Source organism: Brevibacterium atlanticum (assembly GCF_011617245.1).
GTDB classification, from domain to species: domain Bacteria; phylum Actinomycetota; class Actinomycetes; order Actinomycetales; family Brevibacteriaceae; genus Brevibacterium; species Brevibacterium atlanticum.
In genome coordinates this window covers 3798202-3912702 of record NZ_CP050152.1, presented here as the reverse complement: position 1 = coordinate 3912702, position 114501 = coordinate 3798202, and the positions used below count along the sequence as shown (strand labels likewise).

General features: G+C 66.8%; 102 protein-coding genes (2 of these 102 cut by a window edge). 57 read left to right on the top strand and 45 right to left on the bottom strand.

Features of this window, described 5'->3' with window-relative positions:
- The 3 genes in view from GUY23_RS17390 to GUY23_RS17380 are tightly spaced (at most 53 nt apart) and all read right to left on the bottom strand, a layout consistent with a single transcriptional unit that may run on beyond the window.
- On the bottom strand, nt 1-534 hold the 5' portion of the coding sequence (locus tag GUY23_RS17390; protein ID WP_166974856.1) for a hypothetical protein. It extends 426 nt beyond the left edge of the window; 534 of the gene's 960 nt are visible here — the first part of the coding sequence; the start codon lies at nt 532-534; its stop codon lies beyond the left edge, outside the window.
- A gap of 53 nt (nt 535-587) precedes the next feature.
- Nucleotides 588-1706: an ABC transporter gene (locus GUY23_RS17385; RefSeq protein ID WP_166974854.1), complete on the bottom strand. Its 1119-nt coding sequence runs from the start codon at nt 1704-1706 to the stop codon at nt 588-590.
- A 6-nt stretch (nt 1707-1712) separates the two neighbouring features.
- A complete protein-coding gene (locus tag GUY23_RS17380) occupies nt 1713-3212 on the bottom strand; it encodes an LPXTG cell wall anchor domain-containing protein (protein ID WP_166974851.1) in 1500 nt (499 codons plus the stop codon).
- A 396-nt stretch (nt 3213-3608) separates the two neighbouring features.
- Between GUY23_RS17380 and dcd the strand changes: the two genes are divergently transcribed.
- The 18 genes from dcd to GUY23_RS17290 all read left to right on the top strand — a co-directional run bounded on the left by dcd (nt 3609) and on the right by GUY23_RS17290 (nt 24030).
- A complete protein-coding gene (gene dcd, locus GUY23_RS17375) occupies nt 3609-4187 on the top strand; it encodes a dCTP deaminase (protein WP_166974848.1) in 579 nt (192 codons plus the stop codon).
- Nucleotides 4184-5332 carry a hypothetical protein gene (locus GUY23_RS17370; protein ID WP_228282513.1) on the top strand — a complete coding sequence of 383 codons (1149 nt, stop codon included), beginning with the start codon at nt 4184-4186 and terminating at the stop codon, nt 5330-5332. The genes dcd and GUY23_RS17370 overlap by 4 nt, the downstream gene beginning before the upstream one ends.
- 226 nt (nt 5333-5558) lie before the next feature.
- Entirely contained in the window at nt 5559-8603 is a 3045-nt protein-coding gene (locus GUY23_RS17365; RefSeq protein ID WP_166976379.1) for a Na+/H+ antiporter subunit A, read from the top strand.
- Nucleotides 8600-9229 (top strand): Na(+)/H(+) antiporter subunit C, encoded by a 630-nt coding sequence (locus tag GUY23_RS17360; protein ID WP_166974846.1) that lies wholly within the window; start codon nt 8600-8602, stop codon nt 9227-9229. Before GUY23_RS17365 ends, GUY23_RS17360 begins: the two co-directional genes overlap by 4 nt.
- Nucleotides 9226-10806, top strand: coding sequence for a Na+/H+ antiporter subunit D (locus GUY23_RS17355; protein WP_166974843.1), 1581 nt, complete (start codon nt 9226-9228; stop codon nt 10804-10806). Before GUY23_RS17360 ends, GUY23_RS17355 begins: the two co-directional genes overlap by 4 nt.
- The gene (locus tag GUY23_RS17350; RefSeq protein ID WP_166974840.1) at nt 10806-11432 is read left to right on the top strand and encodes a Na+/H+ antiporter subunit E; all 627 of its coding nucleotides are present in this window, start codon (nt 10806-10808) and stop codon (nt 11430-11432) included. The genes GUY23_RS17355 and GUY23_RS17350 overlap by 1 nt, the downstream gene beginning before the upstream one ends.
- On the top strand, nt 11429-12070 hold the full coding sequence (locus GUY23_RS17345; protein ID WP_166974837.1) for a monovalent cation/H+ antiporter complex subunit F: 642 nt from the start codon (nt 11429-11431) through the stop codon (nt 12068-12070). Before GUY23_RS17350 ends, GUY23_RS17345 begins: the two co-directional genes overlap by 4 nt.
- Complete coding sequence (gene mnhG, locus GUY23_RS17340; protein WP_166974834.1) at nt 12060-12455, top strand: monovalent cation/H(+) antiporter subunit G; 396 nt, start codon at nt 12060-12062, stop codon at nt 12453-12455. Before GUY23_RS17345 ends, mnhG begins: the two co-directional genes overlap by 11 nt.
- Nucleotides 12445-13197 (top strand): response regulator transcription factor, encoded by a 753-nt coding sequence (locus GUY23_RS17335; protein WP_166974831.1) that lies wholly within the window; start codon nt 12445-12447, stop codon nt 13195-13197. The genes mnhG and GUY23_RS17335 overlap by 11 nt, the downstream gene beginning before the upstream one ends.
- Nucleotides 13194-14543 (top strand): sensor histidine kinase, encoded by a 1350-nt coding sequence (locus GUY23_RS17330; RefSeq protein WP_166974827.1) that lies wholly within the window; start codon nt 13194-13196, stop codon nt 14541-14543. The genes GUY23_RS17335 and GUY23_RS17330 overlap by 4 nt, the downstream gene beginning before the upstream one ends.
- The gene (locus GUY23_RS17325) at nt 14540-15289 is read left to right on the top strand and encodes a hypothetical protein (RefSeq protein WP_228282511.1); all 750 of its coding nucleotides are present in this window, start codon (nt 14540-14542) and stop codon (nt 15287-15289) included. The genes GUY23_RS17330 and GUY23_RS17325 overlap by 4 nt, the downstream gene beginning before the upstream one ends.
- A 131-nt stretch (nt 15290-15420) precedes the next feature.
- Nucleotides 15421-17436, top strand: a complete 2016-nt coding sequence (locus GUY23_RS17320) for a S9 family peptidase (protein WP_166974824.1) — start codon at nt 15421-15423, stop codon at nt 17434-17436.
- Nucleotides 17437-17579: 143 nt separating this feature from the next.
- Nucleotides 17580-18509, top strand: a complete 930-nt coding sequence (locus GUY23_RS17315; protein WP_166974821.1) for an SIS domain-containing protein — start codon at nt 17580-17582, stop codon at nt 18507-18509.
- Complete coding sequence (locus GUY23_RS17310; RefSeq protein WP_166974818.1) at nt 18506-19630, top strand: ROK family protein; 1125 nt, start codon at nt 18506-18508, stop codon at nt 19628-19630. Before GUY23_RS17315 ends, GUY23_RS17310 begins: the two co-directional genes overlap by 4 nt.
- Nucleotides 19627-20856: a 1-phosphofructokinase family hexose kinase gene (locus GUY23_RS17305; RefSeq protein ID WP_166974815.1), complete on the top strand. Its 1230-nt coding sequence runs from the start codon at nt 19627-19629 to the stop codon at nt 20854-20856. The genes GUY23_RS17310 and GUY23_RS17305 overlap by 4 nt, the downstream gene beginning before the upstream one ends.
- 4 nt (nt 20857-20860) lie before the next feature.
- Entirely contained in the window at nt 20861-21892 is a 1032-nt protein-coding gene (locus tag GUY23_RS17300) for a class II fructose-bisphosphate aldolase (protein ID WP_166974812.1), read from the top strand.
- Between the two features lie 42 nt (nt 21893-21934).
- On the top strand, nt 21935-22726 hold the full coding sequence (locus GUY23_RS17295) for a DeoR/GlpR family DNA-binding transcription regulator (protein WP_166974810.1): 792 nt from the start codon (nt 21935-21937) through the stop codon (nt 22724-22726).
- A gap of 23 nt (nt 22727-22749) precedes the next feature.
- Nucleotides 22750-24030 (top strand): N-acetylglucosamine-6-phosphate deacetylase, encoded by a 1281-nt coding sequence (locus tag GUY23_RS17290; RefSeq protein ID WP_228282510.1) that lies wholly within the window; start codon nt 22750-22752, stop codon nt 24028-24030.
- Between the two features lie 106 nt (nt 24031-24136).
- Here GUY23_RS17290 and GUY23_RS17285 read toward each other — a convergent pair whose 3' ends face one another.
- Nucleotides 24137-25756, bottom strand: a complete 1620-nt coding sequence (locus tag GUY23_RS17285; protein ID WP_228282509.1) for an HNH endonuclease signature motif containing protein — start codon at nt 25754-25756, stop codon at nt 24137-24139.
- Nucleotides 25757-26003: 247 nt separating this feature from the next.
- Between GUY23_RS17285 and GUY23_RS17280 the strand changes: the two genes are divergently transcribed.
- The 4 genes from GUY23_RS17280 (at nt 26004) to GUY23_RS17265 (ending at nt 29464) form a co-directional block, all read left to right on the top strand.
- Nucleotides 26004-26474, top strand: a complete 471-nt coding sequence (locus GUY23_RS17280) for an isochorismatase family protein (RefSeq protein ID WP_166974801.1) — start codon at nt 26004-26006, stop codon at nt 26472-26474.
- 239 nt (nt 26475-26713) lie between these two features.
- Complete coding sequence (locus GUY23_RS17275) at nt 26714-27400, top strand: hypothetical protein (RefSeq protein ID WP_166974798.1); 687 nt, start codon at nt 26714-26716, stop codon at nt 27398-27400.
- Between the two features lie 197 nt (nt 27401-27597).
- Nucleotides 27598-28161: a copper chaperone PCu(A)C gene (locus GUY23_RS17270; protein WP_166974794.1), complete on the top strand. Its 564-nt coding sequence runs from the start codon at nt 27598-27600 to the stop codon at nt 28159-28161.
- A complete protein-coding gene (locus GUY23_RS17265; protein ID WP_166974791.1) occupies nt 28127-29464 on the top strand; it encodes a Dyp-type peroxidase in 1338 nt (445 codons plus the stop codon). The genes GUY23_RS17270 and GUY23_RS17265 overlap by 35 nt, the downstream gene beginning before the upstream one ends.
- 21 nt (nt 29465-29485) lie before the next feature.
- Here GUY23_RS17265 and GUY23_RS17260 read toward each other — a convergent pair whose 3' ends face one another.
- The 5 genes from GUY23_RS17260 to GUY23_RS17240 all read right to left on the bottom strand — a co-directional run bounded on the left by GUY23_RS17260 (nt 29486) and on the right by GUY23_RS17240 (nt 34612).
- Complete coding sequence (locus tag GUY23_RS17260) at nt 29486-30067, bottom strand: methylated-DNA--[protein]-cysteine S-methyltransferase (RefSeq protein WP_166974788.1); 582 nt, start codon at nt 30065-30067, stop codon at nt 29486-29488.
- Between the two features lie 206 nt (nt 30068-30273).
- A complete protein-coding gene (locus GUY23_RS17255; protein WP_166974785.1) occupies nt 30274-31182 on the bottom strand; it encodes a glycine betaine ABC transporter substrate-binding protein in 909 nt (302 codons plus the stop codon).
- A 59-nt stretch (nt 31183-31241) separates the two neighbouring features.
- Complete coding sequence (locus GUY23_RS17250; protein WP_166974782.1) at nt 31242-32147, bottom strand: ABC transporter permease; 906 nt, start codon at nt 32145-32147, stop codon at nt 31242-31244.
- The gene (locus GUY23_RS17245; protein WP_166974779.1) at nt 32147-33457 is read right to left on the bottom strand and encodes a quaternary amine ABC transporter ATP-binding protein; all 1311 of its coding nucleotides are present in this window, start codon (nt 33455-33457) and stop codon (nt 32147-32149) included. The genes GUY23_RS17250 and GUY23_RS17245 overlap by 1 nt, the downstream gene beginning before the upstream one ends.
- Nucleotides 33458-33817: 360 nt before the next feature.
- Nucleotides 33818-34612 carry an alpha/beta fold hydrolase gene (locus GUY23_RS17240; RefSeq protein ID WP_166974776.1) on the bottom strand — a complete coding sequence of 265 codons (795 nt, stop codon included), beginning with the start codon at nt 34610-34612 and terminating at the stop codon, nt 33818-33820.
- Between the two features lie 65 nt (nt 34613-34677).
- Here GUY23_RS17240 and aroD point away from each other — a divergent pair, with 65 nt between their 5' ends.
- On the top strand, nt 34678-35466 hold the full coding sequence (gene aroD / locus GUY23_RS17235) for a type I 3-dehydroquinate dehydratase (RefSeq protein WP_166974773.1): 789 nt from the start codon (nt 34678-34680) through the stop codon (nt 35464-35466).
- A gap of 154 nt (nt 35467-35620) precedes the next feature.
- Here the strand turns inward: aroD and GUY23_RS17230 are convergent, their stop codons facing one another.
- A complete protein-coding gene (locus GUY23_RS17230; RefSeq protein WP_166974770.1) occupies nt 35621-35920 on the bottom strand; it encodes a DUF4235 domain-containing protein in 300 nt (99 codons plus the stop codon).
- A 255-nt stretch (nt 35921-36175) separates the two neighbouring features.
- Between GUY23_RS17230 and GUY23_RS17225 the strand changes: the two genes are divergently transcribed.
- Nucleotides 36176-36376, top strand: coding sequence for a hypothetical protein (locus tag GUY23_RS17225; RefSeq protein WP_166974767.1), 201 nt, complete (start codon nt 36176-36178; stop codon nt 36374-36376).
- Nucleotides 36377-36467: 91 nt separating this feature from the next.
- Here GUY23_RS17225 and GUY23_RS17220 read toward each other — a convergent pair whose 3' ends face one another.
- Both GUY23_RS17220 and GUY23_RS17215 read right to left on the bottom strand, forming a co-directional pair.
- Nucleotides 36468-37355 carry an aminotransferase class IV gene (locus GUY23_RS17220; RefSeq protein ID WP_166974764.1) on the bottom strand — a complete coding sequence of 296 codons (888 nt, stop codon included), beginning with the start codon at nt 37353-37355 and terminating at the stop codon, nt 36468-36470.
- On the bottom strand, nt 37352-38455 hold the full coding sequence (locus GUY23_RS17215) for a VIT1/CCC1 transporter family protein (RefSeq protein ID WP_228282507.1): 1104 nt from the start codon (nt 38453-38455) through the stop codon (nt 37352-37354). Before GUY23_RS17215 ends, GUY23_RS17220 begins: the two co-directional genes overlap by 4 nt.
- Before the next feature lie 321 nt (nt 38456-38776).
- On the opposite strand from GUY23_RS17215, the gene GUY23_RS17210 reads away from it, so the two are divergent.
- The 4 genes from GUY23_RS17210 to GUY23_RS17195 all read left to right on the top strand — a co-directional run bounded on the left by GUY23_RS17210 (nt 38777) and on the right by GUY23_RS17195 (nt 44949).
- The gene (locus GUY23_RS17210; RefSeq protein ID WP_166974758.1) at nt 38777-40885 is read left to right on the top strand and encodes a M28 family peptidase; all 2109 of its coding nucleotides are present in this window, start codon (nt 38777-38779) and stop codon (nt 40883-40885) included.
- A 263-nt stretch (nt 40886-41148) separates the two neighbouring features.
- Nucleotides 41149-41601, top strand: a complete 453-nt coding sequence (locus GUY23_RS17205) for a DUF3817 domain-containing protein (protein ID WP_166974754.1) — start codon at nt 41149-41151, stop codon at nt 41599-41601.
- A gap of 203 nt (nt 41602-41804) precedes the next feature.
- Nucleotides 41805-43628 carry a flotillin family protein gene (locus tag GUY23_RS17200; protein ID WP_166974751.1) on the top strand — a complete coding sequence of 608 codons (1824 nt, stop codon included), beginning with the start codon at nt 41805-41807 and terminating at the stop codon, nt 43626-43628.
- A gap of 412 nt (nt 43629-44040) precedes the next feature.
- On the top strand, nt 44041-44949 hold the full coding sequence (locus tag GUY23_RS17195; RefSeq protein ID WP_166974748.1) for a cation diffusion facilitator family transporter: 909 nt from the start codon (nt 44041-44043) through the stop codon (nt 44947-44949).
- 101 nt (nt 44950-45050) lie between these two features.
- Here the strand turns inward: GUY23_RS17195 and GUY23_RS17190 are convergent, their stop codons facing one another.
- Together GUY23_RS17190 and GUY23_RS17185 are read right to left on the bottom strand one after the other, a co-directional pair.
- On the bottom strand, nt 45051-46160 hold the full coding sequence (locus GUY23_RS17190; protein ID WP_166974745.1) for a tartrate dehydrogenase: 1110 nt from the start codon (nt 46158-46160) through the stop codon (nt 45051-45053).
- A 210-nt stretch (nt 46161-46370) separates the two neighbouring features.
- Complete coding sequence (locus GUY23_RS17185; RefSeq protein ID WP_166974742.1) at nt 46371-47255, bottom strand: LysR family transcriptional regulator; 885 nt, start codon at nt 47253-47255, stop codon at nt 46371-46373.
- A 139-nt stretch (nt 47256-47394) separates the two neighbouring features.
- Here GUY23_RS17185 and GUY23_RS17180 point away from each other — a divergent pair, with 139 nt between their 5' ends.
- Nucleotides 47395-48975 (top strand): SLC13 family permease, encoded by a 1581-nt coding sequence (locus GUY23_RS17180; protein WP_166974739.1) that lies wholly within the window; start codon nt 47395-47397, stop codon nt 48973-48975.
- 133 nt (nt 48976-49108) lie between these two features.
- On the opposite strand, the gene menC is transcribed toward GUY23_RS17180, so the two are convergent.
- Nucleotides 49109-50233: an o-succinylbenzoate synthase gene (gene menC / locus GUY23_RS17175; RefSeq protein WP_166974736.1), complete on the bottom strand. Its 1125-nt coding sequence runs from the start codon at nt 50231-50233 to the stop codon at nt 49109-49111.
- A gap of 162 nt (nt 50234-50395) precedes the next feature.
- Here menC and GUY23_RS17170 point away from each other — a divergent pair, with 162 nt between their 5' ends.
- Complete coding sequence (locus GUY23_RS17170) at nt 50396-51436, top strand: class I SAM-dependent methyltransferase (protein WP_166974732.1); 1041 nt, start codon at nt 50396-50398, stop codon at nt 51434-51436.
- Nucleotides 51437-51750: 314 nt separating this feature from the next.
- Here the strand turns inward: GUY23_RS17170 and GUY23_RS17165 are convergent, their stop codons facing one another.
- Nucleotides 51751-52923 (bottom strand): M20 family metallopeptidase, encoded by a 1173-nt coding sequence (locus GUY23_RS17165; protein ID WP_208085395.1) that lies wholly within the window; start codon nt 52921-52923, stop codon nt 51751-51753.
- A 169-nt stretch (nt 52924-53092) separates the two neighbouring features.
- Here GUY23_RS17165 and GUY23_RS17160 point away from each other — a divergent pair, with 169 nt between their 5' ends.
- Complete coding sequence (locus GUY23_RS17160; RefSeq protein ID WP_166974729.1) at nt 53093-54574, top strand: glutamate--cysteine ligase; 1482 nt, start codon at nt 53093-53095, stop codon at nt 54572-54574.
- Nucleotides 54575-54790: 216 nt separating this feature from the next.
- Here the strand turns inward: GUY23_RS17160 and GUY23_RS17155 are convergent, their stop codons facing one another.
- Nucleotides 54791-55096, bottom strand: a complete 306-nt coding sequence (locus tag GUY23_RS17155) for a cupin domain-containing protein (protein WP_166974726.1) — start codon at nt 55094-55096, stop codon at nt 54791-54793.
- Nucleotides 55097-55300: 204 nt separating this feature from the next.
- Between GUY23_RS17155 and GUY23_RS17150 the strand changes: the two genes are divergently transcribed.
- The 3 genes from GUY23_RS17150 to GUY23_RS17140 are packed head-to-tail and all read left to right on the top strand — an operon-like array spanning nt 55301 to nt 58066.
- Entirely contained in the window at nt 55301-55873 is a 573-nt protein-coding gene (locus GUY23_RS17150; RefSeq protein WP_208085394.1) for a peroxidase-related enzyme, read from the top strand.
- 4 nt (nt 55874-55877) lie between these two features.
- On the top strand, nt 55878-57137 hold the full coding sequence (locus GUY23_RS17145) for a pyridoxal phosphate-dependent aminotransferase (RefSeq protein ID WP_166974720.1): 1260 nt from the start codon (nt 55878-55880) through the stop codon (nt 57135-57137).
- Nucleotides 57134-58066, top strand: a complete 933-nt coding sequence (locus tag GUY23_RS17140) for a DMT family transporter (protein ID WP_166974717.1) — start codon at nt 57134-57136, stop codon at nt 58064-58066. The genes GUY23_RS17145 and GUY23_RS17140 overlap by 4 nt, the downstream gene beginning before the upstream one ends.
- On the opposite strand, the gene GUY23_RS17135 is transcribed toward GUY23_RS17140, so the two are convergent.
- Nucleotides 58067-58426, bottom strand: a complete 360-nt coding sequence (locus GUY23_RS17135; protein ID WP_181275075.1) for an ArsR/SmtB family transcription factor — start codon at nt 58424-58426, stop codon at nt 58067-58069.
- Nucleotides 58427-58478: 52 nt separating this feature from the next.
- Complete coding sequence (locus GUY23_RS17130) at nt 58479-59066, bottom strand: peptidoglycan-binding protein (protein WP_166974714.1); 588 nt, start codon at nt 59064-59066, stop codon at nt 58479-58481.
- 136 nt (nt 59067-59202) lie between these two features.
- Between GUY23_RS17130 and GUY23_RS17125 the strand changes: the two genes are divergently transcribed.
- The 4 genes from GUY23_RS17125 (at nt 59203) to GUY23_RS17110 (ending at nt 63110) form a co-directional block, all read left to right on the top strand.
- Nucleotides 59203-59415 (top strand): hypothetical protein, encoded by a 213-nt coding sequence (locus GUY23_RS17125; RefSeq protein WP_166974711.1) that lies wholly within the window; start codon nt 59203-59205, stop codon nt 59413-59415.
- Between the two features lie 96 nt (nt 59416-59511).
- On the top strand, nt 59512-60204 hold the full coding sequence (locus GUY23_RS17120) for a HEAT repeat domain-containing protein (protein WP_166974708.1): 693 nt from the start codon (nt 59512-59514) through the stop codon (nt 60202-60204).
- A 239-nt stretch (nt 60205-60443) separates the two neighbouring features.
- Nucleotides 60444-61616 (top strand): MerR family transcriptional regulator, encoded by a 1173-nt coding sequence (locus tag GUY23_RS17115; protein WP_208085599.1) that lies wholly within the window; start codon nt 60444-60446, stop codon nt 61614-61616.
- Nucleotides 61617-61640: 24 nt separating this feature from the next.
- On the top strand, nt 61641-63110 hold the full coding sequence (locus tag GUY23_RS17110) for an LssY C-terminal domain-containing protein (protein WP_166974705.1): 1470 nt from the start codon (nt 61641-61643) through the stop codon (nt 63108-63110).
- A gap of 135 nt (nt 63111-63245) precedes the next feature.
- Here GUY23_RS17110 and GUY23_RS17105 read toward each other — a convergent pair whose 3' ends face one another.
- Nucleotides 63246-63845, bottom strand: coding sequence for a MarR family winged helix-turn-helix transcriptional regulator (locus GUY23_RS17105; RefSeq protein ID WP_166974702.1), 600 nt, complete (start codon nt 63843-63845; stop codon nt 63246-63248).
- Between the two features lie 86 nt (nt 63846-63931).
- On the opposite strand from GUY23_RS17105, the gene GUY23_RS17100 reads away from it, so the two are divergent.
- Complete coding sequence (locus tag GUY23_RS17100; protein ID WP_166974699.1) at nt 63932-64786, top strand: hypothetical protein; 855 nt, start codon at nt 63932-63934, stop codon at nt 64784-64786.
- A gap of 69 nt (nt 64787-64855) precedes the next feature.
- Here the strand turns inward: GUY23_RS17100 and GUY23_RS17095 are convergent, their stop codons facing one another.
- Nucleotides 64856-66787 (bottom strand): acetate--CoA ligase, encoded by a 1932-nt coding sequence (locus GUY23_RS17095; protein WP_166974696.1) that lies wholly within the window; start codon nt 66785-66787, stop codon nt 64856-64858.
- 42 nt (nt 66788-66829) lie between these two features.
- The gene (locus GUY23_RS17090; protein WP_166974693.1) at nt 66830-67771 is read right to left on the bottom strand and encodes a LysR family transcriptional regulator; all 942 of its coding nucleotides are present in this window, start codon (nt 67769-67771) and stop codon (nt 66830-66832) included.
- A gap of 182 nt (nt 67772-67953) precedes the next feature.
- Here GUY23_RS17090 and GUY23_RS17085 point away from each other — a divergent pair, with 182 nt between their 5' ends.
- From GUY23_RS17085 to GUY23_RS17065, 5 genes are all read left to right on the top strand, one after another.
- Entirely contained in the window at nt 67954-69144 is a 1191-nt protein-coding gene (locus GUY23_RS17085; protein ID WP_228282506.1) for a tyramine oxidase subunit B, read from the top strand.
- An 80-nt stretch (nt 69145-69224) separates the two neighbouring features.
- Nucleotides 69225-71714: an allantoate amidohydrolase gene (locus GUY23_RS18865; RefSeq protein ID WP_323127135.1), complete on the top strand. Its 2490-nt coding sequence runs from the start codon at nt 69225-69227 to the stop codon at nt 71712-71714.
- Nucleotides 71715-71770: 56 nt separating this feature from the next.
- A complete protein-coding gene (locus GUY23_RS17075; RefSeq protein ID WP_166974690.1) occupies nt 71771-73042 on the top strand; it encodes an ammonium transporter in 1272 nt (423 codons plus the stop codon).
- 69 nt (nt 73043-73111) lie between these two features.
- Nucleotides 73112-73450: a P-II family nitrogen regulator gene (locus GUY23_RS17070; RefSeq protein WP_166974687.1), complete on the top strand. Its 339-nt coding sequence runs from the start codon at nt 73112-73114 to the stop codon at nt 73448-73450.
- A 69-nt stretch (nt 73451-73519) separates the two neighbouring features.
- Nucleotides 73520-74995, top strand: coding sequence for a hypothetical protein (locus GUY23_RS17065; RefSeq protein ID WP_166974684.1), 1476 nt, complete (start codon nt 73520-73522; stop codon nt 74993-74995).
- A 75-nt stretch (nt 74996-75070) separates the two neighbouring features.
- Here the strand turns inward: GUY23_RS17065 and GUY23_RS17060 are convergent, their stop codons facing one another.
- From GUY23_RS17060 to GUY23_RS17045, 4 genes are all read right to left on the bottom strand, one after another.
- Nucleotides 75071-76036 carry an NAD-dependent epimerase/dehydratase family protein gene (locus tag GUY23_RS17060; protein ID WP_166974681.1) on the bottom strand — a complete coding sequence of 322 codons (966 nt, stop codon included), beginning with the start codon at nt 76034-76036 and terminating at the stop codon, nt 75071-75073.
- 9 nt (nt 76037-76045) lie between these two features.
- Nucleotides 76046-78886, bottom strand: coding sequence for an alpha/beta fold hydrolase (locus GUY23_RS17055; protein WP_166974677.1), 2841 nt, complete (start codon nt 78884-78886; stop codon nt 76046-76048).
- Nucleotides 78887-78893: 7 nt separating this feature from the next.
- Nucleotides 78894-79922 (bottom strand): 3-oxoacyl-ACP synthase III, encoded by a 1029-nt coding sequence (locus GUY23_RS17050; RefSeq protein ID WP_166974674.1) that lies wholly within the window; start codon nt 79920-79922, stop codon nt 78894-78896.
- 124 nt (nt 79923-80046) lie between these two features.
- Complete coding sequence (locus tag GUY23_RS17045) at nt 80047-81078, bottom strand: hypothetical protein (RefSeq protein ID WP_166974671.1); 1032 nt, start codon at nt 81076-81078, stop codon at nt 80047-80049.
- A gap of 260 nt (nt 81079-81338) precedes the next feature.
- On the opposite strand from GUY23_RS17045, the gene GUY23_RS17040 reads away from it, so the two are divergent.
- Nucleotides 81339-82142, top strand: a complete 804-nt coding sequence (locus GUY23_RS17040; RefSeq protein WP_208085393.1) for a 3-oxoacyl-ACP reductase — start codon at nt 81339-81341, stop codon at nt 82140-82142.
- Between the two features lie 134 nt (nt 82143-82276).
- Here the strand turns inward: GUY23_RS17040 and GUY23_RS17035 are convergent, their stop codons facing one another.
- On the bottom strand, nt 82277-83860 hold the full coding sequence (locus GUY23_RS17035) for an FMN-binding glutamate synthase family protein (RefSeq protein WP_166974668.1): 1584 nt from the start codon (nt 83858-83860) through the stop codon (nt 82277-82279).
- A gap of 144 nt (nt 83861-84004) precedes the next feature.
- A complete protein-coding gene (locus GUY23_RS17030; RefSeq protein WP_166974665.1) occupies nt 84005-84478 on the bottom strand; it encodes an NINE protein in 474 nt (157 codons plus the stop codon).
- Between the two features lie 226 nt (nt 84479-84704).
- Here GUY23_RS17030 and GUY23_RS17025 point away from each other — a divergent pair, with 226 nt between their 5' ends.
- Together GUY23_RS17025 and GUY23_RS18860 are read left to right on the top strand one after the other, a co-directional pair.
- Nucleotides 84705-85940: an MFS transporter gene (locus GUY23_RS17025; protein WP_166974662.1), complete on the top strand. Its 1236-nt coding sequence runs from the start codon at nt 84705-84707 to the stop codon at nt 85938-85940.
- 100 nt (nt 85941-86040) lie between these two features.
- Nucleotides 86041-86958 carry an enoyl-CoA hydratase-related protein gene (locus GUY23_RS18860; RefSeq protein ID WP_166974659.1) on the top strand — a complete coding sequence of 306 codons (918 nt, stop codon included), beginning with the start codon at nt 86041-86043 and terminating at the stop codon, nt 86956-86958.
- A 1-nt stretch (nt 86959) separates the two neighbouring features.
- Here the strand turns inward: GUY23_RS18860 and GUY23_RS17015 are convergent, their stop codons facing one another.
- A complete protein-coding gene (locus GUY23_RS17015) occupies nt 86960-87661 on the bottom strand; it encodes an NUDIX hydrolase (RefSeq protein WP_166974656.1) in 702 nt (233 codons plus the stop codon).
- A gap of 342 nt (nt 87662-88003) precedes the next feature.
- Between GUY23_RS17015 and cls the strand changes: the two genes are divergently transcribed.
- A complete protein-coding gene (gene cls, locus GUY23_RS17010) occupies nt 88004-89500 on the top strand; it encodes a cardiolipin synthase (RefSeq protein ID WP_166974653.1) in 1497 nt (498 codons plus the stop codon).
- A gap of 158 nt (nt 89501-89658) precedes the next feature.
- On the opposite strand, the gene GUY23_RS17005 is transcribed toward cls, so the two are convergent.
- Both GUY23_RS17005 and GUY23_RS17000 read right to left on the bottom strand, forming a co-directional pair.
- Nucleotides 89659-90147 (bottom strand): hypothetical protein, encoded by a 489-nt coding sequence (locus GUY23_RS17005; RefSeq protein ID WP_166974650.1) that lies wholly within the window; start codon nt 90145-90147, stop codon nt 89659-89661.
- Between the two features lie 167 nt (nt 90148-90314).
- The gene (locus tag GUY23_RS17000) at nt 90315-91349 is read right to left on the bottom strand and encodes an agmatine deiminase family protein (protein WP_166974647.1); all 1035 of its coding nucleotides are present in this window, start codon (nt 91347-91349) and stop codon (nt 90315-90317) included.
- A gap of 214 nt (nt 91350-91563) precedes the next feature.
- Here GUY23_RS17000 and GUY23_RS16995 point away from each other — a divergent pair, with 214 nt between their 5' ends.
- The 3 genes from GUY23_RS16995 to GUY23_RS16985 all read left to right on the top strand — a co-directional run bounded on the left by GUY23_RS16995 (nt 91564) and on the right by GUY23_RS16985 (nt 95043).
- Nucleotides 91564-92739: a CaiB/BaiF CoA transferase family protein gene (locus GUY23_RS16995; protein ID WP_166974644.1), complete on the top strand. Its 1176-nt coding sequence runs from the start codon at nt 91564-91566 to the stop codon at nt 92737-92739.
- Nucleotides 92740-92981: 242 nt separating this feature from the next.
- Nucleotides 92982-93770, top strand: a complete 789-nt coding sequence (locus GUY23_RS16990) for a DUF5819 family protein (RefSeq protein WP_166974641.1) — start codon at nt 92982-92984, stop codon at nt 93768-93770.
- The gene (locus tag GUY23_RS16985) at nt 93760-95043 is read left to right on the top strand and encodes an HTTM domain-containing protein (RefSeq protein ID WP_323127134.1); all 1284 of its coding nucleotides are present in this window, start codon (nt 93760-93762) and stop codon (nt 95041-95043) included. The genes GUY23_RS16990 and GUY23_RS16985 overlap by 11 nt, the downstream gene beginning before the upstream one ends.
- Before the next feature lie 136 nt (nt 95044-95179).
- Here GUY23_RS16985 and clpB read toward each other — a convergent pair whose 3' ends face one another.
- Both clpB and GUY23_RS16975 read right to left on the bottom strand, forming a co-directional pair.
- Nucleotides 95180-97786, bottom strand: coding sequence for an ATP-dependent chaperone ClpB (clpB, locus tag GUY23_RS16980; protein WP_166974639.1), 2607 nt, complete (start codon nt 97784-97786; stop codon nt 95180-95182).
- 210 nt (nt 97787-97996) lie between these two features.
- Entirely contained in the window at nt 97997-99574 is a 1578-nt protein-coding gene (locus GUY23_RS16975; protein ID WP_166974636.1) for a Na+/H+ antiporter, read from the bottom strand.
- A gap of 109 nt (nt 99575-99683) precedes the next feature.
- On the opposite strand from GUY23_RS16975, the gene GUY23_RS16970 reads away from it, so the two are divergent.
- Together GUY23_RS16970 and GUY23_RS16965 are read left to right on the top strand one after the other, a co-directional pair.
- Nucleotides 99684-100463: an enoyl-CoA hydratase gene (locus GUY23_RS16970; protein ID WP_166974633.1), complete on the top strand. Its 780-nt coding sequence runs from the start codon at nt 99684-99686 to the stop codon at nt 100461-100463.
- A 47-nt stretch (nt 100464-100510) separates the two neighbouring features.
- Entirely contained in the window at nt 100511-101443 is a 933-nt protein-coding gene (locus tag GUY23_RS16965; RefSeq protein WP_166974630.1) for an NAD-dependent epimerase/dehydratase family protein, read from the top strand.
- Between the two features lie 7 nt (nt 101444-101450).
- On the opposite strand, the gene GUY23_RS16960 is transcribed toward GUY23_RS16965, so the two are convergent.
- From GUY23_RS16960 to GUY23_RS16930, 7 genes are all read right to left on the bottom strand, one after another.
- Entirely contained in the window at nt 101451-102287 is an 837-nt protein-coding gene (locus GUY23_RS16960; protein WP_208085392.1) for an SDR family oxidoreductase, read from the bottom strand.
- Nucleotides 102288-102295: 8 nt separating this feature from the next.
- A complete protein-coding gene (locus tag GUY23_RS16955) occupies nt 102296-104074 on the bottom strand; it encodes an FAD-binding dehydrogenase (protein ID WP_166974624.1) in 1779 nt (592 codons plus the stop codon).
- A 126-nt stretch (nt 104075-104200) separates the two neighbouring features.
- Entirely contained in the window at nt 104201-105139 is a 939-nt protein-coding gene (gene pheA, locus GUY23_RS16950; RefSeq protein WP_166974621.1) for a prephenate dehydratase, read from the bottom strand.
- A complete protein-coding gene (locus GUY23_RS16945; RefSeq protein ID WP_166974618.1) occupies nt 105136-105921 on the bottom strand; it encodes a glycosyltransferase family 2 protein in 786 nt (261 codons plus the stop codon). The genes pheA and GUY23_RS16945 overlap by 4 nt, the downstream gene beginning before the upstream one ends.
- 87 nt (nt 105922-106008) lie before the next feature.
- Nucleotides 106009-106887, bottom strand: a complete 879-nt coding sequence (locus GUY23_RS16940; protein ID WP_166974615.1) for a DUF5926 family protein — start codon at nt 106885-106887, stop codon at nt 106009-106011.
- Between the two features lie 71 nt (nt 106888-106958).
- Nucleotides 106959-107873 (bottom strand): GTP pyrophosphokinase, encoded by a 915-nt coding sequence (locus GUY23_RS16935; protein WP_166974612.1) that lies wholly within the window; start codon nt 107871-107873, stop codon nt 106959-106961.
- Nucleotides 107874-108060: 187 nt separating this feature from the next.
- Nucleotides 108061-108855 (bottom strand): exodeoxyribonuclease III, encoded by a 795-nt coding sequence (locus GUY23_RS16930; protein WP_166974609.1) that lies wholly within the window; start codon nt 108853-108855, stop codon nt 108061-108063.
- Between the two features lie 110 nt (nt 108856-108965).
- Between GUY23_RS16930 and GUY23_RS16925 the strand changes: the two genes are divergently transcribed.
- Both GUY23_RS16925 and GUY23_RS16920 read left to right on the top strand, forming a co-directional pair.
- Complete coding sequence (locus GUY23_RS16925) at nt 108966-109790, top strand: thioesterase family protein (protein WP_166974606.1); 825 nt, start codon at nt 108966-108968, stop codon at nt 109788-109790.
- A complete protein-coding gene (locus GUY23_RS16920) occupies nt 109787-110632 on the top strand; it encodes an SDR family NAD(P)-dependent oxidoreductase (protein ID WP_166974603.1) in 846 nt (281 codons plus the stop codon). The genes GUY23_RS16925 and GUY23_RS16920 overlap by 4 nt, the downstream gene beginning before the upstream one ends.
- A 425-nt stretch (nt 110633-111057) precedes the next feature.
- On the opposite strand, the gene amaP is transcribed toward GUY23_RS16920, so the two are convergent.
- The 5 genes from amaP to GUY23_RS16895 are packed head-to-tail and all read right to left on the bottom strand — an operon-like array spanning nt 111058 to nt 113390.
- The gene (amaP, locus tag GUY23_RS16915) at nt 111058-111651 is read right to left on the bottom strand and encodes an alkaline shock response membrane anchor protein AmaP (protein ID WP_166974600.1); all 594 of its coding nucleotides are present in this window, start codon (nt 111649-111651) and stop codon (nt 111058-111060) included.
- Nucleotides 111648-112229, bottom strand: a complete 582-nt coding sequence (locus GUY23_RS16910; RefSeq protein ID WP_166974597.1) for a DUF6286 domain-containing protein — start codon at nt 112227-112229, stop codon at nt 111648-111650. The genes amaP and GUY23_RS16910 overlap by 4 nt, the downstream gene beginning before the upstream one ends.
- Entirely contained in the window at nt 112226-112672 is a 447-nt protein-coding gene (locus GUY23_RS16905) for an Asp23/Gls24 family envelope stress response protein (protein ID WP_166974576.1), read from the bottom strand. Before GUY23_RS16905 ends, GUY23_RS16910 begins: the two co-directional genes overlap by 4 nt.
- Nucleotides 112673-112676: 4 nt before the next feature.
- Nucleotides 112677-112859 (bottom strand): hypothetical protein, encoded by a 183-nt coding sequence (locus tag GUY23_RS16900; RefSeq protein ID WP_166974573.1) that lies wholly within the window; start codon nt 112857-112859, stop codon nt 112677-112679.
- 51 nt (nt 112860-112910) lie between these two features.
- Nucleotides 112911-113390 carry an Asp23/Gls24 family envelope stress response protein gene (locus GUY23_RS16895; RefSeq protein WP_166974569.1) on the bottom strand — a complete coding sequence of 160 codons (480 nt, stop codon included), beginning with the start codon at nt 113388-113390 and terminating at the stop codon, nt 112911-112913.
- 230 nt (nt 113391-113620) lie between these two features.
- Between GUY23_RS16895 and GUY23_RS16890 the strand changes: the two genes are divergently transcribed.
- A complete protein-coding gene (locus GUY23_RS16890) occupies nt 113621-114184 on the top strand; it encodes an RNA polymerase sigma factor (RefSeq protein ID WP_166974566.1) in 564 nt (187 codons plus the stop codon).
- Nucleotides 114181-114501 carry the 5' portion of a hypothetical protein gene (locus GUY23_RS16885; protein WP_208085391.1) on the top strand. 195 nt of this gene lie beyond the right edge of the window, so the window shows 321 of its 516 coding nt (coding positions 1-321); it begins with the start codon at nt 114181-114183; its stop codon lies beyond the right edge, outside the window. The genes GUY23_RS16890 and GUY23_RS16885 overlap by 4 nt, the downstream gene beginning before the upstream one ends.

The following is a 114501-nucleotide window of genomic DNA, read 5'->3' as shown; positions in this document are numbered from 1 at the left end:
GGATTTCGACTTGAGATAGGTCGCATCGAACCCGACGAGGTAGCTGGCCGGGAACAGCACCGGCACGGATCCGGCGCTCACCCCGTAGCCGTTGACCGTCGCCGTCGACGAACCGGAGACGTCGAGGGTCAGGGTCGGCCATTTCTTCTGCTCGATGGCCCAGCGGTCGAACAGGCCCGCGCTCGCGGGCAGCCTGACCATGCTGAGGTCGACTGTCTGCTTCTGCGAGGACAGGGTGTAGCTCAGCCGGACCTTCGCGTGATCGCCGTCGACGGAGACGGTCTCCGCTTCGGCCTCCCGCGGCAGATCGGGCGCTGCGGACAGGACTTCGCTGCTCAGCGCCAGCGTCGAGGCGGGGGTCGGTGAAGACAGGTAGGAGAAGGCGCGGTGGGCGTCGCCCTTTTCGATCGCGCCGATATAGGCCTCGGCGGCCCTGGCAGGCGTGTAGACGGTGAGGTTGAGGAGGGGAACGGCCGCGACCGTGAGCACGATGACTGTCAGAGCCGAGATCAGAAGCTTGCGCGAGGTTCGCATGGCTCTCCTGATTCGGTTGGGGATTGAGCAGAGTTCAGTCTATCTGCCGCGCGTCATTCCACTGAGTAGGCGTGCAGCGCGGAAGTGTCGACCTCGACGAAGACATGCGTGCCGACCTTGACGTTGGCGAGCAGTGCCGCGACGGTCGAGCCCAGTCCCGGATGGAGGATCCCGAACCCCGCCGAGGTGGCCGCCGGCTCATCAGCCGAGCCGGGGGCGCCTGTGGCGCCCGCGGGGTCGGTGGTGCGCGCAGCACCGGCGAGATCGGCGAGGTCGACGTCGAGTGCGAGCCCCATCTCGGTGTCGACCGGGGACAGCTTCGCCTGCAGGCAGGAGCCGCGATCGCGCAGTCCCGTGACGATGGCTTCGAACACCGTCGCCGAGGTGAACGCCGGGTCGTGCTCGTCCAGTGACAGGAGCGCGGCACGCCACCCGAGGGTGACGAAGACCTTCCCGTCGAGTTCGGTGCGGGCCTTGACCGCCGAATGGCCGATGGACAGCCATCCCCTGCGGGCCAGACCCGAATAGACGTTGACGCCGCTGAGCTCGGCTGGAAGCGAACCCCGGGGTTCGCTGACGATCTGCTCCAAGGAACCCAGCGCGACGAGCTGGTCCTTCTCGATGTCGGCCACCCCTGCCTCGGCGATGGTGTGATCGGTCAGCGAATTCGAGCTGAACACGACTCCGCGGCCCTCGTCGGCGACGAGTTCGGCGACACGATTACGCAGCCCGGTGCGCAGGTGGCCAGGCACCGAGGCGAACGGGTCGATGAAGGTCAGCCACTGGGATCCGCTCGCCCACGCCGCGGCGAGGGTGAGCCGGGCACGTTCGATCGGTTCGAGGTCTCCCATGCGGCGTCGGAGGGTCTCCGGCCGCAGTCCGAAGGTCGTCAGTGCGTCCGTCACCTGAGCCGATGCCGCCTCCCCAGATCCGGCATCGGCATCGCGAAGATAGTGCTTCATCCAGCTGCGCACACGTAAACGACCCGACCGGCCTCCGGTCGGGACGCGTGGCGGTGGTGCGACGTGGGACAGGGCCGCCACGGACAGCACCACCGAGGTGGTGCTGTCCGGGCTGCCCATGAGTCCGAGCATTGTCCCTGCTCGCAGACGTCCGAGATCGATCTCGCGCCCGGCGAGCTGCAGCCCCGCGAGGGACAATTCATCGTTCAACGGATCTTAGAACTCCGCCGGGTCGTCGGTGGCGTTCATCCGCCGACGGGTGATGATGACGGCTGCGGCACCGACGGCGAGCAGGCCGACGCCCAGTGCGAGACCGGTCATCTCGGCACCGGTGCGCGGCAGGTCGCTTCCCGACGAGTCCGAACCGCTGCCCGAACCGGTGCTGCCGGAGCCGTTGCCGCCGTCGTCGACGGCGGTGCCGTTGGTCAGCACCGTGAAGCTTCCGCCCTGGGGCTCATCGAAGCTCTCGGCCTGAGCGGTGACGTTGTAGGTGCCGAGCACCGCCTTGACCTTGGCCTGGACGCCGAAGGTCGCCTTGCCCTCGGAATCGGCTTCCTTCGTCATCGTGTAGCGATCGACCTTGCCCTGGGCATGTTCGACCGTGATGGTGATCTTCTCACCGGGCTGGGCTCCGCTGACGCCGAGCTTGATGCCCTTGTCGAGGAAGTCCTCGGAGCTGATCTCCGTCGGGTCGATGAAGAGGGACTGCTTGGCGGCTGCCGGAGCCTTCTTCTCATCGGAGCCGGGGCTGGCCGGTCCGGTCGACTCGGAGGCCTTGTCCTCGGACTTCTCGTCGTCGGTCGCCCCGTCGTCAGACTTCTCATCATCGGACTTCGAGCCGTCGTCCTCGGACGCCTTCCGCTTCGTATCCTCGGACTTGTCGTTGTCCTCGGCGTCCTTGGAACCGTCGGCGTCGTCGGTCTCGGTCGGCGTCGGAGCCTCGGACGTCTTGTCGTCGGCGTCCTTGGACGTGTCGGAGTCCTCGTCGTCGGTCTTGGTGGGCGTCGGAGCCTCGGTGGTCGGCTTCTTGGCCGGGCCGGGGTTGACGCCCTTGACCGGGCTGTCATCAGACTTGTCGTCGGTCTCGGTCGGGCTCGGAGTGTTCGACTCCGAGGGGGTTTCGGACCCGGTCTCGGACGGCGACGGTGACGGCGATTCCGATTCGGTCTTGTCGCCGTCGTCGGCCGGGGCGGTCGCGGAGTCGCAGTTCTTGTCGTCGTTGTTGCCCGGAGTGTCATCGTTTCCGGGATCGTCGACGTCGGAAGCCTTGGAGACGACCTCGAAGGTGACCTTCGAGGATTTCTTCTCCGACTTGAGATCGGTGAGGTAGAGCGAGTACTTCCCGACGGGGACCTTCGCTCCATCGGTCACGGAGAAGAAGTAGGTGCCGGACACCTCACCCTTCTCATCGACCGTGAGCTTCTTCTCCGGAGCGTATTCGGTGCCATCGGTGCCGACGACCGTCACGGTGGCCTTCTCGTCCGGAGTGAATCCGGTGCCGGAGAAGCCGATTCCCTTCTTCTGGTCCGCGATGTCGTCCCGCGTCACCTGCGCCTTGGCGAGGGTGGCCTGAGGATCCGATTCATCGGGAACGGAGGAATCCGATTCGGAGTCGGTGGATGACTGCTGCTCTTCCTGGGCGCAGACCTCCTTGGGAGAGACCGTAGCGGGGGACGATGTCTCCGCGAACGCCGGGGCGCCAGCAAGACCTGTCAAAGCAACGGCTACTGCGGGGGCAAGCACAAGACGCGAGGTCTTCACAGTAATGCCTTTCGATTGTTGTCTACCCACGAAAGGCGATGGGACTCCCGGCATTCCTTGGCTTAAGAAGGGGAAGGCACCATCGTGCGCGGGTCCGTACAGCACATCACTCTAAAGCATTCACCAGTCGCTGTGGGGAGACACACGGGCAAAAACCAGGTGAATTTGCATTAATCGTTATAGTTTTGTGACATCAATTCGGCGTGTCGCTCTGGGAAGTGCGCGCATTTCGGGGCGGCGGGCGCTGGTCGGACGGTCTCCGGACCGTGCTCGGGGCACAGCACCTCAAGCACTGCTTCTCGAGCGCAGCATTTCGAGCGGACGGGCACCGGAACGACTACCATCGGATACGTGACTCTCCTATCCGACCGCGACATCCGCGCCGAGCTCGACTCCCGTCGCATCGCCCTCGACCCCTACGACCCCTCGCTGATCCAGCCCGCGAGCGTCGACGTCTGCCTCGACCGGTACTTCCGTCTCTTCGACAACCACAAATACCCCGTCATCGACCCGAGCCTCGAGCAGCCCGAACTCACGCGCTTCGTCGAGGCCGCTCCGGGAGAGCCCTTCGTCCTCCATCCCGGTGAGTTCGTGCTGGCCTCGACGCATGAACTCGTCACCCTGCCCGACGATGTCGCCGCCAGGCTCGAGGGGAAATCCTCGCTGGGCCGGCTCGGGCTGCTCACCCACTCGACCGCCGGATTCATCGATCCGGGATTCAGCGGCCACGTGACCCTCGAGCTGTCGAACGTCGCGACCCTGCCGATCACCCTGTGGCCGGGGATGAAGATCGGTCAGCTGTGCTTCTTCCGTCTCAGCTCCTCGGCGCTCAACCCCTACGGTTCGGAGGCCACGGGCAATCGGTACCAGGGCCAGCGCGGCCCCACTGCTTCTCGATCGCACCTCAACTTCTACCGGAGGGACATGTGATCACTCGCCGCGAACTGCGGCTCCAACGCGAAGCCGCGGAACGCGCCGCCCGCGAACAGGCCGACGGCGCGCGCTATGCCGGCCCTGACGGCACCAGGGCGCCCGACGTCGCCGATGCCGCGGCGAGCAGGCGGCGGACGGGGATGCCGTCGACGGGGCGACCCGGCTACGGCGCCCACGGCGGTTCCGCACCCGCCGAGACGGCCACCTCGGCGGATCTGCGAGGATTCCACCTCCTGCTCCTCGACGACGAGGTCGAGGTCTCCGATGTCCTCGCGCTCATCCACAACAAGCTGCCTGACCTGCAGCCGCACCTCGACGAACACGGTCAGATGCGGCTGAGTCGGCACTCTCGGCTCAGCGTCGGGGTCGATCTCGAACCGGCTGACGTCGCCGCCCTCGGGGTTCCCGACTGGGCTCGTCACGCCGTCGTCATCGATTGCCCTCGCGACCGCCAGCCGACCCCGCCGCCGGAATGGCATGCCGATGCCGACGGCCTCCACGAGGCTTTCCCGGCGGGGATGCCCGACCGGGAGGAGGAGCGGATGCTCAGTCTCTTCCTGTCCATCGCCTCCCGCCTGCACACAGGGCTGCGCCTGGCCGACGAGGCCGATCTGCCGACACGCGTGATCATTCCCGACCCCGACGCGAAGGTCGACCTCTACCTCTACTCGCCGTACTGGCTCGAACCGGCGGTGGCGCTCGAATTCGTGCGCCGCCATGCTCCGCATGCCTTCCAGCAGGCGCTGCCGACCCCCGACGAGGATGTGCTGGCGCAGGCGAGCATCGACGATCCGCTCTTCGATCCCTCGGCCCCGGTCGTCCTCGACGGCTATGCGCTGCTCGTTCCGCTCGGGGACATCGCCGAGAGCGCCGGCAGCCTCGAGATCCGGGTGATGGAGGCCGAGTGGGTGCCGCCGATCATCGCCGCGCACTCGGAGGCCCCGCAGATCGAGTACCACGTGCATTGGATGGACACCGAGTCCCGGCGCTACCGGCCCGATCAGGGACGGCGGTTCCGGCGGATGCGCGGCGAGGTCGCCCGGCTGACCGATTCCATCGGGGCCGAACTCCTCGTCGGCTGCGACGGGATCGGACTTGACGAGAACGGCTTCCTCGTCACCAGCCGTCAGCTGCGCGAGTGAGCTCCGCCGGTCGTCCGAACCGGCACCAGCGGCAGCCTGTCGATCCGTTCGGGGCGAACGTCTTCCGGCCTCGGCGTCATCGCAGGTGCGGGCCCCGTCATGACGGGCGAATCGCCTGCATAACAGACGTTTCCTGATTGGGGAAACACCGCCCGCTCGTGCAAAAATAGGTCACGAACCTTTCCCGCATTCAGGCATATGACGGAGGTGGCTGCCGGTGTTAGCCATGACAGGTGCCTTCTTCGGCGCGTCTGTCATTGCCTACCCCTTGATCCGCCTCCTCGGGCGCAACGGATTCTTCTTCCTCGCCCTCGTCCCGCTGGCGGGACTCATCTTCAGCCTGTCGAAGATCGCCGACCTCTTCGGCCCTGCGGCCCACCCTCTCGTCGAGTCGATGGACTGGCTGCCGGCACTCGGACTCGAGGGCGTGTTCCGCCTCGACGTCCTCTCCTGGGTGATGAGTCTGCTCGTCACCGGCGTCGGAACCCTCGTCTTCGTCTACTGTGCCCGCTACTTCCCGCCCGATGAGCCGGGCCTGGCCCGCTTCGCCGGCATCTTCATGGCCTTCGCGGCGATGATGTACGGACTCGTCATCGCCGACGAGCTCCTCATGCTCTACCTGTTCTGGGAAGGCACAACGGTCTTCTCCTACCTGCTCATCGGCCACAGCCAATCCCGACGCCGCTCCCGCCAGGCCGCACTGCAGGCGCTCATCGTCACCACCGCCGGCGGTCTGGCCATGCTCGTGGGCATGGTCCTGCTCATCACCGCCACCGGCACCGGGCGGATCTCCACCCTCGTCGATCGTGCCCAGCTGGGCATGGACACCGGTCCGCTCATCATCAGCGCGGTCATCCTCATCCTCATCGGGGCGATCTCGAAGTCGGCGCTGATGCCGTTCCACTTCTGGCTGCCCGGCGCCATGGCCGCCCCCACCCCGGTCAGCGCGTACCTCCACGCCGCGGCCATGGTCAAGGCCGGCATCTACCTCGTGCTGCGGCTGGCACCCGGGTACCATCACGTCCCCGGTTGGACCGAGGTGCTGCTCACCCTCGGCCTGCTGACCATGTTCATCGGCGGGTGGCAGGCACTCAAGCAGACCGACCTCAAGCTGCTCCTGGCCTTCGGCACGGTCTCCCAGCTGGGCTTCCTCACCACCATGGCCTCGTTCGGCACCCCGGACATCACGAAGGCGGCACTGGGTCTGCTCATCGCCCATGCGCTGTTCAAGTCGTGTCTGTTCCTGTGCGTGGGAATCATCGACCACCGTGCCGGCACCCGTGACCTGACGAAGCTCTCCGGCGGCTGGAAGGCCTTCCCCGTCGTCGCCGTGTGCGCGACGATCGCGGCCGCCTCGATGGCGGGTCTGCCGCCGATGCTCGGCTTCGTCGCGAAGGAGGCCGCGTATTCGACGCTGTTGGCCTCCCCGGACAAGACTTCGATCATCGCGTTCATCGGCATCATGATCGGCTCCATCCTCACCGTCGCCTACTCGGCGCGCTTCGTCTGGGGCGCGTTCTCCTCGAAGCCCGGCGTCGACGACATCGCCCGCCGCGACGAGAAGCTCACCCTCGTCGTCGCCCCGCTCATCCTCACCGCGCTGACCCTGGCGCTGGGTCCCGGCGCCGGCCTCCTCGACGGCTACTTCTCCGCGTGGACGGACTCCCTGCCGGTGGTGGCCGAGGACGACGGGCACTACCACCTGGCCCTGTGGCACGGTCTCGAACCGGCGCTCGCGTTCTCCGCCGTCACGATCGCCGTCGGGCTCGCACTCTTCGTGCTGCGTCGCCCGTTCGCGAAGGTGCAGTCGACGCTGCCGTCGGGCATCGACTTCCACGAGCTCTACCGGAAGTCGATCGGCTGGATGGAGACATTGGCCCTGTGGGTCACCGCCCGCACCCAGCGCGGTTCGCTGCCCTTCTACCAGGGCGTGGTCTACCTCGTCCTCGTCGCCGGCGTCGGTCTGGCCGTCATCTCCAACGACACCTGGAACATCGACTTCCACCTCTCCGACACCCCACTCGACTTCATCGTCGCGACGGTGCTCATCATCGTCGCCATCTCGGCCACGAGAGCGAGGAAGCGCTTCACCGCGGTCGTCGTCACCGGTATCTCCGGATACGCGATGGTCGCCTACTTCGCCTTCGTCGGAGCACCCGACCTGGCGCTGACGCAGGTGCTCGTCGAGACCATCACGATCGTCGTCTTCGTCCTCGTCCTCCGTCGTCTGCCGGCCCGCATCGGCGAGTCCACCGGCCGTTTCACTCCGGCCTGGCGAGCGATCATCGGCGGTGCCGTCGGCATCACCATGATGCTCGTGGTCCTCATCGCCGCTGGGGTGCGCGTGTCCGACCCCGTCTCCGTCGACTTCGGTCAGCTCGCCTACGAGCTCGGCCACGGCAAGAACATCGTCAACGTCACCCTCGTCGACATCCGCGCCTGGGACACGATGGGCGAGATCTCCGTGCTCGTCGCCGCGGGAACCGGGATCGCCGGCCTCATCTTCGTCCGCGGCCGTGAGGGCCACCTCCACCGCTTCGAGCGGAAGAAGGACGGCACCGAGGCGGCCGGCCGGGTCCGCTTCCAACCCGTGGCCGAAGAGGTCGCCGGCATCCACAGCCCCGGACGTGAGGATCTCTCGCAGAAGCGCGTGTCCTGGCTCATCGCCGGACGCACCCTGGCCCCGCGCAACCGCTCGATCATCCTCGAGGTGACCGCACGACTGATCTTCCACGCCGTGTTCGTCTTCTCCGTCTACCTCCTCTTCGCCGGTCACAACGAACCCGGCGGCGGCTTCGCCGGCGGCCTCGTCGCCGGGCTCGCGCTCGTCGTGCGCTATCTGGCCGGAGGCAAGTACGAACTCGCCGAGGCGGCCCCCTTCACTCCGTCCGGGATGCTCGGCACTGGCCTGGTCACGGCCGTGCTCACCGTCATCGGCGGTTGGGTGTGGGGCGACACCGTCTTCGAATCCGTCTACCTCGAGGGCGATCTGCCGCTGCTGGGACACCTGTCCTTCGGCACCTCGACGTTCTTCGACATCGGCGTCTACCTCATCGTCATCGGCCTCATGCTCGACATCCTCCGTTCGCTCGGCGCCGAGGTGGACCTGCATCAGGAACGCGACGAGGCGATGCTGGCCAACCGCATCCATGACAATGTCAACTTCTCCGAGAACATGGGCAGCACGGCCGAACACCGTGCCGTGTCGGTGATCATGGATCGGGTCAACGAACTCGACGTCGACAACGGTGCGGAAGGAGGCCGACTATGAGCATGCCCTTCGTCATGGTCCTGGCCATGGGCGTCCTCTTCGCCGCCGGCATCTACCTCATGCTCGAGAGGTCGCTGACCCGTGTCCTGCTCGGCTTCATCCTGCTCGGCAACGGTGCGAACCTGCTGCTCATCCTCACCGCCGGACGCGGTTCGGTGCCGCTGACCGACGGAGAGAACCTGTCGACGGAGGGCATGTCCGATCCGCTGCCGCAGGCCCTCATCCTCACCGCAATCGTCATCACCTTCGCCGTGACCGCGTTCCTGCTGGCGATGATCTACCGCTCGTGGAGGCTCATGCGCGCCGATTCGCTGCAGGACGACGACGCCGACCTCCAGGTCGCGATCACCAAGGTCATCGACTCCGAGGCGGAGGCGAGCACCGACTACGACGACACCGAGTTCGGTGACGAGGCGGAGTCCCCGATCAGGGGCGCCGTCGACCTCGACGACGACGGCACTCCCGATGAGCGCGAAGTCGTCGCCGAGGAGATCGACGAGGCCCCGAATCCGGCCCAGGCCGATGCCATCGCCGAGGCGGTCGTGGACTCCCAGACGGACGCGCACAGTGCCGAGGAGGCCGAAGCCGCCGAGGATGCGAAGGACTCAAAGGGGGGCGACGCATGATCGATCTCCTCCCCTTCCTCATCCCGCTGCCGGTTCTGCTGCCGCTCATCGGAGCGGGCATTGCGCTCATCCTCTCCAAGCACACGAAGGCGCAGAACGTCGTGTCGATCGCGATCCTCGTGGCGGTCATGGTCATCGCCACGATCGTGCTCTTCGGCGTCGACGCGCATGGGCCGCAGGTCGTGGCCATCGGCGGGTGGGAGCCGCCGGCGGGCATCGTGCTCGTGGCCGACAGGCTCTCGGCGCTGATGCTCATCGTGTCCTCGCTGGTGACCCTGTGCGTGCTCGTCTACGCCCTGAGTCAGGACGCGAACGACGATTCGAACGAGACCCCGATCTCCGTGTTCAACCCCAGCTATCTGGTGCTGTGTGCGGGCATCGCGAACTCCTTCCTCGCCGGTGACCTGTTCAACCTCTACGTGGGCTTCGAGATGTTCCTCGTCGCCTCGTATGTTCTGCTCACTCTCGGTGCGACGGCCGAGCGGATCCGGGCGGGCGTGACCTATGTGATCATCTCGCTCGTGTCCTCGGTCATCTTCCTCACCGCGATCGGCATCATCTACGCCGCGACCGGCACGGTGAACATGGCGCAGCTGTCCGAGCGGATCTCCGATCTTCCGGCCGATGTGCAGATGATCCTCCATGTGCTGCTGCTGCTCGGCTTCGGCATCAAGGCCGCGATCTTCCCGCTCTCGTTCTGGCTGCCTGACTCGTACCCGACGGCGCCGGCCCCGGTCACTGCGGTGTTCGCGGGACTGCTGACGAAGGTCGGCATCTACGCGATCATCCGGACGGAGACGCTGCTGTTCGCCGATTCGTCGCTGCGGGTGCCGCTGCTCATCGCGGCGGGACTGACGATGCTCGTGGGCATCCTCGGCGCGATCGCGCAGTCGGAGATCAAGAGGATCGTGTCCTTCACCCTCGTCTCCCACATCGGCTACATGCTCTTCGGCGTGGCTCTGGGCACGAGTGTGGGCCTGTCCGCGGCGATCTACTACACGCTCCACCACATCATCGTCCAGACCGCACTGTTCCTGGCCATCGGGCTCGTGGAGATGCGCGGCGGGTCCACCTCGACGAGGTCGTTGGGCGGACTCATGGTGCTCTCCCCGGTGCTGACGATCCTCTTCTTCGTTCCGGCGCTCAACCTCTCCGGCATTCCGCCGTTCTCCGGCTTCATCGGCAAGGTCGCGCTGTTCCTCGCCGGCTTCGACGAGCATGCGTGGCTGCCGACGGTCCTCATCGTCGCCGGTGCCGTGACGAGCCTGCTCACCCTCTACGTCATCGGCCGTACCTTCAACCTCGCGTTCTGGCGCGATCCCGCCGACGTCGAGGAACCCAATGCGGACCTCGTCGACGAGTTCGCCGATCGGAAGAAGACGCTGCTGGCGGGGAAGAAGTGGAAGTCTCAGATCGGCGTGCCCCCGGCCATGGTGGTGGCCACCTCGGTGATCGTCATCGCCTCGATCGTGCTCACGGTCGCGGCCGAACCCCTGTGGGGGATGGCCGAGCGGGCGGCGGAGAATCTGCAGACGCCGCTTGACTATGTCTCCAATGTGCTCGGAGATGAGAGCTGATGAGTCCGAGACGATCGACGCGCTTGAGCCGTCCCGCCGATGCGACCCGACCGCGGATGAGCCGCGGCAGGGGATTCGTGCAGCAGCTCGTGCTGCTCGTCTCCCTCGTCCTGCTGTGGCTGATGCTGTGGGATTCGGTCACTGTGATCACCGTGCTCTCGGGCATCGTGGTCGCCTTCCTCGTCACCCGCGTCTTCTACCTTCCGCCGGTGGTGCTCTCCGGCCGGTTCAACGTCTGGCATGCGCTGGTCTTCGCCCTGTGGTTCATCTACTCGGTGCTCTACGCCTCGATCGAGGTCGCATGGTACGCGTTCCGGCCCCGCGCCGTCGGTGCCGGTTCGGTCGTCGCGTGCGATCTGCGCACGAGCTCGGACCTCGTGCTCACGCTCATCGCCGACGCCGCCAGCCTCATCCCCGGTTCGATCATCATCGACAGCGACCGGTCGATGGGCATCCTCTACCTGCACTTCCTCGACTGCGATTCCGAGGAGAAGGTGCGCAAGGCCAAAGCGCAGGTCTATCACATCGAGGAGCTGCTCATCCGCACCCTCGGTTCACACCGGGACCTCGCCGCGCTGCGGTCCCGGCCGGATCCGCTGGGCGAGACTGCGGGAGGCCGCGCATGAGTCAGCTCGTCCTCGACTTCCTCATCGTCGCCGGTTCGGTGCTGCTGGCCACCTCGGTGGTCCTCGCGCTCTTCCGCATCGTCCGCGGGCCTTCGATCCTCGACCGCATGATCGGCACCGACGTGGTGTTGGCCTCGATCATGTGCGGCCTCGGCGGGTACATGGCGCTGTCGGATCGCACTGATCTGCTGCCGGTGCTCATCGTGCTCGCGATGCTCGGCTTCGTCGGGTCCGTGAGCGTGTCCCGGTACGTCTCGAAGTCCGATTCGATGACCCCCGGCGCCGAGGCGGGGGCGCTGTCCGATTTCTCCAGCACCGACTGGCACATGCCGCGGGAGGCCCGCGATGAGACATCGTCGGGTGCCGGTGAGGTAGGTGCTGGTGAGCAGGGTGCGTCGGCGCAGGGTGAGGACACGGCCGCCGAGGCGGGGGCGCGCTCCGAGTCGCCCCAGCAGGCCGGCCCGATCACCGATGAGGTCACCGTGATCGAGGACCCGACCTACGACACCCACGCCGATGCCGGCGGGGAGGGTGAGGGCACGGGTCCCGACGCCGGACCCGATGACGCCGAGCACATGAGCCAGGGCTCGACGGACACTGGCAAGACCTCCGGGGAAGGGAAGAACAATGGTTCTTGACATCGTCTCGGGCGCGCTCATCCTCCTCGGCGCGATCCTGTCCTTGGCCGCCGCAGTCGGACTCGTCCGCTTCGGGGATCTCCTGTCCCGAATGCACGCGAGTGCGAAACCCCAGGTCCTGGGCCTGACCCTCGTGTGCGTGGCGGTCGCCATCCAGTTCCCGACGTGGGCGACGGTGACGACCCTGGCGATCATCATCTCCTTCCAGCTGGTGACGATCCCCGTCGCCACCCATATGGTCGGCCGCGCCGGATATCGCACCAAACACCTGCGTCGTTCTATGCTGTACCGAGACGAACTCGCCGAGGCGGTCGATCGTGCTGAGGCCCGAGAGCTTGCTTGGGAACGCCAGAGAGGAACCGGACCAGACCACCATGACGACTGACAATCACAACGAGCCCCAACCACTCGTCTTAGTCGCCGATGATGAGCCCGATGTCCTCGGGGCGGTGGTGCCCTTCCTCGAACGTTCAGGTTTCCGGGTCCTGCCCGCCAGTGACGGACTGCTGGCCCTCGACGAGATCCACCGGCACAAACCCGATGTCTGCGTGCTCGATGTGCTCATGCCCGGAGCCGACGGTCGGCAGGTGCTCAGGCGCCTGCGGCAGGAGGAGAACTGGGTGCCGGTGCTGCTGCTGACCCAGGTCGGTGAGGGCGTCGAGCGGGCGATGGCGCTCGAAGAGGGCGCCGACGACTATCTCAACAAACCCTTCGATCCGCACGAGCTCGTCGCTCGCATCCGCGCAGTGCTCAGACGCACCCGCAATGACGGGCCTCCGTTGGCGACTGCTCCAGTGCTGGTTTCGAGCTTCGGGCTGCGCGTTGACCGCGTCGGCCGGAGGGCGTGGCTGGGGCAGCGCGAACTCGTCATCACTCCCAAGGGCTTCACTCTGCTCGAGTACCTCATGGTGCACAAGGAGGAGCTCATCGAACGGTCTCGTCTGCTCGAGGTCCTGTGGGGCTTCGAGGAGGCTGTGGGCACTCGCGCCGTCGATTCCCGGGTCGCGGAGCTGCGACGGGTGCTCGGCGAGGACGCTGCCGAACCGCGGTGGATCGCCACCGTGCAGGGCCGCGGCTACCGCTTCGTCGGCGAGGTCCGCGGCGAGGACGGCCAGAGGCACGTATGACGAACTTCCTCGTTGTTGAGATCCAGGTCTGGCTGTTTCTGCTCCTGATCGTTCTCGTGCTCGCCGGTCTCGCCGTCGGTGCATGGTTCGGCTGGAGGTATCTGAAGAAGCGGGAGGCGGCGCTGCGGGAGTCGATCGAGACCGCGGCCGCAGAGGATTCGATGACGAAGCGCAACCGCATGCTCATCCGCCTCGACCACGAGCTGAAGAACCCGCTCACGGCGCTGCGCACCTCGGCGGCGAGCATCCGCGAGGTCGTTCGAGACGGGGGGACGCTGTCCGAGGTGGAGCCGGCCGCCAAACAGGTCGACGTGTCGTCGCGGCGGGTGGCTCGTCTGCTCGCCGATCTGCGCAAACTCGCCGACGTCGAGACCCGCATCATCGAATACGCTCGCGTCGACCTCGATGCGCTCATCCATCAGGCCGTCGAGGACGCCTCGACCGCGCCGGGTGCCGAGGACCGGATGATCGTGGCCACCGTCGCCCGGGCGCCGTGGCGGCTGCCGGACGTCGCCGGTGAAGAGGATCTGCTGCTCACCGCGATCCTCAATCTGCTGGGCAATGCGCTCAAGTACTCGTCTCAGGCCGAGGTCGTCGAACTGCGGGCGAACGAACAGATCATCGACGGTCACCGTTGGGTCGTCGTCGAGGTCGCCGACACCGGAAGCGGCATCCCGCTCGCCGAGCAGGAAGGCGTCTGGGACGAACTCTCCCGCGGTTCGCGAGTGCGCGCCGTCGCCGGTTCGGGAATGGGGCTCTCGCTCGTGCGGGCGATCGTCACTCGCCACGGCGGCTCCGTGCAGCTGTTCAGCCAGGAGGGCGTCGGCACCTCGGTGCGTATGGTCCTGCCTGTCCTCGCCGATGCCGCACCGGTGACGGTGCCGCAGATGTCCGAGCACATGGACCGGGTGGTCGCCGGATCGCACGCGGTGCAGCCCGTGCAGCAGGCGGATCCGCGGCAGGCGCCCGGGTTCCTGCCGCCACGTCAGCCGAACCAGGATGAACTCGACGGACGGATCCTCGGCACGCCGAGGCGGACGTCGAAGCGTCGTCTCGAACGCGTCGACGGTGCCCTGATCAACCGCACCACGGGCGAGTCCGTCTCCGGTGGTCTGCCGCCTGACTCCGGGCAGCATTCGCAGTTCAAGCCGCCGCGCGGCGGCTCGGGCGGTGGGCAGAATCCTCAGTTCGGTCAACCGAATTCCGGCCCGCAGCAGCCCTACGGCAGCCAGCCGAATCCCGCTGCGCAGCCGCCTCACCCCGGCTCCGCACCGAACAGCCCACCTCAGCATCCCGGCCCGGAAGCGGGGTACCCGAAGCGGCGCGACCGAGGTGACCAGCGGTGATTCCGCTGTCACCGAAGAGCATCGGCGGCCACAGGACCGCCGGTGCCACGAGACGCACATTCGGGACGCGGCGTGCCGTGGTCGCCGGAGCTCTCGCGCTGACCGTGCTGCTCAGCGGATGCTCGGTCCTGCAGATCCGCACCGAGGACAAGTCCTCGGGCCCCGTCCGAGTCGGCGTGCAGAAGACCGCGGGCTCCGAACCCACGGGCGAACCCACCGATGGCGGGATCCCTGAGGGGATGAAGAAGGAGACGGTCACCCTCGGTGACACCTGTCCCGTGAATGTCTCCTTCGCGATCGGTGACAATTGGACGGGCAGCACCGGCAGCACGGACCAGTTCCGTGTCTACGCCCGCTCCGACGACTCGACGCACTCGGACGTCTTCATGATCAACTGCACCGACGAATACGGTGACAGCGCACAGGAAGTCGTCGACCGGAAGAGAAAGTTCGGCTTTTCGAAGCAGGACTCGCAGGTCCTGGCAGAACGGACGGGATCGCTCAGCGCCGGCGAGTACTGGAGCTACCAGGCGGAACTCGGTGCCACGGAGATCCTCGCCATCGACCAGCAGCCCACCATCGCCTACGGGGTTCAGGTCGGGTACAAGATCAATGGGCGCCTCGTCAGCCTCATCATCGAAATGCGCGCCCAGAAGTCGAACACCGAGGCGGACGAAGAATTCAGGAAGATCCTCCCGACAGTGGTCATCGACGGCGAGAAGGTCCCCGCCCCCAGCTTCCGCTAGTCGGCCGGCGAATCGCCCGATCAGGCGCATCAAGGACTCCGGCGAATCACTCGCCTCGGAAGTCGGCCGGCTGATCACGCACCCCAGCGAATCCTTCGCTCCGTGTGCGTCTGGCCGACTAGGATGGGACGATGACGACCCCAGACGCTGTGACCAGACTCCTCGACGCCCGCCGCCTGCAAGGTCTCCTGACGAATCAGAACGGCCGCGTCATCGCCAAGTACTCATTCCTCGATTCCGAAGGCAGTTCGTCCCTCACCCACCTCGCCGACATCAGCGGCGAACAGGCCAGGCGCCTGACCCGCGGTGCCCAGTCGATCGGGCCGGCCGCGCTGAGCGACGACGGCACGATCGTCTTCGCCTCGAAACGCAAGGGCGAGGACGGCAAAGACACCGAGAGCCCGAGCCTCTGGGCACTTCCGGACACCGGCGAGGCACGCAAGCTCGCCGACCATGAGGGCGGATTCTCCCGCATCGAGATCAAGGGCGAAACCCTCATCGTCGAATTCCCGGTCCACACCTGGGCCGCTGACGAATCCGACCACCAGGAGTTCAGCACCGAACGCAGCGAGGCGAAGGTCAGCGGCATCCTCCACACCGGATTTCCCGTCCGCCGGTGGGACCACGACCTGGGACCGGGCAGACAGACGCTGGCCGTGGCGAAGCTCGACCAGGCAGGAGCCGACTTCCCCGAGGTCACCGACGAACTGAGTGCTCCGGCGGGCCTCGACTTCCGCTACCTGTCGCTGCCGAGCGGACGACTCGTCGACTGGGCCGTCGACGACGAAGCCCGATTCGTCCTCGTCGAGCTGGAGAAGCCGATCCCCGGTCAACTCGAAGCCAGCGAGATCTGGCGAGTCGATCTCGAGGGTGAACCCGAGCTGCACCGACTGACGAAACCGGCCGCCGATCACGGGTTCGGCATCGAGGCCATCAGCCCCGACGGCACGAAGGCGCTGGTCAGCCGCCAACAGTTCTGGACTCCGCAGGCCAATCTCGCCGTCGATCTCATGGTCCTCGACCTCGAGACCGCCGAGCTGGAACCGGTGTGGCCCGAGGCAGACTTCTGGTTCGCCCCGATCTGGGTCGACGATACGACGATCGTGGCCGCGGCCGACGATCACGGCCGCGGCAGCGTCTTCATCGGCAGACTCGACGATGCCGAGCCCAGGCGCCTCGTCGGGGGAGAGGGACAGAAGTATGCGTTCTCGGGGCTGGCACTGCGCGGGGACACGGTCGTGGCGACCGCCTCGGCGATCGATGTCGCACCCCTGCCGGTCTCGATCGACCTCGAAACCGGAGTGATCAGCGAGCTCGCGAACCCGGCGACTGTCCTCGATGAGGAAGGCACCCTCACCGAGGTGGAGGTCCGTGCCGAGGACGGGACACCGATCCGTGCGTGGCTGGTCCTGCCGGAGGGGGAGGGGCCGCATCCGCTCGTCGTCTTCGCCCACGGCGGACCGTGGGGGTCGTGGAACGCGTGGACCTACCGGTGGAACCCCGGGCCCTTCGCCGCCGCCGGCTATGCCGTGCTGCTGCCCGATCCGGCGATCTCGACCGGTTACGGCCAGGCGATGATCGATCGCGGTCAGCAGCAGCTGGGTGGGACCCCCTTCACCGACATCATGACGCTCACCGAGGCGGCCGTGCAGCGGGCAGACATCGACGATGAGCGCATCGCCCTGGCCGGTGGTTCGTACGGCGGATACATGGCCAACTGGGTCGCCGGGCACACGGGCAGCAGGTTCAAGTGCATCGTCACCCATGCGTCCCTGTGGAACACCACTTCGATGGGGCGGACCACGGACAACTCGTCCTGGGACCAGGCGATGCGGGAGCAGGCAGCGGAGTACTCCCCGCACCACTACGCCGGTGAGATCGAGGTCCCCATGCTCGTCATCCACGGCGACAAGGACTACCGGGTGCCGATCGGGCAGGGGCAGGAACTGTGGCTGGACCTGCTCACACAGGCGAAGACCCCGCTCGACGCCGACGGGGACACACAGCACCGGTTCCTCTACTACCCGGACGAGGGGCATTGGATCCTCGGTCGCGGCAATGCCGAGGTCTGGTACCGCACCGTCCTGGCCTTCCTCGATGCGCACGTGCTCGGGATCGACGCGAATCGAGTCCGCACTCTCGGCTGAGTGGCGGGGGCGGTTCCGGGGGCGCGGAACGCTCACGGTAATGATCGAACCACCGACAGTTCGTTCAGAACATCTATCGGCACGGCAGGAAATGTGTCATCATGATGATTGATTGACCAGAATTTCGATCAGGAGTGTGATTGATGTCCGAGCTTGGCCGGTTCATGGAAGCGGAGCTGCGCAGTCAGCCCGAGATCTGGCAGCGCGTCCTCGAGACGTCGACGGCCGCCTCGGCGCTGCCGCAGGACGGGGAGCGGATCGCGGTCATCGGCTGCGGCACCTCGTGGTTCGGTGCGCAGGTCTTCGCGTCGCTGCGAGAGGGGCTCGGCAAGGGGGAGACGGATGCCTTCACGGCCAGCGAGTTCCCCATCGGGCGCCGCTATGATCGGATCCTCGCGATCTCTCGGTCGGGCACCACCAGCGAGGTGGCTGCCGCTCTTGATGCGCTCGCCGGATCGACGCCGGTGACCTCCCTGCTCGGTGTTGCGGACTCTCCGATCGGGGCGGCCTCGACGCATGTCGTCGAACTCGACTTCGCCGATGAGCGCTCCGTCGTCCAGACCCGCTTCGGCACCTCAGCGATCATGGCGATGCGGTCGTGGCTCGGCCAACACGCCGAACTCGAGGCGTCCATCGCCGATGCCCGGGCCGTGCTCGATGGAATAGACGAGGACTTCACGTCCGCCGATGAGACGCTCATCGACGAGGGACTGCTCGCCGCCGAGCAGTACAGCTTCCTCGGAATGGGGTGGACTTGGGGCCTGGCGAACGAGGCGGCGCTCAAGCTGCGCGAATCCGCTCAGGCCTGGACGGAGTCCTATTCGTCGATGGAGTATCGTCATGGACCGATTGCGATCGCGGCACCGGGGCGGGTGAGCTGGCAGTTCGGTCCGGCTCCGGAGGGACTCGCTGCACAGGTCGAGGCCACCGGGGCGCGCTTCGAACAGGCCGACCGGGATCCTCTGGCCGACCTCGTCCGTCTCCACGCGGTGGCGCTCATGCGGGCTCGCCGCCTCGGCGTCGACCCGGACAATCCTCGCTCGCTGACCCGGTCAGTCGTCCTCGAGGGATGACCACCAGCGCCGAGATCATGCGCGTGGCCGGAGCCCTCAGCCTCGGTTTCGGCCCCGTGGCGCTGGCCGTCGATGTCGGCGGCACTGGACTCAAGGCGGGGCTGTTCGACTCGGACGGCAGCATCATCGACGCCCGCACCGCACCCACGCCCGTGGCTGCCTCCGCGGGGACTGTCCCGGTGCGAGCCCCAGGGAAGACCACGCCGAAGTCTGACCCAACGAACGCCACCGACACTCCCGCCCCGGAGACGGCGATCGTCGAGGCGGTGGCGGCACTGCGCGACAACCTCGCGGCAACTCATCCCGAACTCGAGGTCGGGGCGGCCGCCGTGGTCGTGCCGGGTATCGTCGAGGAGGACGCCGGAATCGCAGTGTACTCGGCCAATCTCGGCTGGCGGAATGCTCCCATGGCGGACCTGCTCGAGCGGCGCCTCGGCTGCAAGATCGTGTTCGGTCATGATGTGCGCGCGGCGGGTCTGGCGGAGTTCGCGGCGGCTTCCTCGATTCCGGATGACGCCGCGCTCATCACCATCGGCACCGGGATCGCCGGTGCCGTTCAGGTCCATGGTCGGATGGTTTCGGCCGGGGGTTATGCCGGTGAACTCGGCTTCCTCGAGGTCGCTGTCGACACTGCGGAGGGTCGGTTCCGAGGGCCCGTCGAGCATATCGCCTCGGCGGCCGCGATCGCCCGTCGGTACGCGAAGCGCAGCGGCAGGGACGCGGCCGGAGCGCGAGAAGTGCTCGAAGCGATGCGGTCCGGCGACGCGATCGCTGCGGAGGTGTTCGCCGAGGCGGCCGATGCCCTCGGCGCCATGTGCGCACAGCTCGTGACGATCACCGCTCCGTCCGCGATCGTCCTCGGGGGAGGGCTGAGCGGTGCCGATGAGCTCATCCCTGCGGTGGCGGCTGCGATGCGCGCGAGGTTGAGCTTCCACCGCGAACCGGAGATCCGTGCGGCCGGTCTCGGAGCGGTCGCGGGACTCATCGGAGCCGGTCTGCTCACCAGGCGCCGATACATTCACCAGCGGGCCGACGGCTCACCTCAGGCTGACGTTTCACCTCAGGCTGGCCGCTCATTTCGGGCTGACGGCTCACCTCTGACCAACGAGGACCGACGATGACCGGCGGTACGGCGAACAGCGCGCCGCAGGCGGTCACCCTCACACTCAGCCCTGCCCGTGACCTCACCATCGATGTGGACACGATCGAGCTCGGCACCTCGCATCGGGTGGCGCAGGCCGGCAGCCGCCTCGGCGGGAAGGGGATCAACGTCGCGCGAGTCCTCGCCGCGCTCGGTCGGTCCGTGTACGTGCAGGGGCCGGTGAATGCCGCGGACTGGCCGGAAGACACGGGATCGGACGACGGATTGCTGTGGGACCTGACTCCCACGCCGGCACAGCTGCGCCGCAGCTACGCGATCGTCGAGAGCGACGGCCGGGCCACCCTGTTCAACGAGCACGCCTCCGAACACCCGGCCGAGGTGTGGGCCCAGATCGAGGAGAAGCTGCGGCTGCGCCTTGTCGAACCGCAGGTGAGGGCACTGGCGATCTCGGGGTCGACTCCGAAGGATCTGCCGGAGGGACTCATCGGCCGAGTCGTCTCCGCCGCGCACGCGGCCGGAGTCATCGTCGTCGTCGACACGTCAGGTCCGGCGTTGATCACTGCGGCAGCGGCCGGGGCCGACTGGCTCAAACCCAATGTCGACGAACTCGCCGAGATCGCTGCCGGCGCTGCGGGAAGGGCTGTCGCCGGACCTGAAGGTGCGGGAGCCCGTGCCCTCATCGCGGCAGGGGCGGGCGCCGTGCTCGTCTCCCGCGGCGAGGAAGGTATGGTGCTCATCGACCGTACCGGAGAACGGTCGGCGGCGAGACTCGACGAACCGGTGCGGGGGAATCCGACGGGCGCCGGCGATGCCGTGGTCGCGGCACTGCTCAGCCGACTGACCGCACGTCCAGACTCTGGGCCGGACGAAGCCACACTCCTCCGGAAGAGCGACGCCTCGTCGGCGCCCGACGTCGAGCCAACGCTCTCCGACGCCGAGGTCGACACGGTCCTTCCCGACACCGAGGTCGAGGCCATCCTCACCGACGCCGTCGCGGTCTCGGCGGCTGCGGTTCTCATGCCGCAGGCGGGAGCGATCCACCCGAGCTGGAAGACGCTGCGCGATCACGTGCAGATCACGTCACCCACCGCCCGGACAGCGCACGTCGCCCCGACAGCGCACGCCGTCCCAACCGTGTTGCCCCGGCCGGCAGCACCCGCCGCCCCGACCCCGTCACCCGTCGCACCCGTTACCGACGCCACCAAAACCGCCGCCACCGATTCCGCCGACCACCTCGGAGAATGAGACCATGACGAGAGCCGCCACGATCGACCTCCTGCTCGATGCCGCCGAGCTTCCGACGGCGTCGGTATCCGCAGTCGGGTCGACGGCAACCCCTGCGTCAACGGCAAACCCCGCTTCCCACGGAGGTCCGTCCCCCGCACCCCAACACAAGCACTCCGCAGTCGGCGCGTTCAACGTCATCCATATCGAATCCGCCGAAGCCATCGCCGCCGGCGCCGAGGCGGCCGGGCGCCCGACGATCATGCAGATCTCCGAGAACTGCGTGAAGTACCACGGCCGGCTGGCCCCGATCGCACGCGCAACCCTGAGCATCGCGGAGTCCGCGAACGTTCCGATCGCTGTTCATCTCGACCATGCCACCGACCCCGAACTCGTCACCGAGGCGATCGACCTCGGCTTCGATTCTGTGATGTACGACGGCGCCCACCTCGACTTCGACGCCAACGTCGCGACCACCGCCGAGGTGGTCCGCCGCGCCCACGCCGGCGGAGTCGCCGTCGAGGCCGAACTCGGAGAGATCGGCGGCAAGGACGGCGCGCATGCTCCCGGGGTGCGCACCGACCCGGTCGAGGCCGCGGACTTCGTGGACGCCACGGGCGTCGATGCGCTCGCCGTCGCCGTCGGCAGCTCGCATGCGATGGTGCAGCGGACGAGCCGTCTCGATCTCGACCTCATCGCGGCGCTCGCGCAGCGATTGCCTGTGCCCCTGGTGCTGCATGGATCCTCCGGAGTCCCCGACGACGAGATCGTTCGTGCCGTCGCAGCCGGGATGCGCAAGATCAACATCTCCACCCACCTCAACAGGGTCTTCACCGAACGTCTGCGAGGAGTCCTCGACACCGACCCGGGGCTCGTCGACTCCCGGAAGTACCTCGGCCCGGCCCGAGACTCCTTCGCCGCCGAGGTGGCCCGCCTCATCACGCTCCTGGCCGTCGGTGAGGCTGCCGACGGGGTGGCCGATGGGGCCGGCGGTGGGGCTGCCGGAGAAGCCGACGCTCAGACGCACCATTCGTCCAGCGACGGGACCGGAGCATGAGCCACGTTTGCCAAACCCTGGCCCACGACCGAAAGTTGGCATATGAGCACGCGTGAAGATCGACTCGACGCGATCCTGTCGAAACTCGACCACGAGGGCACCGTCGGGGTCGAGGCCCTCAGCCACGAACTCGAGGTCTCCGTGGCCACAGTCCGTCGCGATCTCGACCTGCTCGAGCAGCGCCGACTCGTCGAACGCACCCACGGCGGGGCGACCCGGCGCTCCGTCGACTACGAACTGTCGCTGCGGTACAAGGAAGCCGCCGCCACCGAGGCGAAGGCCGCGATCGCACGAGCCGCCGTCGACCGCATCACCCCTGGATCGGTCGTCGGCCTGTCCGGCGGCACCACGACCTTCATGGTCGCCGATGCGCTGAGCCAACGCGATGATCTGCTCGCGGATCTCACGATCGTCACGAACGCCGTCGACATCGCCAACAAGCTCGCCATCCACCCGAATCTCAAGGTCATCGTCTGCGGCGGCGTCATCAACACCTCGAGCTTCGAACTCGTCGGCTCCTTCGTCGACAGCGTGCTGCGCGGCATCTGGCTCGACCTCGCCTTCGTCGGAGTCCACGCGATCTCCGCCGACTCCGGGGGAATGACCGCGAATGAGGACGAGGCGTATGTCAATCGGCTGATGGCCGAACGCGCCGAACAGGCCGTCGTCGTCGCCGACTCCTCGAAGTACGGGCGGAAGGCCTTCGCCGCCGTCGGCGGCACCGATGTGTTCCAGGCGATCATCACCGACGACCACCTCGGCGAGGACGACCGCGAGGACCTCACCGCGGCCGGCTACGACGTCGAACTCGCACCGCTGGAGCAGAGCCGATGACCCGGCCTGGACACCGTACGGACATGCCCATCGAGGCAGGACCCGAAGCTCGGGCGAGCACCCCCGCCGAGGTGATCATCCACAATGCGCACATCCTCGACGGTGCGGTTGGGACCCCCACAGCTGATGCCGCGGACACGTGGATCGCGTTCGGCCGAGGAACGATCGTCGACCGCGGACGCGGGGACGGCTGGAAGGGCACGCCCGCCTCGGCGGGGGTCGAGGTCATCGACGCGGCCGGCGGGTTCGTGTCCCCGGCATACGTCGACATCCACTGTCACGGAGCCGGCGGCGCGGCCGCTGAGGACGGGGCCGACGGGATCGAGACGATCCTCGCCGTCCACCGTGAGCACGGCACCCGCGCGCTCGCGCTGTCGTATGTCTCGGACACGATCGACGGGCTCTGCCGATCGCTGCGCAGCGGTGCCGAGCTCGTGCGCAGCCGCCCAGGTGTCATCGGCCTGCACGCCGAAGGTCCGTTCCTGTCCCCGGACTTCAAGGGCGCACACGCCCCTGAGGTGCTCATCGCCCCCACCCCCGATGCGGTCGAGGCGATCCTCGAGGCCGCCGATGGGACGCTCGCGCAGATCACCATCGCTCCCGAACTGCCGGGAGCGCTCGAGGCGATCGCCCGCTTCGCCGAGGCGGGGGTGAGGGTCGCACTCGGGCACACGGCCGCGGACTACGCGCTGACGGCGGCAGGATTCGACGCAGGTGCGAGCATCCTCACGCATGCGTTCAATGCGATGCCCGGAATCCACCATCGGGCACCGGGGCCGATCGTGGCCGCGGCTGAGAACAAGCACGTCACCCTCGAGCTCATCAATGACGGCGTCCACGTCGTCGCCCCGGTCGCGCGCATGCTCCACGAGATGGTGCCCGGCCGCATCGCGCTCATCACCGACGCCATGGCCGCGACAGGAATGAGCGACGGCGAGTACATGCTCGGTTCGCTGCCGGTGGTCGTCGAGGATTCCGTGGCCAGGCTCGTAACCGCGGACGGATCGGTGGGGTCGATCGCCGGGTCGACCCTGACGATGGACGAGGCCGTCCGACGTGCCGTCGCCGAGGTGGGGCTGAGCCCCAGCGAAGCGGTGCGGGCCGCGAGTCTCGTCCCGCTGCAGGCGTTGGGGCGGATTCCCATACCGGCACTGGTCCCGGTCGGGGACGAGGCACCGACGCCAGGGCGGGCACCAGACGGATCCGTCCGTGGGTCTGACGAGCTGCTCACGAAAGGAATGTCGGCGGACCTTCTGCTGCTGGAGACGGACATGCGCATCCGGAGAACCTGGTACAGCGACTGAACAGGAGCGGCCGGATCAGCCAGGTGTGGCCAGGGTGCATGTCCGTCACATGGCACAACGCAGGCCGTGAGGGGCACAGCTGTCCCCTGGAGCCGTGGTGCCGCAGTTAATCGTCGAAGAGCGTGTCGATGATGTCGTCCGCGATGAAGCGGGAGTGCAGGATCGGTGTGCGGGCGGGGTCGACCGTGGAGGGAGGCACCCAGCTGGGTCGCCCGTCGAGGAGCATGTGCGTCTCCCACTCGCTGCGGTCGAGCAGGTGGTGGTGATAGGAACACGCGAGCATGAGGTTGTTGATGTCGGTCTCGCCTCCGGCACTGTAGGGGACGACGTGGTTGACGTCGCACCATCCGGGCGGCGCATCACATCCGGGGAAAGTGCATCCGCGGTCGCGGGCGGTGATGACGGCGATCTGCTTGCGGTTGGCGAAACGCTGTTCGGTCGCGACCTGCACGGTCTTTGCAGTATCGCTCATGAGGTGGAAGAACACCGATCCGTTGAGGCCGTTGGCCGCGAGCTCACTGATGGGGACGGGGTTCTCGCTGCCTGTCGTCGCTGTGCCCTGTCCGGTCGCGACGTCCTCAGCCTTCGCCGTGATGACCAAGGCGTAGGGTGCGCCCGCGGCGGTGCGCTGTTTGTCGATCGTGGAGACGAGACCGGCGAACCGTTCGTAGATCCACTCGCGCACGGACGGCTGCTCGCCGCTCATGTCGATGACGCGGCCGTCGGTGCGGACACCGATTCCTGGAGTGTCGGCGGCAGGGCGTTCGCCTGAGGCACCTCGCAGCTCCGGCGTGGGCACCTTCACCGCGTCGTGGCGCTCGCCGGAGAGGACGGCGTCGACGATGTCGAGCAGTTCGTCGTCGGACTCAGCGGGAGTCGTTGCCTCGTCCGATAGAGTCGTCGTCGCCTCGGCTGCCTCCTTGGCGCTCTGGATGCGCGAGGTCAGCAGACCGTTGAGCGTGCCGCCGGCGACCGGGTCGAGCAGACCCGAGAGTTCCCAGTCGCCGTTGTTGCGGGCCTTGAGATTCACGCAGTACTTCGACCGGTCGGTGGGGTCGACCGGTTCGCTGCCGTCGGGATCGATGTGGCCCATGAGTCGATCGAAGATCTCCCGCAAGTCCTTCAGACGCACCTTGGGGGCGTTGGTGACCAATCGCTTCTCGATGTCTGTACGGACGGTCTCGTCTGCCCATGCCGGAACCTTCTTCATGCAGCTCTCGATGACGGTCGCCTGGCCGGCAGAGATCGTACCGGCGTGGAGCGCGTCGGCGACGAGAGGGTAGACGGGTGGGAGGGCCTGTCCGGTGAAGTCGACCCGACCGCCGAGGTTCTTCGCCATCTCGGTGCGACGGTGAGCCTCGGCTCCGCTGAGATTGAGACGATTCTCAATGAGGGCTTTGGTGGACTTCGCCCCGTACTCACTGGGAGTGCCGACGCGTTCGCAGACCGCGAGTGCCAGCGTAGAGAGAGCGTCGTTGATGCGGTTGAGTGCCTCGACGCCGTCGACGAGCATGATCGCCTGGTCGGGCCCCATTGCGCGATCGAAGGTGCGCAGTCCGTCTTTGAGATCCATCAGATGGGTGATCGCCTCGGTGACCTCGGGTGCAAAGCGCGTCAGATCTGCCCACTCCTCATCGGCGAGCAGGGGGTGTCCGCTGCTCTGTGGAGCCTTGGGGGCACCGCGATCCGGAGCGTCCTCGGCTTTGTCTTCGGGTGTGAGAGTCATCTTCAGCGATCCATTCACCAACATCGTTGTTGTTATGATCATTCTAATCGAACGAGTCGGATAAAACAACACGTCGTTCGAAAAAAATATGAAATAAATTAGAACGTTCGAGGGTATTCGACATATACGACAAGGCACGTCGATCCGAGGTCTGAGCGGCAAATCGGCGTTTCCGGTCGAGCCGAGCTCGCGATGGTCCCGACCGCCCCACTTCGCCTGAATCCGCGCGGCGTGGCACGATTGGTGTATGGATGCTCTGCTCCTCATCGACACCGACGACGCCAGCTACCCCAGCGATGACGCCATGGAGACCCTCGGCGACATCGTCACCCGCACACGAGCCGTAGGCGGAGTGCTCATCTTCGCCTCGACGAAAGAGGACCTCGCCGACACTCCGGACGAGGAACTGAGCATCTTCGTGCCCGACGACGAGGACCTCGTCCTCCGTTCGGACAACCCCGACATCTTCGAGGGTGTCAGTGACTTAGCCGCGGGGCTCCATGATATGGCCGTCGACCGCATCGTCATCGCCGGCGGCGACGATGCCCCGGGTGCCGTCTATGCTTCGGCGATGGCTGCTCTCGTGTGCAACTTCGACGTCATCGTCCTCTCCGATTCCACCACCGACCCCAAAGGCGAACCCGTCACCTGGTTCGATGCCGCCGAGGATGCCGGCGCGATGGTCAAGGAGACCGCCGACACCTGGCTGCGGATGTAGACCCGTCGCCCACCGATGACGGCTCCTACGAGGAGCGGTTCGACTCACTTCTACTTTGAGTAGAATGTGTGAGCGGGCTGTGCAATCAGCCCTCGACAAGTGATCGCTCGCGGGCGCACGTCGACTCGGCGGGCGCACATCGACCCAGTGAGACGATCCCGGTCAGGCAATCTCCGTGAGGCAACGTCGGTAGAACAACCTCGGCGGGGCAACCTCGGTGAAGGAGTGGAGGAGGGGACATGAGCGGATGGACGAAGTCCGTGCGTGCGATCTTCGCCGCCCTCATCACCACTCTCCTTGCGCTGCTCATGCACGTCGGCGCGGGCGGCGCTGCCTCACCGATCGGCACCGGCATCGTCTTCGTCCTCGTTCTGTGGGCGGCGATGATCCTGGCCGGTCGACGACTCGGATACCCTGCGCTGACCGCACTGCTCGGACTCGGGCAGGTGCTCATGCACGTGACGATGGGCTGGTCGGCCGGCGGTCATGGAGGCGCCCACACAGGCGGTCATGCCGCGATGACCGGAGGCGCCCACACAGGTGGGCAAGCCGCCTCGGCGGGGATCGGAACGGGTGCCCATGCAGGGCATATCGTCCCTGCCTCCGGCTCACTCGACCTCAGCTCTGCCGCAGCGGCGCTCGGCCACGCCGGCCACGGCGACACCTCGACGGGCATGCTCCTCGCCCACATCGTCGCCGTCGCGATCACAGCGGTCATCCTCAAGCGAGGCGAGGACATCGTCCTCAGCATCCTGCAGCTGGCCCTGGGCCCGGTGATCGGTGCCCTGCAGGCCCTCGCCGAGGCGGCCGGCATTTTTGCCGAGCATCCGTCCCGTTCGCTCGGCGATCGGTTCCGACTCCCGCATGCGGTCGCCTCGGCGGTGATCGGTCCGAACTATCGCCGCGGACCACCCGCACTCGTCTGACACCTCACCTGCGGCGACACAGTTCGCCGCCCACCACCCATCATCGGATGACCGCCCGCACAGAGGCGGCCGCCGATCATGTGGTGCAGTCGAGCATCCCGTAAGCGCGCCGTGCGCACCTGCCGGCAGTGACCCGGCCCTGCCCGCGCCGATACGAACCATGCTCGACTGCACCGAAAGACGAAAGTGCAGACATCATGCGAAAGAACATCACACTGGACCTTGCCCTGCCCATCGCCGTCGCGCTCGGCCTCTCCGGCTGCGGACAGTCCGACAGTCAGGCCTCTGGGACCGAACCGAGCGAGGTCGCCCCAACCCAGGTCGACGCTACGGGGCTCAGCCTCGACCACGCCTGGGTCAAAGCGGCCGATGACGGCATGACAGCTGTCTTCGGCGAACTCCACAACAGCACCGATCGCGACATCAACCTCGTCGAGGCGAAGTACTCGAACGCGGAGATGGTCCAGCTCCACGAGACGACCGAAGACGGATCGGGCGGCATGTCGATGCAGGAGAAGAAGGGCGGCTTCGTGATCCCGGCCGGGAAGAGTCTCAGCCTCAAGCCCGGCGGCGATCACATCATGATCATGGGCCTGAAGAAGGCGATCAGACCGGGCGAGCAGATCACCGTCGAGCTCGTCACCGCCGATGACCAGACCACCGAGGTCACGGCCGTGGCCAAGGAGTACTCCGGAGCCCAGGAGGACTACGCTCCAGGCGAGGCCGATGGCGCCGACGACGGAGACCACGGTGAACACTGAGCACGAACGGTCCGGTTTCAGCCGCCGAGGACTCCTGACCTCGACGGCTGCGGCCGGAGGCGTCGGACTCGTCGGTGCGACGGCGGGGTTCGAACTCGGCCGGTACGGGCCCGGATCGGCCGGCTCATCCGACGGTGACGGAGGGCCGCCTCGGCGGGATCTGAACGGAGCGAACGGGGCTGAGATCGAACCGTTCTACGGCACCCGTCAATCAGGTGTCGAAACTCCACCCCAAGCGCACGCGCACTTCCTCGCGTTCACGATGAAACCGGGGATCACAGCCGCTGAGGCCGTCCGCTGGCTCCGGCTGCTCACCGCGGACGCGGCCGCCCTGACCCAGGGCAGACCCCCGTTGGCCGATTCCGAGTCCGAACTCACCGCCGATCCCGCGCGGCTGACCGTGACCTTCGGCTTCGGCCCCGGCCTCGTCGCCTTGGCGGGCAAGCAGCGTGTGCCGGACTGGCTGCAGCCCCTGGAGAAGTTCCGGATCGATGATCTCGACCCGGACCGGTGCACGGGTGATCTGCTCCTGCAGATCTGCGGCGACGATCCGCTGACCGTGGCCCATGCCCGGCGGATGCTGTTCAAGGACACCCGAACCTTCGCCGAGGTGGCCTGGCAGCGCAGCGGATTCCGCCGCGCCTATGGTTCCACGGGGGAGGGGAAGACGCAGCGGAACCTCTTCGGTCAGCTCGACGGCACCGCCAACCCCGGGCCCGGATCCGAAGACTTCGCGCGGATCATCTGGGGGCAGGCCACGGAGAGTGCGGATCCGGTGTTCTCAGCCCGCGGGGAGCCGCCGGCCGATCTCGGATCGCACCTTCCGCCTTGGCTGGACGGGGGCACGACGTTGGTGCTGCGCGACATCGCGATGAACCTCGACACCTGGGACAAGGCCGACCGGCCGGCCAGAGAGTTCTCCACCGGGCGGACCCTGGACATCGGTGCGCCGCTGTCGGGCGCGGACGAGTTCGACGTCCCCGACTTCACCGCCGTGGACAAGCGGGGACTGACGAGGATCTCGAAGGCCGCGCATATCGCTCGCGCTCGCGACGGGTTCGGCCCGGAAGTCCAGATCCACCGCCGCACGTACAACTACGAGTCCGGTGCGGGGGAAGGGGCAGGGCTGATGTTCGCGTCGTTCCAGGCCGATATCGAGCGGCAGTTCCTGCCGATCCAACGCCGCCTCGCCGAGGTGGACCTGCTCAACGAGTGGACGACCCCGATCGGGTCGACCGTGTGGGCGATCCCACCGGGAACCTCGGACGGGGGCTACATCGGTCAGGGGCTCTTCGATGGGTGAACGGGCCGGGCGGGCCGGTGTTCAGAAAAGCGGCTGCGGCAGAGCGTCTTCGAACTCGAGGAGGCGCCGCTTGGTCTCGAGCCCGTGACCCGGCAGTCCGCCCGAATACCCGCCGAGTCCGTCACTGGCCACGACCCGATGGCAGGGGACGATGATCGGAATCGGATTGAGGCCCGTGATCCCGCCGACGGCGCGCGCCGGAATGCCTGTGCTGCTCGCCTCCGCGAGCTCACCGTATATCATGGTCGTGCCTGCGGGCACTCGTTCGGACAGGGTTGTGAGCACGGCGCGAGCGACGTCCGAGACCTGGCCGAAGTCGACCGGCAGATCGAAATCGCCGAGGCGGCCGTCGAAGTAGGCGCGCAGCTGGGCAACCGCCTCGTTGAGGAGGGGATTGCCGGGGTCGGTCGGTGAGTCCGCACTCGGTTCGGTTGGTTCGGTTCCGTTTCGGGGTGCGACGGTTCCGATTCGGGGCGAGACGGGGGCAGCGGGAGGCCCGACCGCCTCGGCGGGGGTGGTCCATTCGAGACCGACGACAGCACTGTCGTCACTGGTCACGGTCAGCGAGCCGACGAAGGTGTCGAGGGTGGCGGAGCTCGTCATTATGAGTCTCCTCCGGTCTGCCGTTGGTTCATCTCAGATGTCGGTGCCATTGCAGATGTCAGTGCCCCGCCCGGCGACAGTGCTCTTTGAGACGACAGTGCCCTCCCGACTCCGAGAAGCCGGGAGGGCACTGTCAGATGTGGCTGCCGCCGCAGAGAGGAGAAGGCGAATTCTCCGTCAGCGCGATGATCGCCGTGGCGCATCGATCACTTGTCGTCGGTCAATTCGCCGTCGTAGGCGTCGGGGTTGGCCTTCAGCCATTCGGCGACGGCCTTCTCGCCGTCGTCCTTGTGCTTGTTGACGACGAGGTCTTCGAGCTCACCGTACTGCTTGTCATCCATCTTGATCTTGCCGATGTAGTCGGCAGCGTCCGAGTTCTCCTCGCCGAAGCCCTTGGTTGCGGTGAAGTGAAGCTTCTCAGGATCACCCATCGCACCCTTCGGGTCCTTGAGGTCCTTGACCGGGTATTCGTTGTTGGCCCAGAACGGACGCCACAGGGTGACGACGATGTCCTCTTCCTTGTCGGTGGCATTGCCGAGCTCGGTGAGCATAGCAGCCGTCGACGAGGTGACGAGTTCGTACTCGCCATCAAGACCGTATTCGGGAATCATCGCCTTCGTGGCCTTGGTCAGACCGGCGCCGGGCTCGATGCCGACGATCTTGCCGTCGAAGTCCTTGCCCTTGCCCTTGAGGTCCTCGATGGAGTTGATGTCCTTCATGTACTTCGGCACGGCGATGGTGAGCACCGCATTGTCGTAGTATGCGCCAAGGTCCTCGAGGTCGTCGCCGTACTTGTCGATGTACTGCTTGTGTGTGACCTCGGGCCACGAAGAGGGGTAGATGTCGATGTCGCCGTTGGCGACACCGGCGTAGAGGACGGCGGCGTCGCTGAAGGTCTCGGTCTCGACGTTGTAGCCCATCTTGCCCAGCTGGTCTTCGAGCAGGAGTGAGAGGCTCTGACCGTCGGCCCAGCCGGTGACGTAGCCGAGCTTGATATCGCCCTTGTCTCCGCCTCCGCTGCCGTCGTCCTTCGAGGCTTCCTGCGAGCAGCCGGTCAGAGCGAGGCCGAGTGCTGCCACAGCAGCGACGATCGGGGTGAGGAATCTTCTCTTCATGGTGTGTTCCTTTTCTCTAGTAGTCGACTTGTCCGAATGTGTGCCCGACGCTTGAGCGATCACGCTTGGGCGGTTGCGGCCGCAGCCTTGTTCTTCGCGCTGCGGCGGCGCATGACGGCGACGAGCGAGGCCGGATAGTCCTTGGCGTTGCCCAGCGCAGCGGTCACACGGTCGAGGTAGACCGCGATGATGACGACGCCGAGGCCGGCTTCGACGCCGAGCGGCAGGTTCTGGGTGGCGATCGCTTCGACGACGTTCTTTCCGAGTCCGTCGGCGCCGACCATGCCGGCGATGACCGCCATGGCCAGGGCGAGCATGATGACCTGGTTGATGCCCGCCATGATCGTCGGCGTGGCCAACGGCAGCTGCACCCCGCGGAGGATCTGGCCGGGTGTCGCGCCGAACGACTGTCCGGCTTCGACCGTCTCCGAATCGACGCCGCGGATGCCGAGTTCCGTGAACCTCACACCTGGAGGCAGGGCGAAGATCACCGTGGCCACGAGGCCGGGCACGACGCCGATGCTGAAGAAGGTCACGGCCGGGATGAGGTAGACGAAGGCCGGCATCGTCTGCATGAAGTCGAGCACCGGTTTGATGATGGTCGAGGCCGTATCGTTGCGCGCGGCGAGGATGCCGACCGGGATGGCGATGATGACGGCGATGACAGCGGCGATGAGGACGAGCGCCAGTGTCTGCATCGAGGCCACCCACTGATCCATCGTCATGATGAAGAACAGTGTGATCACAGTGCCCAGGGCCATCTGCCAGGACCGCAGCACCCAGCCGAGCAGCGCGAGGATGAGGATGATCACCAGCGGGTGGAGGTCGACGAGCACATCCGTGAGGATGTCGATGAGCAGGCTGAACAGCCAGGTCACGGCGTCGAAGAACCAGGCGACATTGTCTTTGAGCCAGTCGAAGGCGGAGTCGACCCAGGTGCCGACGGGAATACGGATGTTCTCCATCAGAGGGCGCCCCTTTCGTTCGCGGCATCGGCTTCGGTCGCATCACCGGTTTCGGCGAGGACCTGATCGATGAGACCGGAGTCCACAGGCTCGGGCCACTCGGGAGCGGTCTCTTCCTGGGGTGCGTCGTCGTTGCCGTTCTGATTGCCGAGGGCCGCCAGCAGGGTCGCGCGGGGCACCACGCCCACCAGCTGACCGTCTTCATTGGTCACCGGCACCGGCAGCGGAGATTCTGAGGACGGCAGGAAGAGATCGATGAGCAGATCGTCGGGAGAGGCCGTCTGAGCTGCCGGTTTGATGATCTCGTCCAGAGTCGTTCCGCCCTTGCGGAGGTGGTCGATGCAGTCGCGGTCGTAGACCACGCCGAGGAACTTCCGGTGCCGATCCGTGACGTAGATCGCCGAGGAGTTGCTCTCTCGCATGCTGCGGAGAGCGACGCGAGGCCCGTTCTGGTTCGACACGGTCTGACGTGCCTTCTCCATGACGTTGTTGGCCGTGAGCACGCGGGCTCGGTCGACGTCGTGGACGAACTGAGCCACGTAGTCGTTGGCCGGATCGGTGAGGATGTCCTCTGGGGTGCCGACCTGAACGATGCGGCCGTTGCGCATGACCGCGATCCGGTCGCCGAGGAACATCGCCTCATTGAGGTCGTGGGTGATGAAGATGATGGTCTTCTGCAGCTCGGACTGGAGTTCGACGAGCTGTTCCTGCATTTCGCGGCGGATCAGCGGATCGAGCGCGGAGAAGGCTTCGTCCATGAGGAGGATGTCGGTCTCCGCAGCCAATGCGCGGGCGAGGCCGACGCGCTGCTGCATGCCGCCGGAGAGCTGCTCGGGGAATTTGTCGCCCCAGCCGTCGAGTCCGACGGCTTTGAGCCACTTGTCGGCGGCCTTGTCGCGTTCGGCCTTCGCCGTTCCGCGGATCTCAAGGGCGTAGGCGGCATTGTCGCGGACCGTGCGGTGAGGCAGCAGCGCGAAGTGCTGGAACACCATCGAGATGTGTTCGCTGCGAACCTTGCGCAGGGCGGCCGCATCGATCTTCGCAATGTCGGTGCCGAAGACCTCGACCGACCCGGAGGTGGTCGGCCACAGGCCGTTGAGCGTACGGATGAGTGTGGACTTGCCGGACCCCGACAGGCCCATGACGACGAAGATCTCGCCGGCTTCGACCTCGAAACTCGCGTCGATGACAGCGGCGGTTCCGAGCTTGGTCAGGTCATCACGGTCCGCGCCGTCTTCGAGGCGCTTGACGACCTCGTTCTGGCGCTTGCCGAAGACCTTGTACACGTTTGATGCTTTGACAACGCTCACGCGTTTCCTCCTTGCATTCTTGACCCTCCGCAAGAACGAGAGGCTTCACCCCCGTTTCGCGATTCGGCGAATGCGATTCCGGTTCATCGCACTGCGGCCCCACCGCGCACGGATTTCTCACTCCCCATTGTAGTTTTATTCAGGATTTTCAACGGAGAATTTTGTGCGGTTGAGTGGAGTGGCGAACTTGACTACCCGTCTGACCTGCGAAGATAAGAGTATGTACGTTACTTGATTGTTATAAAGATTGCTTGGACCATGTAGGTGTGCCCTTATTCGGTTTGTTACTCTCTGTCGATCTTTGCTGTGAAAGGCGCCCTTGCCTCACGGGGTGCGATTCGGGGTCGATCGGGCTGAAGGTCAGGAGCCGATGCCGAGCGATTCGGTGAGGAAACGCAAGACGGCCGGGGTGACCACCTCGGCGAATTCCTCGAAGAAGCCGTGGCGTCCTTCCGGTTGGATGAGCAGCTGCGCGCCGGCGATGCGCTCATGGAGGATGCGGGCATTGTCGACCGGGTTCATCCGGTCCTCGTCGCCGTGGATGACCAGTGTCGGAGCGGTGATCTCCGGCAGCCGGTCCCAGGCGTCGTGACCTGCGCTGATGCGCAAGTGGGCCGCGGACTCGGCGGCCGTCATCGAGTCATCGCCGAGCAGCTTGCTGTACTTCGCCGACACGGTCCATGCGGGAGTGTAGAAGAGGTCGAAGAGGTAACGGGTGTGCTCCTTGCCGTGCAGGCGGGCGAGGTTCTGTCCGACTTCGCGCGGGCGTTTGACCGCGTGCGGTCCACCCGGGGTCGTGCAGCCGAGCACGAGCGCACTCACCCGCTCGGGGAAGTCGAGGGTGAGCATCTGTGCGATCCGCCCGCCCATCGAGGTGCCGTAGACGCATGCGCGGTCGACACCGAGGTGGTCGAGCACCTCGGCGGCATCGGCGGCGAAGCTCGCGGTCGACAGTCCGTCCAGCTCCCCACGGCTGCCGCCCGTCCCGCGGTAGTCGAAGGTGATCGTGCGGAACTGCGGTTCGAAGTCCTCACGGAGGCCGTCCCACCACTCGTGCGAGTTCGCCTGGCCCTGGAGCAGAAGCAGGGCCGGAGCTGCGGGCGGGCCGCTGACCTGCACCGCGAGCGGGAATCCGTCGCACGTGCTGATCCTCATCTCCTGCCGCGTCTCCACCTGTGTCCTCCTGCCTGCGCGCGCCGCACAGCGCTTACGCTTGAGTGATGTTGCCTCTGCCGTTTCTCAATCCTGCCGCAGGTACGCCCGCCGTGCGCAATCCGCTACGTCCTTCCGTCATCGTGCCCACTCAGGCCGTCGATGCCGATGAGTTGAGTTCTGACTGTGCCGAGGCGGCCCGGACAAGCGTCGTCGACGTCGTGGAATGGCGCATCGATCCGCTGCTGGCAGGCAGCGATGGAGACGGTGCGGAGCGCGCCGAGGCGGTCCTGACCCTGCTCCCGAGCGCGGTCACGGCCGGCCTGCCGGTGCTCGTGACGTTGCGCACCGGGTTCGAAGGCGGGGCGGTCGATATCGCTGAGGATGAGTACGCCGAGGTGGCCCGCCGCCTCGTGGCGGGACTGTCCGGAGCAGGGTCCGTTCCCGTTGCCCTCGACATCGAGATCGACCGAGCCGAGGCCGGTGCCCTCATCGCCGAGGCGCGTGAGGTTGGAGTCCCGGTCGTCGCCTCCCACCACAACTTCGAGTCCACGGACTCACGTGAGGACCTGATCGCCACCTTCCGCAGAATGGCCGCATCCGGTGCCGATGTGGCGAAGGCGGCGATGATGCCGCAGACCCCGGCCGATGTCGCCCGTCTGCTGGGCGCGACCGCCGAGGCGCATGCGGAGCTGGGGTGCCCCGTGCTCGGCATCTCGATGGGCCGGCTGGGCCGGACCAGCCGGATCATGGGCGCGGACTTCGGCAGCTGCGCGACATTCGCGCAGATCGGCCAGGCCTCGGCTCCGGGTCAGATCGACGCCGCGCACCTCGCCGAGATCCTCGACCGCCTCTGAGGCCCGAATCGGGTTCGACGATATCCGAGGGTCAACCTGCCTCCGAGTGCGAAACTCCCCGGTGAGAGCGAACGAGAAACGACAACGGGACCCGCACCCGGTCGATGGGTGCAGGTCCCGGACTGTTCAGTCGGCGACGATCCGCCGACGAGGGTCAGTCGGTGGCCTCTTCGACCTGCTTGCGGAACTTCTTCGGCAGGGCGGCATCGCCGAAGTTGTTGCGCACGGTGTTCGCGGCGATGCGCTGCACGACGAGCTGAGCCACCGCGACGCCGACTCCTGAGACGATCGTCCAGGCGAGGGCCTCGGACATGGAGATCTCATCGTCGACAGGGTTCGACGGCGCCGGACGCTTCGTCGACTTCTCCCATGCGACGGTCAGGGTCTTGCGAGCGACGAACGCGGCTGCGATGGGCGCTCCCACGCCGATGATCTGCCAAGCGAGCTTTCCCATGCTCGTGTCCTTTCCTTGAGGCCAGGTCCCACGACCGTTCGAGTCGTGTGAACGTATTCCGTCCGAGTCAACACTAACTCAGGACGTGGCGCACGCCTCTCAGCGGTGCCAGCGTACCCGGGGAATAGTCAGAAAGTCCCTGAATCTCATACTTTTGGGGGATGCGCTTTCGGTCGTGACCCGGATAGCTTGAGAGCACGCTTCGGTCGGGGTAAGGGAAGACCCTCGCCGAGGCGGAGCTGAGAAAGGCGCGTCATGCTGAGGAAATGGAAGACTCGGGTCGTCACCGGACTGTTCGTCTGCGGTGCCCTCGGGTTCTTCCTGGCGCTGCTGCCCGGTCTCGCCGGCATCTTCTGGGTGCTGTGGCTGACCGGCTGCGCGGCCTGCATCCTCGGGCTCGTGCTCGCCTTCACTCTCCCCTCGTCGGCGAGAGCCGACGCCCTGCCCCGAGCCTGAGCGCTCGGGGCAGCGCATCCCCCACTTCAGAAGACCAGTTCGAACGTGCAGTCCACTTGCACTGTTCAGCTGCCCGGTTCAGCCACGAACGTCAGCCGTGTCGCACGATCTCCTGGAGGCGGCGCGTCAGGGCGTCGTCGACGGCGATCGCATTCCCGTCGAGTTCTCGCAGCGCCGCGGCCGTGCGTATCGATGAGACGTACCACGCGCCGTCGGCGGTCTTGACGTCTTCGAGAACGAGGTCGGCGTATTCGGCTCTCAGCCCCAGCTCCTCGGCACGATCGAAGATCAGCCGCTGGGTCGTTCCCGACAGCAGTCCCGCTGCGGGATCGGGCGTGAGCAGGCGGTCGCCTCGGCGGATGATGATGTTCGCGGTCGGCCCTTCGAGCACGATGCCGTCGTGGGAGACGAACAGGGCCTCGTCGGCGCCCTGCTGACCGGCATAGCGACCGGCCGCCTGATTGACCGCATAGGACAGGGTCTTGGCTCCGATGAGCAGCCAGGGAGCCTTGCTGCCGATATAGGCATCGAAGCCGCGATCGAGGCTGACGGCGGTGACGCCGTGTTCGCGGGCCGTGCGGATGTGTGAGTCCACGGGCACGGGGAATGCCCACCCGCGCGGGCGGACCGCCCCGGCGGCACCCACCTCGCCGCGCGAGAGTGCATAGCGGATCCCGAACTCGGCGATCGTCGGATCGGCGGCGGTCACCTCGGCGATCAGTTCGTCGAGGACCCGATCCCAGAGCGCGGGGTCGGGCTCGGGCAGATCCAGCGCCGAGGCGGACGTGCGGAAGCGTGCGAAGTGGCGGTCCCGCGAGACGACGGTGAACCCGTCCTCACGCGCGCTGACCAGCACAGTTTCGAAGATGCCGTCCCCACGGTGGGCGGAGAGGTCGGTGACCGGCAGCTGTGCGGCAGTGAGCTCGGTGAGCGCGAACGTCGCATCGGTCGGGTCGACGAGGATGAGCGGGTCGGTCATGCAGTGCCTCCGAAGAACAGGCCGAGGACATAGGTCACGGCGGCGGCGCCGAAGCCGATGCCGAGTTGGCGCAGGGCCCGCGGTCCCGGGGACTTGCCCGAGAGCAGGCCGACGATGCCGCCGGTGAACAACAGGGCGATGCCGACCAGGCCGGCGGAGAGGATCACAGCGGGCAGCCCGGTCATGCCGAAGATGTAGGGCAGGATCGGGATGAGCGCGCCGGAGGAGAAGAAGCAGAAGCTCGACAGAGCGGCACCGAGGCCCGTGCCGAGCTCATCGCGATCGACTCCCGAATCGATGGCCGGCAGCTTCGGGGGCTGCTGGTTCTTCGCCGCCGCGATCGCGCGATTCGCTCGGGCCTCGGCCTCGCGGGCGTCCATGCCGCGGGCGCGGAAGACGAGCGCGAGTTCGTTGGCGTCGATGTTGAGGTCGGCCAGGGCGTGCCGGGATTCGGGGTCCGGGGTCGAGGCGTCGAGGAGTTCGCGCTGGGACCGTACGGAGATGTACTCGCCGGCACCCATCGACAGGGCTCCGGCGAGGAGTCCGGACGCGCCGGTCAGCAGGATGACGGTGTTGGAGACTCCTGCGGCACCGACGCCGAGGACGAGGGCGAGATTTGAGACGAGTCCGTCGTTGGCGCCGAAGACGGCGGCGCGGAAGTTCCCCGACAGGCGGGCTCGGGATCGGGCGGCCAGCGCTCGGACCACCTCGGCGTGGATGCGTTCGTCGGCGGCCATCTCCGCCGAGGCGGCATCGTCGTCCTCATAGGGAGAGCTCGTCTCCGACTGCTGCGCGAGCGCGAGGACGAACACGGAGCCGAACATGCGGCCAAAGAAGGCCAGGCAGCGGGTGACGAGGTCGGCCGACCGACGCTTCTCCGCGTGCTCGCCCAGGAGCTCGATCCAGTGTTCCTGGTGGCGCGATTCGGCGGTGGCGAGGCTGAGGAGGATCTCCCTGTCTTCGCCTTTGCGGCGTTCGGCGAGGTCGCGGTAGACCCTTTCCTCGAGCCGCTCGTTGGCGAGGTAGCGCTGCCAGCGGCGAATGGTCCGCCCGTCGGGAGCGGCGGGCTGGGCGCCTCCTGCGGAATCGTTGGTCGTCACTGGTCCGAGTCTAGTCGTATGGTCGGACTTCGGCACAGGTGAGAAGCGCGAAACCATTCGGTGACCGGTTGTTATCAATTCGTGACATTAAACCCCGCAAATGTGGGCTAGATTAAAGCCCAATGTGAGTTGTGTCACCGTTTCGTCACAGTCAGATGTGATTCGTTACCAACGACGGATCGCGGCGAAACGTCAGAATCGAACTTCCCCGCAAGCGCAGACGAAGGGCCGGAGCCGGTGTGGCGACCATGCCGTGACGGTCGATTCCGGTGCGCCCGCCCAGCGATTCCTGCAGGCACATGACGGAGCGAAAGGAACTCCATGAAGTTGCGCACGAAGAGCTGGCTGGCGGTCACCGCCGCAGCCGGACTGGTCCTCGGAGGGGTGAGTCCGGCACTGGCCGCCGGCACCGCAGGGCCGACCGAACACACCGATATGGGCGTCACCGGCGACGCCGCGATGAAGCATCTGCAGAAGATCTCCGGCATCTCCACCTCCCATGCGGATGAGGGATTCCGCGCCCTCGGCACCCCTGGCTATGAAGAGGCGGTCGAGTACGTCGAGGACACACTCGAAGCCACCGGAGCCTTCGACGTGAAGCGCCAGTCGTTCGAACACGAACAGCAGAAGGACGGCACCGTCGAGGTCGTTATCGACGGGGAGAAGGTCGACGTCACGACCGCAAGCTACACCGAGGCGACCGACGAGCCGCTGACCGGCATCCCTGTGGTCCTGCCGGTCGATGACGACAACAGCGACCTGGCCGGAGGACAGCTCGGCTGCTCCGCCGACGACTACGACGATTCGGCTGAGGGCGCGCTCGTCCTCGCCGCTCGAGGTGAGTGCTCGTTCGGGGAGAAGGCGCAGGCCGCCACCGACGCCGGTGCCGCCGCGCTCATCATCTACAACAACGACTCCGCCAACCCCGATGAGGCGCTCAATGCCACTCTCGGAGAGCGGATCGAGAACGGCACACCGACGGTGACGGTCACCTACAACGTCGGCCAGGATCTCCTGTCCAAGGTCGAGGAAGCGGCCGAAGCCGAGGCGGCATCTGAGAAGGCCGAGAACGGCGACGCCGAAAAGGACACAGGACTCTCCGGCGGCGATGAGGCGACAGACGACGAAGCAGTCGACGACGCGACGGCCGACGACGAGGCCGCAGCGGCCGCCGCGCTCACTGCGGACTTCACCCTCGAGACCGAATACGTCACCTCGACGACGTGGAACGTCATCGCCGAGACCAAGGCCGGCGACCACGACAACGTCCAGATGTTCGGCGCCCACCTCGACAGCGTCGCCGAAGGCCCCGGCGTCAACGACAACGGCTCCGGTTCCGCGGCCCTGCTGGCCTCGGCCGAAGCGCTGGCGAAGCAGCCCACCGACGCCGACAACGCGATCCGCTTCGGATGGTGGGGCGCCGAAGAGGAAGGACTCGTCGGTTCGACCCACTATGTCGAGAGCCTCGATGACAGCGAACTGTCGAAGATCAAGGCATATATGAACTTCGACATGATCGGCTCCGACAACTACATCGTCGGCACGCTCGACTCCGACGGCTCCGATGTGCCGATCCCCGATGGGGTCAACGTCCCCGCAGGCTCTGCCGAGCTCGAGAAGGTCTTCACCGACTACTTCGCCGACAACGATCAGCCCAACGTCGGCACGGACTTCTCCGGACGTTCGGACTACCAGGCGTTCATCGACAACGGCATTCCCGCCAGCGGCCTGTTCTCCGGCGCCGACGGCACGAAGACCGCGGAGGAGGCCGAGATGTTCGGCGGCACGGTCGGTGCCAAGCACGATACGAACTACCATCAACCGTCGGACACCATCGAGAACGTCAACCGCGATTCGATGGACATCTTCGTTCCGGCGATCGCATTCGCGGTGCACACGCTGGCCTACGACCTCGTCGATGCTCCGACGGACCCGCCGACGGATCCCACCGATCCGCCGACCGACCCGACCGATCCTCCTGCGGGTGAGCGAGCGCTGAGCGTCGATCCGGAGACGATCGAGGCCGATGACTTCGTCGGTGACAAGGGTGTCCAGGTCACCGCGACCGGCTGCACCGCAGACACGACCGCGACGATGACCGTCGACCCGGGCAACGGCAATATCGAGAAGTTCGAGCAGACAGCCGAGGTCGGCGAGGACACCGCCGCACGGTTCGGCGTCCGCGGACTCGATGAGTCGCAGGCCGAGACCTACATCGGCACCTATGCGGTCACCGTCGACTGTGACGGCGGAGATCCGCTGAACGGGTCCTTCGAGGTCGTCGCCGCTGAGGACGGCTCCGGAGGCGGTGGCGGCGGAGGAGACCTGCCGCGCACCGGTAACGAGGCACTGCCGCTGGTCATCTCGGCCGGGGCACTCATCGTGCTCGGTGTTGCGATGACGATGGGCTCGCGCCGCCGCAAGCGCTGAGCGGCGGAGACGATCCATCGCCGAGGCGGGGCATCATCGCGATCGATTCCCGGATGATTCCCCCGCTGAGGTGAGGCCCTGATCCACGCGGGCCGGCGACTGAGAAAGCTTGCCGGCCCGTGTGCCCATTCACAGCTCGATTCACCTGGCGTGCCCTTTCAGCCGGTCAACGGGTCCACGCTCCGCACCGTGCTGAGACGCCCCCGCTCAGTCGGTGGAGGCATTCAGCGCTCACCCACCTGCACACGGCACAATGGTTGACCGTGACTCCCAAACGTTTCTTCAACTTCTTCGCCGTGGCCGAGGCCATCACCTGGGCGATGCTCATCATCGGCATGATCCTCAAATACGGGACCAAGACCACCGAGGTGGGGGTGCGCATCGGCGGCAGCGTCCACGGGTTCGTCTTCCTCTGCTTCGTCCTCGCCGTCATCCTCGTCGGTGTTTCGCAGCGGTGGGGGTGGGGCCGGTTCGTGATGGGGCTCGTGTCCGCGATCGTTCCGTTCGCCACCGTGCCCTTCGAGATCGTCTCGGCTCGCGCCGGGGCGCTCTCCGGCGGCTGGGGCCTCGGTGCCGACGGTCGCGCACCGCGTGGTCCCATCGAGAAGCTCGTCGCCTGGGCGCTGCGCTCTCCGTGGCTGGCGCTCGGTGTCGGCCTGGTCATCGTCATCATCGTTTTCGTCGTCCTGCTCACGGTCGGTCCTCCCGGATCCTGACCCGAACCGAGCTCGCTCCCGGTTCCGCCGGGCCGCCTCGGTGCGGGGTGGGTCTGCGATCGAGGCAGATGCGGACCCGGGGAAGGTGCCGGGCCGCCTCGGCGGAAGACGGCACTGTTCCGCGTCGACGCGCTCGCCTAGGATGAGTGGGACCGGCCGGTCATCGGCCGACTGCACACCCCACTGCAATGAAAGGCCCACCGATGGACCTGCTCTTCGGCGTCGGAGGAATCGGCGTCCTCGTCCTCATCATTCTGATCGTTCTGTTCGTGATCCTGCGCTCCTACAAGATCGCGTCCCCGTCCGAGGCGCTCATCATCACCGGCCGGAACGCCTCGGGGGCATCCGGGACCGGTCGCATCGTCATCGGCGGCCGTTCGGTCGTCTATCCGATCGTGCAGAAGGCGTTCATCCTCTCTCTGTCCTCGCGGCAGATCTCCGTCGAGATCGACGGCATCTCGATCAACGGCATCGCGCTGCGTCTGCGCGGCGTCGCTCAGGTCAAGGTCGGCGGCACCGAGGACGATGTGCGCAAGGCCGCGCAGCGCTTCCTCGATCAGCAGGACCAGATCGACCACTACTCGAAGGAGATCCTCTCCGGCACCCTGCGCGCCGTGGTCGGCACGCTCACCGTCGAGCAGATCATCCAGGACCGCGCCTCCTTCGCCGCTCAGGTGCAGGAGGAATCCGCGCACTCGATGAACAACCAGGGCCTCATCATCGACACGTTCCAGATCTCCGCGGTCGAGGACGAGGGCAGCTACCTGCGCGACTGGGGTCGTCCGCAGGCCGCCGAGGTGGCGAAGAACGCCGCCATCGCTGAGGCGAATGCCGGCCGCGCATCGGCCGTCGAGGAAGCCCAGCAGAACGAGGAGACCCAGAAGCAGCAGGCGCTGACCGACCAGGCCATCGCCGAACAGCAGCAGCAGCTCGCCCTGCGCCGCGCAGCCCTGAAGGAAGAGGCCGATCAACGGCAGGCTTCCGCGGACAACGCGGGCCCGCTCGCCGCCGCGGCCGAGAAGCAGAAGCTGCTCGAGAAGGACCGGATCGTGGCGAAGGAAGCCGCGGAGCTGCGAGCCGAACAGCTCGACGCCGAGGTTCGCCGTCCGGCTGACGCCGAACGCTACCGGCAGCAGGCCGCCGCCGATGCCCGGGCGTATGAGATCGAAGCCCAAGGTCGCGCCGAGGCTGCCGCAGAACTCCACCGCCGGTCGAAGGACGCCGAAGCGATCCGACTCGAAGGTGAGGCCGAGGCCGCCGCGATCCGGGCACGTGGTGAGGCGGAAGCCGAAGCGCTGCGGGCACAGGCCGAGGCCTACAAGCAGTTCAACGATGCTGCCGTGCTGTCGAAGGTGCTTGAGGTGCTGCCCTCCGTCGCCGGCGAGCTGGTGGCGCCGTACGCGAACATCAAGGATCTCTCGATCGTGTCCACCGACGGAGAATCCAAGCTCGCGAACTCGGTGTCGAACAACCTTTCGCAGGTCCTCGAGGTGGTCCGTGGGACGACCGGCGTCGACCTCACCGACCTCGTCGCCAAGGCGAAGAGCTCGGGCGGGTCGGGCGACAGCGGCGGTTCGGGGTCGAACAGTTCGGACGGCGTTGGCGGTTCGGACGGGCCCGATAATTCGGGATCGGGCGACAATGGCGGTACGGGTGGCCCAGGCGGTACGGGTGGCCCGGGTGGTGCAGGCTCGACGGGCAGCGGCTCCGCGAGCTCGGTCGGCGGTACGGGCGAGGTCGTCGACGGGGTCGTCTCCGACGGTCCCGGACGGAAGTCGAATCGAGGGAACTTCGATCCGAAGGCGTTCCTCGACGAGAGCGGCATCGACCTCGACCGGATCGGCGATGACGTGAAGAAGGCCACCGGATTCGACGTGCAGGGCTACATCGACGAGGCGAAGCGCCGCCTCGACGACACCGGAAGCAGCAACGCCGAACGTGGCGGTGCCGACGGATCCGGTCGCGGCGAGAACGGTCGCGGCGACGCTGGCGAAGGCAACGAGGACGGTCGGAAATCCGAAGGCTGAACTCAGGGCGTCCGTGTGGGAAAGTCCGCACCGCGCAACCAGCCTCCTGCACCACGCGGCCAGCCCCTGCACCGCGCATCCAGCCCCTGCACCACGCAACCAGCGGCCGTCGAGGACCACCTCGGCGGCCGCTGTCGTCATCGGTCAGGTCTCCTGCGGGTGGAACCACCGTGATTGTGGGATTCTTTGGTCGATCCACCGTGATTCTGGCGCGCGGATCACGGTGGATCGACCAAAGACTGTCCAGCAACCGGAGTCGCCGGGAGCACCGACGTCGCGTTCGCCTGCCCAGGCTCCCTCGCTTCTGCCGCGCTGGGTCACGGCAGGGCTCCGACTCTCCTTTCTCTCGAACCCTCACAGTGATGCATAAATAAATGTGCATATGTTAATGTGAGGGGGTCAGGAGGTTCCCATGGCTCACGATCATGCACATTCAACCGGTTCGCGGCGTCGCCTCGGCGCGGTCTTCGCCATTGTCGTCGCGATCTTCGTCTTCCAACTCATCGGCTCCGTCGTCACGGGCAGCCTTGCGCTGCTCATCGACACCGGGCACAACGCCGTCGACCTCATCGGCATCGGCATCGCGCTCTTCGCCGCCACCCTGGCGCACAAGCCTGCAGGCGGTCAGAAGACCTGGGGATTCCGGCGGGCGGAGGTGCTGGCTGCCGGTGCTCAGGCGACCCTGCTGCTCGGACTCGGTGTCTACAGCCTCATCGAGGGCATCCGCCGCTTCTTCGTGCCTCCCGAGGTGCCGGGCCCGGGGCTGCTGCTCTTCGGCGCCATCGGCCTGGTCGGCAACATCGTCTCGATCGTCATCCTCAGCTCATCCAAGGAAGCCTCTCTCAACCTCAAGGCGGCGTTCCTCGAGGTCATCGCCGATGCGCTCGGCTCGGTCGCGGTGATCATCGCCGCCGTGGCGATCTGGCTCTTCGGCTGGGACCGCGCCGATGCCGTCGCTGCTCTCGTCATCGCCGCGCTCATCGTGCCGCGTGCCTTCGCGATTCTCCGCGAGACCGGTTCGATCCTCCTCGAAGCGGCGCCGAAGGAGCTCGACCTGGAGAAGGTCAAGGAGCATATCGAAGGGATCGAGCACGTCCGGGAAGTCCATGACCTGCACGTCACCCGCATCGATTCGAACCTGCCCGTGCTCACCGCGCACGTGGTCCTCGCTGACGAATGCTTCTACGACGGGCACGCTCTGCGGATCCTCGGCGCCCTCCAGGAATGTCTGGCCGAGCACTTCGAGATCGCGATCGAGCACTCGACCTTCCAATTCGACCGAGCCAAGGACGCCGCACAGGAGACCCACACCCACGAGTGAGCCGGGCCGGCGGCCGCCTGCTCACTGAAGCGGCTCGGCGACCGTGTGCTCACCGAGGAATCGGTGAGCACACGGTCGCAGGTGCTTTGGCGCGCTGGTGCTTATGCGCTGACGGGCTGTTCGGCGTGGATGGCTTCGAGTTGAGCGACGATGGCTTGGGTCATCTCGACGGTGTTCGACTCTCCGCCGAGGTCGCGCGGCAGGATCCCTGCTCCGGTGGCCTTCTCGATGGCCTGGCGCACCCGGTCGGCCTCATTGTTCAGTCCGAACTCGTCGAGCATGAGCGCTGCCGAGGAGATCGCGCCGATCGGGTTCGAGATCCCCTGTCCGGCGATGTCGGGGGCCGAACCGTGGACGGGTTCGAACATCGAGGGGAAGCGGCGGTCAGGATTGAGGTTCGCGCTCGCCGCGAGGCCGAGGCTTCCCGCCAGTGCTGAGCCCAGGTCCGAGAGAATATCCGCGTGGAGGTTGGACGCGACCACCACCGACAGCTGCTCGGGGTGGAGGACGAACTTCGCGCTCATCGCATCGACGAGGACGCTCTCGGTCTCGACGTCCGGGTAGTCCTGAGCGACTCGGGCGAAGACCTCGTCCCAGAGCACCATGCCGAACTGCTGCGCGTTCGACTTCGTCACGCTCGAGACCTTCTTCACCGCTCGGGTGCGCGCAAGGTCGAAGGCGAAGCGGATGATGCGCTCGCAGCCCTTCTCCGTATGCAGGCTCGTCTGCAGGGCAACCTCGTTGCCGGGGCCGCGTCCGGAGAGGTTGCGACCACCCATGCCGGCGTACTCGCCTTCGCTGTTCTCGCGGACGACGATCCAGTCGAGTTCGGTGTCATCGGCTTTGTGCAAGGGAGACTGGACGCCGGGCAGGAAGGTGACCGGGCGGATGTTCGCCCACTGGTCGAAGGGCTGGGTGATCGCCAGGCGCAGACCCCACAGGCTGGTGTGGTCGGGGACATCGGCCGAGCCGACCGCGCCGAAATAGATGGCGTCGTGCTTCTGCAGCTCGTCGAGTCCACCCTCCGGGATGTAGTACCCGTTCTTCAGGTAGTACTCGGAGCTCCACGGAAACTCGGTGACCTCGAACTCGATCGCTCCCTCGGACTGCTTGGCGATCGTGTCGAGGACCCGAAGGCCCGCGGCGACGACCTCGCCGCCGATGCCGTCGCCGGGAATGGAGGCGATGGAGAAGGTCTGCGTCTCGGTCATGGTTCGTCCTTGCTCTGGAGTGCTGGTGTGGATGCCGAACCCGCACCATGTGGTGCGATTGCGGCTCGTGTCTCCATTGAGCGCCCGAATCACCCATAAGTCCAAGACTCATAAACGATCAGTCACATAGCTGCAACCTATACATCGGGTGCTGGGCCGGTGCCGGCGTCGCGGCCGGATCCGGACCCGGCCCCCGGCCGCGACGTCGGGTCATGTGTCGAGCTCAGCGGCGAGTTCAAGGAGTCGAGCCGCCGCCGGAGTGAGTCCCTCGGTGCGTGATACTGCCGATACCTGCAAGGCGGGGGCTCCGACGATCGGGGCGAGACCCACCTCTTCGGCGTCGGCGAAGGCCTGCCACGACGAGGGGAGGACGGCAAGGCCGATGCCGGCCCTGACCAGGGGGAGGATGGCGTTCCGGTGGGCAACCTCGGCGACGATCTCGATCTCGATTCCATCGGCGATGAGCTCATCGACGTACGACCGCATGAATGAGCCGGAATGGGAGACGATGAAACGGGAGCCGGACAGCGATGCCGGATCGACCGCCTCGGCGCCGGTGATCCCGGAGGTGAGAGGGCTGTGTGCGAGCATGAGCGGCTGGTCGGCCAGCGGGACGACGCGGAGGTCGGCGACCGACAGCGGACCCCGGCCGCCGAGGAGCCCGATCTCACTGCGGCCGTGCCGGACCGCCTCGATCGTCTCGTCGACCGTGAACGTGCCGTTGAGATCGAAGGTGATATGCGGGTGGTCGCGGGAGAAGGTCGACAGCAGCGAGGTGAGCGGTTCGATGCTCGGGGTGGGCATCGCAGCGATCTGAACCCGCCCGGAACGCAGTCCGCGCAGTCCCCGCACATGCGCCTCGGCGGTTTCGAGGTCGCGAACGACGAGCCGGGCCGGACCTTCGAACTCCCTGCCCGCCTCGCTGAGGGTGACCCTGCGTCCGACGCGATGGAACAGCGTGACCCCGAGCTCCCGCTCGAGTCCCTTGATCGTCTGTGACAATGACGGCTGCGCAACGAGGAGCGAGTCCGCTGCCTTGGTGAAGCTCCCGGTGTCGACGATGGCGAGGAACTGGCGGAGTTGACGGATGTCCATAGGTGCATCCTATCGGTGGCATTGAAAATCGGCCTTGGACTAATTGCCGGTGGTCGGTCAGGCTGAGACGACAGCGATGAAAGGACCAATGACGGTGAATATTTCGCAGAAATCCGGCAGTGGCGGCTCTTCAGGCGTCATGACCGACGTGCGTGAAGCCCTTCTCGGTGGCAAGACGTTCCGCAGTCTCAGCGAACAGAAGCTCTCCCCACGGGAGGAGAGGTTCGAACGCGCCCGCATGACTTCGGGCTTCGTCCTGGCGCCCCTCGTGGCGATCATCTTCGCCATCATCCCGATGGGGCTGACCTATCAGCAGCACATGCTCGCGGCGATCCTCCTCGGCGTCATCGTCCTCTGGATCACCGAACCCGTGCCGATCCCCATCGGTGGGCTCATCGGCGTCGGCGCCGTGGTCGTCCTCGGCATCGTTCCGGCAGAAGACGCGGTCGGGCCGTTCGGCTCCTCGACGATCTTCACGTTCATCGGCGCGTTCATTCTCGCCCAGGCGATGCTGCATCACGGCATCGCACAGAGGCTGGCTCTGACCGTCCTCTCGCTGCCCGGAGTCGGGAAGTCGGTCTATCGCGTGATCATCGCGTTCGGTCTGATCACCTGTGTGCTCTCGGCCTTCGTGTCGAACACGGCGACCGTGGCGATGCTCATGCCCACGGCGCTCGGCATCCTCGCCGTCATCGCCGAACTCATGCAGCAGCGCGGCATCGTCAAGAAGGACTTCGACCCGCTGCGGCTGCGGGTGGGTGCTGCCCTCCTCCTCATGCTCGCCTATGGTGCGAGCGTCGGTGGACTGCTCACGCCCGTCGGCTCTCCGCCGAACCTCATCGGCCGGGGGCTGATCGAAGAGGCCACGGGGGAGAAGATCTCCTTCGGCCAGTGGATGGCCGTGGCCCTGCCCATCTGCGTGGCGATGTTCGTCATCCTTGCGGTCGTGCTGTTCCTGCTCAACAAGCCCGAGATTCGGAAGATCGAAGGCGTCGAGGAGTACGTGAAGAAGGAACTGGCCGAACTCGGACCGGTGTCGCGCGCCGAGAAGAACACGCTCTTCGCATTCGGTCTCACCGTGCTGCTATGGCTGCTGCCGGCCTTCGCCGCACTGTTCACGGGCACCGATTCGCAGATCTATGACTTCCTCGATTCCCGCCTCGACGAAGGGATCGTCGCGGTCATCGGAGCCGCGCTGCTGTTCATCCTCCCCGTGGACTGGAAGCGTCGCGAACCCACCCTGACCTGGACGCAGGCGGCGAAGATCGACTGGGGCACGATCATCCTCTTCGGCTGCGGCATCATCTTCGGTGCGCTCCTGGCCGACACCGGTCTGGCCGAGACCATCGGCACCGGATTCGCCGACGGAATGGGCGTGACCAGCCTTTTCGCCATCACCGCGGTGTCCGTGGTGCTCGCGATCCTGATCTCGGAGACGACGTCGAACACCGCGGCTGCGGCCGTGATCGTGCCGATCGTCATCCCACTGTGTCAGGCGGCCGGAATCGACCCGTTCGTGCCGGCCATGGCCGCTACCTTCGCCGCGTCGTTCGGCTTCATGCTCCCGGTCTCCACACCGCAGAACGCGATCGTCTACGGCACCGGAGCCGTGCCGATCACGAAGATGATCCGCACCGGTTTCTCCTTCGACATCGCCGGGGCCATCCTCATCGTGGCGCTGGCGCCGGTGATGATCGGACTCGTCGGGCTGGGGAAGTAGGTGAGCTGCCCGACGGCTGATTGCTGGCCCCGCGGTCGGTTCGGCGGTCGGCAGCGGCTCGGACCAGTAGCGGTCGGTCCTGGTCAGTGGGAGCGGAAGGCGGCGGCCACCTCGGCGAGGGGTGCCGCCTTCCTCACTGCCCGGGCAGGATCTCCACTGAATCCGTGCGGAAGCGTTCGAGCTTGGCCGGGTCGATCGAGATGCCGAAGCCGACACCGGTGGGGACGTCGACCTTGCCATCGTGCATGACGATCTCCTCGGTGATGTCCTCGTGGAAGAAGCGGTTCGACCCGGAGATGTCGCCGGGCAGGGTGAAGCCCGGCAGAGAGGCCAGGGCCGCATTGGCCGCACGGCCCAGCCCGGTCTCGACCATCCCGCCGTGCCACACGGCGACACCGTGGGCGGCGGCGAGGTCGTGGATCTTCTTCGCCTCGATGAAGCCGCCCACCCGTCCGGGTTTGATGTTGATCACCGAGGTGGCTCCGAGCATGATCGCGTCCGCGGCCGCCTCGGCGGAGACGATCGATTCGTCGAGGCACATCGGGGTGTCCATGAGCTTCGCCAGCTCCGCATGCTGCCTGATGTCTGCCTCGCCGAGGGGCTGTTCGATGAGGAGGAGACCGTATTCGTCGAGGCGGCGCAGGTGTGCGGCATCGACGAGGGTGTAGGCGGCGTTCGCGTCGACCTGGAAGCCGAAGTCGTCTCCGAAGGCCTTGCGCACGGCGGCGACCGGGGCGATGTCCTTGCCGGGCTTGATCTTGAGCTTGATGCGGGCGTAACCCTCTTCGAGGTAGCCGCCGATGACCTTGACGGTCTCCTCGACCGAGTCCTGCATGCCCACCGACACTCCCGACGGCACTGAGTCGACGACCCCGCCGAGGTAGTCCTTGAACGACTGCTCATTGAGCTTGAGCTGGGCTTCGATGACCGCCATCTCGAGGGCCGACTTCGCCATCGGGTGGCCGATGACATGGCGCAGATGCCAGCCGACGGTCTCGGCAGTGAGGTCCTCGACGTCGAAGAGGATGGGAGCCAGCCAGCGACGCGTGACGTCGATGCCCGCGGCAACGTACTCCGAAGAATAGAGCGGGGCGATCATCGCCACGGATTCGCCCCACCCGGTGATCTCGCCCTTGGGCGTGTCGAAGACGGCCTCGACGAGGTAGCAGTCCTTCTCCGTCTCCCGCATGAACGAGGTCTCGAACGGGGTGACCAGGGGAATGGAGACCTGGTGGAGGGTGACTGACTTCAACTTCATAAGCCTGGCTCCTTCTGCACAGTTTCCGCGCAATCCCTGCGCAGCTCCTGCGCAACGCGGTCGATGGTTCTATCTCTCAGCTTAGGCCAGCGGCCTCTGGAGCCGCGGACCCGCGATTGATAGTGTGAACGAAAGTCTTCCTGTCGGCGAGGGGGCCACGTGATGAACGACTACCTGCGCACGCTCACCGCGCGCAGACAGTCCTGGTTCGGCCTCAAACTTCCGGTCAAGGCCGCCCTGGCCCAGCCGTTCCTCCACCCCGTTCTGCGCACGATCGCGCCCCGCGTCAAAGGGCTCAAGATCGGGCGCCTGCCCGCCCCGATCGAACTGACCGAGGTCCGCGGGCGATCCGGCGGCGCCGACTTCTACCTCGTCGAACCCTTCCGCTGCGAGATCGCCAAGGAGTTCTACTGGGGCCGTGGCAGACGCACCGAGCCCGAGGATGCCTTCGCCCTCGACCTCATGGTCGACCTCAGTACCGACGCCGAGGTGTTCCTCGACATCGGCGCCTACACCGGGGTGTTCACCATGGCCATCCTCGCGGCGAATCCACGGACCCGTGCCCACACCTTCGAGATCATTCCGGCCGTGGTCGCCGGCATCGAGAAGAACCTCGAGCGCAACGGTTTCACCGACCGCGTCACCGTCCACCCCACCGGAGTCGGCAGCCCCGATACGTGGATGAAGGTGCCCCTCGGCGACGGCGGGTCGGCCTTGCCGTCGTTCTACTCCGCCGATATGGATTTCGACTCCGACGCCGAGGTGCGCTTCACGTCCCTCGATGACCTCCTTCCCGAACTCCTCGAGGAGAATCCCGGGTTGGACAGGGCCGTGGAGCCAGCGACGGAGTCAGGTGGCGCGTGGGCGAAGACGAGCGCGGCAGGGATGAATACCGACGTGCCCGATCACTCGCGGGTGACCGTGAAGATCGACGTCGAGGGCGGCGAGAACGAGGTCTTCGCCAATGGGCAGGAATTCCTCGACACATTCCACCCCGACATCCTCTGTGAAGTCCTCGACGACCGGGCGAGACCACGCGAACTCATGGGCCACCTCGGCGGGCACGGTTACCATTACTATCTCGTCGGCGAGGATCGGCTCTTCGCCCGGAGGACGATCCGGCCCGATCCGCAGCTGCGCGACTGGCTGTTCACGCTGAAGTCGCCAGACCAGATGCGTGCCGCCGGATACCCCGTGGACTAGCGGCATTTGTCGTCGGCGCGAGGGGCGAACCTGAGCGGAGGGCCTTCAGCCAGTCAGCTGGGCGGCGGCCACGGCCAGTTGGGCGTGGGCAGAGCGCACATCTCCTGCTCGAAACTGGCAATCTGAGCACACTCAACTCTCCTGACGCCGCAGATCCGACGCTCAAAGCAGCCCTTCGGCCTCTTCCGACGCGGCCAATGCACAGCGCAAGCACCGTAGGTGGTCGTTTTGGTCGGGTCCCGCGGCATCAGAACCCGACCAAAACGACCACCTAAGGGCCCGGTGCAGGCCCCCGCCTGCGCTCGCCTCGTCTGTCAGCCCTTGAGCTGGTCGGCGATGAGAGCGGCGAGTAGCGCCGTCCGTGGCGCGATCTCGTCGATGACGGCATGTTCGTGCTCGGCGTGCGCACCGTCGCCGACGGCACCCAGGCCATCGAGCGTAGGGATTCCGTCGCCGGCCGTGAAGTTCCCGTCCGACGCTCCGCCCACGAATACACCTTCCGGTGCTGGCAGCCCGAGCTCACCGGCCAACGCTGTCGCACGGTCGAACAGGGCCGCCGACTGCTCGCGCTCGAACGGCGGTCGATTGATCCCGCCGAGCACCTCGGTCCTCGAGCCCTCCACCTGCGGTTTCTCCGCCAGCGAGCGTATCGCGGCGTCCACGCGCTCGAGTTCGGCCGCGGTCTTGGCCCGCACATCGATGTCCACCCGCGCCTCGGCCGGCACCGTGTTCGACGTCGTCCCCGCACTGATCACAGTCGGTACCACTGTCGTTCCCGCCTCGGCGTCGGCGAGGTCGGCCACCAACGGCAGGGTCAGCGCCAGCGCCATACCCGCGTTGATCCCCTTCTCCGGTTCGAGCCCCGCATGCGAGGCTTTGCCCGAGAACTTGAGGACGTAGTTGCTCGTGCCCTTGCGCTCGAGCTTGAGCGCACCGTCGGCGCTCGCCTCCATGACGAACACGGCTCCGGCGTCGGCAGCTTCGGCGCGGATGAGATCGGACGAGGTCAGGGAGCCGATCTCCTCATCGCCGGTGACGAGGATCGACAGACCGCCCAAGGCGCCGTCGCCGAGGCTGTCGCGCAGGATCGCAGTCGCGTGCACGCTCATGATGGCCCCGGTGAGCATGTCGAAGCTGCCGGGGCCCCGCAGGATGCCGTCCTCGGTGGAGAACGGGATGCGCTCGAGCGTGCCGTGTGGCCACACCGTGTCCTGATGGTTGAGGAGGACGACCCGGGCGGGACCGGTGCCGAAGCGCAGACGCAGATGGGTGGTGTCCTCGATCTCGAGCAGCTCCGCCTCGGCGCCGAGGCGCTCGCGCAGCAGGTCGGCGAAGTCCCGCGCGCCAGCGGCCACCGCTTCCTTGTCGCTCGACGGGGTCTCGAGCGAGATGACGCGTTCGATGTCGGCGAGGATGTCGGGCAGGCGCTCTGCGGCCTGTTCGATGAGGTCGGCGGGCTGGATATCGGATGATGTGGTCGAAGTCATAGGGCGATTCTACGAAAGGCGATCAGTCGTGGACGGTGGCGTCCGGATGGCGCGACCGGCTCGGGTGGGAGTGGACAGTCGGCTGCGGTAGTTGCGGACTGTCGTCCGCGACTGTGCGAAGTGTGCCGGGACCGCGCACAAACCCGGCCGTGTGTGGTTTGCTAGTTCCATGGGTGAGGCAGTCAGCTCCAAGCGGTACACGCCGGAGGAACGAACACTGTATCGGGAGAAGCTCGCGGAGAATCTCGAGCTCTTCGATACCTACCTGCGTCACGCGGAGTTCAAGTCGGCGGGCACGATCGGGCTCGAACTCGAGCTCAACCTCGTTGACGGTGAGAATCAGCCGACCCTGCGCAACAAGGAGGTGCTCTACCGCCTCGACGACGAATTCCAGTCCGAGATCGGCGGGTTCAATCTCGAGCTCAACCATCCGGTGCTTCAGGTCGCCGGACGCGGGCTGAAGACCCTCGAAGCCGGTGTCGCCCACCGGCTCGAAAAGGCGCAGAACGCCGCCGAGGCGGACGGGCTGAAGGCGGTGTCGATCGGGACCCTGCCGACGCTGACCACGCAGTTCCTCACCGACGAGTCGTGGATGACCGAGGAGAATCGCTACGAGGCGCTGAGCAACTCGATCATCGATGCACGCGGGGAGTATGTGCGCATCGAGCTCGGCCGGGACGAGCGGTACCGGGCGGAATTCTCGGATATCGCTCCCGAAGCGTCCTGCACCTCGATGCAGCTGCACCTGCAGGTGGCGCCGAATCGGTTCGCCGATGCGTGGAATGCCTCGCAGGCGATCGCCTCCGCCCAGGTTGCGATGGCGGCGAATTCGCCGCTGTTCGTCGGGCGCAAGCTGTGGCACGAGTCCCGGATCCCGGTGTTCTCGCAGTCCATCGACACGCGTACGCCGGAGCTGGTCAATCAGGGTGTGCGCCCGCGGGTGTGGTTCGGCGAACGGTGGATCACGAGCGTGTTCGACCTGTTCGAGGAGAACGTCCGCTACTTCCCGCCGCTGCTGCCCGAGATCAAGGACTTCGTCGAATTCCGTGCCGCCGACGCCCCGAAGCTCTTCGAACTCAACCTGCACAACGGCACCGTGTGGCGCTGGAACCGGCCGATCTACAACTCGGGTGACAGCGGCGCGCACATCCGGGTGGAGAACCGACTGCTGCCTGCCGGTCCGACCCCGGTCGACATGGTCGCCGATGCCGCCTTCTACTACGGGCTGGCCGAGTTCCTCGTCGGGGAGAACCGTCCCGTGTGGTCGCGGATGTCGTTCGAGGAAGCCGAGGAGAACTTCTTCGCCTGCGCCAAGGACGGCATCGAGGCGCGGGTGACGTGGCCGAAGATCGGTCGCATCGGCGTCGCCGACCTCGTCACCGACGTGCTTGCCCCGCAGGCCAGGCGCGGTCTGGCGAGACTGAACATCGACAAGGACGTCATCGACGAATACATGTCGATCATCGAAGGCCGCGCCGAGCGCCGCGTCAACGGTGCGACCTGGCAGCTGCGGGCTCTGGAGAGCCTGGCCCCGGGAAGTCGGCAGGACTCGCCCGAACGCGCCGAGGGGCTCCAGGCGATGATGGATGCCTACCTGGCCAATCAGGCCTCAGGCAAGCCCGTCCACACCTGGGAGATCCCTGCCGGCTGAGAGGTCTGGCCACCCGCGGAAAGGCCGGAGCCACGGCCTGTCGCCCTCAAGTCACACATCTGTTCGGGCGCAAGCCCTTGGGTGGGCGAAATAGTCGGAACTCCGGGCCTTGGGTGGGCGAAATGGTCAGGCGGTCGCGCGGCAGCCCCGACCATTTCGCCCACCTACGCGACTCGTGCTCGGGCAAAGAGAAATTCCTCCGAAGGCCCCAAAGCCTCAGAGGCGCTCGACCTCGACGAAGACGACGTCGGCGCTGCCGCCGGGGTTCGAGACTTCGTGTTCGGCCCCGGCCGGCCGGGTATAGGAGACTCCGGCTTCGAGCTCGGCGTGGATCTCGGTGCCGTCCGCGTTGCGCACGTGCATCGTGTCGGTGACCATCGGCACGACGACGTATTCGTGCTCGTGCTTGTGCATCGGGATGACGCCGTCGGGCCTGATCGTCCACCTCGTCACTCGGAACACACCGTTGTCGAGCTGGATCTCTCCGGTCGAACCAGTGTCTGCTGCGCTGTCGTCGGTCATGGTGATCTCCTTTGATGCTCGTGCGGAAACGTGAACGAACGTACCGATCTCACTGTATCTCTCGCTCGTGCCGGGCGGGTTCGCGCGCTGAACGCAGGGCATCCCGTCTCGCCGACGCGGTGCTGCGCGCACCGCAATCATCCGTCCCAGCCCGCCGTAAACGGGCTCGACTCGAACCGGCTCACCCGGGCTAGCATGAGGGATATGCGATACCCACTTGCTGACATCGACGACGTCGACGATGACATCCGCACTCAGATCCTCGAAGTGGCCGAGAAGTCCGGCTTCGTGCCCAACGTCTTCCTCTCCCTGGCCCGCCGGCCCGCCGAGTTCCGCGCGTTCTTCGCCTACTACGACGCCCTCATGGAGAAGGAGACCGGCAGCCTGACCAAGGCCGATCGGGAGATGATCGTCGTGGCCACCTCGGCGGAGAACAACTGCCTCTACTGCGTCGTCGCACACGGGGCGATGCTGAGGATCTTCCAGAAGGACCCCTTCATCGCCGACGTCGTCGCCACGAACTACCGCCAGGCAGACATCAGCGCACGTCAGAAGGCGATGCTCGACTTCGCCGTGAAGATCTGCAAGGAACCGTGGACCGTCGACGATGACGACTATGCCGTCCTCGCCGAACACGGATTCGACGATGAGGACGCCTGGGACATCGGTGCCATCGCCGGCTTCTTCGCCCTGTCCAACCGCATGGCCCACGTGGCGCAGATGGTTCCGAATCCGGAGTTCTACACCCTCGGCCGTGTCCCGCGTGAGGAGAAGTGAGCCGATGACAGCCCACACCCCCGCCCGAGGTCAAGCCACCCCCGCCGAGGCGGCCCCCGCCAAGTACACCCCCGACGACAACAGACCGGCCGCCTCGGCGAGGTCCGGACTCGTCCAGCCCTTCGCGGCGATGGGCATCGTCGCCACCGTCGGTCAGATGCAGCGGGCCGGCCGCGACACGATCGCCATGTGCCTGGGCGAACCGACCCAGGGCGCACCGAGCCCCGTGCTGGCCCGCGCCGCCGAGGTCGCCCGCGCCGGCACCGGACTCGGCTACTCGCCGATCTTCGGCATCCCCGAACTGCGCGACGCCATCGCCGGACACTACCGCGACTGGTACGGACTCGACATCCCCGTCGAACGCATCGCCGTGACCACAGGATCCTCGGGCGCGTTCCAGACGACGTTCCTCACCTGTTTCGACGTCGGTGACCGAGTGGCACTGGCCCGGCCCGGGTATGGGGCGTACAAGAACATCCTCGCCGCGCTCGGCTGCGAGGTCGTCGAACTCGACTGCGGACCCGACGAGGGCTACCAGCCCAATGTCGACCTGCTTGCCGCCGCTCATGCCGAGGCACCGCTCAAGGGGCTCATGCTCGCCTCCCCGGCGAATCCGACGGGCACGATGATCGGCGCTGAAGCGCTCGGCGAACTCGTCGACTGGTGCCGGGACAACGGGGTGCAGGTGATCTCGGACGAGATCTACCACGGCATCAGCTACATCGGCACCCGCGGAGAATGCGCACTCGCCCACGACGACACGGCGATCGTCATCTCCTCGTTCTCGAAGTACTGGGGCATGACCGGATGGCGGCTGGGCTGGGCGATCCTGCCCGAGGAGCTCGTCGCCCCGGCCCAGAACGTCACGGGCAACCTCTCGCTGTGCGCCCCGGTGCCCGCCCAGTACGCGGCCGTCGCGGGCTTCACCGATCAGTCCTATGCCGAATGCGAAGCCGCCGTGGCCTCCTTCGCCGGAGCCCGCGACCACGTTCTGACTGCGCGCGATGACCTCGGTTTCGGCGAGATGGCTCCACCCGACGGCGCCTTCTACATGTACGCCCGCATCGACGACATCCTCGACCGGGCAGGACTCGACACCGCCGGCCAGTGGTGCGCGCAGGTGCTCGACGCCACCGGCGTGGCTCTCGCCCCGGGCGATGACTTCGATTCGATCGACGGGCCCCGCTCGGTACGTCTGTCCCTGGCCGTCGGAGCCGACCGGACCGCCGAGGCCATCGACCGCATCCTCGACTACATGGGATGAGTCCCGCCGAGGTGGCCGGACCGGGCCCGACCCCCGCCCCGCGCGCCCTGCCGGTGCTCGGGGTGATCGTCGCGGCCGTGCTACTCGGCTCGGCCGGTCTGTTCGTCATCCTCGCCGAGGCGACTGCCCCGACTGCCGCCTTCCTGCGGTGTTGGATCGCCGTGGTTGTGCTCGCGCCGTTGGCCTTCCTCGAGATCCGCAGGCATGGGAAGGTACCGCCGCAGGCACTGGTCATCGCCGCGGTCTCCGGTGCTGCTCTGGGGATGGACTATGTACTGTGGGCGCAGAGCGTGCTCGACGCCGGGCTCGGAGTCTCCACCGTGCTCATCAGCGTCCAGGTCATCGTGTTCCCGGCGCTGGTCTGGATCTTCGGCGGGAGCCGCCCCGGGTGGCTGTTCATCGGCTGCATCCCGCTCATGATCATCGGCATGCTGCTCACCGGGGGAGTCCTCGGTGTCGATGCCGCCGCGGCGAACCCGACGCGAGGCGCGGTCTTCGGGATCCTCTCCGGCATCCTCTACGGCGTCTACATCTTCGGCATCCACCACTGTCGGAAGCTCGCCCCACAGTTCGTCGTCGCTCCCGTCGAGGTCGGCACCATCGCGGCCGGGGCGATGACGGCAGTGGCCGGGCTCGCCCTCGGCGGACTCGACTTCGACCTCGGCTGGGACGGGTGGGCCTGGATGCTCGCGCTGGCCGTGTGCGGGCAGGCCCTGTCCTGGGTGCTGCTGAGCATCTCGAGCCCGTTGGTGCCGGTGCCCACGACGGCCGCGCTCATGCTGCTGCAGCCGCTGTCGGCTGTGGTCCTCGGTTCGCTCATCGCCGATGAGCGTCTGCAGCCGGCCCAGTGGATCGGTGCTGTTCTCGTCGCCGCGATCGTGTGGATCGTCGGGGGAGGTCCGGCGGCGCTGACGAGGAAGAGGCGCTGATCAGTGCTCGTGAGCCTCGACGGTGTGCGCGATGGCGTCGATGATGATGTGGGCGACGTGGTCGTCCTTGAGCGAATAGTAGGCTTCGCGTCCGATCCGATTGACCCCGACGAGGTGGAGCCCGCGGAGGAACTTCAGGTGCTGGGACACGAGCGGCTGGGACAGACCGGTCGATTCGACGATGTGCGTCACCGTCGCCTCACCGTGGGTGAGCACGAGCAGCATCTTCAGCCGCGAGGGGGTCGCGAGTGCCTTGAACAGGTCGGCGGTCTCGGTGATGGCTTCGAGGTTGTCCTCGGGGTTGAGCAGGAGCTGTTCGACCTCGTCGTCGACGTGTTCGGGTTCGGTTGTGGAAGCCATGAGTGCAGATTACCGGAGAACCGCGACCGCTCGCCGCATCCGGGCCGGCGCCTCAGCTCAGTGCTTCGACGTCGTTCTGTGTTCCGAGGAGATCATCGGCGAGCGATTCCCACTGTCCGTAGGCGTCGGGCAGGGCCGACCGCTGCACGGATTGGGCCGCCTCGGTGGGCGACATCGTGGTCCAGCCGTCGATCTGCTCGAGACCGGGATTCTTCACCTCGGGGTTGATGCCGTAGAACGCCTTCGCCGCGTAGATGGGGTCGGTGAGCTTGGTCGGATCTCCCCAGCCCTGCGAGGGGCGCTGCTGGAACAGGCCGACCGAATCGCGGTCGCCGGAGTCGAGGTTGCGCAGTGACGACTCCTGAAGAGCAGTCATCAGGGCGATGCGGATCGCCTCGTCGCTGAAGTCGCCGCCGCGGCCGACGCCGATGATGAGGCGCGCATTGTCGATCTGGTGGTCGCTGAGCTGGCTGACCGAGGCCATCTGCATCTGCCTGATCTTCGTCGAGCCGAACGAGAAGGGTGAGTGAACGATGACGACGGCTGCGAGAACCAGTGCCGCCACAGCTGCCCCGAGCCCGATCAGGGCACCACGAACGGCGGACCGGCGGCCCGTGCGGTGGCGTGTCTGTCGAGGCATGAATATAACGATAATGCAACAAACTGAGGACGCAATGGACCCACGCCGTGCCTTTTGTCACAGGAAGGTCACGGCGGCTCGGGGTGAGCGGCGGCATCGCCGGTGTGCGGTGGCGGAGCCGACATAGGATCGGACCATGGATCTCTTCCAGCGGCGAAACCGTCGACCTCCGTGGGTCAGCTGCCTGATCGTCGCCTTCGTGGCCGTTTCGGTCACCACGACAGTGCTCATCACCGCCGTGGTGGTGATCCTCGTGGTCGCCGATACCGCGAGCTCCGGAGACGAGGGCAGCACCCCGGGAGTGAGCACGACCGCCCCGGTCGAGGGCGGTTGGTCGGGCGAAGGCTGAAGGGCTGCACGCACCCCGGACCTTCCCGCCCTTGACCCCGCCCTTGACCTTGCCACGATGTCAAGGTCTTCACTGGGTGGCAAGGAGGTGGAGACCATGACCAATCCACACACGCACCACCCGACACATGAGGTCGACGACTCGGATGTCCGGTCGCTGGCGGGACCGAATCCGCAGCAGCGGCTGCAGGCCGCCATGACGATCGGCATCCGAGCGGAGCCCCGCGACCTCGATGTCCTCATCGACCGGAGCCGGATCGAACCGGACTTCTTCGTGCGCGACATGCTCACGTGGGCCCTGACCAGGCTGCCCGCCGACGAGGTGGTCCCGCGGCTCATCGTCGAACTCGACTCCGCGCACCCGCAGGGGATCAGCCAGGCACTGCACACGCTGTCAAAGATCGGAGACACCCGGGCCTGGGGAAGTATGGATCCGCAGACGGTGGGAACGCGGTTCATCGCCCATCCCGACACCGAGGTGGCCCGCAGTGCGTGGCGATCCGCCGTCGCGCTGGTGCCTGAAGAGGATCGTGAGAACTTGGCATCAGCTCTGGTCACGCAGCTGGGCCGTGGAGATGTCGACATGCAGAAGAGCCTCAGTCGAGCGATCGTGACCCTCGGTGAGGATCTCGTGTCAGTGGTCGATGAGAGGCTTCATGCAGAGGACGACACAGTGCGAGCTTACGCCATGGCGACCAGGGACATGTTCGATGACCCGGACGCCGGCTTCGCTCACGCCTTGGACGCAGCCAAGCGGGTGGTCGCACTGGGGTTCGAGTCTTCGGTCTAGATCGGTTTCAGGGAAGTGCCGGTCGATCCGGTGTCGTCGAGTGGGGCAAGCTCGACGACACAGGGCCGAAGTCTCGGACTCCTTCCTCCGAACGAGCACGTCGTGGGGACGCCTCCGGGGAAGGAGCGCGCCCGCGGGAGCGCCCCAGAAAATGTGTCGAATGCAGGTGAATCGGGCTGGGTGAATCGGATCGCGCCTCCACGGGCCGGGCCTATAGTGATAAGAGAAGCGAGGTGGATATGCGCATCGGCGAGGTCGCCCGGCGCTCCGGCGTCAGCGCGCGGATGCTGCGTCACTACGAATCCATCGGCCTGCTCGAACCCAGTGATCGGACATCCGCCGGATACCGCGAGTATTCGGATACCGACATCGGACGGATCTTCCATATCGAGGGCCTGCGCCGACTCGGAATGAGTCTCACGGAAGTCGGAGAGGTGCTCGCTGACCCGAGCTTCGACACGACGCGGCTGCTCGGCGACCTCATCGCCGAGACGCGCGAACGCATCGCTGCCGAAGAGCGCCTGCTCGCACACCTCGAACGCATCGAGCGCCTCGGCCGAACCGATGCCGAGGCACTGCTGTGGACCGTCGATCTCATGCGGTCCCTCGAATCATCCGATGTCATCCAACGCCACAAGGCGGCACTGGGCGGAGGTATCGACGGCAGTGTGCCGATCGAAGCGCTCTCGTCGGCCGTTCTCGACGAACCTGCGCCGAATGCGGCCGGAGCCATGCGGTGGGCTCTCGCCCAGGCTGGTTCCGCCGCTGTCGCGCCGCTTCTGACCGGAGTCGACGACCCCTCTGCCGCGGTGAGGGTCCGAGCGATCCGCGCACTCGATGAGATCCGCCGCACGACTGCGCGCGAGGACCTCGGCGAAGACGCGGTCGAGGTGATCCGTGAAGCCCTTCGGTCGCGCCTGAACGATGAGGATGCCGAGGTGAGGGGACTCTGCGCCTTCGGACTGACCGGGCTGGACGACGCTGCTGCGGTGCCCGAGCTTCTGACGATCGCGATGAACGGTCCGCGGGACATCGACGCCGCCGAGGCTCTTGCCGGGTTCGTCTCTGCGGGCTCGACGGCCTCCGGGGACATCATGGCCGCGCTGGACCGAGCCGCTCGATCGCCTCGGGCCGATGAGCGCTTCCGCGCACTCCAGGTCCTCATCGAGATCGCCGACGAACGGGTTGACCGTGACCGGGTCGGCCGGGACCGGATCGGCCGGGACCAGTCCGGCCGTGGTCTGGGCAGCCGTGATTCGGCGAAGTCGCACCGGGAGCAGGCGGCAGAGCTGCTCGCGCGGCTGGCCGAGGACGATGATCGCCAGGTGGCCGTCACGGCCACCGCGGAACTGCGGCGACGGTCGGGCCGCCTCGGCGAGGGGAATTCGGGTTCTCCGCATTCCGGCGCGTGAAGCCGATTGTCTAAACTGGCACCCATGACTTCGGGAGGAACGGGGGACGGATCCGCCGCCGCAGATGCGCAGATCGGGCAGAAGAGGCGGCTCAAGCAGTCGTTCGTCTACCGCCGTCACCACTTCACACCGACCGGGATCCTCGACTATCTGTTCTTCCTCTTCGGCGGGGCGGCCTCGACCTGGCTGGCGCTGCTGATCCTCCTCAAGGGCTTCAGTCTCGGGTGGTGGCAGGTGCTGACCCTGCTCGTGTTCTGGGGTGTCGTGTCCTACCTCGCGCTGCCCAGGCTGCACCGCATCCTCTCTCAGATCTACGTGCCGAACTACTTCATCGGCCGCACCCGCACCTCCGACGGACTGCTCGGCGACCCGGTCAACCTCGCCTGGCGCGGTGAGGAAGCGCAGATCCACCACGCGATGAGAGCGGCCGGATGGATCCTCGCCGACAGCATCACACCCGCGTCGACCTGGGAGATCATCCGCTCGACGGTGACGAAGCGCAGCTACCCGCAGGCGCCGGTGTCGCCGCTGCTGCTGTTCGGTCGGCGACAGGACTTCGCGTACCAGCAGGAGGTCGACGGCGACCCGGGCCAACGCCACCACGTGCGCTTCTGGAAGTGCCCGAGCGGTTGGCTCATGCCCGGCGGGCACCAGGCCGACTGGCTGGCCGCAGGCACCTACGACAAAGCCGTCGGGATCTCACTGTTCACTCTGCAGTTCACGCACAAGATCGAAGAGAACACCGACGTCGAACGCGACCACATCGTCAGCACCGTCACGGCCGCCGACGATTCGGTCACCGTGGATCGGATCAAGGACTTCTCCACCGGCTACCACTCCCGCAACGGAGGTGGGGACGCGATCATCACCGACGGACACCTGCCGATCGTCGACGTCACCGCGGTCGTCGCCGATGAGGACGACTACCCAGAGCGCTTGGAACTGGCGCTCGATGCCACCCAGATCTACTCCGAATCGCGGTCGGTGGCCGAAGTGACGAAGACCCTGTGGCGGCGGCGACCGCTGCAGACCGTCGTCGGCGCGGCCCTTGTCCTCGTGCTGCTGCTCTTCCAAGCCTGGGACGTGATCGGCACGCTTCTGGACTGGAACGGACTGCGCTCGGAAGTCACCGACTACAGCGCGGACATCGCGGCGCTGAGCGACGACACGGCTACTCGGATCGCGGCGGGAGTGCTCATCGGGGTCAGCCTCCTCATCGGCTGCCTGCAGGTGATCGCCTCGGCGCGGGTCTTCCGCGGCAGCAACCGGGCGAGGCTGTGGATCCTCACCCTGTCGACGATCTCGGTGATCGTGTCGATGACGAACTACTTCACCGGCGACCGCGACCTGGCGACGAACATCTATGCACTGACGACGATCGCCATGCAGGTCGCTGTGCTGCTGTCGCTGTCGAGCGACTCCTCCCGAATGTTCACCCGGTTCAGCACCGCTGCACTCCGAGCGGAACGCCAGGACCGAGCCCTCGAAGACTGACGACGGCGCCGAGGCGGCCAGGCCGGAGTGCACGAGACGGTAGAGCCGCATGGCCATGCTGACGCCCGACCTCTCCGTCTTCGACTCGATCGATCCCGCTCTCAGGGGCGTCGACCGGGATCGCGCCGGGCAGGCTCATTTCGGCCACGCATTGGCCAGGCGCGTGAGCAGCTCGGCCAGCAGGGCGCGCTCATCGGCGGTGAACTCGCTGAGTGCCTGATCGACGCTGTCACGCTGGGCGCCGCGGAATCGATTGACGATCGCCCGCCCCTTGTCGGTGAGAGCGATGAGGGTGCGCCGGGCATCCTCGGGGTCCGCCTCCCTCCGCAGCAATCCGAGTTCGACCCCCTGAGAGACGAGTCGGGACGCGCGTGGCTGATCGACGCCGATCGCTTCACCGAGAGCGCTGACCCCGAGCGCCGTGCCCGCCTGCACCAAGGCGATGAGCAGCTGCCACTGCGCGCGGCCGCCGAAGTGGCCCTTGAACTTCTCGCGCCAATCGAATCCAGGATCGCCGTGCCCCTCGCGGCGGCCGGGACCATGCTCCGGCCGGCCTCTGCCTTCCGCGCCGTGCCGCCCGCCGAAGGGGAACTCACCGTGCGACGGATCGGCGAAACCGCCTCGCCCGCTGAACCCCCGCGGAGGCCCGAAGCCGCGCGGGCCGCCGGGGCCCCGCCGCCACTGCAGGCGCGTCAGCGCCTCCGCGATCGTCTGGATGTCATCGTCTGAGCTCATACTCGCATTTTACATGTTACTTGACATGCTCCTGCACTGCATGTCATTCTGCATATACATGTCAGATAACAACTAAAGGAGATGACATGAGTACCCACGACAACTTCAGCAATGACAATGACGACGTCGAACGCTCCGCGTCGAACGAGAACGTCGAGTCGAACTCCAGGACCGAGGCCGTCGACCAGTCAGAGTCCACGAACGACGGATCGAACGATGCGTCGGGCGCTCCGACCGTCGGTGCCGACGACACCACGATCGGCCCGGCCGCGGATGATGCGACCGATGGAACCGTGCTCGACGACACGCACGACGACCCCGAGAGCGACAATGCCGGTGCGAGCGATTCGTCGGAGCGTGACGATCCCGACGTCGACCTTCCGCAGCTGCTCCGCCAGGTCAGCCGCGTGATGCGTCGCGAATTCCGCGCCGCAGCGAAGGACAGCGGTTTCGACCCCCGAGACTTCGGTCGGATGCGGCGCGGGCGCCGAGGCTGGGACGACGACGAGATGGTCGCCGACGGCGCCCCCGGCCCAGAAGAACCCGTCACCTACGGGCCTCCCCGCGGACGCCGCGGCTGGGGACCTGCCGGAGACGTCAACCCTGAGGAGCTGCGCCGCCGGATGCGCGACCTGCGCGACACCGTCGGCGACAAGGTCGAAGACGTGCTGTCCTCGGAGGAGTTCGAAGACCTCAAGGCCTCACTGTCGAAGATCGTCGACGCCTTCGGTGCCGATCGCTGCGGAGACGACTCCCGCCGGGACGACTCCCGCCGAGGCGGCCGCCGCTTCGGACCCGGGTTCGGTCCCGGACGCCGAGGATTCGACCCCTTCGGATGGGCCGAGGATCGGCGCGACCGGGAACGCGATCACGACCAGGAGGTCCAGGACGCCTTCGAACGCGGCTTCGCGGCCGGGTTCGAACAGGGCCGAAACTCCTGACCCATCTATGCGACAGGCCCAGCCGCGCGAGTGACTCACCCGCTCGGGTGAATCACCTTTCCGAGTGACTCACCCGCGGGAGAGCACCGACGAGAGATCGTCGAGCACCGTGCGGTCCTCGATCGTCGACGGCACTGCCGGATTCTCGGCGCCGTCGGCGATCTCGCGCATGGTCTTACGCAGGATCTTGCCCGACCGGGTCTTCGGCAGCCCCGCCACGACGTCGACCTGCCTGAACGCGGCGACGGGACCGATCTCCTTGCGCACCAACGCCACGAGTTCGTCGGTGACGGTCGCGGGATCGGCCGCCTCGGCGGAGTCACCGAGCACCACGAGGGCCCGGGGGATCTGACCCTTGACGTCGTCATGCACACCGATGACAGCCGCCTCGGCGACGGCGGGATGAGAAGCGACGACGGCCTCGATGATCCCGGTGGACAGGCGGTGACCTGCGACGTTGATGACGTCATCGGTCCGTCCCATGACATAGACGTAGCCGTCCTCGTCCAGATAGCCCGAATCGCCGGTGAGATAGTAGCCGTCGAACGCCGCGAGATACGACGAGATGAACCGGTCGTCATCGCCCCACACCGTGGCCATCGTGCCCGGAGGCAGCGGCAGTTTCATGACGATGAGCCCTTCCTCGCCTGCCTTGACGGGTGTCCCGGCGGGGTCGAGGACCTCGATCCGATAGCCGGGCACCGGCTTCGTCGGTGATCCCGCCTTGAGTGGGAACCGGGTCAGACCCAGCGGATTCGCCGCGATCGGCCAGCCGGTCTCCGTCTGCCACCAATTGTCGACGACGGGGATGTCACGTCCGGTCGCCTCGGCGAGGGTCTTCGTCGTCCATTCGTACGTATCCGGGTCGAGCCGTTCGCCGGCGAGGAATTCCGCGCGCAGACTGGAGAGGTCGTACTTCTTCATCAGCTCGCCGTCCGGATCCTCCTTGCGCACCACGCGCATGGCCGTCGGGGCGGTGAAGTGGACGTTGACCTGGTGCTGTTCGATGGCGCGGAAGAACGCTCCGGCATCGGGGGTGCCCACGGGTTTGCCCTCGTAGAGCACCGAGGTGACGCCGGCCAGCAGCGGCGCGTAGACGATGTAGGTGTGCCCGACGACCCAGCCGACGTCCGAGGCGGTGAACATCGTGTCGCCCGGGTGGAGGCCGAAGATCGCGGGCATCGAGAACGCGCCGGCCACGGCGTAGCCGCCGGAATCGCGGACGATGCCCTTCGGCTTGCCGGTGGTGCCGGAGGTGTAGAGGACGTAGAGCTCATCGGTGGCCTTCACGGTGACCGGGTCCATGCCCACGGGGGTCTGGGCGAGGAGCTCGGCGTAGTCGACGTCGGCCTCGCCGAGATCGCAGCGGTGCTCCTTGCGCTGGACGATGACGGTGAAGTCCGGCTTGTTCTCAGCGATCTCGACGGCTTCGTCGAGCATCGGCTTGTATTCGAGGACACGGTTCTTCTCGACGCCGCACGATGTGGAGACGATCGCCTTCGGCGCGGTGTCGTCGATGCGCACGGCGAGTTCGTTCGGGGCGAAGCCGCCGAAGACGACGGAGTGGATGGCGCCGAGGCGGGCACAGGCGAGCATGGCCACGGCCGCCTCGGGGATCATCGGCATATAGATGACGACACGGTCGCCCTTGGTCACGCCCTTGTCCGACAGCGCGCGGGCGAAGCGAGAGACCTCGTCGAGGAGTTCGGCATACGTGACCCGGCGGACCGTGTCGGTCACCGGCGAATCGTAGACGAGGGCGGCCTGGTCGCCGCGGCCGTTCTCGACATGCCGATCGAGCGCGTTGTAGCAGACGTTGAGTTCGCCGTCGGGGTACCAGCGGTAGATCGGGGCGTTCGAGTCGTCGACCGCGCGGGTCGGTTCCTTCACCCAGTCGATGAGGTTCGTGGCCTGGTCGAGCCAGAAGCCCTCGGGGTCCGAATCGATGCGTGCGACGACGTCGTCGTAGCTGGGGGCGGTGGTGTCCGGTTGCGTATCCATGATCCCATTGTGACGCACAGCACAACTGCGCGCCGAGGTGGGTTAGGCGATCGCGGCCGACCGGAGCCCGATGTTCGAGGCTTCGAGCAGGCAGTCGACGAACCCCTCGACGAGGGCGGGCGGCTGTGTGTTCGGCCCCGTGACGGCCAACAGGCGAGTGACGGGGGAGCCGGCGAGCGGCACCGCGACGATGGACGGAGGCAGCAGATGCCGAATCGATTCGGGGAGGATGCTCGTGCCGACACCGGCCGCCACGAATCCCAGAGCGGTCTCCTGGTGGATGACCTGCTCGACCACGGTCACCGCGGCGCTGTGCTCGCCCAGGGCCATCGACACGCGATCGACGAACCCGGGCATGAGCTCCCGGGAATAGGCGATCATCGGCACGCGGCTGATCTGACGGGCCGTCACCTCCGCCTGCTGCGCCAATCGGTGTCCCTTGGGCAGACAGGCGACCAACCGCTCGTCGTAGACGGGCACGGACGACAGTCGACCACGACCATCGGCCGTCCGAGCCTCGGAAGCCACGGTGGAGACGTCATCGCGGACGATCCCCACGTCGAGCTGACCGGCGGACAGCCGATCGAGCTGCTCACCGGAGGCCAAGGGCACGAGGTCGAGGGTGACCTGAGGGTGGCTCTGCCGGAACATCGTGACGACCTCGGGAAGGAACGTATATCCGGCCGAGCTGACGAAGCCGACGGTGAGCCGACCAGCCCTGCCTTCAGAGAAGTCGCGCAGCTCCTCCACTGCATGATCGAGGTCGCCGAGCAGGCGCGAGGCGCTGTCGAAAAACCGGGAACCCGCCGCAGTGAGAGAGACGCTGCGAGTGCTGCGGTCGAAGAGCTTCACCCCGAGCTCGCGTTCGAGCTTGCCCACGTGGAGGCTCAGCGGCGGCTGCGACATATGCAGCCTCTCCGCGGCGCGACCGAAGTGCAGCTCGTCCGCGACGGCGACGAAGTACCGCAGCTGTCGAAGTTCCATGGGCCTACGATAGCCAGTCGCTGTGGTGCGGAGATTTCTCCGTTGTTTCCGCAATATTTCGGGCGTTCTGCCTGGTCAGATTGAGAGCGATTCGCTCACAGTCGGCCCTGAAAATGTATTGGACGCCGGTCTGCTGCCCGGGGTTGTCTGGAAAAGGTCCGACCCCACCGCAAGGAGCAGCCATGAGCGCAGTCACCATGATCCCCACCGCCGACACCGTCCCGACGACCGCACCGACCGGCACCACGATCGACATGCTCTACCTCGACGAACCGCAGATGATCGCCGCCGGCGTCAAGGACATGGAATCCTGCATGGAGGTGATGGAGGAGGTCCTCGTCCTCGTCGCCGAGGGCGACTACCGGATGGCCGGGAACTCCGCGAACTCGCACGGCGCCCAGATCTCCTTCCCCGCCACCAGCCCGTTCCCCACCATGCCGGTCGACGCCTCCGACCGGCGCTTCATGGCCATGGCCGCCTACCTCGGCGGACGCTTCGACACCGCCGGAGTGAAATGGTACGGATCGAACGTCGACAACCGTGACAAGGGGCTGCCGCGCTCCATCCACCTCATCGTGCTCAACGACAAGGAGACCGGTGCCCCCTTCGCGATCATGTCGGGCAACCTCGAAAGCGCGTACCGCACCGCAGCCGTCCCCGGAGCCGCTGCGAAGAAGCTGGCCCCCGTCGATGCCGCGCGATTGGGCATCATCGGTCCCGGAGCGATGAACAAGTCGGCCCTGCACGCGATGACCCTCGCCCGCCCGAGCCTCACCGACATCGTCATCCACGGTCGCCGTCGCAGCACCTCGGAGTCCTTCGCCGACTACGTCCGCGCTCACTACCCGCAGTTCACGACGATCGAGATCAGCGACACCGTCGAGGGTGCGGTGAGCGACTGCGACATCGTCTCCGAAGCCGTCACCGGACTCGTCGGATCGGAGAACTACCCCTACATCGACGGCGACTGGATCAAACCGGGAGCCTTCCTCAGCCTCCCTGCGAACCTGCGGATGGACAAGGACTACACGCTCTCGGGCCGGGCCCGACTGCTCGTCGACGCGAAGAAGATCTACGAGGCCTGGGCCGAGGAATATCCCGCGCCCTCCCACGAAACCGCCTTCGGAATGATCGGACTCTACTGGCAGGACCTCATCGACGACGGCGCACTCGACGAGAGCCGCGTCGTCAACATCGGCGACGTCTTCTCCGGCAAGGCGCCGGGACGCGAATTCGACGACCAGCCCATCCTCTTCAGCGTCGGCGGCATGGGTGTCGAAGACGTCGCCTGGGGAAAGACGGTCTACGAGAACGCCGTGCAGGCAGGCCTCGGCACCGCGCTCAATCTGTGGAAGACCCCCGACCTCGCGTGACCACGATGCGCGGGCACCACCCCGCACCCCGTTCACCTCATCGTGCATGCCTCATTCGGGGCACTGAAGATCGGATTGCAGTGACAACAGAAATATCGCAGATCGTCGTCATCGGGGCGGGCCTCTCGGGTGCGGCAGCCGCCTGGAGACTCGCCGAAGCCGGCGCCGAGGTGCTCGTCCTCGAACGCGACCGGCCCGCCTCGGAGTTGGGCAGTTCGCACGGATCGGCCCGCATCTTCCGCTACGCCTACCCGTCTCGGGCGCTGACCCGACTGGTCGCCGAGTCACGCAGCGGGTGGACGGGACTCGAGGCCCGATGCGGCAGGAAGCTCATCACACCCAGCGGCGCCCTCGACTTCGGGGCCGTCCGCGATCCGCACGGCTTGGCCAGGGTGCTCGAGGCTGAGGGGATCGACTGCGAACTCCTCGACCGTCAGGCCGCAGCGGAGCGGTGGCCGCAACTGGACTTCGACACCGATGTGCTCTGGCACCCGGATGCCGGCGTCATCGATGCTGAGGCGGCCGTGGCCGCGATGCTCGAGAGTGCGGAAACGGCCGGTGCGCGCATCCTGTCGAACTGGGAGGTCGCCCGGGTCCACCGAGGCGGTTCTGCCACGGGCTCCGGTTACACTGTGACCTCGTTCGACGGTCGCAGCGTCGAATGTGAGCAGGTGGTCGTGGCCGCCGGACCGTTCCTGCCGGCGCTGCTCGAAGGTCTCGACATGCCCGCCGACTTCCGGGCCCGGATGCCTCAGTTCCAGGTTCGTCAGGAGACGGCGTTCCACTTCCCCTACCGCGATCCGCGCGACGTCGGGCAGGCGGAGCCTGGGCAGTCGACGTCCTGGCCGACGTTCATCTACAAGGGTCCGCAGATGCAGGTCTACGGCCTGCCCGGGGGACGGGACGCCGACTTCCGCGGACAGAAGGTCGCGGAGTACAACGGTGGACGCGTCATCCACTCAGGCTACGAACAGGACGGAGTCATCGACCCGGACCATCGCCGCCGAGTCACCGGGTTCGTCGAGCGGACGCTGCCGGGACTTGCGCCCGAGGCCTACGCGGAGACGACCTGCCTGTTCACGAACGTACCCGACGACGACATGATCATCGATCGCGCCGAGGGGATCACCGTCGTCTCGCCATGCTCGGGGCAGGGCGCGAAGTTCGCGCCTCTGCTCGGAGACCTCGTCGTCGACCTCGTTCTGCGCTCCGAACGCCCGCACCGTCAGTTCCGGGCCACCGGGCAGCGCTTCGACGGAGGAGAGTCCTCGAACACGGCGGCTCCCGCTGTCGCGACGGCGACCGAGCTCCTCGACGAGATCTCTGAGATCGGCGTCGATGAAGAGCGAGGAGGATACACCCGCCCCGTGTTCTCTCATGCCGAACTCGAACTGCGCAGATGGTTCATCGACGCCGCCCTCGCCCGTGGTCTTGATACGACGACGGATGAGAACGGTGTGATCTGGGCCTGGTGCGAGGCGCGGGCCGCCGTCCCGACCGGCGGCAAGGGCAGCAACGCCGTCGGACCGGATGTGCTCGACGGCGACCGCGAACTGCCGCCGAAGGCGATCGTCACCGGCTCCCACCTCGATTCGGTTCCCGGCGGGGGCGGCTTCGACGGTCCGCTGGGCGTCGCCAGTGCGCTCGCGGCCTTCGACGACCTCCGCTCGCGCGGTGTGCTCCCGGCCCCCCGCCCCTTCGCCATCACCGTCTTCCCCGAGGAGGAGGGATCGCGTTTCGGCGTCGCCTGCCTCGGATCACGTCTGATGACCGGTCAGGTCTCGGCCGAGGCCGTGCGCGATCTGTGCGATGACGCGGGCCGGTCCTACGCCGAGGTGGCCGCCGGTGCCGGATTCGACCCCACCCGGATCGGACCGACCCCCGACCGGCTCGACCAGATCGGTGCCTTCGTCGAACTCCACGTCGAGCAGGGCAGGGGACTGGCCGAACTCGGCCAGCCGGTGGCCCTGGCCGGTGCGATCCTCGCCCATGGGCGGTGGCACATCCGGATCTCCGGATCCCCCGACCATGCAGGCACCACGACGATGCAGAGCCGACACGACCCGATGGTCGTCGCCTCCCAGATCATCACGCAGCTGCGCGCTGAGGTGCTCGACTGCGATGACGCCCGCGGCACCGTTGGTCGTCTCCAGGTCACCCCCGGCGGGACGAACGTCATCGCCGCGACGGTCGATCTGTGGCTCGACGTGCGCCATCGAGACGAGGCAGTGGTGCGGAGCATCGTGGGGAATATCGCCGAGGCGCTGCACACGCTCGCCGCAGACGAGGGATGTTCGGCCACGCTCGTCGAGGAATCGTTCGCCCCCGAGGTCGACTTCGACGACGGGCTGCGGTCTCGCCTGCAGACCGTGCTGCCCGATGCTCCCGTCCTCGACTCCGGGGCGGGCCATGATGCCGCGGCGCTCGCCGGGGCAGTTCCGACGGCGATGCTCTTCGTCCGCAACCCGACCGGCACGTCGCACGCACCGACGGAGACCGTAGCCCCCGAGGACGTTCTGGCAGGGCAGCGCGCCCTCGCCGACGTCCTCGAAGAGCTGCTCGTCGGCTGATCGCCCGCGCCGGACCTCCACTCACCCTCCACCAACCACCGACGAAGGACACCACGATGGACATCACCTCACAGGTCAACACCGGCTGGATGCTCACCGCCACGGTCGCTGTGACCTTCATGCTCCCGGGCCTCGCGCTCTACTACGGCGGGCTGTCCCGCACGAAGAACATCCTCAACACCGTCATGGTCGTCTTCGGCGGATTCGCCGTCACCGCCGTGCTGTGGGTGCTCTACGGCTATGGCCTGACTCTGGGCGACTCTGCCGGTGGGGCGGGCATCATCGGCAACCCCTCGGGACTCTTCGGCCTGACGTCCCTGCTGGGAGAGCCGACACCGGAGGGAGCCGTGCCGGCGATCCTCATCGCCGTCTTCCAGCTCGTCTTCGCCGGACTCACCGTCGGCATCATCGGCGGTGCGGTCGAGGGGCGCATGAAGTTCTCCGCCTGGCTGATCTTCTCCGGGCTCTGGGCCACTCTGGTCTACTTCCCGGTCGCCCACTGGGTGTTCGCCTTCGACTCCGACGACGGGTCGACGATCGGCGGGTGGATCGCCAATCGCGTCGGCGCGCTCGACTTCGCCGGCGGGACCGCCGTGCACATGAACGCCGGTGTCGCCGCCCTGGTACTCGCCGTCTTCCTCGGCCGACGGCGTGACTTCCCCGCTGTGGGGCGACCGGGGAACCTTCCCATCGCCATCCTCGGCGGCGGTCTGCTCATGGTCGGGTGGTACGGGTTCAACGGCGGCTCCTCGGGAGGCATCGACGAGAGTGCCGGTGTCGCGCTGACGAACACACTCATCGCCGCCTGCTCGGGGCTGCTGGGATGGCTGATCGTCGAACGTCTCCGCCGCGGCTCTGCCACCTCCCTCGGCGCGATCTCCGGAGTCCTCGGCGGACTCGTGGGAATCACGCCTGCCGCGAACTCCGTGTCGCCGGTCGGCGCGGTCGTCATCGGTCTCGTCGCCGGAATGATCGCCTTCTTCACGCTCGGTCTCAAGGAGCGCTTCGGCTACGACGACGCCCTCGATGCCGTGGCCATCCACATGTTCCCCGGCATCTTCGGCACCCTCGCGATCGCCGTCCTCGCCGATCCCTCCTCGCCGGCCGGGGCTGCCGGCCTCCTCTACGGCGGCGGGCTCGGACTCCTGGGCGCTCAGGTCCTCGCTGTGGCAGCGGTCTTCGTCTACACCTTCGCCGTCACTGCGCTCATCGCGTGGGTGCTCACGGCGACGATCGGTCTGCGGGCGTCCGAGACGCAGGAGAGAGCGGGCCTTGATACGAGTATCCACGCCGAAACCGCATACGAAGTCGACGACCTCCGCTCCTGACGCCACCACCGCACGAAGTCTTCGGCGCCAAGGCCGGAGACGCATGATCTCTGAGAAGGGAACGACGACATGAAGCTCATCACCGCAGTCCTCCAGCCCAGCGCGCTCGCCCCGGTCAAAGCGGCACTCGCCGAGGCGGGAATCACCGGAATGACCGTCTACGAGGCCAAAGGACACGGCGCTCAGGCAGGGAAGGTCGAGGTCTACCGTTCGCAGAAGATCCTCGTCGAGTTCCTGCCGAAGATCTCAATCGAGGTCATCGTCACCGACGCAACGCTCGATGCCGCGCTTGCGGCCATCAGCGAAGGTGCGCATACCGGGCAGATCGGGGATGGGAAGATCTGGGTCTCAGAAGTCTCCCATGTCATCCGCGTCCGCACCGGAGAGACCGACGAAGACGCCGTCTGAGACATCGGCATCGGCGAAAGATTCGGGGTCTTTCGCGGCAAGCGCGGGTGAACAAGGCACAATGGGGATATGAGATTCCTGGTTGCACTGATCCTCGGCCTGGCCGTCATGTTCGGTCTCAACGCCATCTTCGACTTCTTCTCGATGTCGCGGCCGTTGGGTTCGATCCTCATGGGCGTGACCGTCGGTGTCACGATGCTCATCGTCCTCCTCATCTGGGAGGCCGTCCGCCCGACCCCGCCCAAGGGCGAGTCGGCGAAGGCGAAAGCGAAGGCACAGAAGAGCGAAGAGGAACGGGCGCAGGCGCGAGCCGAACGACGTGCGCGTCTGGCCGCCGAGGCGGGGGTGAGCCTCGAAGGCATCGACGGGGCCCTGCCCGGTTCGTCGGCGAAGCCCGGCGAGACGACCGGCCCAGGTGACACGGCCAGCGCTGGGGACACTGCCGACGCTGGTGACACTGCCGGCGCAGGTGAGGACGGCACAGATGCCTCCGCCGACGAGGCTGCCGCGACCGGTGCTGACTCGGCCGAGGGAGCCGACCCGTCGGATGCATCCGACGCATCCGACAGCTCCGGTTCATCCTTGGAAGTCGGAACCGACGAGAACGCTGGTTCGTCGGATGACTCGGAGGCTTCTGCGGTGTCGACGTCGACTGCTGAGTCGGCCGAAACGTCCGATGCTGACGCTGCTGAGAACACTGCACCCGGTGCACCGGCCGAGACCGAAACACGCAGGCGTGCCCGAGGCCGACACAGCGCCGAACCCGACGATGTGGGTGAGCCGACGTCCGAGGCCAGGGAGCAGTCAGAGGAGCGCGCCCCGGAAGCGGCCGAAGCTGCCGCCACGACGAACGACACTGCCGCGGAAACGGACGAAGCCGCGGATGCGGGCTCTGCCGTCGACAGCGCTGAGAAATCATCCATCGAGACGACAGGAGACGACGACACGGAATCGCCGCGTCCGGCTCCGGTGATGCCTCAGGCGGAGTCATCCGAGAAGTCCGACCTGCCGGCGCCCCCGCCATTGCCGCCGGCATTCCCCGCGCGACCCGACACCGCCCCGCAGGGTTCTGCCACCGACAGCGACTCTGCCGCGCCGAAGTCCGATCCCACTCCCGCGGCACCGCCGGTGCCCGACGTGGCACCCTCGGTCAGATCCGAGGATCCGACCACGCCGACGACAGCCCCTGCCGAGGACACCACCGCGCAGCCCTCCGAGGGCGCCGATCCGGAGACTGCCGGTATCAGTGCTGAGAGAGCCGCTGAGGCAGAGTCCGCCGAGCCCGCTGCGGAGAAGGTCGACGTTCCCGCGACCATCGCCGACGACACCCCGACTCTCGACCCGGAGGACTTCGACGAGTCAGCCGGTGGATCCTCGCTCGAGACCCCGCCTGCCGGCGAACCGGGAATGTCATCCGATGACCTCTCCGGAACCGAACCGGAGACCGATGACTCGGGCGACGGCGACGACGATGAGGGTGCAGACGATGACCAGCCCACCCGCAGAGGACCCTCGGCGGAGGAGAACAACCAGTACCGCCTCTGACCGCAGAACAGCTCTGACCGGGCGGCCGCTCAGTCGCGACGACGAGCGATCCCAACCCGGACGGCCAAGGCCCCGCTACGCGTAGTGCGCGGCGAGGATCTCCATGCCCTCTTCGATGCTGACTCGGGGAGTCCAACCCAGCACCTCCTGCGTCCGCCGCTGGTCGAACCAGTGCGCGGTCGACAGCTGCTCGGCGAGGAACCTCGTCAGCGGGGGTTCGTCATCATGCTCACCGAGTGCCCACACCTTCTCGACCACGGATCCGGCTGCCAGCGCCGGGGCCAAAGGGATGCGCAGCTTCGGCTGTCCGGCTCCACCGGCGATCGCGATGCGTGACATCAGCTCGCCGATCGCTCGCGGCTGACCGTTCGTCACCACGAGCGACTCGCCATGGGTGGTGTCGACAGCGGAGACCGCGGCGACGATCGCCTCGACGGCATTGTCGACGAAGAGAGTGTCCACAAGAGCCGCGCCCGAACCGAGGACAGGCATCCGCCCGGCCCGCGCACGGTCGATGATCCGCTCGGTCAGCTGCGTGTCCCCGGGACCCCACATGAGATGCGGCCGGAGGACGAGCACACGGAAGTCCGGGGAATCGGCACCGAGGGCGATGCGCTCACCGGCCCCCTTCGTCCGCGCATACTCGCCGCGGGCGAACTCGGGGGTCGCAGCCTCGGCGCCGTCGCCGATGATCGAGGCGCCCCTATGCGCCACCGAAGGCGAGGAGATGTGCACCAGGCGGGGCACGCCCGCGGCCCGCGCCGCATCGACGAGGGTCCGGGTGCCGCCGATGTTCACGGCCTCGAAATCCTTGGGATCGCCCATCGTGGATACCTTCGCGGCCAGGTGTACGACCGCCTCGGCGCTGGTGACGGCAGTTTCGACCGATTCCTCATCGGTCACCGATCCCAGCACATCCGCAGCGCCGTCGACCCCGGAGGGACGGCGCTGCAGGGTCGTGACCTCATGACCTGTCGCGACGAGGGCACGGGCGACGGATGAACCGAGCAGCCCGGAGGCTCCGGTGACGGTGATTCTCACTTCAGCTCCTCAGAGGCTTCCGCGCACCGGACCGCCGGCCAGGACACGGTCGGCCCAGGCCGCCAGCCGGGAGCGGTCGATCTTCGAATTGTGGCGGATGTCGGTGGGGAATTCGGGGGCCACGAGCACGGCGGCGAGGTCGTGGCCGCCGACCTCGGCGATCTGCTCCCGCAGTCGGGCGGTCAGCTCGAGCGGTGCGAGACCGGGTGAGAGCGCGGTGCCCTCGGCGTCGAGCACGACGACCAGCGCCTGCGTGCCGACCGGACCGATGCCGACGACGGCACTGCGGCTGACCTGCGCGTCGGCGTCGACGAGCGCCTCGAGACCGCCCGGACCGACGGGTCCGCGCGCAGTCGTGACGACGTGCTGCAGGCGACCTTCGAGCCATACCCGGCCGGCATCGTCGATGTGGCCGATGTCGTTCGTCCGGTGCCAGGTCAGACCGTGCAGATCATCGCGAGCCGAATCCGCGGTCGTGCGCCACAGATTGTCGTAGCCGGACTTGATGTGGGCGGCACTGACGACGAACTCGCCGAGGCGGTCCCGGGAGGCCTCTCCCTGCACGAGCTCATCGGCGGAGTTCCCGGCAGCATCGATCGGTGCCAGCGCGAGCTCGACGCCGTCGATGGGCCGACCCACGCACACCCCGAGCCCGCCGGTCGCATCGGCCTCGGCCACACCCGCCCGGTCGATGTCAGTGAGCAGGAGCCCCTCGGTCATGCCGTAGGGGGAGTGGATGGACGCGTTCGGGAACACCTCGGCGATGGCGTCCATGAGTTCCAGGGGCACGGGTGCGCCGGCGGAGAGCACGAGTTCGACCCGTGCACACGCTGCACGCTGCTGCGCATCGAGTCGCCCTGCTGTTGCGGCGACATTCCGGTACGCGGCGGGGGAGGCGAAGACCATCGTCGCCCGGCCGGCGATGATGGCATCGGCGATCGCGCTCGCCGTGAGCGTCTTCGGCTTCGTCACGGACATGTCCGGCGTCACCGAGGTGGCCCCGATGGCCGGACCCAACAGCGCGAAGGGCGGGAACCCCGCGACCAGTCCGGTGCCCTCACGGACGTCGAAGACCCTGGTCAGCACCGCTGCCAGTGCGGAGATGTCCGCATGCGTGTAGCGCACGCCCTTCGCCGGTCCTGTCGAGCCGGAGGTGAAGAGGATCGCCGCATCGTCATCGGCGGACGGTGGCGGCAATTCGGCGCGGTGTTCGGTGCGGGAGAGCGCGGTCAGGCTCGTCTCGGCCTTGAACAGCCGGGAGCGCACGGGCCCGAGCGGGCTGACGGAGATCCGCCGACCGGGCCAGCCGAAGGCGCCGGCCAGGGTGAGGCCGGGCAGCTCGCCGATGATCCACTGCGGGTCTGCCGAGGTGATCGCCCGCGTCATCCCTTTCGGGCCGAGACCGGCATCGGCGACGACGGCGACCGCGCCGACCTTCAGGCACGCGTAGAGCGCGGCGGTGAGATTGTTGCCCGGCGGGACGAGCATCGACACCCGGTCCCCGGGCTTGACGCCGAGGTCGAGCAGGCCGTTCGCGATCGACGTCGTCACGTGCCACAGGTGGCGCCAGCTGATCTGCTGCGCGGGGTTCTGTGCGAAGTCGACGGAGGCGATCGTCTCATCGTCACGGCGCGCATCGAGGATCGCCGTGACCGCGCGGACAGGTGGGGTGTCGGTGGCGGGGGCGTCGGCAGTGTCGGTGGCGGGAGCGGATTCGCGCGCCGAGGCGGCCGTGCTCGAAGCCTCGGACGGGCCTTTCGTCGTGCCCTCGGTTGGGCTCGCCGCGGTGTCTGCGGCCGTGCCGAACTGTGCGTCCAGCCAGTCGAGGACGAGGCCGGGCACATCATGGTCTTCGCTGACAAGATGGGAAGCGGTTTCGAACCGGTGCAGATCGGCCTGTGGCAGGCGGGAGCGCAGATCCCGCAGATAGCGTTCGAGGAACACCGGATCCTTCGGGCCCCAGACGAGGAGGGCAGGCTTGTCGAAGGCGGCGATGTCCTTGCCGATGCGCTGGAGTTCGGAGTCCGAGGGGTGGTCCGCATCCACAGGAATGTCGGCGACGAAGTTCCCGATCGCCCATCGGTCGGCAGCGCTTCGGTACGGGGCATGAAACGCATCCTTGGTCTCGGCGGACAGATCGCCGAGGCTCATCGTGACTTGTAAGAACCAGTCGGTGAGCACGGTGGCTGTGGGCAGCATGGGTCCCGCGAGCGTGGCGCGCAGGGGCGCCGGGATCGGGACGTCCTCGGGCTGGTGGACGGCCGTGTTGAGGCTGATCGCCGCGGAGACGATGTCGCTGCTGCGCGCGGCCCAGCCGAGCGAGAGCACGCCGCCCCAGTCGTGTCCGATCGTCACGATCGGATGGCCGCTGCCGGCCACCTCGGCGGGGTTGGTCGTCCCGGCCGCAGATGGACGGTCGGCGGCGTCCTCACTGCCGGCCACCTCGGCGAGCAGCGTCGTGACGACGGCGTCGAAATCATTGAGACGGTCGGCGATCCGGCGCACCTCGTGGGATTTCGGGGTCGGCATCGATTCGTGGGCGAGCCGTTCGGAGAAGCCCATCTCGAGCTGGTCGGGGGCGATGACCCGCCACACGCGGCCACCGGCTCGGGCGGTCTCGACGGTGGCGCGGGCGAGCCTGCGCCACAGATAGGACCAGGTCGGGTTGCCGTGGAGGGCGAGGATCGTGCCTGCGGGCTCGAGCCCTGCCGCGCGCAGGGCCGGAAGGGTGTCGAGGACGTGGAACTCGTGCGTGCCATCCGGGGTCGCGGCCTCGACGATCCGGGACCAGGCGGGGTCCCACTCGGGCAGCTGCGGGGGAATCTGAGCCGGCCGTGCAGGGAACTTCATGGAATCTCTACCACTCGATCTCGGTCATGGCGGTGTTGAGGCCGGAGCCGACGCCCATGCACAGGATGCGGTCGCCGGGCTGGAGGGATTCGGCCTCGCGGGCAAGGGTGATGGGCAGGGAGGCCGGGCCGACGTTGCCCAGTTCCGGATAGGTCACGGGAATCCGGTCGGGGTCGAGGTTCGCGGCCTTCGTGATCGAATTCGTGTGCACATCGGAGACCTGGTGCATGACGTAGCGGTCCATCTCCTGCCATTCCCAGCCGTCGTTGTGGGCTTCCTCCCACGCGGCGACGACGAGTTCCATGCCCCCGGCGAGCAGGCCCTTGGCATCGGTGAACATGCCGTTGTGGTCGCCTACGCAGAGTTCGTGGTGCTGGGTGGCCGCACGGGTGATCCCGCCGAGGATGCGGTGGCCCTCCGGATGCTTGTCGGCCGGTCCGAGAACAGCGGCAGCGGCCCCCGAGCCCAGGGTCAGGGAGGCGAATTCGTTGAGGTACTCCTCGCGGGTGATCTCGGGGCGGTTGAGGCGGCGCAGTGTGGCCTCCTGGACGCGGGAGGCGTCCTCACCGGCGACGACGAGGGCGTATTCGATCTGCCCGGCATCGATCATGTTCGCGGCCAGGGTCATGCCGTTGACGAACCCGAGGCAGGCGTTGGCGATGTCGAAGTTCATCGCCTGTGGGCCCAGGCCGATGCCGGCGTGGACGCCGACGGCCACTGAGGGCTCGAGGTGTTCACGGGTGACGGAGGTGTTGACCATCAGGCCGATGGCCTCGGGGGACACACCGGATTCGGCGAGGGCGTTCTTGCCCGCGGTGATCGCGCCCTCGGCGAACTGATGGGGCTGATCCCAATTGCGGCGGGCGTAGACGCCGGCGACCCGCTGGAGCAGGCCCTGCGGCAGGTTGAGGGTCCTGAGAGTATCGGCGAGGCGTTCGTCGAACTCCTGCGAGGTCACTTCGTTCGGGGCCAGCGTCTCGGTCAGGCCGAGCAGGGCCACGTTCGAGTGCCGAAATGTTGCATTGCCGTTCGCCAATTGAGCTACTCATCCCTTTTCGGGTCGTTCGTCGGTGTCGGTCTGGGCCGCTGAGACGCGCGCGTGGCGCGGCACGACGGGGGAAGTCCGGGACTATCTTACCGCCCAGTTTCTGAGATGTTCCTCAGCGTGTGAACCAGGTGAAGGCGTCGTAGAGGGTTCCGGTGGCGGCGAGGACGGCGATGATCGCGAGAACGATCGAGGTCACGGTGTGTGAGACCTTGTTCGTCTGGAAGCGCACCGCGCGCGAGTACGACATCGGCCGATCAGTGACGGAATGCCCGAACTGGGCGAAGATCCGCCAATCCATGACGTCGACGAGGGACTTCGCGGCCAGCGTGAAGACGATGATGCAGCCGATGCCCATGAACAGCAGGAACACGAAGCCCAGGAACCCGAAGTCCTTGAAGAAGGTCACCACCCGATCGCCGATGGCCAGGGCGAAGGCGGAGAAGCCGTCGCTGAAGGGCAGTGCCTCGAAGGAGTCGGTGATCGTGCCGAGACTGACGTTGTCGCGCTGGGTCTGCACGGACCCGATGTACATGAAGATCGAAGCGGCCAGGGCGACGATGAGGTTGATGATCGTGATCGTGGCGTTGTCGGGCCAGAAGTCCAGGGATTTCAGCGTATAGGTCGCCGACAGCGCCACGCAGATGATGGCCCCGGTGAGCGCGCCGATGGTGGCCGGCAGCAGGAGATTGTTGAAGAAGACGAAGGCGACGACGGCGATGAGCGCGGCGCCGAAGATGTAGGTGAACACGGCGAGGGTGTCACCGTTCGAGGCGGTCGCGGCTCGGCGGTTCGCCTCAACCATCTGACCCGAGTACTGGATGTTCGCAGCGAGTTCGGCCTTGGTGGCTCGCGCCTCGTCGGCATCGTCGACGCGGGCGCCGTCGTAGCCGGTGCCGTAGCCGGAGCTGTTCGGCAGAACGCGGGTCGCGTCCTCATTGCCGAGGGCGCGGGTGGGCTGGTTGTACCCGTTCTGCTGGTAGCCGCTCTGGCTGTAACCGCCCTGGTTGTAGCCGCCCTGAGTGGCCGGTCTGCTGGATGCGGACCGTGGCTGCCATCGTCCGAGCTTCGCACCGATGATGTAGATGACGAAGACGACGAGTGCTGCGAGGACTCCGATGGAGATGCCGGCGCCGAGCTCGTTCATAGGGTGACTTCCTGGGGATGGACGATGGTGGTCGTTCGTTCAAGTCTATGGACTCTTGCCGCTCGTGGCACGTTCTGTCGCCTGTGCGCGCGGCTCGAAGGGCGATTTATCGGTCGATCCACCGTGATTTCGGCGGGCGGGAACGCGGTGGATCGACCAAACAATTGCCCGGAACCTTCCGGGCCAGGCACCTGCGGTTCATGGGTAGGGTGGGAGCAGGTCCGTACGGTCCGCCCACCGACGTTCGAAGGAGAATTCCGATGAGCAATGCCCAGGCCTTCACTTCCGAGGCCCTGCCGTTGAGCGAGCAGCTCGTCCTCGTCACCGGAGCCGGTCGCGGCCTGGGTGCTGCGATCGCGAAGGCGTTCGCTCCCGAAGGTGCCGCGCTCGTCATCAATTACCGCTATTCCTTCGGAGCCGCAGAGGAACTCGCCGAGGCTGTCCGCGCTCGCGGTGGACGCGCCGTCGCCATCGAGGCTGACGTCACCGATTCACGTGAGGTCGACGCGATGTTCGAGGCCGCCGCGGCCGAGTTCGGATCTCCCGTGTCGACAGTGGTCAACAATGCGCTCGCCGACTTCTCATTCAACGGCGACGATCGGCAGCCGGCCGATGAGATCGACTATTCGGACTTCGCCGACCAGTTCCAGGGGACGGTCGAAGGCGCGGTCAACACCATCCAGGCCGCGATGCACGGGTTCCGCGAGATCGGTTCCGGCCGCGTCATCAACATCGGGACCAACCTGTTCCAGGACCCCGTCGTGCCGTACCACGACTACACCGCTGCCAAGGTGGCGCTGCTGTCGCTGACCAGGACCTTCGCGAAGGACCTCGGACCGGTGGGGGTGCGTGTGAACATGGTCTCCGGCGGCCTGCTGCGCACCACGGATGCGTCCTCGGCGACCCCGGAGGAGGTCTTCGGCCAGATCGCTGCCGCCAGTGCGCTGCGCCGCGTGACCACCCCGGAGGAGTTCGCCTCGGCGGTGGTGTTCTTCGCCTCTCCCGCCTCACGTGCGGTCACGGGGCAGAACCTCATCGTCGACAACGGCCTCGTCATGGGCTGACCATCCTGCCGCTGTGCCTGTCGAGACCACCCTGAAGCGGCGAAACGACGCCATGCGTGGGGTGGTCTCGCCGCTTCAGAGTGGTCTCGGCAGGGTTGGCAGCGGCTGCTGGCTCAACGGCTCTGGCTGCCGGCTCAGCGGCTGTGGCCGCGGGGGATGGTGAAGGAATCGGCACGTGCGGTCGCCCAGTCAGCGGCCCAGTCCTCGGGAGCGTCACCCAGCAGTTCGCCGGGCTTGAGCCAGTCGTAGAGGCGTGCATACGACCATGAATCCGAAACCGAGACATTACGGCGCAGCATCGTCGGCTCCAGGTCCGCCGGGGTGGCTGCGCCCATGGATGCCATGAGGCGAGTCGCCTCGGCGACGACGGCCTCGTGATAGTTCTTCACCCGCTCGGACTTGTCGGGTACGTCGATGGCCCGCGCTCGCCTGGGGTTCTGTGTGGCCACGCCCACCGGGCACTTGCCGGTGTGGCAGGCCTGAGCCTGGATGCAGCCGACGGCCATCATCATCGCCCTCGCCGAATTCGTGAAGTCCGCGCCCTGGATGAGGCGTTTGACGATGTCGGTGCCGGTGGCGATCTTGCCCGAGGCCCCGACCTTGATCTTCGTGCGCAGCCCGGCGCCGACGAGCGCATTGTGCACGATCATCAGGCCCTGCGTCAGCGGCAGTCCCATGTTGTCCTCGAACTCCAGCGGCGCGGCACCGGTGCCGCCCTCGGAGCCGTCGACGATGATGAAGTCCGGCAGGATCTCAGTCTCGACCATGGCCTTGACTATCGAGAGGAACTCGGTGCGGGAGCCGACGCAGAGCTTGAAACCTGCCGGCTTGCCTCCCGAGAGTTCGCGCATCGTCCGGACGAACCGGAGCAGCTCGATCGGAGTCGAGAACACGCTGTGCCCGGGAGGGCTGATGCACGTCTGGCCGACGGGGATGCCGCGGATCTCGGCGATCTCCTCGGTGACCTTGGCTCCGGGCAGGACGCCGCCGATGCCCGGTTTCGCGCCTTGGGAGAGTTTGAGGGAGACCATCTTCACCTGCGGGTCCCGCGACTTCTCGGCGAAGACGTCCGGATCGAAGTGACCATCGGAAGTGCGGGCGCCGAAGTAGGCGGTGCCGAGCTCCCAGATGAGGTCGCCGCCGAATTCGCGGTGGTAAGGAGAGATCGACCCCTCGCCCGTGTCGTGGGCGAATCCGCCCATCGCCGCGCCCTTGTTCAGTGCCCGCACGGCGTTGTTGCTCAGCGAACCGAAGCTCATCGCCGAGACGTTGAGCAGCGAGATGTCATACGGCTGGGTGCACTCGTCGCCGCCGATGCGCACACGCGGCGGGCGAGGAGGATCGGCGATCGGCAGATTCGAATGCATGAGCGCTTCGTAGCCGGGCCGGTCCACGTCGTGTTCGGTGCCGAATGCGTGCTCGGAATGGGTGCCCTTGGCTCGTTCGTAGATCGTGGTGCGGGTGTCGCGGTTGAAGGGGCGCCCGTCCCAGTTGCGTTCGATGAAGTACTGCTGAAGCTCCGGCCGGATCGACTCCAGAAGGAACCGGGCGTGCCCGGCGACGGGGTAGTTGCGCAGGATCGAATGCCGCTTCTGCGTGAGATCCCATGCCGCGAGTGCACCGAGTCCGAGCGCCGAGGCGGCCGCCGCCAACCCTGCGAAAGCCTTGCCTGTCGAGTCACCACCCGACATCCGGACGATGGGGAACTGCCGTTTCATCGTGCCTCCTTGAACTGTCCTGTTCCCGAGACTAGACCCAGTGCGCGGGGATTTCAGGAAAGGCAGACCTGTGAAAGCGCTCAGGACCGGGACGACGAGGTCAGAACAGGATCAGAACAGGTGGGCCAGGAGGTCCGAACAGGATCAGAACAGGTGGGCCAGCAGCGCGAGAAGCAGCTCATCGACCTGCATCGAATAGGCGACGATGATCGTCAGGCCCGTGGCGATCCACGCGATCTCCTTGTCCTGGTTGAACCCGCGCAGCGGCCGAGAATCATAGCGGAGTCCGCCCGCGAGGACCGTGACGAGATCGATGATCCACCAGATCCCCAACCCGCCGAGGCTGAGCAGCTTGAGCGCGCCCGTGCGGTACCGCCCGGTGTAGAACCGATCGAAACCAAGGAATCCCAACAGCAGGGACAGGATCCACGTGATGACGAAGGATCGGTTCCCATGCGAGGCGGGGTCGGCGTCTAGGGCAACGGTGCCATCGACCAGCGGTGAGACGAGCCCTGCGTCGAGGCTTGAAGAGGAGGCGGGCGCTGCGCCGGGTGCGGTACGAGCAGCGTCGGGTGCGGGGCAGGGCGAGGTCACGGGAATCTCGGCGGTCGCGGACATCCCTGCTCTCCCATTCGCTCACGTGCGGTGTCTGCATTGCTCGCGGCGCTCGCGCTTGCTTTGCGGTGCGCGCCGTCGTCTCACGGTCTGGTCTCAGCATAGAAGGCGGGGGCCGCCTCGGCGATGGGGTTATCCTCCGTGACCGACCCGGCGGTGGCCGTTCTCACACGGTCCGTAACCCGGAATCGTTTGGGATCACGCTCCGGACAGGCATAGCGTTGGAGTCATGAGCAGTGGTGAGCCGAGTCCGACAAGCACTCGGCGAACCGTAGCGGCGGTCTTCCTCGCCGGCGTCTCCGTCTTCCTCGTCCTCTACGAGACCCAGGGACTGCTGCCCGCCATCCGCGGCGCCTACGGCATCGACGGACCCACGGCGAGCCTGACCGTCTCGGCGACGAACGTGGCCATGGCCGTCTTCCTCATCCCGTTCTCGGCCCTGGCTCCGCGCATCGGCCACGCCCGACAGATCGGCGCCGGCGTCATCGTCGCCGCGATCCTCGCCCTCGTCCTGCCCTTCACCCCGACCCCGGAACTGCTCATCGCCGTCCGCTTCCTCCAGGGGGTGGCGATCGCCTCGGTGCCGGCGACGGCCATGGCGTACCTTTCCCTGCGGCTGCCGCCCAAGGCCCTGCCCGGCGCGATCGGGGTCTACATCGCCGGCAACACGATCGGCGGACTGTGCTCGCGGCTGCTCACCGGGCTGGCCTCCGAGTTCCTCGGCTGGCACGGCGGACTGGCGTTCACCGCGGCGATCTCCCTGCTCTTCGGCCTCATCGTCGTCTGGCTGCTGCGCCACGACCTGTTCTCCACCACCCGTAACCGCGCCGCCCATCCCAACGGTGGGACCGCCGAACCCGGCGGTGGCGCGGCCGCTCCGCAGCCGTCTCGGCGAGCTATTCCGCTGCGCGGGGGACTGTGGCGGATCTACCTCACCGGATTCCTGTGCATGATCGTCTTCGGCGGATCGTTCACCATGCTCGGCACCCGACTGCAGCAGGATCCGTGGAACCTCAGCGAGGGTGCGGTCGCCCTGTTCTTCCTCATCTACCTCGTCGGCACGGTCGTGACCACCTATTACGGGCGACTGGCCACGAAATTCCCGCGCACCCGACTGACGCTCATCGGTATGGTCATCGCGCTCGCCGGCGCGAGCCTGACCCTCGTCGACTCGCTCGTCGTCATCGTGCTGGGCATGTCCCTGCTCACAGCCGGTTTCTTCATCGGGCACACCGGCGCCTCCGCTGCTGCCAGCGCCGCCCGGCCCGGGGTCGACTCGACCCGCTCGGCGGCCATCTACCTCACCGTCTACTACCTCGGCACGAGCCTCGGCGCCTGGCTGTCGGCGGTTCTGTTCACCGACTTCGCATGGCCCGGTGTCGTCGCGATGTGCGCGACCTCCCTCATCGCGGTGCTGGTCTTGACGCTGACCGGAGCTCCGATAGGCTTCAGGAAACGCAACTGATCGATCGTTCAGGGCTGACGGTGTCCCCATCCGGCTCGGCGGTCGTCATCACGCCGATGTCGGATTCTGCGGAGTCCGGCCCGTCACCGAAAGGTCCGCCATGCCCCAGACCGCGAACGAGACCGTCGTCTACAGCCTCAGCGACGGCGTCGCCCATGTCGAGATCGACCGTGCCGAGAAGCTCAACTCACTGACCCGTGAGGTCTTCGAAGACCTCGTCGAGGCGGGGCTGGCACTCAGGCAATCGACCGAGGTCAAGGCTGTGGTCCTGTCCGGTCGGGGACGGGCCTTCAGCGCCGGACTCGACTTCACCGAAATGGCTCGGATCGCGAAGTCCGGGACTGCGACGCGTTCGACCGCGGAGGAAGAGGGGACCGCTTCGACCACCGAGGCGGGAACCGCTTCCGAGGGGACCGACGCCGTTGTCGAGGCACAGTCCGAGGACTCCTTGGACACGGTGGTCCAGGTCGGCACCCGCCTCGGTTCGGCTCGGGCACTGGCACAGAAGGCTGTGCATGTCTGGTCGCTCGTCGAGGTGCCGGTCATCGCCGCGGTCCGCGGGGCAGCGCTCGGCGGCGGATTCCAGATCGCCCTGGGCGCGGACATGAGAGTGGCCGCCCCCGATGTGAAGCTCTCGCTCATGGAGGTCAAGTGGGGCATCATCCCCGACATGTGCGGCACCCAGCTGCTGCCGCGACTCGTCGGTCCCGCGCAGGCGAAGAAGCTCATCGTCACCGCCGACACGATCGGCGCGGAGGAAGCGTTCCGCATCGGTCTCGTCGATGAGGTCGCCGAGGACCCGATCGCCCGCGCTCTCGAACTCGCCGCACAGATCGCCGGACAGTCGCGTTCGGCGCTGGTGTGGGCCAAGCGGCTCGTCGACCTCTCCTACGACTCCGATCTCAGCACCGGACTCGACGCCGAACAGGAAGCTCTGGCCGCACTGCTCGGCACCGAGGAACAGCAGGAGGTCGTCGCCGAACGCCTCGCGGCCATGAAGGCACGCGCGAAGCGCTGAGTCAGGCTCCTCGGTTGGAGGGGAAGTCCGGGCGGACGGGATCGACGGCACGCTTGGTTCCAAGCACCTCGGCGACGTTCGCGAAGCCGGCGAGTTCACGCAGCAGCACGAACGTGGGTCGCATGAGCTTGAGCGTCCCTTCGCCCTCGGATTCGAGGATCCCGGCGACCGGCAGCCATTCGCTCGTGTGCGCCTCCGTCGTCTGATGGTGGGCGGCGGCCAGCTCGGGTGCGGCGATGACATAGAAGTAGGTGTCGAAGCGCTTGGGCCGACCGATCGGGGTCACCCAGTTCGCCCACGGCATCAGCCCGCCGGGATCGAGCACGGCTCCGGTCTCCTCCTGGACCTCGCGCACAGCGGTGGCGAGCAGGACGCGCCACCCGTCGGCCGCCTCGGCGATGGTCGACTGCGACCAGGCGGAAGTGTGCACGGTCGGATCGGGCACGGTGATGGCAGGGGCGGACTCCCGGTCGACGGGATCGACGCGACCGCCGGGGAAGACGACGACGCCGGCGGCGAAGTCCATCGTCGAGACCCGATGTTGGACGAAGACCTCGAGACCATCGGCCCCGTCGCGGAGCATGAGGACACTCACGGCGGGCCGAACCGGCACCGCCGCGGGGTCGGCGACGTCGGGTCCGCGGCTGGCGGCGTCGGCCTTGTCCGAACGGTCGGAACCCTCGGGATTGATGTCTCGGATCACTCTCAGCACCTTCGCTCTCGCCTGCACACGTCATCTCCCAGTATGCCCGCGGCCGCCTCGGCGAGGGACGGCGGGGCGGTTCCATTCAGTTTCCCCCTTCGGTGCGGCGGCGGCCTCGTGGAGTGGACGCGGGGCAGATCCTTCCGCGTTCCCCACCTCGGTGCGCGGCGGCCTCGCCGAGGCGGCCCCGCAGCAGGCAACGGGCGATTTCCGTGGTCAGAGGGCACGGCCCCGCATACACAGGGGAGGTGTCACGATACGATGGGAGACGAAGCGACAGCCTCCCGGTGAGGCGCGGAACCCATCCGTTGACCAACCAGGGCGGGGCTGAACGGGCAAACTATGAGCAACTTCGAAATCTATCCGTTCATCACGATCGATCAGGCGTGGCCGAATTGGCTGATCTTCGTCCTGCTGCTCATCGACCTCGTGATCCGCATCATCGCGATCGGCTGGATTCCGCACAACCGCAAGCCCTCGGTCGCGCTCGGGTGGCTGCTGGCGATCTTCCTCATCCCCTATGTGGGCATCCTCGCGTTCCTGCTGCTCGGTTCGTCGAAGCTGCCGAAGCGGCGGCGGGACAAGCAGTCCCAGATCAACGACCTCATCCGCGACCAGCTGCGCAATCGGCCGATCATCGGCGAACACGCGCACATGCCCGAGCCGCTGAGCACCGCCGCACAGCTGAACTTCGACCTCGGAGCGCTGCCGATGACCCACGGTAACGCCTTCGACCTGCACGTGGACAACCACGAGTGCATGGGGGCGATGGCCGACGCCGTCGACCAGGCTGAGCGGTACGTGCACTTCGAGTTCTATATCGTCGCGATCGATGACACGACGAGACGGCTGCTCGAATCGCTGCTGGCCGCGCATCGGCGCGGGGTGAGGGTGCGGATACTCATCGATCATGTCGGATCGTTGGGGTATCCGGGCTATTCGGAGCTGGTCAGACGCCTCGACGATTCGGGCGTCAGCTGGCGGCGGGCGCTGCCGATCCGCCCCTGGCGAGGTGAGTACCAGCGGCCCGACCTGCGCAATCATCGCAAGATCCTCGTCGTCGATGGCGACGTGGCGTTCACCGGTTCGCAGAACATCATCGACCGCTCCTACAACAAGCGGCGGAATCTGCGGAAGGGCTTCCAGTGGAAGGACCTGTCGCTCGAGTGCCGCGGACCGGTCGTCGAGGAACTCGATGCGGTGTTCGTCACCGACTGGTATTCGGAGACCGATGAGATCATCGACGAACCCGACAGCTTCGACCTCGAGGCACCTGAGTCCGGCGGCATTCAGGCCCAGGTCGTGCCCTCGGGACCGGGGTTCGAGGACGAGAACAATCTGCGGCTGTTCAACCACCTCATCTACAACGCGAACCGCACCGTCGTCGTGTGTTCACCGTACTTCGTGCCCGATGAGTCGCTGCTCCACGCCCTGACCACCGAGGCCAGGTCGGGTGTCGATGTCCGCCTGTACGTGGGTGAGACCAGCGATCACTGGCTCACGCACAAGGCTCAGCAGTCCTACTATGACGACCTCGTTCGGGCCGGGGTGCGGATCTTCATGTACCACGCCCCGACGGTGCTGCACTCGAAGTTCCTCATCATCGACGACGAGGTCTCGATCGTCGGCTCCTCGAACATGGACGAGCGCTCGTTTGCGATGAACCTCGAGGTGACGATGTTCATCGTCAATAAGGAGTTCACTCAGCGCATGTACGACCTCGAGGCCGAACGCTACGCCCCGAACTCCGTCGAACTCGACGCCGAAGAATGGGCGAATCGGCCGCTGCTGAAGAAGTACGTGGAGAACGTCGCGCGGCTGACGAGTTCGCTGCTGTAGACGCCGGCCGCGTGCGAGGCGTTCTGGCCCGGCGGTGCACGGAGGGGCAAGCGGATCGCGAACCGAGACAGCGCGGGACAACGCGGGAGACAGCGAAAGGCGGCAGGATCGCGATCGGTCCCGCCGCCCTTCAGTGCCGAATGTGCGTCGGCGGCGACTCAGTCGTCGTCGGAGAGTCCGGCTGGGCCTTCATCGTCGAGGTGACGCTCCGGGTCGCCGATCGAATCGTGCGTCTTCTCGTGAGCGCTGGTCGATGCGTTCTTCGGAGTGCTCTTCGCTCCGCCGGTCGAACCCGTCGAGGCGCCCTTGGCCGCACCGGCCGAGCCGGTCGAGGCACCCTTCGCCGCACTTGCGGATGAGTTCGTCGAGGTGGGCGAACCGTCCTCGTCGCCGTCGAATTCGGAGACGGGTGAGTTCGTTGCCGCTGCGGCGTTGACCTTGTCCGCGGCGGTCTGTACGGCGTCGGCGACAGCCGGGGACTTCTCGCGGATGGACTGGTTGGCCTTCTCGACGGTGTCCTGGACGCGGGGGTCGGTCCACAGATCCTGAGCCTGCGCCTTGAGCCGTTCATAGCTCTGGCGTCCGGTGCGTGATCCGAGAATGAATCCGACTCCGAGACCGGCCAGGAGAATCAATCTCTTCTTCATAGTCCTGCTCCTCTTCGCAACTTGCTGTCGCTGTGACCCGCACTGCTGCGGGACACAGATCCGGACTTCGGTGTGATCAGCGCACGTGCACTGTGTCCTTCCTCACCAGCTTATACCGAGACGCGCTCGTGAGGCATGCCGACGGCACGTCCCTGGCGAGTGAGTACTCACCCCACGCTCGGCTGCTGCTGGGTGATGCAGTGGATCCCGCCGCCGCGGGCGTAGAGCTCACGCGCATCGACTCCGACGATCTTCCGGCCCGGGTACACGCGCCGGAGGATCTCGGCCGCCTCGGCGTCCATCGGGTCGTCGAAGGTGCAGGCGATGACTCCGCCGTTCGTGACCAGATGGTTGACGTAGGAGTAGTCGACCCACCCCTCCTCGTCGCGCAGCACCTCGGGTGCTGGAATCGGCACCACCTCGAAGGGCACACCGTCGGCGGTGGTCTCAGCGGCGAACTGCTCCTTGAGCGCCCGACTGAATTCGAAGTCCGGGTGCTCAGGATTGCGCTGATCGTGGACGAGCACGACCCCGGGACTGGGCATCGTGGCGACGATGTCGACATGCCCACGGGTGCCGAAGGTCTGGTTGTCCCGATGCAGCCCGCGGTCGAGCCAGATGACCTTCGTCGCTCCGATCGTCCGCGCGAACTCCGCTTCGACCTCGGCCTCACTCATCCCCGGATTGCGGCCCGGATCGAGCTGGACGCTGCGCGTGGCCAGCACCGTTCCCTTCCCGTCGACATGGAACCCGCCGCCTTCGTTGCGCAGCTGCGAGTCGACGACAGGAGTGCCGGCGAGCTCCGCGACGAACCGGCCGATGTGCTCATCGTGATCCCATGTCGCCCACTCCTGCGCACCCCAACCGTTGAACACCCAGTCCACCGCGCGCAGTCTGCCATCGTCATCGACGACGAAGCTCGGCCCGATGTCACGCATCCACGCGTCGTCGAGTTCCGCATTCACGAGCGTGATCGGATGAGTGATCCCCTCGCCGAGGTGGCGCTCGGCCTGGTCCGTCTGTGCACTCGTGACGACGACCGTGACAGGGGTGAATTCGCTCGTGGCGCGGGCGACGGCCGCCCAGGTGGCACGGGCGGCCTCGGCCTCCGCCTCCGTGTCGCCGAGCGCGTAGCCCGAAGATGGGAACGCCATCCAGACGCGGTCCTGGGCCGCGGTCTCGGCAGGCATGTGCAAGGTCATCGTTGGTCCCTTCGACGGTGGAGCTTGGCTCGAGTCTAGCGATCTCGCACGGTTCGGGCGCGACGGATTCCGTACCCCTACCGGCGGCCGCACGTCAGCCGAAGCACAGCGCCGAGACCGGGCAGTGGGCGTGATCGGCAGTCCGTATAGTTTGGCGTGGAGTCAATGACCTGGCGCGCAGCCAGCGTTCGATCGCGTGCGAAGGAGGCAGGAAGTGGAAGACCAGGATCTGCAGGAGTCATTCGGCCGGCGTGGGACGGGGCCGCTGGCCGGAACGCTCGTCGCCGACTTCTCGCGGGTGCTCGCCGGCCCGTACGCGACGATGATGCTCGCGGATCTCGGCGCCACGGTCATCAAGGTCGAGGGGAAGACCGGGGACGATACACGGCACTGGGCACCGCCTCGGCGAGGGGACGATGCCACGTACTTCCTCACGGCTAATCGGAACAAGCATTCGGTCGTGCTCGACTTCAAGGACGATGACGATCTCGCCTTCGCACAGCAGCTGGCCGCACGCTCCGACGTCCTCGTCGAGAACTTCAAGGCCGGGGGATTGGCGAAGTACGGCCTCGACTACGACACGGTCGCCGCGGTCAACCCGGGCATCGTCTACGCCTCCGTGACCGGGTTCGGCAGGGACAATCCGATGCCCGGGTACGACCTGCTCATCCAGGGCCTGTCCGGGTTCATGTCCGTCACCGGCTCGGCGGAATCGGGCCCGGTCAAGGCCGGTGTCGCCGTCGTCGACGTGTTCACCGGGCTGCACACGGCGGTGGGCATCCTCGCCGCGCTCACCCGTCGGAAGGACACTGGGGTGGGCCAGCTCGTCGAGACGAATCTGCTGTCCTCGGCGCTGTCGGGCCTGGCGAATCAGACCTCGGCATATGTGGCCGGCGGGGTGGTGCCGCGAGCGATGGGCAACGAGCACCCGAGCCTCTACCCGTACCAGCCGATGCCCACTGCGGAGGGCCAGATCATCATCGCCTGCGGCAACGACAAGCAGTTCGCCCGCCTCGCCGAGGTGCTCGGCCACCCCGAATGGGCTGAAGACGAAAGGTTCGCGAACTTCGCCGACCGCAACGTCCACCGGGCCGAACTCGAACCCGGGCTGATCGCGGCGCTTGGTGCGAAGACGAACCAGGAATGGTTCGACATCCTCACCGAGGCGGGGCTGCCCTGCGCACCGATCAACTCGATCGCCGAAGGCGTGGACCTGGCAGCATCGCTGGGGCTCGATCCCGTCGCCGAGGCGGGGGCCGGCGATCGTGTCATCCCCACCGTCGCCAACCCGATCCGACTCTCCCAGACGCCCGCCAGCTATGAGCTGGCACCGCCGCGGCTGGGGGAGAGCACCGAGGCGGTCAAGGACTGGCTGCGATCGCTGCGGTAAGGCGACTTGGTGCCCTGGGCGGGTCGGAAAGGTGGGCTCAGTGCGGGGGGTGGGATGATTGTTCGACCAGGGATTCTGCCGCCGACACCAGGCCGGAGATGTCCGCCGAGCAGGGAAATCATTGCCGCGGCTGAAGTACCCTAATGACTGTGTGCCGTCACCACGGACGTCGGAGAGCGGCCCGGACGGGCTTCTGATCCGGTGCCGGCACGAGTAGACGCTTAAGAGAATTTGGAACCGAGATGGACAACAAGCCGACCGAAGACAGACCTCGGCCACGTTCGGCGGTGAAGCGGACCCTGATGGTGATCGCCATGGCGATCACCGGCTTCCACCTCTTCGCCAGCTTCCTGTGGATCGCCCCCTCCTCGACATTGAGAGAGGTCATCCCCGGAGATCTGCTGTCGAAGTACATGATTCCGATGTGGGGTCAGTCGTGGAGCGTGTTCGCACCCGAGCCGATCAACGGCGACTACTACTTCGACGTCCGCGCGGTGATCAAGACCGACAAGGGCGAGGAGATCACCCAGTGGGTCAGGGCCACAGACGTCGAACTCGACCACTCGACGTACAAACTGTTCCCACCGCGGTCGGCCGGGCTGGGCATCGGTGTGGCTTCGGACATCAAGGGTTCGTGGGAGGACCTGCCCGACGATCAGAAGGCGATCGTCAAGCTCGACTACTTCAAGGGCGATGACTCGGTCGACCGGTTGGAGACGAAGCTGAAGGAGTACGACGATCCGAAGAACACGGTGTCGTCCTACCTCGAGAGCGAGCACACGGCCACGGCTTATGCGACGCAGGTGGCGAAGGCGATCTGGGGTGACGATGTCCAGCGCGTCCAGTATCAGGCGGCCCGCCGGAATGTGGTGCCCTTCGCCGACCGCAACGACAAGAACGCCGAACGTCCCGACATTCAGCCGGTGCCGGTGGGATGGCGTGCGCTCGTGACCGAGAAGCATCAGTCCCAAGAGGAGTTTACGAAGTACTTCTGCTCCTCCGACGAAGTGAGGTGCGTCGGTGAACAGTGACGAGACGACCCCGAAGGATGGGGCGGGCGACGTGCCGGTCTACGAGGAGGCCACGACCGCCTCGGCGAAGAAGCGGGCGAAGGACTCTGCGCTGCGCGGTGACGAAGCGGTCCACGGTGACGGAACGGTCGCCTCAGCGAGGGATCGCGACGATGACGGTACGGCTGCCTCGGCGAGGGATCGCGACGATGACGGTACGGCCGCCTCGGCGAGGGATCGCGACTATGACGGCGTCGGCGCGGTCGGACTCGTTCCGCTGACGACGCTCGTGCGGACGAAGATCGCGAACGGCTGGAACTGGCTCGAGGAGATGCTCACCGGCCGCTATCACGCGACCTACGGGCTCGCGGTGACGCGGATCCTCATCGGGATCACCGGGCTCGGCCTCATCCTCACGAACTTCAACGCACGGCACTACACGTTCGGCGTGGGATCGGCCTGGAACGGCGAGATCGCCGCACCGAAGAGCGATTTCCCGAACATCTGGCTCTTCTCGCTCTTCCACCGGGCGGTGACTGTGCCGCCGCTGTTCACGGCGATGATGATCGGTCTGGCGGTCTTGGCCGTGGTGATCATCCTCGGGTGGCGGACGCGGATCGTCCTGCCGTTCTACCTCGTGCTGTGGGTGAGCTTCATCGAGCTCAACGACGGGGCCGGGGATCAGGGCGACAACGCCTACCGCATGTTCCTGATCGCTCTCCTCTTCGCCGACACGACTCGGCGGTGGTCGCTCGATGCCAGGCGTCGGGCACGGAGTCCTCGCTTCCCGGAGACGGACGGCGGCTCGTGGCGGTGGGCGCTCATCATGGCGAACAACCTCGCCATCGTCGTCCTCGCGTTCCAGGTGTGCGCGATCTACATGTCCGGCGGCCTGTACAAGGCCGGCGGCGCCGCGTGGCAGCACGGCTTCGCCGTCTACAACCCCCTGCACACGCAGCAGTTCGGGACGTGGCCGGTGCTCTCAGACCTGATGACGGCATGGGGGCCGATGGTGGTGGCGATCTCGTGGGGGTCGATCCTCTTCCAGTGCGCGTTCCCCTTCATGCTCTTCAACCGCTACACCCGGATCGTCGGTCTGCTCGGCATCCTGTCCTTCCACCTCGGCATCGCGCTGCTCATGGGCCTGCCGTGGTTCTCGCTGACGATGATCGCCGTCGACGCGATCTTCATCCGCGACCGGTCGTTCGCGAAGCTCGCCGCCTACCTCAGACACTGGTGGACATCGACCGCGCCGCGGGCCGCGGGTGGAACCGGTGCGAAGGCCGGCAGATGACGAATGGCACACGTTTCTCTGAAACGCTCACCGAAGAACGCGGGCTATTCAGAGAAACGTGTGCCATTCGGCTCTGGGCCAGCATCAGGCTGGCCCGAACCCGCAACCGCAGCTTGCAGCCCGCGGCCCGGGAGCCTCACCGCTTGGGGCGCAGCTCCAGGCCTCGGGTCTCGGGGTCCTCGGGCAGGTCGACCACGACGGTGTCACCGTCGACGATGTCACCGGCCAGCAGGGCGCGGGCCAGCTTGTCGCCGATCTCGCGCTGGACCAGCCTGCGCAGCGGCCTGGCGCCGAATGCCGGGTCGTAGCCTTCGAGGGCCAACCAGTCTTCGGCGCCCTGCGTGACCTCGAGCGAGATCCGGCGATCGGAGAGCCTGCGCGCCATGTGCTGGATCTGCAGGTCGACGATCGACGAGAGCTCGTCCTTGCCGAGGGCATCGAAGAGCACGATGTCGTCGAGGCGGTTGAGGAACTCCGGCTTGAACGTCGCGTGCACGACATCCATGACCTTCTCCCGCTGTTCCGCATCGGACAGCGAGGTGTCGACGAGGAACTGCGAACCGAGGTTCGAGGTCAGGATCAGGATGGTGTTCCTGAAGTCGACCGTGCGACCCTGACCGTCGGTGAGCCGACCGTCGTCGAGGACCTGCAACAGGATGTCGAAGACACTCGGATGTGCCTTCTCCACCTCGTCGAGCAGGACCACGGAATAGGGCCGACGGCGGACCGCCTCGGTGAGCTGGCCGCCCTCGTCGTAGCCGACATAGCCGGGAGGAGCACCGACGAGGCGGGACACGGTGTGCTTCTCACCGTATTCGCTCATGTCGATCCTGATCAGGGCCTTCTCATCGTCGAAGAGGAAGTCCGCGAGGGATTTCGCGAGCTCCGTCTTACCGACGCCGGTGGGGCCGAGGAACAGGAACGAACCGGTCGGACGATCCGGATCGGCGACACCCGCACGTGAACGGCGGATGGCGTCTGAGACCGCGGCGACGGCGTCCTTCTGACCGATCAGACGCTCACCGAGGACGTTCTCCGCCCCGAGCAGCTTCTCGATCTCACCCTGCATGAGGCGTCCGGCGGGGATGCCCGTCCAGGACGAGACCACCTCGGCGATGTCGTTGCCGGAGACCTTGTCCGAGACCATCGGATCCGAGGTCTGACCGGCTTCGGCCTGCGCCTCTTCGGCTTCGGCCTCGGCGATCTCCTTCTGCACGGCGGGGATCTCCCCGTAGAGCAGACGGGACGCGGTCTCGAGGTCCGTGTCGCGCTGTGCCTTCTCGGCGGCCGACCGCAGCTCGTCGAGCTTCGTCTTCAGCTCACCGACCCTGTTGAGGCCGGCACGCTGGGACTCCCAGGTCGCTTCGAGGGCACGCAGCTCTTCTTCCTTGTCGGCGAGGTCGGCGCGCAGCGCGCTGAGGCGCTCGACCGACGCGGAGTCGGTCTCCTTCGCCAGGGCCATGTCCTCCATCTTCAGACGATCGACGGCACGGCGGAGCTCATCGATCTCGACCGGGGCCGAATCGATCTCCATCCGCAGCCTCGAGGCCGCCTCGTCGACGAGGTCGATGGCCTTGTCGGGCAGCTGTCGGCCGGTGATGTACCGGTTCGACATGGTGGCCGCGGCGACCAGAGCGCCGTCGTTGATCGAGACCTTGTGGTGGGCCTCGTAGCGCTCCTTGAGCCCGCGGAGGATCGCGATCGTGTCTTCGACGCTCGGCTCTCCGACGAACACCTGCTGGAACCGGCGCTCCAGCGCAGGATCCTTCTCGATGTTCTCGCGGTACTCGTCCAGGGTGGTGGCGCCGATCAGGCGGAGTTCACCGCGGGCGAGCATCGGTTTGAGCATGTTGCCCGCGTCCATCGACGAATCGCCTCCGGCACCGGCACCGACGATCGTGTGGAGCTCGTCGATGAAGGTGATGATCTGCCCGTCGGCGTTCTTGATCTCCTCGAGCACGGCTTTGAGCCGCTCCTCGAACTCACCGCGGTACTTCGCGCCGGCGACCATCGCCGAGAGGTCGAGGCTGATGAGCGTCTTGTCCCGCAGCGATTCCGGCACGTCGCCGGCGACGATCCGCTGGGCCAGGCCTTCGACGACGGCGGTCTTGCCGACGCCGGGCTCGCCGATGAGGACGGGGTTGTTCTTCGTCCTGCGCGAGAGCACCTGGACGACGCGGCGCACCTCCTTGTCACGGCCGATCACCGGGTCGAGTTTGCCTTCGCGGGCGGTGGCGGTGAGGTCGACACCGAACTTCTCCAGCGACTGCATGGTCTCCTCGGGATTCTCCGAGGTGACCTTCTTCCCTCCGCGCAGCTCGGGCAGGGCCGCGAGCAGAGCCTCGCGTCCGGCTCCGGACTCACGCAGCGCATCGCCGGCGCCGTCCTTGCCGGCCGCGGCAGCCAGCAGCAGGTGCTCGGTGGAGACGAACTGATCGCCGAGGGCGGTCATCTCCTCCTGAGCGAGGTTCATCATCTCGAGTCCGGGCCGGGACAGGCCCGGCTGGCTGACCGAGGAACCGCTGACCGTGGGGAACCCGCCGATCACTGCTTCGATCGAAGTGAGCACCGACTGCGGGTCGGCGCCGACCTTCGTCAGCAGGGCCGAGGCCAGGGAGTCGGGCTGCTTGAGCAGCGCGGCGACGAGGTGGGCCGGTTCGATCTGGTTGTTGTGCCGGGCGACGACGTCGTTGACCGCAGTCTGCAGCGCCTCCCGGGATTTGGTTGTCATCTGTGCGTCCATACGCATCTCCTTCTCAAAGTTCTGTGCTGATTACAGCTCTCGAAAAGCACAACACCGACAAAGTTGAGTCTATTCCACTCAACTTTGATTCTGAAGGAGAAATCAGAGGAGATCTCGCCGAGGCGGCTCGCAGCTTCGTACGGACGCGTGCACTGTCGCGGGGGCAGACGCGGACTGTGGTGCAGATGTGGGCATTCGCCCGCCCCGCACCTATCGCACGAGCACGGACTGGAGGTCGAAGCGGCGGAGGACCTTGTCGGCGATCTCCGGATCGGTGCCTCTCTCACGGCGGGCCCGCAGCACCTCGGCGCGGGCAGACTGCATCGCCTTCTTCTGCACCGCGAGCATCTGCTCTCGGTGCTCCTTGAACGCGGTCGCCTGTTCGGAACTCGCCTGGTCATCCGTCGTGCCGAGCAGCTGGGCGTGGAGGGCCTTGAACCGGGCGCGCAGCGGTTCGGCCACCTCGTCGGGGAGGCTGTCATCGTTCTTGATCTGCCTGATCGCGGCCTTGTAGGCACGCAGCGCGATGTCCTTCGTCGCCTGCTGCTCCCGTTCCGCCTCGTCGTCGATGCCGAGCCCATCGACGACGGCGGGGAAGGTCAGCCCTGCGAGGACGAGGGTGACGAGCAGGATGACGGCCGCGGCGACGACGATGTAGGACCGTCCGGGGAAGTCCTCGCCGGTGTTGGTCGTCGCCGGAATCGACAGAGCCAGAGCGATCGTCGCAAGCCCGCGCATCCCGCCCCAGGTCATCAGCGTGGCATCGCGGAGGTTGAGCGGGGCGGCATCCGGGTCGTCCTCGGTGTGTCTGCGGCTGAGGATGGTGCCGAGCAGCAGCCAGCCGAAGCGCACGGCGATGATGACCACGGCGATGATGAGTCCGACGATGATCGCCCGGCTGAGGTCGGCGTGTTCGGATTCGACGATCATGCGCAGGTCGAGGCCGATGAGTCCGAAGGCGATGCCGGTGATGAGCATCTCGAGGACCTGCCACGTCGAGTTCTGGGTGACGCGTTCGGCCGAGTTGCCTTCGACGTCGCGGCGGCGCATCTCGAGGGCGGCGACGACGACGGCGATGACACCGCTGGCGTGGAAGTGCTCGGCGATGAGGTAGACGCCGAAGGGCAGCATGAGCATGAGCGAGGAGCGGGCGACCGTGTGGTCGATCTTCTCCATCACCCAGGACACGACGAAGGAGACGAGGAGCCCGACGCCGACCGCAACGACCGCGGAGAGGACGAAGGAGATCGCGAGATCTGTGTAATCCACCTCGGTGCCGGCCATCGCCGCGGCCATCGCGGTCTGGAAGATGACGAGGGAGGCGGCGTCGTTGAACAGGCCCTCGGACTGCAGGGTCGACATGATCCGGCGCGGGATCGAGACGGTGCCGGCCACGGCGTCGACGGCGACCGGGTCAGGCGGGGCGAGCATCGCCCCCAGCGCGATGGCCGCGGCGATCGTGATCCCCGGGACGAGGAGGAGGGCGGATCCGGCGACGGCGGCCACGGTCACTCCGACGAGCGCGACGGCCATCCCGAGGATCGTCCGCCACCGGATGGCGAACAGCGCCCAGGAGGTCTTCTGCGCGGCGGCGAAGAGCAGCGGCGGCAGGAACAGGGGGAGGATGAGCTCGGGTTCGATGGTGATTTCGGCGAAGGTGGGGATGAAGGCACCGGCGATGCCGATGAGGACCATGAGCGCCGGCCACGGGAGTTTGAGCTTCTGTCCGAGTCCGACCACGACCGAGGTCGCGGCACCGAATCCGATGATCATCAGCAGAGTGGTCATGGTTCTCTCCCTCGCGTCGGGCCCCGCCGACCTGGGGATGAGATCGGTCGCGGGCGGAAAGGCGACACAGCAACTGCTCCGGACGTGTGATCTTTGACAGAATGTGACTATGTCCGAATCAATTGTATTCGCGCAGGCAGACGACGGAGTCGCGACCGTGACGATCAACGAGCCGAACACCCGCAACGCCCTGTCGCTGTCGGTGATGAATGACCTCATCGATACCTTCGCCGAGGTGGCTCACCGCACCGATGTGCGTGCCGTCGTCCTGTCGACCGCGGGCCATGTGTTCAGTTCCGGCCATGACCTCAAGGAAGTCCGCGGGGCGGAGCTCGAGACGCAGCAGGAGATCTTCGAGGCATGTTCGCGTCTCATGCAGCTCATCCAGCACATCCCGCAGCCGGTCATCGCACAGGTGCAGGGAGTGGCGACGGCGGCTGGCTGTCAGCTCGTGGCCACTTGCGATCTGGCAGTGGCGGCCGCCTCGGCGAAATTTGCGACTCCGGGGGTGAAGATCGGACTGTTCTGTTCGACGCCGATGGTGGCACTGTCCCGTGCGGTGCCAGCGAAGACGGCGATGCGGATGCTGCTCACCGGTGATTTCGTCTCCTCCGAGGAGGCGCTGCGGTTCGGTCTCGTCTCCGACGTCGTGGCTGATGACGAACTCGAAACCGCCACGCTCGACCTGGCGCGGAAGGTCGCGTCTGCCTCCTCGGCGACCGTCGCGATCGGCAAGGCCGCGTTCTACGAACAGCGCGAGCTGCCGGTGGCCGAGGCATACGCGCGGATGTCCGAGGTGATGGCGCACAATGCCGTCGCGGCCGATGCGCAGGAGGGGATCGACGCGTTCCTGACCAAACGGGAACCGCAGTGGCGGCACCGCGAGTAGACTGAGGAATCGCAGAACGCGCTGATGAGGACGGGAGTGGTTTCGACGTGGCAGTGATAGTGACCGGAGCCAGCGGCTTCATCGGCGGTGCCATCGCTCGTGCGCTCGCCGACAGGGACGAGACCGTCTACGCCTTGGGCCGACGGGATCCGGAGATCCCCGGGGTGAACTTCCAGCAGTGGGATATCGCCGAACCCGCCCCGCAGACCGTGACCTCGCTGGCGGCGAAGACCACGGCGGTCTTCCACTGCGCGGGCATCGCTTCCGTCAGCGCCGATGACGACGCGCTCTACGAGGTGAAGGTGACGGGCACGCGCCATGTCCTCGATGCCTTTCCGAAGGCACGCATCGTTCACCTGTCATCGACGACGGTGTACTCCTCGACGGCACCGCATGCCGAGCTCTGGGAGGAGGCCGGGCCGAAGGACCCGACCGAGTTCGCCGATGCGTACTCGCGCACCCACGCTCTGGCCGAACAGCTCGTCTCCCGTATCCGACCCGATGCTGCGATACTGCGACCCGCTGCCGTCTATGGGCCGGGAGAGACGATGCTCATGCCGTTCCTGCGCGGTATGGCGAAGAAGGGCGTGCTGCGTCTGCCCGGAGGCGGACGACAGAAGATCACTCTCACGCATGTCGACAATGTCGTCCGTGCCGCGCTCGCCTGCCTCGACGTGCCCTCGGCGGCCGGACCGTTCAACATCGGTGACCCCACCCCGTACCGGCTCAAGGACGCCATCGTCACGCACTTCGCGCGGATGGGCTATGAGCAGGTCGTCATCGAAGGCGTGGCGAAGGACAAGGCGCTGGTGGCGGCGAAACTCGGGCTCAAGGTCAAGGGCATGTTCAAGCGCGGTGATCGCGCGAAGCTCTTCCTCGCAGAATACCTGCAGGCCGACCGGACGTATAACCTGTCGCGCCAGCAGCGGGTGCTCGGGATCTCGACGACCCAGCACCTCATCCCGTCTCGGTTCCAGTAAGGGGCCCTCAGCGCTTCAGGCCGTGTTGGGCGGCGACGATCGTCGACATGAGTCCGCGCGGAAGCACCCTTTTGAGCAGGAACGGCAGCGGAGCGCGGCTGCCGACGGCGTAGAACTCCCGCGGCCGGGGCGAGACGACGGCGTCGATGATCGTGGCGGCGACCTTCTCCGGTGGAATCCCGTTCCGCTCATTGGCATCGAGATGCTCGAGCATCGTGGCGACATCCTCGCCGTAGGGCGAGCCCTCCTCGAGATACTTCGTCCGGCGCAGCCCGATGCCCGTGGCGATCGACCCGGGTTCGACTGTACTCACCCACACACCGAAGGGCGAGAGCTCTTGTCGGGCAGCCGTGGCGAAACCCCACAGCGCGGCCTTCGCCGCCGAGTACGAGCTGCGGTGGGCGAGCGGGAAGCTCGCGAGCATCGAGCCGACCATGATGATGCGGCCCGACCTGCGACGTCGCATCCCGGGCAGTACGAGCTGGCTCAGCCGCACAGGTCCGAACACGTTGGTGCGGAACAGGCGCTCGATCGCCTCGGCGGGCAGCTCTTCGAAGGGACCGGACTGGCTCTCTCCGGCATTGTTCACGAGCACATCGATCTCACCGAGCACGCCGAGGCTCTCGAGCTCTTCGGCCAGTGCCTCCGGGCCATGCGCATCGGCGAGGTCGAGGGTCAGGTACCGGACTCCGGGGACACTGTCCGCCGGAGACAGGCGACGAGGGTCGCGGCTCGTCGTCAGCACCATGCAGCCCATCGCGGCCAAAGCTTCGACAAGTGCCCTGCCGATGCCCGAGGTGCCGCCGGTGATGAGGACGGTGAGTTCGCCTGGCCCGGTGTTCACGCTGCCCCTCACGATTCGCTTCCGGCCGTGCCATTACCGCCTGCCCTGCCTGCACCGGCTGCTCCGACTGACCCGTCGGCCCCAGCCGACCCTCCGCCGGCCGCCACCGCGCGACCTGCGCGCAGACCGGAGAAGATGCACCCGCCGAGGAACGTTCCCTCGAGTGCGTTGTACCCGTGCATACCGCCACCGCCGAAGCCCGTGACCTCGCCGGCGGCAAAGAGACCGGGAATCGGAGTGCCGTCTCCGCCGGAGCCGTCTCGGCGGCCGCCAGCGCCGATGACCTGCCCGTCGAGGTTCGTCTCCAGCCCGCCGAGCGTCTTGCGTGAGAGCAGGCTCAGCCGCACCGCGATGAGCGGCCCATGGTCCGGATCGAGGATCTTATGCGGTTTCACCGCCCGGACGATCTTGTCGCCGAGGTAGGACCGCGCATTGTGGATCGCCTGGACCTGAGCGTCCTTGGAGAACGCATGATCGGTCTGCCGGTCACGCTGAACGATCTGTTCGACCAACCTGTCGTGGTCGATGACCGGTCCGCGGGAGCGTTCGTTCATCCCCGCCACGAGCTCCTCGGTCGTCTTGGCCACGACGAAATCCGCCCCGTACTTCTTGAATGCCTCGATCGGTGCCGGGGCATCGGAGGAGCGCACCCGGTCGAGCGCGATCCGGATGTCCTTCTCCGTGATGTCCGGGTTCTGCTCCGAGCCCGAGAGTGCGAACTCCTTGCGGATGATCGACTCGTTGAGCACGAACCACGAATAGTCATACCCGGTCGCCAGGATCGTCTTCATCGTCCGGTTCGTGTCGAAACCCGGATAGTTCGGCGCCGGGAACCGGTTGCCCTCGGCATCGAACCACAGCGACGAGGGTCCCGGAATGATGCGGATCCCATGCCCCGGCCAGATCGGATTCCAGTTCTCGATGCCCTCCGTGTACGCCCAGATCCGGTCTCGGTTGATCAGGCTCGCCCCGGCATCCTCCGAGATCTGCAGCATCCGTCCGTCCACATGGGCCGGTACACCGGCGAGCATCGTGTCCGGGAACTCGCCGAGGCGGTCGACCGGCCAGTACTTCTCCATGAGTGCGAAATTGTGCCCGATCCCGCCGCTGGTGACGATGACGGCAGGAGCGCGGTACTCGAAGTCCTCGACCTCGTCCCGATTCGACTCGACTCCGCGGGCCGTGGGGGAGGGGGCGAGCACCCGCCCGCGGACGCCGACGACGGCACCACCGTCGGTGATGAGCTCGTCGACACGGTGACGGAAGCCGAAGTCGATGAGGCCGGCAGCCTCGGCGGCTTCGACGGGTTCGCGGAAGACCCGGACCACCTCGGGGCCGGTGCCCCAGGTGAGGTGGAAGCGGGGGACGGAATTGCCGTGCTCATCCGACCCGGAACCGCCGCGTTCGGCCCAGCCGACGATCGGGGTCAGGCGCAGGCCCAGGTCACGCAGGTACTGGCGCTTCTCGCCGGCGGCGAACTCGAGATAGGCCTCCGACCATTTCCGCGGCCAGTGATCGTCCTCCCGGTCGAATCCCGCCGAGGTGGCCCAGTCGCTTCGTGCGAGTTCGAGCGAATCGTGGACGCGCAGCCTGCGCTGTTCGGGGGAGTCGATGAGGAAGAGTCCACCGAGGGACCAGAACGCCTGCCCGCCGAGGTTCGCTCGGTTCTCCTGGTCGAGGATGAGCACGCGCTTGCCGGCTTGGGTGAGTTCGTAGGCGGCGACGAGTCCGGCGAGCCCGGCCCCGACGATGATCGCGTCGGGGGATGTGCGGCTGTCTGTGTTCATCGTCGACTCCTCTGTCGCCTCCGTCGGCCGGTGAACCGACGTCAAGTGGGGCCAGATTGCCGGAAACAGGCCGAATTCTGACAATCTGGACCCACCTACCTTCCAGTAGGCATCAGTATCGCAGACTCAGTCGCCGAGGATGTGCTCCAGCCAGTCGGCGGCCACGGCGAAGGACTCGTCCGTCGTCGTCGGGTCGACCGGCGTCACCGTGCCGTCGGCGCTCGGATAGCTGCCGAGGAACGAGAGTTTGAGCGTGGACCGGTGGACGCCTTGGAGCGCCTCGGCCATCCGCGCCTCGTGGATGTGCCCGAGCAGGTCGATCGAGAACTGGTAGAGCCCCAGGCCGTCGCCGGTCGGACGGGATTCGATGCGGGACATGTTGATGCCGCGGCTGGAGAACTGCTCGAGCACCTCGAGCAGCGAACCTGCCCGGTCCGAGCGCAGCGCCGCGACGATCGTCGTCTTGTCCGCTCCGGTCGGTGCGGGAATGGGGCCGGGTCGGGTGACGACGACGAAGCGGGTCACCGCGTCCTGGCGATCGCCGATGTCCTCGGCGATGACGTCGAGGCCGTAACGTTCGGCCGCCAGGGCCGGGCAGACGGCGGCGATGTGGTCGCCGGCATCATTGGCCAGGTCGCGGGCCGCCGCGGCCGTCGACGAGGTCGGCAGGTACACGGCCTCGGGGTAGTGCTCGGACATGAAGGCCCGCACCTGCGCCTCACCGTGCGGGTGAGAGCCGAAGGAGGTGACCCCTTCGCTCGTCGTCCCCGGCTTCACAGCGAGGACGAAGCGGACGGGCACGACCACCTCGGCGACGATCTGCAGGCGACCGTGTTCGGTCAGGGCGTCGATCGTCGCCGGCACCCCTCCCTCGACGGAGTTCTCGATCGGGACGACGGCGGCATCGCAGTCACCCTCGAGCACCGCGTCGAGTGCGGACGGGGCGTTGCGCATCGGCTCGGTGGATGCGGTGCCACGCAGACCCTGGGAGTCGAGGTACGTCAGCAGGGCAGCCTCGGTGAAGGTGGCTTCCGGGCCGAGGTATCCGAAACGCTGCAGAGTCACTTCTTCCCATCCTTCTTCACTTCGGCGGACCCGCCGTTCCGCAGCCGGCGGACCCGGCGGACGGCGAGTGCGCGGGCGACGTCGCGGTATTGGGCGGCGCGGTGCAGCTGCGCCTTGAGGTCACGGCCGGTGACTCGGTGGTGGAGGTCGCATTCGACCTCTTCCACGCGCAGTCCGGCGTTGACGACGTCGATGGTCATGGCCGCCTCGACGCCCCATCCGGCGGCGAACGGCAGGGCCGCGTCGAAGGCCTCCCGGGAGAGGCAGCGCATGCCCGACAAGGGTTGGGTCGCCTCGAAGCCGGAGAGTTCGGCGATGCCCTTCTTCGCCAGCCCCACGACGAAGCCGAAGCCCCCGCCCTTGCGCTTCTGCGCAGGCAGGATCGCGATCGTCATGTCCGCCTCGTCCGCCAGCACGGGAGCGGTCAGAGGGGCGGTGTTCACGGCAGAGTCCTCGAGGTCGCCGTCAATGAACAGCAGCGCCCGATGGGTGGGTTCGATGCCGGGATCGGCGTCGGAGATCTCTCGATTGCGCAGGGCGAAGGCCCCGGTCATCATGGCCTGGGCCTTGCCCTTGTTCTTCGGGTGGGTGATGACCTCGGCGCCGGCGCGGCGGGCCAGGGGGCCCGTGTCATCGTTCGACCCGTCGTCGACGACGATGACCATGTCGACGCCGGGGATCCGCTTGGCCGCGGTCACGGTGGCACCGATGCGGTCGGCCTCATTCATCGCGGGGATGATGGCCGCGACCGCCTCGGGGGCGGGGTTCGGGTGTGCGCTCATGCGGGTGCTCCTGTCCGACACCGGCGCCGAGGCGGGGCCGGGCACGGTCGGATCCGTGCCCACCCCGGCCGGCGAGGGTGGCGGAGATCAGTGGATGGTCAGCTGGCGGGACACGATGCCCGAGCGGACGCGGCGGGCCTCGGTGCTCATCGGCTCGGTCGTGTTCAGTGCCTCGTCGAGGCGCTTGCCGAAGGCGGCGATGGGCTCTTCGACATCGTCGACCTGAGTGCCGAACTCGAGCTCCCACACCGGGATGATGATGCCGTGGGCACGGAAGTAGCCGAGGAAGGAGCCGATGCCGCCGAGGTCGTTGGCGTTCTCGGCCTGCAGTCGGGCCATCGCGTCGACGACGCGGTCCTCACCCTCGGAGCGGGCCCAGCGGACGTAGGTGCGGCCGGACATCTCGGTCCAGTAGGCGGAGTCGACGGAGGCGAGCTTCTCGGTCGGGGCGACGGAGTCGTTGGCCTGCTGGAGGGCGGCGCCGACCTCGGGGTCGGTCTCGGCCTCGGGCAGGGCCCAGTAGTCGAAGGTCTCGGCCACGCGGATGTCGAACGGGTGGGAGGTGTCGAGGATGTCCTGCAACCGGGGGCCCTCACCGGGTTCGGTCGTCGCTTCGATCGAGGTGCCCGGTTCCGCCTCGGCGGCGAGAAGGAGGCCGCGGGCGACGTCTCGGGAGGCATCGGTCGAGGACACGGGCACCTGCATGCCGGCGAGGATCTCACCGTCGTCGCGGCGCCAGGCCTGCCACGCGGCGGGCAGGAGGGAGGTGATGGTGACCTCGTGGCCGCCGTACTCCTCGTTGAGCTTCGCGGTCGCGGTGGCCGCGGGCACGAGTTCGCGCAGGCAGATGAGGTCGGCCTCGAACGGCAGGTCCGCAAACGGCCTGGCGACGAAGGCCGTGGCCTTCGCCCTGGCCAGCCGCTTGGCGATGAGTTCTTCCTTGGAGCGCTTCGACTTCTTTCCCATGGGATGCAAGTCTAGTCGGTGCATGGGCGGTGCCCGCATCGGCGACCGTACCGAGACGCTCGACCGTCTCCTCAGTGCTGGTCGGAGACCGGGATGAAGTACCGAGTGTTGTGCGATTCGTCCATCCGCACCTGCAACTTGTCGCCGGGATGAGGGAAGGCCGAACGCTCGGGATTGTCGGGAGTCAGCCCGAGCGTCTCCAAGCGGATGATGCCGTGACGGCCCACCTCGTCGGCGGCGAGGACGTACGAATGATTGAGTTCGCGGATCGTGACCTCGATGGCGGGATCGGTGGATTCGACCGCCTCGGTGAATGCGCGCGGCGGGGCCGAGTTGCCCATCCCGAGATAGGCGCCGACGTCATCGGCGATGTAACCGGCCACGGAATCGGCCTGCGCCATCAGCCCGGCGAGGATGACCGAGAGTCGTTCCTGTTGAGCATCGGATCTGAGTGCCTGGCCGGGTTTGAACAGGTGCTCCTCGGCCAGGACGCACCACGCGTCCTGCATGATCGTGCGCAGCTGGAGTTCGACGAGGACGGAGGGTTCGGAGTCGAAGGGAACCTCGACGATGAGGTGACGGCCGCGGTATCCGGACGGCTTCGGGGTGGCGGAGTAGTCGCGCACCTCGGCGATGGAGAGGTTCGCGTCGTCGACCGCCTCGGTGAGCAGATCCCACAGGGCCGACTGTTCGCGTTCGGTGCGGCAGATGACGCGGGCGCCGACGACATCGATGACCTGGTTCTCGACCTCGACGGATTCGTGGATCTCATCGTTGGCATCGGCGAGTTTGCGGCGCAGCTTCTCACCCGTGCGCATCCGATCCTTGATGCGGCCCTCGACCACGCGGACGCGGTCGCCGGAGAGCAGCGCGTAGGAGGCGCGGGCCGACTCGACCCAGTCGTTGACCGTCTCGAGGGCGGCTCTCCACGTCGATTCTCGCCGATCGTAGGCTTCGTCGACCAGTTCGCGGACAGTTGCTGACATCCTCGTCACCTTCCTAGCTCCTGATTCCACTTCAGCAGAAGACGCCGAGGATGTCTATGGCTTGGCGGCTAATGTTGCCGCGGCGGTGCCAAAGGGTGAGACGGGGGACGGGCACGATGCCCCGACCGCCGCCGAGGTGGGGGACCGTTCAAGGTCGCCCCACCTCGGCGCGGGGATGAGACGGGGCTCAGACGTCGTAGTCGACGATGACGGGGGCGTGGTCGGACGCGCCCTTGCCCTTGCGCTCCTCGCGGTCGATCTCGCCGGCCGTGGCCGTGGCAGCCAGCGCCTGCGAGGCGAGCTGGAAGTCGATGCGCATGCCCTGCTTCTTCGGGAACCGCAGCTTCTGGTAGTCCCAGAACGTGTAGACCCCGGGTCCCGGAGTGAACTGGCGGGTCACCTCGCTCAGCCCTGCACTGAGGAGGCTCTCGAAGGCCTCGCGTTCGGGCCCTGAGACATGCGTGGCGCCCTCGAACTCGGCCATGTCCCACACGTCCTCGTCCAGAGGTGCCACGTTGAAGTCGCCGCAGAGGACGAGTTTCTTGTCCGGTTCGGCGCTCAGCTGCCCGGCGACATCAGCCGTCAGCGCCTTGTACCACTCGAGTTTGTAGCCGTAGTGAGGGTGATCGAGTTCGCGGCCGTTGGGCACGTAGAGCGAGTAGACTCGCACATCGTTGCAGGTCACCGACAGTGCCCGAGCCTCGACGGCGGGCTCGTCCGCTCCGAATGCGGGAATGTCGGCAAAGCCGATCTCGGTGTCGGCCAGTCCGACTCTGGAAGCGATGGCCACACCGTTCCACTGGTTGAGGCCATGGAAGCTGACCTCATAGCCGCGCAAGGTGAACAGCTCCTCGGGGAACTGCGCGTCCTTGCATTTGAGTTCCTGGATGGCCAGGACATCGACATCCGAACGATCCAGCCAGGCCCCGATGCGGTCGTGGCGGGCGCGGATCGAGTTCACATTCCACGTAGCGATTCTCATCCTCCCACCCTAACTGCTGATCTGCTGTTCTCGGGAGCGCGCTGAAAGCCGTCGACCTCCGCGGTCGACCCGTGCGGAGGAAGCGGCGAGCGAATCGTTATTCTGGTGCTATGCCTGAAGCTCCTAACAACCACCTCGGCCATGACGGCGCCGCGTATCCCGACTCCTGCTATGTGCGACGCTCCGAGGACCGCTTGGTCTCGACTCTGCACAGTCAGGGCGCCTGGCAGCCGGGTGAACAGCACCTCGCACCGGCATCGGGCATCGTGCTCGCCGAGGTCGAACGGCGGCTGCCGAGCGACAAGATGGTCTCCCGTGTGACCTTCGACGTCCTCGGCGTCATCTACTCCGGAGAATTCACCATCGACGTCGAGGTCATCCGGCCCGGCCGCACCATCGAGCTCATCGAAGCCCACATGCGCCACGGCGACCGCACCTCCATCACGGCGCGGGTGTGGCGGCTGCAGGCCTCGGACACCGAGGAGGTTGCCGGCAGCGAATGGCCGAGCCTGCCGACCGTCGACGTGACTCCCGAAATGCCCTTCACCGATCGCTGGGGAGGCGGCTACATCGCCTCACTCGAGGGTCGACAGGGAGCCGACGCCCAACCTGGCTACGCACAGTCGTGGGTCCGCAGCCCCTATCCGCTCGTCGACGGGGAGGTCGACCCGCCGACGGCGTCCTTCGTCCGCTACGTCGACACCGCGAACGGCCTGGCCGTGCGCGAGGATCCGAAGACGACGTTCTTCCCCAACGTCGATCTCTCGATCCACCTCACCCGAGTCCCCGAACCCGGCTGGGTCGGCTTCGAGACGAAGGTCGCGTTCGGCCCGACCGGCCTCGGCGAGACGATGAGCGTGCTCAGCGACATCAACGGTCCCATCGGCACCGCCGCACAGTCCCTGACCGTGCGCCGAGGACAAGGCGCGAAATGAGCCGCGAGGTCCCGACTATCCAGCGCAGCGAGTCACCCCGAGCCTGGGACGGCTCCTCGCCGAGGCGGGACCCGAGTCCCCGTCCGCGTGCCCTCGTCACCGGGGCGAGCTCAGGCCTGGGGCGCGGCTATGCGCGCACCCTGGCCGCGGAAGGCTATGACCTCGTCCTCGTCGCCCGGGACGAAGAGCGGCTGCGAGAGCTCGCAGATCGGCTGCGGACGGATCATCACACCCGCGCCGAGGTGGTCGCGGCCGATCTGTCGACCCGAGACGGCATCGATGCCGTCCGTGAGGTCATCGAGACCGAAACCGTCGACGTGCTCATCAACAACGCCGGATACGGGCTGCGGGGTTCGCTGCTGAAGAGCGACCTCGGTGAGCTCGAAGATCAGGATCGTGTGCTGTCCGGGACGGTGCGGGAGCTGTCTCTCATCGCCGCCCGGCGCATGCGGGAGCGAGGTCGCGGAGGAATCGTCAACATCTCGTCCTTGGCGGCGGTGACGACGATGGGGCAGTATGCCTCTTCGAAGGCTGCGGCCCTTGTCTTCACCGAGGCGCTCGCCGGTGAGCTCGCCGGCAGCCCGGTGACGGTCACGGCCGTTCTGCCCGGTTTCATCCGCACGGAATTCCACGACCGCCTCGGCGTGGAACGCTTCGGGCCGAAGTTCATCTGGCTGAGCGTCGACCAGGTCGTCAGGGAATCGCTGCGGGATGCTCGCGCGGGGAAGGTCGTCTCGGTTCCGGGGCGTGCGTATTCGCTCGCGGCCCTGGTCGCGCCCCTCGTACCCAGACCGCTCATGCGCTGGGGGTCCCGCGGCTTCGCCTTCACCCGCCGCCGCTGAGATCGGCACGTTCGCTTCACCGACCAGTCGCTGGAGGCACGCTTCTTTTCGCCCGCGGATCGCGGGTGATCCGGTTGTCTCAGAATGTGACCTATGCCGGATTCTCGGGGACGTCGGCGGGAAGGGTTGATCATTGAACTACCGCTCGGTGAGCCTGTCACCAGGCCTTTTAATCCATGCGTTTCTGTGATATAGGTCAACGGTCGAACGAAGAGAAGCGGTGAGATTCTTTACAAGCGCCACGAAAGTGTGGTGAAATTGTGATGTCCGCCCGGTGGGGATCGGGTGGACATAACGGACGTATGGGGATGCGTCCGGGTACTCGAGGGGAGTGCTGCGAGGACCCCGGGATGTCGCGATTACGCGCCCCGGGGTCTTTGTCATTCACAGGACTTGTCAGTGCGCCCAGCCCTCTGCGCCAGCGGCTACAGGGTGACGCTGCGCTGCCGGCGGGATCGGGTGCGAGCGATGCCGACCTCGAGGGCCACCGCGCGCAGCGGAGCCCCGAGCGCCTGGGAAGCGTTGCCGGCGACACGATCAGCCACCTCGGCGATGACGGCATCGATGTCCGCGCGCTCATCGGCATCGATATGGATGAGCAGTTCGGGGCTGCGAGCGGTGCCGCGCAGGATGACCTGCGCATCCGAGAGGCCGTCGGTGGATTCGAGGTCCTCGGCGACCGCCTCGGCGATGACCTCCGCGGTCACGGTGGTCAGTCCCCTGCGGGCATCGGCCTGCATCCGGAAGGGCTTCGCGAAGTCCTTCCGGGGTATCTGCACGCTCAGCCAGCGCAGCCCGATGACGGCGAGGACGACGGCGACGATGATGGCCGCGAGTGCCGAATACGGCAGGGCCAGCACCGAGGTGGCCAGCCCGAGATCGGCACCGGGTTCCCAGCCGGGCAGGATGGGAGCTGCGAATCCGAGCCCGATCGCGAGCACCGCAAGGCCGATGAGCAGGACCAGCAGGCCGACGATGATCAGACCCGTGCGGTTTGCGCCGGCGGCTGTGCGCCTCATGACTTGCTCCTTCGTGCCTGGACCTTGACCTTCGGGGTGCGGTCGAACGAGATCGAGTCGAACCGCTCCCGAACGATGGCTTCGACCTCGTCGCGGATCGGATCGGAATCGCGGATCGGGGTCGAGAACGTCACGATCGTCGACGTCGCGTTCGACGCCGCCTTGACTCCCTCGACTCCGTCGACTCCGTCAGCCGCGCTGGCTGCGAGATGCGACAGCGCCGAGGTGGGGACGGCGACCTCGAGGTCACCGATGTGGTCGGGGGTGGCGGCCTGCACCGAGGTGATCCGCCGGGCACCGGGGGAGATGCCGAGGATGACGGCGATGAGTCCGAGTACCGCGAGGACCGCGCCGACGGCGATGACCGCGGCCGATCCCCAGTGGACGTGGTCAAGCGAATCCAAACCGGCACCCGAGTCGGTCAGAGGTGCGGTGGCCGCACCCGCGGATGAACCCGAGGTCACCATGGCGGCGATTCCGGCCCACCCGAGTGCCACGGCCACCAACAGCAGGATGATCGCGATGACGACGGCCGAGCCGATGCGTGCGGGCCGCCTGCGCAGCAGACGAGTGCTCATTGCAGACTCCTTCTTCCCTGGTCGCTTCCGGACGACCGCGGTTTCAGCCAGCGCACGGCGATGTCGACCTGACGGACGACGACGCCGGTGAGGCGCTCGACCTCGGAACTCAGCTGCGTACGCACCTGTTCGGTCACCTCGGCGATGGGGGAGGGGTAACTCAGACCCAACGACACGGCGAGCGTGCAGCTGCGCCCGGACAGGGTGACATCGACCGACGGTCGGGTGTCCAGGCTCGAGTTCGCGCCGATTCCGAACAGTCCCGAGCTCGTCCCTCCGACCCCGGGCAGGTCCTTGAGGATCTGCCCGGCGGTGCGCTCGACGACCTTGTCCGCGATCGTCAGCCCACCTCGGCGGGCGGACGGATCGCTGCGGTCAGCGGTCGCGGCGGCTGTGCTCGCGGAGGCGGTGGACTGTGGGGTCGCGTCGAGAGTTGACGGCACGGCCCTACCTCCGTGTCGTCGAACGCGAACTCAGTGCGGACAGGTCGAGACGACCGTCGAGCACGAGGCCGACGACCAGACCGAGTCCGCCGCAGATGGCGACGACGAGGAAGGCGAGGAAACCGCCGAAGTAGGCGACGATTCCCAGCGTCAGACCGACGAGGAGTCCGATGAGTGTATTCGACATGTCATTCCTTCTGCCGAGGTGGTGCTGCGGATGGGATCAGCTGAGTTCGTCTCAGTTGAGTTCGGGCGAGTCCTTGGCGGGCTTGTCCTCGGTGTCGTCCTCTTCAGGGAGGTGGACGTCGGTGACGTCGATGTTGACCTCGACGACCTGGAGTCCGGTGCCCTGTTCGACGGCGCGGACGACGTTGCGGCGGATCGCCTCGGCGACGTCGACGATGGAGGTGCCGTATTCGACGACGATGGTGAGGTCGATGGCGGTCTGCTTCTCACCCTTCTCCACGGACACGCCGCCGGAGACGTTGGTCTGCGAACCGGGGATGCGGTCGGTCAGAGTATCGAAGGCGCGGCGTGCGGCGTTGCCCATTCCGAAGACGCCGGGGACCTCACGTGCGGCGATGCCGGTGAGCTTGGCGACGACGTTCTCGGCGATGGTGGTGGTGCCCATGTCGGTCACGAGCGGGCTGCGCACGTTGTCGACGGAGCCATTGGTCTGGGTCGTCTGGGTCGAATCGGACTGCTTTGCTTCTGGCATTGTTCTTCCTATTCGTTCGAGGGGCATCAGTGGTGAAGTCCTTCGTCGGAAGGACCCTGACATCGGTACAGACGCAGGTGCGGAGGAATCCTCACGCACGTTTCGCAGATTCTTCGAGAAAATCTTCGAGGTCGGGTCGGCGGGTGTCTGCCAGCACCCTCTCGCGGACCATGCGAGGGAATTCGTCCGGCTGCCTCCCGCCACCCGGATCTGTGGCATACGATGGCCCTATGACAAGGGGAGATGATCGCTTGGACATCGTCACCTTGGTGGTGCGCGCCCGTGAGGGCGACATCGCGGCGTTCGAATCGCTCGTCGACGAATACGAGCGGAAGCTGCTGCGCTTCGCGTGGCGTACGCTCGGCGATCGGCAGGATGCCGAGGACGTCGTCCAGGACACCCTTGTCCAGGCGTGGAAGTCACTCGACGCCTTGGCCGAACCCGCCGCGTTCGGCACGTGGATCTACCGCATGGCGTCGAACCGATGCACCGATGTGCTGCGTCGTCGCATGTCCCGCCCGTCAGATGCCTCGGATCCCGAGGACCTCGGACACCACTCCGACGGGACCGCCTCGGTCGAGCGGTCGGTCGAAGCGCGCACCGCACTCGAGCACTTCACCCAGGTTCTCCAGACACTCTCCTCGGAGCAGCGTGTAACGTGGGTGCTCCATCAGATGGAGGGACTGAGCTACGCCGAGGTCGCTGCGACCTTGGGAGTCAGCGAAGGCAGTGTGCGCGGGCGCATCCATCGCGCCAGGATCGCTATTGCCGAGGGGATGGAAGGATGGGTATGAGCGACGAACCGTCCAGAGAGACCGACGCTCATCTGCGCGCAGTCATCGAGGAGTATATGGGCTCCTTCGAGCCCGACCCGGCAGAGTCGGCCGGACTGCGCGAGCGCATCCTGCGGATCGTGCGCGAGGATGCCTCGTTGGCCCCGTCGACCCGACTGACCACCGAACGTGGGAACCCCTTCCGGATCGCGACCGCAACGGTGCGCGGCATCATCCGCGATGCCGTCGATTCCGTCGACGGAATCCGCGCCCGCAGCGTGAACCCGAAACCCGTGGGCGACCCGGACGGAAGCGCCGTCGAGGTGGAGCTGACCGTG

What these genes read in the sequence shown, in the direction of transcription:
- GUY23_RS17365 (WP_166976379.1), top strand. Translation starts at nt 5,559, where the DNA reads ATGACAGGTGCCTTCTTCGGCGCGTCTGTCATTGCCTACCCCTTGATC.
- GUY23_RS17360 (WP_166974846.1), top strand. Translation starts at nt 8,600, where the DNA reads ATGAGCATGCCCTTCGTCATGGTCCTGGCCATGGGCGTCCTCTTCGCC.
- GUY23_RS17355 (WP_166974843.1), top strand. Translation starts at nt 9,226, where the DNA reads ATGATCGATCTCCTCCCCTTCCTCATCCCGCTGCCGGTTCTGCTGCCG.
- GUY23_RS17350 (WP_166974840.1), top strand. Translation starts at nt 10,806, where the DNA reads ATGAGTCCGAGACGATCGACGCGCTTGAGCCGTCCCGCCGATGCGACC.
- GUY23_RS17345 (WP_166974837.1), top strand. Translation starts at nt 11,429, where the DNA reads ATGAGTCAGCTCGTCCTCGACTTCCTCATCGTCGCCGGTTCGGTGCTG.
- mnhG (WP_166974834.1), top strand. Translation starts at nt 12,060, where the DNA reads ATGGTTCTTGACATCGTCTCGGGCGCGCTCATCCTCCTCGGCGCGATC.
- GUY23_RS17335 (WP_166974831.1), top strand. Translation starts at nt 12,445, where the DNA reads ATGACGACTGACAATCACAACGAGCCCCAACCACTCGTCTTAGTCGCC.
- GUY23_RS17330 (WP_166974827.1), top strand. Translation starts at nt 13,194, where the DNA reads ATGACGAACTTCCTCGTTGTTGAGATCCAGGTCTGGCTGTTTCTGCTC.
- GUY23_RS17320 (WP_166974824.1), top strand. Translation starts at nt 15,421, where the DNA reads ATGACGACCCCAGACGCTGTGACCAGACTCCTCGACGCCCGCCGCCTG.
- GUY23_RS17315 (WP_166974821.1), top strand. Translation starts at nt 17,580, where the DNA reads ATGTCCGAGCTTGGCCGGTTCATGGAAGCGGAGCTGCGCAGTCAGCCC.
- GUY23_RS17310 (WP_166974818.1), top strand. Translation starts at nt 18,506, where the DNA reads ATGACCACCAGCGCCGAGATCATGCGCGTGGCCGGAGCCCTCAGCCTC.
- GUY23_RS17305 (WP_166974815.1), top strand. Translation starts at nt 19,627, where the DNA reads ATGACCGGCGGTACGGCGAACAGCGCGCCGCAGGCGGTCACCCTCACA.
- GUY23_RS17300 (WP_166974812.1), top strand. Translation starts at nt 20,861, where the DNA reads ATGACGAGAGCCGCCACGATCGACCTCCTGCTCGATGCCGCCGAGCTT.
- GUY23_RS17295 (WP_166974810.1), top strand. Translation starts at nt 21,935, where the DNA reads ATGAGCACGCGTGAAGATCGACTCGACGCGATCCTGTCGAAACTCGAC.
- GUY23_RS17290 (WP_228282510.1), top strand. Translation starts at nt 22,750, where the DNA reads ATGCCCATCGAGGCAGGACCCGAAGCTCGGGCGAGCACCCCCGCCGAG.
- GUY23_RS17285 (WP_228282509.1), bottom strand. Translation starts at nt 25,756, where the DNA reads ATGACTCTCACACCCGAAGACAAAGCCGAGGACGCTCCGGATCGCGGT.
- GUY23_RS17280 (WP_166974801.1), top strand. Translation starts at nt 26,004, where the DNA reads ATGGATGCTCTGCTCCTCATCGACACCGACGACGCCAGCTACCCCAGC.
- GUY23_RS17275 (WP_166974798.1), top strand. Translation starts at nt 26,714, where the DNA reads ATGAGCGGATGGACGAAGTCCGTGCGTGCGATCTTCGCCGCCCTCATC.
- GUY23_RS17270 (WP_166974794.1), top strand. Translation starts at nt 27,598, where the DNA reads ATGCGAAAGAACATCACACTGGACCTTGCCCTGCCCATCGCCGTCGCG.
- GUY23_RS17265 (WP_166974791.1), top strand. Translation starts at nt 28,127, where the DNA reads ATGGCGCCGACGACGGAGACCACGGTGAACACTGAGCACGAACGGTCC.
- GUY23_RS17260 (WP_166974788.1), bottom strand. Translation starts at nt 30,067, where the DNA reads ATGACGAGCTCCGCCACCCTCGACACCTTCGTCGGCTCGCTGACCGTG.
- GUY23_RS17255 (WP_166974785.1), bottom strand. Translation starts at nt 31,182, where the DNA reads ATGAAGAGAAGATTCCTCACCCCGATCGTCGCTGCTGTGGCAGCACTC.
- GUY23_RS17250 (WP_166974782.1), bottom strand. Translation starts at nt 32,147, where the DNA reads ATGGAGAACATCCGTATTCCCGTCGGCACCTGGGTCGACTCCGCCTTC.
- GUY23_RS17240 (WP_166974776.1), bottom strand. Translation starts at nt 34,612, where the DNA reads ATGAGGATCAGCACGTGCGACGGATTCCCGCTCGCGGTGCAGGTCAGC.
- aroD (WP_166974773.1), top strand. Translation starts at nt 34,678, where the DNA reads ATGTTGCCTCTGCCGTTTCTCAATCCTGCCGCAGGTACGCCCGCCGTG.
- GUY23_RS17230 (WP_166974770.1), bottom strand. Translation starts at nt 35,920, where the DNA reads ATGGGAAAGCTCGCTTGGCAGATCATCGGCGTGGGAGCGCCCATCGCA.
- GUY23_RS17225 (WP_166974767.1), top strand. Translation starts at nt 36,176, where the DNA reads ATGCTGAGGAAATGGAAGACTCGGGTCGTCACCGGACTGTTCGTCTGC.
- GUY23_RS17220 (WP_166974764.1), bottom strand. Translation starts at nt 37,355, where the DNA reads ATGACCGACCCGCTCATCCTCGTCGACCCGACCGATGCGACGTTCGCG.
- GUY23_RS17210 (WP_166974758.1), top strand. Translation starts at nt 38,777, where the DNA reads ATGAAGTTGCGCACGAAGAGCTGGCTGGCGGTCACCGCCGCAGCCGGA.
- GUY23_RS17200 (WP_166974751.1), top strand. Translation starts at nt 41,805, where the DNA reads ATGGACCTGCTCTTCGGCGTCGGAGGAATCGGCGTCCTCGTCCTCATC.
- GUY23_RS17195 (WP_166974748.1), top strand. Translation starts at nt 44,041, where the DNA reads ATGGCTCACGATCATGCACATTCAACCGGTTCGCGGCGTCGCCTCGGC.
- GUY23_RS17190 (WP_166974745.1), bottom strand. Translation starts at nt 46,160, where the DNA reads ATGACCGAGACGCAGACCTTCTCCATCGCCTCCATTCCCGGCGACGGC.
- GUY23_RS17185 (WP_166974742.1), bottom strand. Translation starts at nt 47,255, where the DNA reads ATGGACATCCGTCAACTCCGCCAGTTCCTCGCCATCGTCGACACCGGG.
- GUY23_RS17180 (WP_166974739.1), top strand. Translation starts at nt 47,395, where the DNA reads ATGACCGACGTGCGTGAAGCCCTTCTCGGTGGCAAGACGTTCCGCAGT.
- menC (WP_166974736.1), bottom strand. Translation starts at nt 50,233, where the DNA reads ATGAAGTTGAAGTCAGTCACCCTCCACCAGGTCTCCATTCCCCTGGTC.
- GUY23_RS17170 (WP_166974732.1), top strand. Translation starts at nt 50,396, where the DNA reads ATGAACGACTACCTGCGCACGCTCACCGCGCGCAGACAGTCCTGGTTC.
- GUY23_RS17165 (WP_208085395.1), bottom strand. Translation starts at nt 52,923, where the DNA reads ATGACTTCGACCACATCATCCGATATCCAGCCCGCCGACCTCATCGAA.
- GUY23_RS17160 (WP_166974729.1), top strand. Translation starts at nt 53,093, where the DNA reads ATGGGTGAGGCAGTCAGCTCCAAGCGGTACACGCCGGAGGAACGAACA.
- GUY23_RS17155 (WP_166974726.1), bottom strand. Translation starts at nt 55,096, where the DNA reads ATGACCGACGACAGCGCAGCAGACACTGGTTCGACCGGAGAGATCCAG.
- GUY23_RS17150 (WP_208085394.1), top strand. Translation starts at nt 55,301, where the DNA reads ATGCGATACCCACTTGCTGACATCGACGACGTCGACGATGACATCCGC.
- GUY23_RS17145 (WP_166974720.1), top strand. Translation starts at nt 55,878, where the DNA reads ATGACAGCCCACACCCCCGCCCGAGGTCAAGCCACCCCCGCCGAGGCG.
- GUY23_RS17140 (WP_166974717.1), top strand. Translation starts at nt 57,134, where the DNA reads ATGAGTCCCGCCGAGGTGGCCGGACCGGGCCCGACCCCCGCCCCGCGC.
- GUY23_RS17135 (WP_181275075.1), bottom strand. Translation starts at nt 58,426, where the DNA reads ATGGCTTCCACAACCGAACCCGAACACGTCGACGACGAGGTCGAACAG.
- GUY23_RS17130 (WP_166974714.1), bottom strand. Translation starts at nt 59,066, where the DNA reads ATGCCTCGACAGACACGCCACCGCACGGGCCGCCGGTCCGCCGTTCGT.
- GUY23_RS17125 (WP_166974711.1), top strand. Translation starts at nt 59,203, where the DNA reads ATGGATCTCTTCCAGCGGCGAAACCGTCGACCTCCGTGGGTCAGCTGC.
- GUY23_RS17120 (WP_166974708.1), top strand. Translation starts at nt 59,512, where the DNA reads ATGACCAATCCACACACGCACCACCCGACACATGAGGTCGACGACTCG.
- GUY23_RS17115 (WP_208085599.1), top strand. Translation starts at nt 60,444, where the DNA reads ATGCGCATCGGCGAGGTCGCCCGGCGCTCCGGCGTCAGCGCGCGGATG.
- GUY23_RS17110 (WP_166974705.1), top strand. Translation starts at nt 61,641, where the DNA reads ATGACTTCGGGAGGAACGGGGGACGGATCCGCCGCCGCAGATGCGCAG.
- GUY23_RS17105 (WP_166974702.1), bottom strand. Translation starts at nt 63,845, where the DNA reads ATGAGCTCAGACGATGACATCCAGACGATCGCGGAGGCGCTGACGCGC.
- GUY23_RS17100 (WP_166974699.1), top strand. Translation starts at nt 63,932, where the DNA reads ATGAGTACCCACGACAACTTCAGCAATGACAATGACGACGTCGAACGC.
- GUY23_RS17095 (WP_166974696.1), bottom strand. Translation starts at nt 66,787, where the DNA reads ATGGATACGCAACCGGACACCACCGCCCCCAGCTACGACGACGTCGTC.
- GUY23_RS17090 (WP_166974693.1), bottom strand. Translation starts at nt 67,771, where the DNA reads ATGGAACTTCGACAGCTGCGGTACTTCGTCGCCGTCGCGGACGAGCTG.
- GUY23_RS17085 (WP_228282506.1), top strand. Translation starts at nt 67,954, where the DNA reads ATGAGCGCAGTCACCATGATCCCCACCGCCGACACCGTCCCGACGACC.
- GUY23_RS17075 (WP_166974690.1), top strand. Translation starts at nt 71,771, where the DNA reads ATGGACATCACCTCACAGGTCAACACCGGCTGGATGCTCACCGCCACG.
- GUY23_RS17070 (WP_166974687.1), top strand. Translation starts at nt 73,112, where the DNA reads ATGAAGCTCATCACCGCAGTCCTCCAGCCCAGCGCGCTCGCCCCGGTC.
- GUY23_RS17065 (WP_166974684.1), top strand. Translation starts at nt 73,520, where the DNA reads ATGAGATTCCTGGTTGCACTGATCCTCGGCCTGGCCGTCATGTTCGGT.
- GUY23_RS17055 (WP_166974677.1), bottom strand. Translation starts at nt 78,886, where the DNA reads ATGAAGTTCCCTGCACGGCCGGCTCAGATTCCCCCGCAGCTGCCCGAG.
- GUY23_RS17045 (WP_166974671.1), bottom strand. Translation starts at nt 81,078, where the DNA reads ATGAACGAGCTCGGCGCCGGCATCTCCATCGGAGTCCTCGCAGCACTC.
- GUY23_RS17040 (WP_208085393.1), top strand. Translation starts at nt 81,339, where the DNA reads ATGAGCAATGCCCAGGCCTTCACTTCCGAGGCCCTGCCGTTGAGCGAG.
- GUY23_RS17035 (WP_166974668.1), bottom strand. Translation starts at nt 83,860, where the DNA reads ATGAAACGGCAGTTCCCCATCGTCCGGATGTCGGGTGGTGACTCGACA.
- GUY23_RS17030 (WP_166974665.1), bottom strand. Translation starts at nt 84,478, where the DNA reads ATGTCCGCGACCGCCGAGATTCCCGTGACCTCGCCCTGCCCCGCACCC.
- GUY23_RS17025 (WP_166974662.1), top strand. Translation starts at nt 84,705, where the DNA reads ATGAGCAGTGGTGAGCCGAGTCCGACAAGCACTCGGCGAACCGTAGCG.
- GUY23_RS18860 (WP_166974659.1), top strand. Translation starts at nt 86,041, where the DNA reads ATGCCCCAGACCGCGAACGAGACCGTCGTCTACAGCCTCAGCGACGGC.
- cls (WP_166974653.1), top strand. Translation starts at nt 88,004, where the DNA reads ATGAGCAACTTCGAAATCTATCCGTTCATCACGATCGATCAGGCGTGG.
- GUY23_RS17005 (WP_166974650.1), bottom strand. Translation starts at nt 90,147, where the DNA reads ATGAAGAAGAGATTGATTCTCCTGGCCGGTCTCGGAGTCGGATTCATT.
- GUY23_RS17000 (WP_166974647.1), bottom strand. Translation starts at nt 91,349, where the DNA reads ATGACCTTGCACATGCCTGCCGAGACCGCGGCCCAGGACCGCGTCTGG.
- GUY23_RS16990 (WP_166974641.1), top strand. Translation starts at nt 92,982, where the DNA reads ATGGACAACAAGCCGACCGAAGACAGACCTCGGCCACGTTCGGCGGTG.
- clpB (WP_166974639.1), bottom strand. Translation starts at nt 97,786, where the DNA reads ATGGACGCACAGATGACAACCAAATCCCGGGAGGCGCTGCAGACTGCG.
- GUY23_RS16975 (WP_166974636.1), bottom strand. Translation starts at nt 99,574, where the DNA reads ATGACCACTCTGCTGATGATCATCGGATTCGGTGCCGCGACCTCGGTC.
- GUY23_RS16970 (WP_166974633.1), top strand. Translation starts at nt 99,684, where the DNA reads ATGTCCGAATCAATTGTATTCGCGCAGGCAGACGACGGAGTCGCGACC.
- GUY23_RS16955 (WP_166974624.1), bottom strand. Translation starts at nt 104,074, where the DNA reads ATGAACACAGACAGCCGCACATCCCCCGACGCGATCATCGTCGGGGCC.
- GUY23_RS16945 (WP_166974618.1), bottom strand. Translation starts at nt 105,921, where the DNA reads ATGAGCGCACACCCGAACCCCGCCCCCGAGGCGGTCGCGGCCATCATC.
- GUY23_RS16940 (WP_166974615.1), bottom strand. Translation starts at nt 106,887, where the DNA reads ATGGGAAAGAAGTCGAAGCGCTCCAAGGAAGAACTCATCGCCAAGCGG.
- GUY23_RS16935 (WP_166974612.1), bottom strand. Translation starts at nt 107,873, where the DNA reads ATGTCAGCAACTGTCCGCGAACTGGTCGACGAAGCCTACGATCGGCGA.
- GUY23_RS16930 (WP_166974609.1), bottom strand. Translation starts at nt 108,855, where the DNA reads ATGAGAATCGCTACGTGGAATGTGAACTCGATCCGCGCCCGCCACGAC.
- GUY23_RS16925 (WP_166974606.1), top strand. Translation starts at nt 108,966, where the DNA reads ATGCCTGAAGCTCCTAACAACCACCTCGGCCATGACGGCGCCGCGTAT.
- GUY23_RS16920 (WP_166974603.1), top strand. Translation starts at nt 109,787, where the DNA reads ATGAGCCGCGAGGTCCCGACTATCCAGCGCAGCGAGTCACCCCGAGCC.
- amaP (WP_166974600.1), bottom strand. Translation starts at nt 111,651, where the DNA reads ATGAGGCGCACAGCCGCCGGCGCAAACCGCACGGGTCTGATCATCGTC.
- GUY23_RS16910 (WP_166974597.1), bottom strand. Translation starts at nt 112,229, where the DNA reads ATGAGCACTCGTCTGCTGCGCAGGCGGCCCGCACGCATCGGCTCGGCC.
- GUY23_RS16900 (WP_166974573.1), bottom strand. Translation starts at nt 112,859, where the DNA reads ATGTCGAATACACTCATCGGACTCCTCGTCGGTCTGACGCTGGGAATC.
- GUY23_RS16895 (WP_166974569.1), bottom strand. Translation starts at nt 113,390, where the DNA reads ATGCCAGAAGCAAAGCAGTCCGATTCGACCCAGACGACCCAGACCAAT.
- GUY23_RS16890 (WP_166974566.1), top strand. Translation starts at nt 113,621, where the DNA reads ATGACAAGGGGAGATGATCGCTTGGACATCGTCACCTTGGTGGTGCGC.